We start from the raw sequence: 113,723 nt of genomic DNA on the forward strand, positions 1-113,723 counted from the left end.
GAAGGCCCCGGTGAGCAATCACCGGGGCCTTCCTGCGTTCGGCACCATGGAAGCGCGATGGGGGCGGGGATAGGGCGGGGGGACGGATGGGCCGGGGGGCTTGAGCAGGGCAGGCACGGGCAGGATATCTCGCGGGTGGTGAATACGCTTCGCGTGGTGTGCGATGCGTACCCGTGTGTTTCTCTGTGGTTGCAATCTGGTGGCAGTGCAACGTCCTCAGAACCCCATGTTTTCCGGAAGCGGCAGCTGGTGCGCTACGGAAGGGATGCAGCCCGTGCGTCTGCAAGTGTGCACTGATGAAAGGTAGGGATAACACTCATTGTCAGCGCGGGTTCTTGGACTTAACTTGATCGGGATTCTGTTGACTGCGCGCTCGAACATCTGGCCGCCGCATGGCTGCCCCTTTTTTCACCTTTCGTCGGTTGCCTTGGGGGGGAACATGTTCCGCAAGTTTACCATCGCCAAACGCATCTATGCCCTGTTCTTCATCATGACCCTGTTTCTGGCCGGGATGGCCATGGGGTTGTACTGGGTGGCCGATCACATTGCCGGGGCGGGCATTGCAACCGCCAAAGAGGCCATGCTCTCGGCCGAGAAGAACCGCATTCAGGCCCTCACGCATGCCCTGGCCGTATCCCTGGGGGATTTGTCCGCAGGGCTCGGCGAAGAGGAGCAGCGCCAGGTTATCGGCAAGGGCGTCGAGCGGGTACGCTTTGAAGCGGACCAGTCCGGCTATTTCTATGTCTACAAGGGAACCGTGAACGCCGCACACCCCGTGCAGAAGCAACTGGTGGGCAAGGACCTGGGCGACACCAGGGACCGCGAGGGCAAGTACTACGTGCGTGAACTTTCGCGCGTGGCCGCTGCGGGCGGAGGCTTCGTTACTTTCGTATTCCCGAAGCCGGGCATGGGCGACCAGCCCAAGCTGGGGTATGCCGAAAGCATTCCGGGTACACCCTTCTGGGTGGGCACCGGCATCTACCTCGACAATATCCAGGCCGCCGAAGCACAGGTGGCCGATTCCATGGAGCAGGTACGCACCCGCGAGGTGCTGTACACCTACGCCGTTGTGCTGGGGCTGCTCTTGTTCGTGGGGCTGCCGGTGGCCTACCTGCTGGCGCGGTCCATTGTGCTGCCGCTGCGCGAGGCCACCCGCACCGCGCAGGACATAGCGGCGGGCGATCTTGACCGCCACATTGCCGTGGAGGGCGAGGACGAGGTGTCCGCCTTGCAGTCGGCCCTGGATGTGATGGTAACCACCCTGCGTAGCAACATCGAGCGCATGAGCGCCCAGCAGGACGAGGCGCGCCGCCTGGCCGCAAACGCCAGCGAGGCCGCCCGCAACGCCGACGAGCAGGCCCGCACTGCCATGGCCTCCAAGGAGGGCATGCTGGAGGCGGCAGTACGGTTGCAGCGCATGACCGAAGACCTTGGCGTGTCCGCGCGCGAACTGGCCAGCCGTTCGGCCACCCTGTCAGAGGGGTCGCGCGCGCAGACCACCCGCGTGGCCGAAACTGCCACCGCCATGGAGCAGATGAATGCCTCGGTCATGGATGTGGCCCGCAGCGCCGCCGATGCCGCCCGCGAGACGGAAGCCTCGCGCGAGCGTGCCCGCCAGGGGGCAGAGGCCGTCACTGCCACCATGGACGCCATGGGCGAACTGCGCCAGCTTGCCGAAACCCTGCACGAGAACATGCGCAGGCTGGGCGGCCAGTCCGAGGCCATCGGCACCGTCATGAGCGTCATCAACGACATTGCGGACCAGACCAACCTGCTGGCCCTCAACGCCGCCATCGAGGCCGCCCGCGCCGGTGACGCCGGACGTGGCTTTGCCGTAGTGGCCGACGAGGTGCGCAAGCTGGCCGAAAAGACCATGAACGCCACCCGCGAGGTGGGCGAGACCATCAAGGGCATCCAGTCGCTGACCGCGGCCAATGCCCGCAGCATGGATGATTCGCTGCGGGCCATGGAGCTGGCGGAGCGTCGTTCCGCCGATTCTGGCGAGGTGCTGCGCGGCATTCTGGACATGGCCGTGCGCGTCACCGGGCAGGTCCAGGCCATTGCCGCCGCCGCCGAGCAGCAGTCCGCCGCGTCGGAACAGATTACCCGCAGCCTGGCCCAGGTGGATGGCATCGCTCGCGACAACGGTCGTCTGGTCACCGAGGAGGACAAGGAAATCCACGATCTCGGGCGCATGGCTGAAGACCTGCGCGGGCTGGTGACGGAGTTGCAGCGCAAGGCCGGATAACCCGGCTGGCGTGCGCGCCGGTTTTCTCCTTCCCCCACCGCACGCAAGACGGCCCCGGCAGCATGCAGCTGCCGGGGCCGTCGTCGTTTCCGTCCTGCTGGCGCAGCCTACATTGCGTCGCTGGCGTCCAGCTGGTTGATCTGGTCTTCCACGGCCTGTTCCAGTTCGCGGGGCAGACCCATGATGTCCACGTTCAGGAAGCCGCGCACGATGGTCGAGGTGGCTTCGTCCTCGTCCAGGCCGCGCGCCATGAGGTATTCGATCTCTTCCTGCGCGATCTTGCCGACGGCCGCCTCGTGGGACAGTTCCACGCCGTCCACGGTGCCTTCCAGCTCCGGAATGGCGTGGATGATGCCGTTGCCGAGGATCAGCCCCTTGCACTCCAGGTGGCCGCGCGCGGGTACCTGATAGGCACCGATGTGCCCCCGGTTGATGATGGTGCCGCCGGTGGTCAGGGTGCGGGCGATGATTTCGCCGCGCGTGTCGGGCGCGTTGAGCAGGATGCGGTTGCCCGTGTCCACGTACGAGCCTTCCGGCGCCACGATGACCGAGTTGAACCGCGCCACCGACCCGCGCCCGGCAAGGGTGAGGGTGGGGTACATCTGCAAGTCCTTCACGGGCTTGAGCAGCACGTAGTTGTTCACCAGTACCGCGTCTTCCTCAAGCATCCCGGCGGAGCGCGGGCGCACCGCCGTGTCTTCGCCCCAGTTGTGGATCATGGTGAAGGTGAGCTTGCCGCCCTTGTGCACGAAGAATTCGGAGACGCCCAGGTGCGCCGCCTCGCGCGTGCCGTGGGCCGTGGCGCAGCCGGTGATGATGTGCATCTCGGCGCCTTCTTCCACGATGACCACGTTGTGCACGTTCTGGCCCACGCCGTTGCCCTTGATGAACAGGCACGACTGCACGGGCGCCTCGATCTTGGCCCCCTTGCGGGCGCGGATGAAGTAGCCGCCGTGCAGGTGTTCCGCCGCCGCGCGGGTGTATTCGTCGCGGTTGGGATCCACCATCTTCCAGAAGTATTGCGGCAGGCCGTCATAGGTCTTGAGGGCCTGCTTGATGTCCATCAGCTCCAGGCCTTCCTGGGTGGACTTGCAGTGCACGCCGCTGTGGTTCATGTGCATGAACGAGCCGCTGCGCTCCTTGGCATTCACGTCGATGCCCGCGTACAGCAGCCGCTTGCGGTCGAATTCGTCCAGCGTGGAAAGGTCGGGGATGGTATCGGCCTGCGCCCCTTCGAAGCTGTAGCGGGTAAGGTCCACGTTCTTGAAAGCCATGGCTACAGCGCCTCCTTGATCTGGCCGAGCGATGCGTCGCTGTCGAGGCAGCGCAGGCATTCCTGATAGCCGTACTTGCTGACGTGGTCGAGGATGTCGCGGGGGCGCGCCTCGCAGCACAGGTGCCCGTCGTACATCACCTGGCCCCGGTCGGCATTGACGTATTCGAGAATGTAGCCGGTGTGGGTGATGATCAGGCCGGAGGTCTTGCAGCGGGCCTTGTGCTGCTTCATGGAGCAGGACGCGGGGGGCATGCCGTCCAGCAACTGTCGGGCGGTCTGGCCGATGAGGGCCATGTTCTCGAGGTCCACGCCCGATTCCGGTTCGTCGAACAGCACAAGGTCGGGCCGCTGGGCCATGAGCTGGAGCATTTCGGACCGCTTGATCTCGCCGCCGGAGAACCCGGCGTTGACGTCACGCTCCAGGAACCGGTCGAAGTTCACCTTGCGGGCCAGGTCTTCCACGTCCACTTCACGCTCGCGGGCGCACATCTTCACCAGCAGGCCGGTCTTCAGGCCGTGGATGGTGGGCGGGCGCTGGAACGACATGCCGATGCCGAGGCGGGCGCGCTCGTACATGGGGGCATGGGTGATATCCTGCCCCTTGAAGAGTATCTGGCCCTGGGTGACGGTATAGTTGGCGAAGCCCATGAGGGTCATGAGCAGGGTGGTCTTGCCGGAGCCGTTGGGACCAAACAGGATGAAGGTCTCTCCGGCTTCTATCTTGAGATCGATGCCTTTCAGAACCTCTACGTCGCCGATGCAGACGTGCAGGTCGCGTATTTCGAGCATGATGGACCCCTTGCGATGTTTTGCGCGGTGTGCGGCCCGGCGCGTGTTCCCGTTGCGGCCCCCTTCGCGGTGGCGAAGGAGCGGCATGACGGGCGAAACGGCGCAAACCGCCGCGCGGCAGCCCGAAACTTATGCGGCATACCCCCCGGTAAGTCAATGCGAGGAACCCTGCGGAAAACGTGAGGAAGCACTCGCATCCTGGCGGAAAGAAAGGGAGGGCGGTTGGGCCACGTCGCCGCACGGGGGCGAGCGAAGGATGCAACGGCAAGGTTGTGTGTGGGGGGAGCGGACCGTCAGCGGGGATGCGCGGCGAGGTGGCGGAGTGAGAGGCAGCTTGCAGGGCGAATGATGGTGCGCGGCAGGGCGTGCGCCCGGCCTGCGCCCCGCCGGTCATGCCTCCGGGTCGTGCGGGGCGCGGATGACACCTCGGCCCCGGCCCTCGGGAAACCGGCAGTAGTAGCAGCGGCCCTTCTGGCGGAACAGCGGCAGCAGCACGAACCCGGCCACGAAGCCGCCCAGGTGCGCCCACCATGCGATGCCTGCGCCGTCACTGCCCAGCGAGGTCAGTCCGGACAGCAATTGGGTGACGAACCATATGCCCAGGTAGACCACGGCGGGCAGGTCGAAAATCAGCGGGATGAACAGCAGCGGCACCAGCGTGGTGACCCGCGCGTGCGGATACAGCAGGAAGTACGCCCCCAGTACCCCGGCGATGGCCCCGGACGCCCCCACCACCGGCACGGTGGACGAGGCGGAGAAGACCATGTGCGTCAGCAGCGCCGCCAGCCCGCACGTGAGGTAGAAGATCATGAAGCGCACCGGCCCCATGACGTCCTCTATGTTGTCGCCGAAGATCCACAGCGTCCACATGTTGACCAGAAAGTGGCCCCAGCCGCCATGCAGGAACATGTGCGCGGCGAAGGCGATGAAGCCCCCCGGCGGGTAGCCGGAGGTCAGCGCCCAGTCCGGGTGGGCGAAGCGGGCGGGCACCACCCCCAGGACGTGGAACAGGCGCAGGGTTTCGCCCGGCGTCAGCGTCTGCTGCCACAGGAACACCGCGAGATTGACGGCAAGAATGCACCACACCGACCACGGGGTGTGCACGCGGGGGATGGTGTCGCGCAGGGGAAACATGCGCTAGCGTCTCATGCCTGCCACAGCGAGGCAAGGTGCGCGGCCAGGCGGGCATCGCGCGCGGCGCGCAGGCGGGCCAGTTCGGCCACCAGGCCGCGCGTGCGGCGGGCCAGGTCTTCCGGCGTGCCGGAATTGTCCACCACCAGGTGGCAGGCGCGCATCTTGTCGGCCTCTGGCCATTGCCAGGCCTCCATGGCGGCGATCATGTCCGGCGGCCAGCCGCGATGCGTTTCCAGCCTGCGGGCGCGTTCGGCAAAGGGGCAGTGCACCCCGACGAGAAGAACATTCGGCAGGATGTTCGGCTGTGTGCCCGTCTTCCAGCCCGCCTCCAGAAACAGCGGCACCTCGGCCACGGCCACGGGCGCGCCCGCCGCCTCTGCCTGCGTGAAGAACTGGTCCATGTCGTGCCGGGCCAGGGGGTGGATCATGTCCTCCACCTCGCGGCGCAGGGCGGTGTCCACGCGCATGGCTTCGAACAGGGCGCGTTTGTCCACCGGTCCGGCGGGGTCGGGCACGAAACGGTCTCCGTAGCGGCCCCGCAGCATGTGGTGCCCGCCGCCGCCCGGCTCGTACAGCCGTGCCACGGCGGCGTCGGCGCTCCACACCGGCAGGCCTGCCTCGTCCGACTGGCCAAGCATGCGCAGGAGGGCGGACTTGCCGCAGCCCGGCGACCCGGTCACCACCACCCGCTGCATGCGCCGCGACAGGCGCAGCGCCAGCGCGGCGAAGTCCGGCGGGGGCGGGCAGGTGAAGTGCATGTCATCGCCCGTTTCCGGGTGGCGGAAGGACAGGTGCCAGGCGTGCAGCATCTGGCGCGGGGGAAATTCCGGCAGTTCGCGACCACCGGGCGGCACGGTGTCCGCCGGGCCGTACACGGCGTCCTGCCACAGGGGGTGTCCCAGATGGGCCATGTGCACCCGTATCTGGTGGGTGCGCCCGGTGAAGATGCGCACCGCCACCAGGGCGAAGCGCCCGTCCGGGTCGGCCAGCAGCACCCGCCACGCCGAGCGGGCGGGCTTGCCGCCCCGGTTTTCCGGCACCACGGCCATCTTGACCTTGTGCAGCGGGTGGCGACCGATGGGCGCGTCGATGTCGCCTGCCGCCGTGGGCACGCCGTGCACCAGGGCCAGGTATTCCTTGTGCACCTGCCGTTCCGCGAAGGCGCGCGACAGTTCCAGCCGCACCGCCTCGGTCAGGGCCACCAGCAAAAGACCGCTGGTATCCTTGTCGATACGGTGTACGATGCCGGGGCGAAAGCCCTCTTGCGCGGCCAACTCGGGAAAGTGGCGCACCAGCCGGTGCACCAGCGTGCCTTCCGGGCAGCTGGGGCAGGGGTGCACGGTGAGTCCGGCGGGCTTGTCCAGCACGGCGATGGCCGCGTCGCGGTACAGAACGGCCAGTTCGCCGTCTTCGGGAGTGACCTTGGCAACGGGCACGGCAAGGACGAGGGTGACCGTTTGCCCCGGCTCCACGCGGGTGTTGGGCACGGTGCACGCGCGGCCCTGCACGGAGGCAGCTCCGTCGCGGATGGCCCGCTTGACCTTCTCGCGCGAGACGGCGTCGCCGTGACCGTCCCTTTCACGCAGTTCGGCCATGACGTCGCCCAGAAAGCGGTCCAGCCGCTGCCCGGCGTGTTCGGGGCCGACGGTGAAGGAATGGGTGCGCGTTTCTGCCGGAGGGGGGGGTAAATTCGACATGTTTGGCAACGGTTGTGCTTTCGCTTGACCGACGGGGGCGTGTTTTTTACAACCTGTTCGTTTGGGGGGCAAGCGTCCCCGCACACCGAGACAGACAAGGAGACCTATCGTGGCCGTAACCGTGGTGAATCATCCGCTGGTCAAGCACAAGCTGGGCATCCTGCGCCAGCACGACGTGCCGGTAAGCGAGTTCCGGGCCATTTCCAACGAAATATGCCGCCTGCTTACCTACGAGGCCACCAAGGACCTCGAAACGGAGAAGGTCACCATACAGGGGTGGGCCGGGCCTGTCGAGGTGGACCAGATCCGCGGCAAGAAGATCACCGTGGTGCCCATCCTGCGTGCCGGCCTTGGCATGCTGGACGGCCTGCTGGACATGATTCCCGGTGCCAAGGTGAGCGTTGTCGGCATGTTCCGCAACGAGGAAACTCTTGAGCCCGTGAAATATTACGTGAAGCTGGCCAAGAACATCGAAGAGCGCATGGCCATCATCATTGATCCCATGCTGGCCACCGGCGGCACCCTGAACGCCACCATCGACCTGCTGAAGGAAGCGGGCTGCCCGCAGATCAGGGGCCTGTTTCTGGTGGCCGCGCCGGAAGGCATCAAGAAGGTCACCGATCGTCACCCCGACGTGGACATCTATGTGGCGGGCGTGGACGAGCGGCTCAACGAGCACGGATACATCCTGCCCGGCCTTGGTGATGCGGGCGACAAGATATTCGGCACCAAATAGGGCGCACCACGGGGCGGGACAGCATATGTCCCGCCCCTTTTTACGGGGGGGCCTCGCCGCTCCCCGCCGTGTGCCCGCATCCGGGGGGACACGGCACGGACCCAGGTTTTCCGCAGCAAGGCGGCAGGGCGTTTGCCCGGACCGATCCTTGGCGATCGGCCAGGCCAGGCGCCCCGCAACGGCCCAACGTCCGCGCGCCGCGCGCATGCACACACCACATCAGCACTTTTCGGAGAGGGCAATGGCCAGAAAGACCATCCAGGTGGAGGAGAAGGTACCGTTTCTTCAGGGTATTCCCCTGAGCTTCCAACACCTTTTCGCAATGTTCGGGGCATCCGTTCTGGTGCCCACCCTGTTCAAGATAGACCCGGCCATAGTGCTGCTGATGAACGGCATCGGCACCCTGATCTACCTCGTGCTCTGCAAGGGCAAGGCCCCGGCCTTCCTGGGGTCCAGCTTCGCCTTCCTGTCGCCGGTGTTCGTGGTGCTGGGCGCGGACCCGACCATGTGGGGGGCCAACTACTCCTACGCGCTGGGCGGGTTCATCGCCTCGGGCTGCATCTTCATCGCCGTGGCCCTGATCATCTGGAAGTTCGGGCCGGACTGGATCGGCGTGGTGCTGCCGCCCGCCACCATGGGGCCCATCGTGGCCCTGATCGGCCTTGAACTGGCCGGGGTGGCCACCGGCATGGCGGGCGTCATGCCCGACGCCAATGGCGTGTACAATTCCACCGCCATCATCATTTCCATGACCACCCTGCTCACCGTGGCCTTCGGCTCGGTGCTGTTCCGGGGCTTCATGGCCATCATCCCCGTGCTGACCGGCATCGCCGTGGGCTACGTGGTGTCCATGGCCCTTGGCGCCGTGAACTTCGGCGGCGTGGCCACCGCCCCTGTGCTGGCCACCCCCACGATGTACGTGCCCAAGTTTGACATCAACACCATCCTGATCATCATTCCCGCCGCGCTGGTGGTCATTTCCGAGCACATCGGCCACCTGGTGGTCACCGGCAACATCGTGCAGCGCGACCTGACCCGCGACCCCGGCCTGCACCGTTCGCTCATGGGCGACGGCGTGTCCACCGTGCTGTCCGGCTTCTTCGGTTCCGTGCCTACCACCACCTACGGCGAAAACATCGGCGTCATGGCCATCACCCGCGTGTACTCGGTGTGGGTCATCGGCGGCGCCGCCGTCATCTCCATCCTGCTGGCCTTCGTGGGCAAGCTGTCCGCGCTCATCCAGTCCATCCCCACCCCGGTCATGGGCGGCATCTGCATCCTGCTGTTCGGCGTCATCGCCGCCTCGGGCATCCGCATGCTGGTGGAATCGCGCGTGGACTACTCCAAGCCCGCCAACCTCACCCTGACTGCCATCGTGTTCATCACCGGCATCAGCGGCGTGCCGGTGCAGGTCGGCTCGGTGCAGCTCAAGGGCATGGCCCTCGCCACCGTGGTGGGCATGATCCTGTCGCTGATCTTCCACGTGCTGGATCGCAGCGGGGTGGCCAGCAGCCAGACCGATTTGTAAGAGTACTTGGAGATAATCGGGGGAAGGAAAGGGGCTTTGGCGCTCTGCGGTCGTCATCCGTAAGACTCGCGTTGCGCGCTCGCCTAACGGTTGCCGCTCCCTCCCGCAAACGTTTCATTTGGTCTTTTGCATCCCCGTCGCAGTAACGCGGCGGGGATGTTTTCTTTGTGAACGATGAGGCGGGATGGTGCTGAATCGGGAGGTTGGACGATATGTTCATAAAAAGATATTGTTCAGAAAATATGAACATGCTAATTAGATGAACAAAGACGTGCGACATCAAAGGAGACAGAAGTGGAATCCAAGGAAAACAGCATCATCCGGCGATGCGTCGAGCAACTGAAGGCCGTGGCTGGTGTGGACGTGACGGGGCAGGTTGCGGAATTCGCGCTGGACAGGGGATTCGATCTGGCTCTTGACGTGTCTGGAAAAGGTGCAACTGCTGCTCGTTACATCGTCGAAGTCAAGACGCGTTTCAACAAGATGTCGTTTGAATTGATTCGCCAGCGCTTTCTGCTCGTTGGTGGCGAAGGTGCCAGGCCTTTGCTGTTTGCGGACTTCATCTCCAGGAAGCTTGCCGAACAATGTCGGGCCGAGGGGGTGGAATTTGTCGACAGTGTCGGGAACATGTTCATAAATCTTGATTGGCTGAAGGTGTATGTTGCCGGTAATGAAAACGATGCGAAGGTAGACGCCAGGGCCTCGCTAGCAAGTGTTGCAGCAATGAAAGTAACGTACGCACTGCTGGTGAAGAAGGATAGCGCCGGGGTGCCGCTGCGTGACATGGCGCGATGGGCGGGGGTGTCGCTTGGTAGCGTGGCTGCCGTGTACAAGGAATTGCGGGCGCAGGGGTTCCTGCGCGTGCGCGGTGGCCCTGATGGGGAAACCCGTGATCTGCTTGGCATGCAGCGTCTTTTTGACCGCTGGATAGCCGGATACGAGGACAGGCTGAGGCGAAAGCTTGTCGTCGGGGTATACAGGACGGCGGGAGGGGCGGTGGCTGAATTGCCGGAACGCCTGGCTGGGGGAAGGGGGGAAGGTATCCTGATCGGCGGGGAGTTGGGGGCGACCTTGCTTGAACGGGGCATACTGCATCCTGGCGCCGCAACATTGCATATTCCGGACACGATAGTCGACGCACGGAAGTTGGCGGTGCAACTCCGGCTGATTCCGGACAAGGGGGGGAATGTCACGTTCCTGAAGACGTTCGGTGATCTCAATGGGGGCGGAGGGGAGAAGGGATACCCGGAACTGGTCAATCCCCTATTGTTGTATGCGGAACTGCTCCGGATCAATGACCCGCGTACAAGAGAATTCACGGAGAAATTCCACAGCGCCAGGATAAAGGGGGTGTATGAAGCATGATCGAGCAAGGGGAGTACGAGGCTCTGCGCGATTTCGTGGGTGTTGCGGAAGGGCGACAGGTACCGTTTGTCCTGATTGGGGCCGGGGCACGGCTGCTGCTCATCGACTGGAAGGACAATGTGTATGACAGGCGCCGTACAGAGGATTGGGACTTTGGCGTCCAGTTGGCTGACTGGAGTGCTTTTGGCGGATTGCATGCGGCATTGCTGGGGTCTGGAAATTTCGCAGCCTGCAATGTTATGCATAGGGTAAAGCACCATTCGGGCGTCACGGTGGATTTTGTGCCTTTTGGCGACATTGAGAAGCCGGAAGGGGTCGTGACATGGCCGGATAGCGCGGTAATGACCGTGTGTGGATTCCCGGAGGCGATGCGGCACGCGAAACGTATTGATGTCGGACATGGCGTGAGCGTGCCCATTGTGACGGTGCCGGGCTTCGTTCTGCTGAAACTGTTTTCGTTCAGTGAACGTTGCGGCAATGATAAGGCAAAGGACCTTCAGGATATTCACTATGCGGTCAGTTGCTACGGAACAGGTCGGGAAGAAAGGATATTTGACGAGTTGAGCGACATGCTGGCGCAAGGCGCGCTGGGTTTTGACCGCGCGGGCGCATACCTGCTCGGAAAGGATGTGGCGGGCATTGCCCAAGCTGGTACTTTGAGCAAGGCGCTGGGGATTCTTGGGGGAATGTGCGGAGATGGTGTTACGCTGGATTCTCTGGTTTCATGCGGCACCATGGGCGAAGGCGAGGAAATTGCGGAAAGGACAAATGTTTACGCGCTGTTTGCCGCCTTCAAGAATGGTATTGAAGAATGCGGCAACCTTGTTGCAATGGCCGGGTAATGGAATGATCACTTTGAATGGAGGGAGGTGTCGGCTCACACGCCGTTGCAACGCGATGCAAAACGGCCCGCGCTTCACGAGAAGCACGGGCCGCGTCATTTGAACAAGGGACCGAGCGGGTGCCCTACAACCCGCCGCGCGCGGCGATGTGCCGGGTCAGTTCCGCGAACACGCCGTCGATGTCGAGGGCGGTGGTGTCCACCGTCACGGCGTCGTTGGCGGGGCGTAGCGGGGCCACGGCGCGGTTGCGGTCCATGTCGTCGCGTTCGCGGATCTGGGCGGCAATGGTGGCAAGGTCGGCGGGCTGGCCCTGCGCTTCCAGTTGCTGGCAGCGGCGGCGGGCGCGTTCCTCCGGCGTGGCGTCCAGGAAGAACTTGTGGCGCGCCGCGGGAAACACCACGGTGCCCATGTCGCGGCCTTCCACCACCAGGGCGCACGAGGCCCCCAGCGCCTGCTGTGCGGCCTTCAGCCGTTCGCGTACCACCGGCAGGGTGGCGATGCGCGAGGCCAGCGCGGCCACTTCCTCGGTGCGGATTTCCTCGCCCACGGGCACGCCGTTGCAGGACAGCACGGAAGCGCCGCCCGCGCCGGACAGCGCGAAGCAGAAGCCTTCCAGCCGGGCGCGCAGGTCGCCTTCCGGCAGTTCATGCGCGCCGGGCCCCAGCTTCCAGGCCAGGGTGCGGAACATGGCCCCGGTGTCCAGATAGGCCACGCCCAGCGCGTCGGCCAGCCGTTTGGCCAGGGTGGTCTTGCCCACGCCCGCCGGGCCGTCCAGGGTGACCACCGGGACGACGGGGGATGCGGCGGGCGAAGCGTTGGCGGCAGCGGCCTTGCCCGCGCAGGAACAGGCGCGACAGGTATCAGGCATGGGCCATGATCTCCCCGGCAGCCTTCAGGAACGCCGCGTTCTCGTCCGGGCTGCCCACGCTGACGCGCAAAAGGTCCGGCAGGCCATAGCTTTTCAGCGGGCGGATGATGATGCCGCGCCGCAGCAGTTCCTCGAACAGGTGCGCCGCGCTCTTGCAGGACGGGGCCGGGCGGAACATCACGAAGTTGGCCTTGCTGGGGTACACGTGGCAGCCCTGCGCGGTCAGCCCCGCCGTCAGTGCGGCGCGCCCCTCGCTGGTCACGCGCAGGGTTTCGGCGCGGAACACGTCATCCGACAGCGCGGCCAGTCCTGCCTCTTCGGCCAGAATGTTCACGCTGAACGGCAGCCGCACCCGGCGCAGGTAGTCGGCCAGTTGGACGGGCAGGATGCCGTAGCCAAGGCGCAGCCCGGCCAGCCCGAAACTCTTGGAAAAGGTGCGCAGCACGGCCAGGTTGGGGAATTCGTCGATGCGCCCCAGCAGCGAGTGGCCCGCCTCGTCCCCGCAGAAATCCATGTACGCCTCGTCCACCACCAGCAGGCAGCCGGGGGGCAGGGCGTGGGCCAGCCGTTCCAGGTCGGCCACGGGCGGGCAGAAGCCGGAGGGGTTGTCCGGCGTGGTCACGAAGACCACGGCGGTGGCTTCGTCCACCAGCGCCAGCAGGCCGTCCCAGTCGAAGGAAAAGTCCGCCGCCAGCGGCGCCTGCCGAAACTCCACACCCGCAAGGCGGGTTTGCAGTTCATAGATGCTGAAGCACGGGTTGAACGCCACCACGTTGTGCACGCCGGGCACGGCTCGTACCCGCACGATGAGGTCGATGATCTCGTCCGATCCGTTGCCCGCCACCACGCGTTCGGCGGGCACGCCGTGATGCGCGGCGATGGCCGCCGTCAGGCGCGGGTTGCCGGACTGGGCATAGCGGAAGGCCAGGTTCGCCTTGTGGCGCAGGGTGTGCTGGACCACCGGCGAGGTGCCCAGCGGATTTTCGTTGCTGGCCAGTTTGATGACGTGCGCAAGGCCGTACCTGTCGCGGATTTCGTCGATGGACAGGCCGGGGGTGTACGGCTTGAATCCGCACACTTCGGGACGCACGGCGCTGGGCGAGGCCAACTGAAGGTCCGTGGGGGCGCCTGTGTCGGTACCGGTCGCGGCGGACGTGTCGGCTGATTTGACGGCACACATGAGGGAACGTGCTCCTTCGTTGGGGCGCGGCGGGGCGGGGTGCGCCCGCCGTCGCGGAAGACCCCTCAGATAGTCCAAGGCGCCCGCACTGCGCAAGAGGCGGCGCGCAGCCGGGGTGTGCCAGCCCTTGCCCTGCGTGCGCGGTCCCTGCCTCCCCTGCACCGGACGCATGCCATGCCCGGCCCCTTGCCCCCTTGCCCCCTTGCCGCTGTCCGTCGGGTGCGTGTATCGTGAAGAATGGCCGCGTGACCGCACGCGGCATGTACTCCTGGATTGGCGGCAAGCGGCCCGCGACCGGGACGATTTTCGTCGGATACTCACGGGACAGCATATACGGAGGCGGACATGATCGGCCGAAACGATACGGACAGGTTTGCGCGCGGTACCGGCAGGCCCCGCGTGGTCATCGTGGGCGGCGGCTTTGGCGGGCTGTGGGCGGCGCGGCGTCTGGCACGGTCGGGCCGGGTGGACGTGGTGCTGGTGGACCGCAACAACTATCACACCTTCCTGCCGTTGCTGTACCAGGTGGCGGCGGCGGAGATCGAGCCGGAGCAGATCGCCTATCCCCTGCGCGGGGTGTTCCGGAGGCAGCAGCGGGTCAGCGTGGCGCTGGCGGACGTGCGCGGCGTGGACGCGGCACGCCGGGTGCTGCACACCGACGGGCCTGATATTCCCTACGACCATCTCATCCTTGCGCCCGGCAGCCTTACCTCGTTCTTCGGGGTGCCGGGTGCGGCAGAGAACGCCTACACCCTGAAATCGCTGGAAGACGCGGTGCGGCTGCGCAACCACATCCTGGCCTGCTTCGAGCGGGCCAGCCTGACGGAGGACCCAGCCCGGCGCGCCGCGCTGCTCACCTTCACCGTGGTGGGCGGAGGCCCCACCGGGGTGGAATTCGCCGGTGCACTGGCGGAACTGGTGCGCACCCCGCTGGCGCGCGACTTTCCGGAACTGGCGGGCAAGACGCCCCCGCGCATCGTGCTGCTGGAGGTGGCGGACGGCCTGCTGACCGGCTTTCCCGAACAGTTGCGCACCTATGCCCGCGACCGGCTGGCCCTGATGGGCGTGGAAGTGCGCACCAGGGCCGGGGTGGCCGAGGTTGGCCCCACCGACGTGCGCCTGGGCGAGGGGCTGCGCATCGCCACCTGCACCGTGGCCTGGACCGCCGGGGTGCGCGGGCACGACGTTGCCGCCGCCATGGGCCTGCCCGTGGGGCGTGGCGGGCGCGTGCCGGTGCTGCCCACGCTTCAGGTGGACGGACACCCGGAAATCCACGTGGTGGGCGACCTTGCGCTGCCGGATGGGCAGAACCCGCCCATGATCGCCCCCAACGCCACCCAGCAGGGCCGCCACGCGGCGGCCAACGTGCTGCGCCTGTTGCAAGGGGGCAAGGCCAAGCCTTTCCGCTACCGGGACAAGGGGGCCATGGCCACTATCGGGCGGCAGGCGGCGGTGGTGCGGCTGGGGCGTTTTGCCTTTTCCGGGCTGGGTGCGTGGGTGCTGTGGCTGTTCGTGCACCTGGCCTATCTGATCGGTTTCCGCAACCGGCTGTTCGTGCTGGTGAACTGGGCGTGGGACTACCTGTTTTTCGAACGGTCGGTGCGGCTCATCCTGCCGCGCGTGGCCATGGATGATGCGGTGTGCGAGGCCCCGCCGGAAGTGGCGGAAGCAACTGATGCCGGGGACGCGGGTCCGGGAGGCTCGGGGGATTCCGCCGGGACGTAAACGCCACGCAGGCGGGCCTTCCGTCCGGATCGTGCCTCCGGCAGGGGGCTGAAGAAACGGGAAAAGGGCCGCCGCGAACTGTTCGCGACGGCCCTTGCTCTTGCCTTCTTGCTGCTGTTCCTTGCCGCACCCGGCGGTGCCGTGGCGTCCGGCACACGGGCAGGTGCGGTCAGGCCACCGGAGTCGCGCGGGCCGAAGCCGCACGGACCAACCAAGAGGCCCGAAGCCGTTCAGCCCGGAACTACGCCGAAGGGCGGATGGTCAGCACTGGCTGGCGGGCGCTCTTGACCACCTTTTCCGCCACCGAGCCGAACAGGATGCGGTCCAGGCCCTTGCGGCCATGGGTGCCCATGATGATCACGTCCGCGCCTTCCTTGTCCGCGATGCCCAGGATTTCTTCCGCCGCATAGCCGGTGACGATGCGGCCTTCGGCCTTGATGCCCGGAAAGTTTTCGGCCACGAACGATTCCATGGCCTTTTCCGCGCCGGAAACGATTTCGCCCACGAAGTTCTCGATGGAGTTCGGCGGCACGTGAAAGCCCACGTACTGGCTGAGCGAGGGCGCTGCGTACAGCACCACCACCGATCCGCCGGTCATCTTGGCGAGAGAGGCGGCATATTCGGCGACATCCTTGCTGTGCTCGGAAAAGTCCACCGCGCAAAGAATCTTCTTGAAGTCCTTCATGGTGTTTCTCCCAGGTTACGGGTTCCGTGCCCCTCGCGGGGCCGGGTGGCAGTCTGAACCTCTTCGTATACTTACAGTATGCCTTGAGGGCGAAATAGACAAGGGTCGATTTGATGCGTAGTGTTGCCTTGTGGGCAAGCCGTGCCGCCCGGCAGCTTTTTCCCGCCTTTCGCGCCGTTGCAAGCCCGTTGTGCTGGGGGTGGGCCAGAAATTTCAGCATGTTGCGCGCGTGGCCCCCGTGGCAGGGTTCTTGCTTGACCACGGGCGTACCCTGCATGCACGACATGCGCTACATCCCTGACATGGGGGACGTCATGAAGATCGGCACGGAACAACTGGAGGCCCTGCAACGGCAGGAGTCGACGCAACGAAAGAGCACCGGCGGCGCCAATGCCGTCGGCGACTTCGGCGCGCTGCTCTCGCAAGAGCTTGGCGGAACCGAATCGGCGCAGTCCGCTGCGTCGGTGGTGCCGCCGGGGGCCGCGGGCATCGACCCGCTGCTCATGGTTTCGTCCGTGGATGGTGTTGACGCCACTGCGGATTCGACCGGCCTCGACCAGGCCATGGAGCAACTGGACGGTCTGCTGAACAACTGGGACGCCTATGCCCGCGAACTGGGGCAGGGGACGTCAACCGGAGGACTGCGTGATGCGTACTCGATGCTGCAAGGCATCGACAGTTCGCTGCGTGACCTGAAGCAGACCATGCCCAACCTTTCCGACCACGAAGGGCTCGCGGCCGTGGTCAACGAACTCGAAGTGATGGCCGCCACGGAGAAGTTCAAGTTCAACAGGGGCGATTACGCCTCGTAGGGCTGTCGCCGCCATGGTCCTTTTGCCCTCTGCCTGCGTCAGAATGTTTTTTGTTCCGGTCGAATACGATAAGAGTATGCTCCCGTAACAAAAAAGCTTTCTTCCTTGGCAGAGAACAAAAATCCTCATGGCGGTAAAAGTCTGGGCGTATCGTTTTTTTTTGCGGGGATCCCCTGCGGAAGAATCCTGAGTTGCCTTGATGCCATGCCCGCGTTCGCTTCGGCGGGGGCAGGACATGGCCAGCGGCATGAACGTCGCGCCTTCGGGCGCGGCGTTTTTCATTTTTTTGCAGGGAGATACGAAGAACAGGACGCAGACGGGAAAGGGTAAATTCAAACAGGCGGCATCGAAAGCGGCATCGGCAATGGCGGCATGGGCCGCTTGCGGGGTGGGTGACCGGCCTGGGGCCTGCCGGGCGGAAGCCGGTTCGTCGGGCAGGGGTCGGGACGGGGGACATGGCCCACGCCATTGTCGCATCTGGCGGTCACGTGCGCGTGACGTCCGCTTCACGCCCGCGTCAGGCTTGGGCGGGCAGTACCGCCAGGGGGGTGTACACCGGGTGGGTGCCGCCAAGGTCGCTGCGCCACAGCACCATTTCGCGTACGGTGCAGTCTGGCCATGGCGATGCGGCGCGGCTGGTTGGAGCGCGGTTGATCCGGGTGTCGATGGCGGCCAGCAGGGCGTCGCGCGCGTCTGTCATCGCCCGGGGGGAATACAGGCGGGGCGGGGATGCCGATTCGCCGTCGCGACATGCGGCACCGTGGCGCTCGCCGTCGCGTCGGGCCTCGCGCACTCGGGCCAGGGTAAGGTGCGGGGCAAAGGGCCGGTCCTCCGGCGCGAACCCCAGGCGAACAAGGGCCGCGTTGACCGCCCCGGCCAGGGCCGCGCATTCCGGTGCGCCACGCGCCAGCCCCAGCCACAACACACGCGGAACCCCCCGGGCCGGGAACACCCCCGCCTTGCCCACGGCCAGTTGCAGGGGCGCAAAGCTGATGGTTCGCAGTGCGTCCGCCACCTCGGCGCAGCGGGGGACGGGCATGTCGCCCAGAAAACGCAGGGTCAGGTGCCAGTTGCCGGGGGGCGTCCAGCGCAGGCGGCGCAGCAGATCGGCCAGTGCCGGGGCGTGCGCGTCGGGGCCGGTCGTGTCGGCGTCGGCGCAGGGCGCGTGCAGGTCGGTGCGCAGTGCGGCCAGGCGGTCCTGCCATTGCGGGGGCAGGGGCAGCCCCACGAAGCAGCGGATCGGGCGGTTCGAATCCGCGCCGGACCCGTCAGGATTCGCGGGTGCGCCGCGCCAGGTCTTTCCCTGCGCCGTTCGCGTGTCCCCGGTCATGGTGTTCCCCTGTTCGTGACGTGTCCCTGCGGATGACGTGTCCTTGCGGATGACGTGTCCCTGCGCATGGCGTGTTGTCGGTGCCCGCGCAGGTTGCCTGTCCGGTCACCCGTTCGGCAACACGTCTGGCAGCACGTCCAGCAGCATTTCCACTGCGGCATCCACCGTGGCGTTGCGCACGGCGGCCCTGTCGCCGGAAAACAGAAAGCGCCGGGCCTGCACGTTCTCTCCATCGGCCACGGCCACCCACACCGTGCCCACGGGTTTTTCCGGGGTGCCGCCATCTGGACCGGCCACCCCGGAAACGGCCACGGCAAGGCGGGCACCGGTCAGGCGGCGTACCCCGGCGACCATGGCGCGCACCACCGGCTCGCTCACCGCGCCGTGGGCGGCCAGCAGGTCCGGGGCCACTCCCAGCACGTCGCGCTTCACCTCGTTGGCATAGGCCACCACCCCCCCGGTGAACCACGTGGAACTGCCCGGCACATCGGTGCAGCGGGCCGCGATAAGCCCGCCGGTGCACGATTCCGCCGTGGCCAGTGTGGCCCCCCGGGCAGCCAGGCTCTGGCCCAGCAACCGGACGCGGGCGTGCGTGTCGCTGGGCGATGGCATGACTGAGCCAGCCGGGCCAGCCGGGCCAGACATGCCAGACGGGCCAGACATGCCAGCCGGGCCAGCCTGTTCAGGCGGGGTGGTATCGGATGAATGCTGCGGGCAAGGCATGGCGAACGGCGTGGTGGGCATCTTGTCTCCGGTGCATGGGGGCAGGCGGTGCGGCATGCACCGCCCCTTCCGCCCGGCTACCACCGAGGAAACGGTTCCGGCAAGGGGCAGGCTTGCTACGGGCTGCGCGCGCTGCTACTCTGATGGCCGACCAGCAGTCATGGAGATGCGATGACCGACCAGCGTGAGGAAATGGTTTCGGCCCTGCAGGACGAAGTGCTCAGCGAAATGGCCGAGACCTTCTTTTCCGCCCGCAAGGCCGTGGATGAAGAGATGGAACTGTTCCGCTCGCGCGAGGAGGAACTGCGCCGGGCCTCCCGGCGTGCCCTGTGCCATGCCGGATGGCTGGCGGAGCTGCTTACCGGGGCGGACATGGCCGGGCAGTTGTGGCACGCCCTGGGGGTGCCCGTGGACTTCATGCAACTGGCGGGCGGCACGGAGGCCTGCCCGCATCGCGACGTGCCCTTTGCCTGGACCCGTTCCGGCCGGTACGAAAAGCTGCTGCTGGACGTGTACGAGGACACCTGGCGCGCCTTCGACGAGTATGTCAACGGCGTTGCCGCCACCGTGCCGGGAAGGACGGGCAAGGTGCGCAGGCTGGGCTATCGGCGGTATCGCCAGTGGGCGGCAGAGATCAACCGCATGGTGGACAAGGCCAACCGCGACCATTCACCCTCGTGCGTGCTGGGCATGGCCCGCGCACTGGACGTGGAAGGGCAGGAAAAGCTGAAGGTGGCGGGCAGCGGCATGGAAGGGTACTCGTGCGCGCTGGACGCCACGCTGGCCCTGCCCCGTCTGGACGAGAGCGTGCCCCAACTGCCGGACCTGCCGGATCTGCCGGCGCCCGCCACGGCGGCGCGCAGCCTGCGTGCCCTGGCGCGCCGCATCTGGCGTGAACGGCGGGACCGGGCGACCGCGGCATTGGCCCGCGTGGAGCAGTCACAGGCATGACATTTTTCGCGGGCACACTTTGGGCTGCCCCCCGGTCAGCCTGACACCCGATCTTGCGCCTATCCCGGCGACTGGTTGTTCCAGCGCCCGGACAGGCACGGTGGAATCACGGAGAGGGGACGCATGGTCGGTATGGGGCAGGCCGTGCGTCCGATGCACATCAGACGACACGCCGCGCGCAGGGGCCGCGCGTGGCGATGTCATGCAGGAGGGGAACACGGATGGAAGCGAAACAGCAGGACGCCGCACCCGCAGCCAAGACCGGCGGCGAGCGCAGGCGCGCCGCCCGCGTGGCCGGACGGTACAAGGGGCGCATCGAGATTTCCGGGTACGGCTTCACGGTGATGACCTGGGACGTCAGCCTTACCGGCGCGCGGTGCGCCGTGCGCGGCAAGTTTCCCGAAGGCACCGTGTGCACGCTGTTCGTGCAGAACGCCAAGGGTGAGGAGATGGGGCTGCCCGCCCGCGTGGTGCGCGGCACCGGCAACGACGTGCGGCTGAGTTTTTCGGCGGTGTCGCCCGAGGCCAACGCCTTTTTGCGGGCGCTCACCGGTTTGACGTAGCACGTCGGAATGCTCCGGGCCGCCCTCCGTGGGCCGTAACGAGCAGGGCGCGCGGCATGTCCGCGCGAAAGGAGAGCGGCGCATGCGCGTGCTGGCGGCAGACATTGGCGGCACCAACAGCCGCTTTGCCCTGTACGAGACGGACGGGCTGGCGCGCGGCGACGTGCCGCGCCCGCAAGACCACCTGTGCGGGGTGCGTCTGCCCACCGCGCGTGCGGCGTCCTTTGCCGATCTGCTGCGCCGGGCCGCCGCCGAGGAGCCAAGGTTGTTCGCGCCCCCACAAGCTTCTGGGGCGGATGCTTCGGGCGCGGGCGCCATGCCCCCGGCACTGCTGGTGCTGGCCGTGGCGGGACCGGTGCGCGACGGGCGCAGGTGCGCGCCGCCCAACATCCCCTGGGCGGTGGACCTGGACGACCCGGCGCTGCGTGCGCCGGATATGCCGCCCCTGCCCCCGGTGCTGCTGATCAACGATTTCGTGGCCCAGGCTTACGCCTGCCTGCGTCCGGCAGCGCTGGACGTGGTGGACGTGCTGGACGGGCATCCCGTGCCGGACGCCCCCACCGCCGTGGTGGGCGCGGGCACGGGCCTTGGCAAGTGCCTGCTGCTGCCCCCGTCCGGTGCAGGCATGCCGCCCCGCGCCTTGCCCTCGGAAGGGGGGCACGCCCTGTTCCCCTTCACGGACGAGCGGGAAATGGCCTTTGCGGCGTTCGTCCGTGCCCATACCGGACGTCAGGTCATCGGCGATCTGGTGGTGTCCGGCCCCGGCCTGCGCCTGCTGCACGCCTTCCACACCGGCCAGTGGCTGGAGCCCGCCGAGGTGGCGGCCCGCCTGATGTCTTGCGGGGACGATGACGGCCTTCGCTCGGTGCTCACCTGGTTCGCCCGGTTCTATGGCCGCGCCTGCCGCGACTACGTGCTGGAAACCCTGACCCTGGGCGGGCTGTTCATTGCCGGTGGGGTAGCCGCCGCCATGCCCGCGCTGGTGACGCATCCGGCTTTTGCCGAAGCCTTTCGCCAAAGCGATACCCACGCCGACCTGTTGCGCGGGGTGCCGGTGCGCCTGGTGCGCAGCCCCGACGCCGGGCTGCTGGGCGCGGCCCTGTACGGCGCCCTGAACGTTCCCCATGGCGTTACCCGGCAGGTCACCCCGGCCAACCCCGCTAACCGTGGCCCGACGGCGGCCCGGCAAACCGCAAAGGAACCTCATGCGTCCGGTATGGACTGACACGGCGCGGCGCGGCCTGCTGGTACTGGCGGTGGCGGCCTGCCTTGGGGCGGCGTGGTGGTCGGGCCTTGGCGAATGGCTGTCGCTGGCCCGGCTGAAGGCGTCGCAGGCGCAACTGGTGGCCTGGCACGGCGCCAGCCCGGTATTGTCCGTGGGGGCCTACATGGCGGTGTACGTGGCTTCCGCCGCGTTGTCGCTGCCGTGGGCCACGGCCCTGACCTTGGCGGGCGCGGCGGTGTTCGGTTTCTGGACCACGCTGTGGGCCACCTCGTTGTCCAGCACCGTGGGGGCCACACTGGCCTTCCTGGGCGCACGCTACGTGTTCCGCGATGCGGTGCGCCGCCGCTTCGGCCATCGCATGGCCCGCCTGGATGAGGGGCTGGCCCGCGACGGGGCGTTCTACCTGTTCGGGCTGCGCCTGGTGCCCGTGTTTCCCTTCTTTCTGGTCAACCTGCTGATGGGCCTGACGGCCATGCCCGCGCGCACCTATTTCTGGGTGTCGCTGGTGGGCATGTTGCCCGGTACGGCGGTGTACGTGAATGCCGGGCGCGAACTGGGTTCCCTGACGTCTGCGGGCGACGTGCTGTCGCCGGGATTGCTGGTGGCCATGACTCTGCTGGGAGTGTTTCCGCTGGTGGCGCGCAAGGTTCTGGAACGGGTGCGTTCACGCCGCGCGGCACCGGTCAACGATCCGGTCGCGGAAAAACGGCACGCCGAGGAGGACGACAATGGCCCGAACCCCACGGCATGATGTCGATCTGTTGGTCATCGGCGGCGGCGCTGCCGGACTGACGGCGGCGGCGGGAGCGGGGCGCTTCGGCGCGCGGGTGGTGCTGGCCGAGCGGGAAGCCGCCTTGGGCGGCGATTGCCTGCACCATGGCTGCGTGCCCAGCAAGACGCTGCTGGCCACGGCCAGGGCGCGTCATGTCATGCGCCGCGCCGCGTTCTTCGGCCTGCCCGTGCCGGAACTGGACCCGGTGGACTTTGTCGCCGTGGCCCGGCGCATCCGCGAGGTGCAGGCCGTCATCCAGCGCCACGATTCGCCGCAGCGCTTCGCCGGGCTGGGGGTGGACGTGCACTTCGGCCCGGCGCGTTTTTGCGACGAACACACCGTGGACATCGGCGGACGGCGGGTACGTGCGGCGCGCATCCTCATCGCCACCGGGTCGTCGGCCCAGCTGCCACCCCTGCCCGGGCTGGATTCCGTGTCCTTCCTGACCAACCGCGAACTCTTTTCGCTGGATGCGCTGCCTGCCTCGCTGCTGGTGCTGGGCGGCGGTCCCATGGCCTGCGAGATGGCCCAGGCCTTCGCCCGGCTGGGGTCGCGCGTGACCATGGTGCTGCGCGGCCCGCGCATTCTCCCGCGCGACGACGCGGACATGGCGGGGGTGGTGCACGCCGCCCTGGCCGCCGATGGGGTGCGCGTGCTGGCCGGTGCCACGGTGAAGCTGCTGCGCGCGGTGGCTGGCGAGGCTGACGGAAATGGCGGAGCCGGGAAGGGCGTGGAGGCGGAACTGGACGTCCCCCTGGGCGAGGGGCGCGGACCGCTTGTGGTGCGGGCGGACCGGTTGCTGGCGGCCCTGGGCCGCACTCCGGAAACTGCCGGGCTGGACCTTGCGGCGGCGGGCGTGGCCACCGGGAAGAACGGCGGCATCACCGTGGACGGGCGCATGCGCACCAGCCAGTCGCACATTTTCGCGGCCGGGGATGTGACCGGCGAGTGGCTGTTTACCCACGCGGCAGGGCACGAGGCCGGGGTGGTGGTGGCCAATGCGGTGCTGCGCCTGCCGCGCCGGGCGGACCATGCGCGCATGCCGTGGTGTACCTTCACCGATCCGGAACTGGCTTCGGTGGGCTGCAACGAGCGCATGGCCGCCGAGCGCGGCCTGCCCGTGGACGTGCATGTGGAGTCCTTTGCCGCCAACGACCGAGCCCTGGCCGAAGGCACGCCCGAAGGCCGCCTGAAGCTGGTGCTGCGCAAGGGAAGCAACAGGGTGCTGGGCGTGCAGGCCGTGGGGCCGCACGCGGGCGAGGTGCTGAACGAATGGGTGGCGGTGCTGGGTGGCGGGGTGCGTCTTTCCGCGCTGGCCGGGGCTGTGCATCCCTATCCCACGCTGGGTGAGATTTCGGCCCGCGCGGCGGGCAACGTGGTGTCGCGGGTGCTGTTTTCCGCCGGGGCGCGCAGGCTGCTGCGCCTGCTGTTCGGCTATCGGGGGTGAGCCCAGGCGCTTTGCGCCGTCATGCGGCAGGCCGCTTTGCGCCGTCATGCGGCGGGCCGCCGGGGCGTGGTGCACTGCGCCGTCATGCGGCGGGCCGCCGGGGCGTGGTGCACTGCGCCGCGCATGTCGCCGTCATGTCGCTGTCCGGCGGGCAATGAAGTGCCCCCGAAGACGGTGGCAGAAGCGGGGGTACCGTCTCCGGGGGCTGTTCCGGGGGCATGTTGAGGAAGGATGCGCGGTTCGCGGCTTCCTTCGATGATGCCTGTCTAGCACGCTCATGCACTGTGCGATATTGGGCAGAACGCTAAATTCTTCGGTAGGGAATGCGGTAGGGGCCCCCTATGCGTGGCGCATGGGATGCGCTGCCATGCAGGGGGACGTCCATGCGCCACGGGGGCTTGCCGTTCCGCGATGGTGCGGCGTGCCCGCATGCAACGGTACGGATGTGCGAAGCCGCACGGGATAGGACGAACCGGCACGGAACGGAGCCATGGCCACATGGCTAACGTCACGCGCGGCGCAGATGCATGCAACACTCAATGATACAGGGATGATGCCGATGCCGTTGTTCGGAGCGCACATGTCCGTGGCCGGAGGTATCTGGCGCGCGGTGGACCACGCCGTGGCGGTGGGGGCGCAGGCCTTGCAGGTGTTCACGGCCAACCAGCGGCGGTGGGAGGTGCCCGATCTTTCGGACAGTGACGCCGCACGCTTTCGCGCTGCCGTGGCCGGGTGGGGCGGGGGCTTCGTGGCCTCGCACGCCTCGTACCTGTTCAATCTCGCCTCGCCTGACGAGGACGCCGGTTCACGCTCGGTGCGCGGGCTGGCCCAAGAGATGGGGCGGTGCGGGCTGCTGGGCATTCCGTGGGTGGTGCTGCATCCCGGAGCGCATCTGGCAGGCAATGGCGGGCAGGCCGTGGAACAGGGGGGGCTTCGGGTGGCCGCGCGGCTGGCCGAAGCCTTCAACGCGGCGGGGCGCCTGTATCCCCATGCCGATGGCGTGGGCGTGTTGCTGGAAAACACCGCCGGGCAGGGCACCTGTCTGGGGGGCGACGTGGCGGACCTTGGGCGCATTGTCGATGCCTGCCCGGCCCGCGAACGGCTGGGGGTGTGCATCGATACGGCCCACGCCTGCGCCGCCGGGTACGACCTGGCCACGCAGGAAGGCTATGCGCGGCTGGTGGCGGCGGTGGATGGCGCGGTGGGCCTTGGGCGGGTGCGTTTGTTCCACGTCAATGACAGCGCCACGCCCTGCGGCGCCCGCAGCGACCGGCACGCGCACATCGGGCTGGGCCACGTGGGGGGCGCCGGATTTGCCCGGCTGGTGCGCGACCCGCGCTTTGCCGCCCACCCCATGGTGCTGGAAACGCACAAGGGCAAGGATCTGACCGAGGACCGCCGCAACCTGCGGGTGCTGCGCGCCCTGGCGGCGGGAAGGGACCCCGACGAGGTGCTGCGTGACGAGGGCGCGCCCGACAGGGAAGGACCGAAGACGTAGACGCGTCCCGGTCTGGCTGGACGGATGCGCCGGAAGGGCCAGATGCGTGGGGCGCGCCAGATGCGCCAGATGCGTAAGACGCGCCAGATGCGCCAGATGCGTAAGACGCGCCTGATGCGTAAGACGCGCCTGATGCGTAAGACGCGCCGGTTTTCCGTGGCGGGAACCGCCCTGTTACGCGGGCTGGTCCTTGCCGTCGGCGATATCGACCGCCGGAGCGGCTTCCGTGTCGGCCTGGGGCACGGTCTGCCCCGGCAGCAGGGAACCCGGCTGCATCGAGGAAGGACAGGTCCCGCCCGACGGGCATCCGCCCGTATCGCCAGTCCCTGAAGACGGGCACCCCGCGCAGTCGGTCCCGCAGGCATCCGTGCCGGGCGCGGTGACCGTGTATTCCGGCAGCAGGTGGGGCATCAGTTCCTTGGTGGCGGTGCGGTGCGCCGCTTCCACAAACACCTTGCCGTCCCGCGCCGTGGCGTCGAAGCGCGTCACCACCCGGCGGTCATCCGGGAACATCAGCCGCTTCTGGCGGATCATTTCCTCCACGATGCCTTCCAGCGCCTCCTGCGCGTCATCGGTCAGGCCGAAGCGCACCAGCGACAGGCGCAGGTTGGCGCGCCAGCGCTCATCGGGCAGGAAGGCCGCGTTCCAGGCGAACACGCCCAGGCTCACGGCGTTCTCCGGGCCGCTCAATTCTTCGGCCACGGCCAGCAGCGGGCGGCAGAAATCGTGGAGGGTCTGCGAAAAGGGGTCCATCGTCCGCTCGGCCTTGCGACGGCGGATTTCGGCGATGCGTTTCTTCAGTTTCTTGGCGTCGGGAGCGGCCATGGTGCCTCGCTGCGGTGGGTTGCGTGGCGCGCGGCTGGGCGCGAACGGCAGGTGCATAGGCGGTTTTGCGGGCAAGCGCAACCGGGCGCTGGGGCCACGGGGCGCTTTCGGACGGGCCTTGCGGATGCCGAACCGGCCGGCCTTGTGGATGCCGAATCGGGCGAATCGGGCGGAACGGGTACGTTGGCGCAACGGTGGACAGGGGCGGCGCGGCATGCCGTACCATGCCGCAACACGCAGGCCCGACAAATGCTGCGGACCTGCGTGTTGCGAAAATGTGCGCGAAACGCGCGCGGCGGCGGGCCGGGCAGGACGTATGCCTGGCCGCTTCGTTTTCGTGCCGTCAGCGGCGGCGCGAGCGCGCCCACAGGGCGATGCCCGCCAGCCCCACGATGTACCCAATGCCCCCCGCCACGTCGGCCATGCGCGGACCGCCGGACTGCATGGCCGCGAGCGAATGGCGCAACGGGGCCACCTGTTCGGCCACGGCCTCGGCCACGATGCGCCGCAGGGCGGCCTCGTCCGGTGCCGCGCCCTTGTAAGCCCCACCGGCTGCGGATGCCGGGGCGGCGGCCTGCGGGGCATCCTGCGCCGCAGGGGTGTCTGTGGCGGCCTGCGTGGGCGCGGGCGCTGCGGCAGGGGCGGTGGGAGATGCCGACGCAACCGTCCCCACCGGCGCGGCCAGGTATTCCTCGGCGGGCATGGTCCAGGTGTTGCGGTGACCTTCGCCAGCCTGCACCTCGATGATCAGGTCGCCCTTGGCCGCGCGCAGTTCCGGGGTGATGGGCAGGGTGCAGCGGCCTTTGGCGTCGGTGACGGCGGTGCCCATCACCGTGGCGCTGCCCGCCAGCGTGGCGGTAACCTTGGCGTCGCGGGCGGGGTTGCCGCTGCTGAAGGAACTTTCGCAGCGGATGGCGCCGCCTTCCACCCAGGCAAAGATGTTCACCCGGTGGGCCAGGGCCGGGCTTGCCTGCCCCAGCAGCACCGCACCCACGAGCAGGAGCGCGAGCAGTGCAGCCGTGCGTGCCGTTGCCCGGTGGGGCACGCCAAGGATGCGGGATACGGTGGGCGCGTCCGCCGTGACGGCGGGCGGCGTGGGGGCGGCGGTGAAAAAGATGCCGCGTAGCGGCGTGCGGGCGGGAATCCGGGTCTGTTCGCAATGCATGGTGCCTCCTGCGTGTTGCCCCTTGGCATGCATCTTTTTTTGGCAAAATTCAAACGCCAAGTGTGCGATCTGTAGAATCGTGCCACGCGTTCCGTCCGCGCCGATCAGCATTGGGCGCCTTTTGCTTGCCTGCGCACGCCGTTGAGGCTATCTGCTTGGTGATATCACCTTCAGGAAGAAGGGCAGGCGGATGAAGGACGAAAATCCGAACAGCAGTGACAGCGGGAACAGCGGGAACAGCGGGAAGGGCAACCCCTCCGGCTCGACAGGTGTTGCCCGCACGGCTGGTGACACCCCAGTGACGGCCCCGACCATGCCGGAACCCACCGTGCCGACCTCGACCATGCCGGTGCCGGACGCGCCGGATACGGGCGCACCGGATCATCCGGTTCTGGACCGGTCCGGCGCCATGCGGCGTCTGGAGCTGGATGCCGATAGCTACGGCCAGCTTCTGGCGTTGATGACCGTGGAGGTGGCCGGAATGCTGGATGCCTTGACCGAAGCCTGGCGCAACGGCGATGCGGTGACCATGCGTTTGCACGCCCACCGGCTGAAGAGCGAGGCCGCCAACGTGGGGGCCGAAGAGGTGCGTTTTGCCGCCAGCAGGCTGGAACGGCTGCTGCGGCAGCGGGATGCTGCGGATGGCGATGCCCCGTGTTCTTCCGCGCGGGACGATGCCTCGGCGGCGGTAAGCCATCTGCGTACGGCCCTGGCGCGCCTTGCCGCCGTGCTGGGCCAGTAGCGCCTTGCCGCCGTGCTGGGCCGGTAGCGCCTTGCCGCCGTGCACCATGGCGCCAGCCGCCGCAGGGCGCAACCATTCCCCTCTTCGGCGGCTTCCGTAACGGTTGGTCCGTCGCAGTACTGGTCTGCACATGCGGTCCGGGCACCCGGTCGGCCCTTCCATCCGCCTCGTCAACTCGCCTCGCCAACGTGCTTCGCCCCTCCGCCTCGTCCATCCACATCGTCGATCATTCTGCGGCCAGCCCGCGCCACGGCCTGTTTTCTCTTTCATTCACGGGCTTCCCCCGCAGCCGTGCGTTGTCCGTGTCGGGCAATCGACGTGCGGGCGGTCTAAAGCAAAACCACATCCGGCCGATGAGGTTTCCGACGGGGTGCGCCACTCCGCCGCGACCCTTTCGGAAGGTAGTCCCATGCTTCGCCGTTCTCGTGTACTCCGTGGCCTTGCCCGCGCCCTGCTGTTGGCCGTGGCTCTTGCCGTGTCCGTTCCCGCCGCCCCAGGCCTGTGCGGTCCGGCGGTCACGCCGCCGCCGCGCAACGTGCCCGACAAACCCTTTGCCGATACCCGTTCCGGACGTTCCATCAGCGAACCCGACGACTGGAGCCGCATGGCCACGGCCACGGCCCTGCGGGTGTACAAGGCCCTGGATGACCGCAGGGACCTCGTGGCCCTGCCCGTGCGCATCACCCCGCCCAACGCCCGGCCCTTCGCGCTGGCCTATCAGAACCTGCTGGCCACCGAACTGGTGTCGCGGGGGATGCAGGTTACGCTGGCGCCGGAGGATGATTCGGTGGAGCTGGACTTCGCGGTGCACGCGGTGCCCGTCGGGCCGCAGCGCTCCGTGACCGATGCCACCGCCAACCCCGACGCCAGGTGGGAAGTGGTGCTGACCACCACCATGTGGCACGGCAACCGCTACGTCATTCATACGGCGGACGGATTCGTGGTGCGCGGGGACGAGCTTGGCAAGTACGTGGACCCCGACGCGCCCGGCCACACCGTGCGGCCCTTCCGGTCGCGCAGCGTGCCCATGGTCAACAGGTAGGGCACACCGAACAGCCGAAAGCACGGGCTGCGGATTTCCGCCGTGTTTTCGCAACCGCACAGACCGGGAGGCGACGCATGTCCGCATCCAGCAAATATTCCAAGTTGTTTCAGGTTGCTCTGGCCACGGTGCTCGTGGCCGGATTGCTGGCCCTTACGCTGCACGCCGCCCCTGCGCGGGCCGACGCCGGTCCCGTGGGTGCCGCCGCGCGCCAGCCCGCCGCGCCCGACGGAGTGCTGGTCAACCCGCCGGAAGGCTCGGAACTGCTCAACGCCAACACCTACGCCGCCGATGCGCTGCACGCGGTGATGGCCTCGCGCGTGAGCACGGGCAGCCCCATCCTTGTGGCCACCCTGGCCGACGTGGACAATCTGGAGCGCAGCACGCCCTTTGGCCGGGTGACCATGCAGCAGGTGGCCTCGCGCCTGGGGCAGCATGGCTACCGCGTGCTCGAGGCGCGCATGGGCCGGGCGCTGACTTTCACCCCGCAAGGCGAATTTCTGCTCTCGCGCGACGCCACCAGGCTGATGCAATCGGAATACGATGCCCAGGCGGCGCTGGTGGGTACCTATTCGCTGGCGGGCGGCACGGCCTATGTTTCGTTGCGGGTGGTGCGGCTGGACGATGCGGCGGTGATGGCCGCCTACGAGTACCACCTGCCCGTGCGCGGCGACACGCGCAGGATGATGGCCGGGCAGGGCGACCCGTGGAGCCAGTATGCCGGGCGGCGCCAGGCGTTTTCCGGCGCGGCGGTGGCCATGGCCCCGCAGGCGGCGGTTGCGGTGCCCGGCGCGACTGGCGCGTCGGCACAATCGGGTGGTCGTCCGGTTTACCCCGCGCCGGTTGCCGTACCTTCATCGGCTTCGGGGGCGTCCACGGACCCGGCGGCCATGCCGCTGCTCAAGGATTTCCCGCCCATCGGGTCCAAGTCTTCGGCCACTGCGGGCAAGCCCGTTGCCAAAAAGGCGGCCCCGGCCCAAAAGCAGGCGGTCAAGAAACCTGCCGCGCAGAAGCAAGCCGCCAAGGCCCCGGCCAGGAAGGCCGATGGCAAGTCCGCCGCGAAACCGGCCGCCAAGGCCGCGCCCAAGCCCTCGGCCAAGGCAGGCACCAAGCCGGACGCATAGGCGGTCCCGCCATTGTCCGCCGTCCTGCGGGCGCGCTCCGTTGGGGGCAGTATCCTTGCAGGCAGGTGCGATGGGTGAGGCGGGGATGTTCGACGGTACGCCCGGAATGCTCGCAAAGGCCCGGCGCGCACCCTGCATGGGGTGCAGCCGGGCCTTTCGCATGGTGCGTTGCCTGTCCCCATGGGGCCGGACGGCGTGAAGGCGTGCGGCAGAAGGGCGTGGCAACACTGGCGGGGATGGGCCGCCGCGTCGATTTCACTTGAATTCCAAGCCCGAAGGGCCTATGTCTGCGGTGCCGGAGACGGACCTTGCCTGTCCGCCCGGTCTGGTCCTGCCTGGTCCTGCCTGGTCCTGCCTGGTCTTGCCTGGTCTTGCCTGGTCCTGCTTGGCTTGGTCTGGCTTGGTCTGGCTTGGCCCTGCCCGATTGGGCTCACCCCTGTCTGTCCGGCTCGCCGTGCACGATAGGCCACCCTTTGGCCGCATGCGGCACCGTGCCCGCCAGTGTCAGCCCGCGCTTGACGCGGGCCTGCATACCGGGTAAACAGGTCCGTTCATATTTTTTGAAGGAGAAATTCCATGTCGAAGAGAACCTACCAGCCCAGCAAGATCCGCCGCAAGCGTACCTGCGGCTTCCGCGTCCGCATGAGCACCGTCAACGGCCGCGCCGTCATTCGTCGTCGTCGTGCCAAGGGGCGCAAGAGATTAGCTCTCTAGTCTTTCCCCGGCACAATCGGCTTGTCCGCAGGCCCGACTACACGACCTGCTACGACAAGGGACGCCGTCTTTTTACCAAGCATTTCGTCCTGTTCGTCCTATTCGACCTGGAACGCACGGCCAGCCCGGAAGGGTGGCGCCTGGGGCTGGCCGTTACCAGGAAGACGGGGTCGGCTGTGCGGCGTAACCGCGTCAAGCGGGTGCTGCGCGAGTTTTTCCGGCTCCACCGCGCCTTGATGCCCGATGGCGTGGACGTCATCGTGGTGCCCAAGCGCCACCTCAAGCCCGAGCGGGTCACACTCGCCCTCGTCACCCAGGAACTCCTGCCCCTGCTGCCGGAACTTCGCGCCCACCACGGCGCGGACGACCGCACCGGCGCCCACAGGCCGGAGGCAGCCGTGGCGGTTGGTTCCGGACCGGTGCCTTCCGGACCCGAAGCGGCAGCGCCGCGCTCGGCCCCATCAGGCACCGCCCCCACCGACGAGGTCCGGCCAGACACGGCCCGCGAGGCGGAAACCGGAGCGCAATGAGCACCTTACCGCGCGAACTGGTCGTGTGGCCCATCCGCTGCTACCAGCGCTTCATCTCGCCTTGCCTTCCGCCCGCCTGCCGGTACGTGCCGACCTGTTCCGCCTACGCCGCAGAGGCCGTGCTGACGCACGGCGTCGTGCGCGGCCTGCTGCTGGCCTGCCGGCGGTTGCTGCGCTGCCACCCGTGGTGCGCAGGCGGGTATGATCCCGTGCCCCCGCCCCGGCATTCCGGATGCGCCGCCCCCGGCGCTTCCGCCACCGCAACAGCCAGACACGCAACAGCACAGGAGCTGTCGATCTCCCATGGAAAGTAAGCGCGCCATCATCGCCATCGCCTTGAGCTTCGTGGTCCTCGTGGGCTGGAGCTACCTTGCCGATCACATGGGTTGGAACGGTCAGCCCGCTCCCCAGACCCAACAGGAACAGGCCGCCCCCCAGGCTGCCTCCCAGTCGGCCGAGCAGGCCACCGCGCCCGCTCCCCGCCCCGAAACCCCCGTCTTCCTGCCCTCCGCCGGGCGCGAGGTGACGGTAACCACGCCGCTGTACAAGGCCGTGCTGCATTCCGGCGGCGGCGTGTTGAAGCATTTCAGCCTGACGCGCTACCGGACGGCCATCACTGCCGGCGCCCCGGCCGTGGACCTGGTGGACACCGCCGCCACGGTCATGTCGCCCCTGGGCCTGCTGATCAACGGCCAGCCTTCGTGGAGCACCGGTCAGTGGTCCTTCGACGGCGGCGACCTGGCGCTGGCCGCCGGGCAGTCCGGCGTGCTGACCTTCACCGGAGAGGTGGACGGCGTGCGCGTGGTGCGCGAGCTGACCTTCAGCGCCGACACCTACCTTATTTCCGAAAAGGTGCGCCTGGCCCCCCTGGCCGATGCGCGCACCGTGCGCCTGGGCTTTACCGTGGGCACGGGCAACCTGTCGCCCAACGGCGGCCAGTACGATCATACCCGCGTGGCCTGGCTGCACGAGGGTTCGTTCAGCGAAAAGACCAGCGCCTCCGACCTCGAGAAGGGCGTGCTGGAAACCGGCACCCTGAGCTGGGGCGCGGTGATGAGCAACTACTTCCTGGTGGCGGCGGCCCCGGCCGACACCACCGGCGTGACCCTGAAGGGCAAGCTGCAGGAAGGCGTGTACCGCGTGGCCATGGAACGCGGCGACGTGTCCATTCCCGCGGGCGGCGAAACCACCGCCGCGTGCAGCTACTGGATCGGCCCCAAGGAACGCGGCCTGCTGAAGGAAGCGCCCAATCAGCTGTCCGAGGCCATCAACCTCGGCTGGTTCAGCATCATCGCCCGTCCGCTGGTGGACATGCTGGAGTTCTTCCACAAGTACGTGGGCAACTACGGCGTGGCCATCATTCTGCTGACCGTGCTCATCAAGCTGGTGTTCTGGCCGCTTTCGCACAAGAGCTACAAGTCCATGGAGCAGATGAAGAAGCTTCAGCCCATGCTCCAGAAGCTGCGTGAAAAGCACGGCGACGACCGCGAGAAGATGAACGAAGAGATGATGCGCCTGTACAAGACCTACAAGGTCAACCCGGCGGGCGGCTGCCTGCCCATGCTGGTGCAGATTCCCGTCTTCTTCGGCCTGTACCAGGCACTGCTGAACGCCATAGAACTGCGCCACGCCTCGTTCATCACGCATCTGCCGTTCACCGACATGGTCTGGCTGGCCGACCTTTCGGCCAAGGACCCCTACTACATCACCCCCATCGTCATGGGCGCCACCATGCTGTTGCAGCAGAAGCTGACGCCCGCCCCCGGCGATCCGACCCAGGCCAAGATCATGATGTTCATGCCCGTGGTGTTCACCTTCATGTTCCTGAGCTTCCCGTCGGGCCTCGTGGTGTACTGGCTGTGCAACAACGTGCTGTCCATCGCGCAGCAGTGGTGGATGCTCCGCAAGGCATAGGAAGTCCCTTTCGCCCCCCTCCGTCCGCCCTGCGCGGGCGGAGGGGCGGCCATGCGCCGGTCGCGCGTCCGCATGACGGGCACATGACCGCGCGGCGGGCCAGCCGCCCGCAAGGCACCTTCCGCTCCGCCCCCCTCCCTCCCACTTCGAGGTGACAGCATGGATGGATACAAGGAGTTTCAGGGGAAAAGCCTCGACGATGCCATTCGCGAGGCCTGCTCCTACTTCGACGCCCCTCGCGAGAAGCTCGAGATAGACATTGTCCAGGATGCCAAGTCCGGTATCTTCGGCATCGTGGGTGCCCGCAAGGCCATGATCCGCGCGCGCCGTGCCCAGATCGGGCAGATAGGCCGCCTGGCCCCGTCTGGTCAGCCTGGCCAGTCTGGACAGTCTGGCCAGTCGGCTGCTTCCGCCCCAGATTCCAACGGCACCAACGACGCATCCTCTCCCGCGCAGCCCCGTGACGCGCGAGCCATCGTGGCAACGCCGGAGACGGAAGCCGCCGAGGCCCGTGCCGGTCGCGCTTCCCGCCCCCGCGAAGATCGCCCCCCCCACCCGCGTGACGACAGGCCCCGCCGTGAACGCGGCGAAGCCGCTCCGGCCATGGCCGATCCCGCCGCCGGGGCCGATGCCCGAACCGACGCCGAACCCGGTGACGAGGACGACGAGCGCAGGCCGGATGGCGAGCGCAATGGTCGTCGTCGCCGCCGTGGTGGACGTGGCCGCCGCGAACGTGACGGTGAGACCCGTGGCGACAACGGCGATCAGCCAAGCCAGCCTCGCGATGCCAACGGCGAGGCCGCTGATGGTGCTGCGTCCGAAGATTCCCGTCCCGACGGCAGACCCGCCCGCGCACCCCGTGCGCCGCAGGCACCGCGTGGAGAGCGTCCCGCGCGCCAGCCGCAGGATGGCGACGCCAACGGACAACCGGGTCAGCAGGACCGACGCGGCGGCCCTCGCCGCAACGGCGAACGAGCGGAACGTCCAGAGCGGGCCGAGCGGATCGACAGACCGGGCAGACCCGACAGACTCGACAGACCGGGCAGGCCGGAGAGGCCGGGCCGGCCCGCAAGGCCCGAACAACTCGCCGGTGATGCCGCCCTGGGCCTCGACATGCTGGACGACGCCGACGAGCACGGCGGCGACGGCCTGCCGGAAATTCCGCTGGAACAGCTGGACCGGGAGCAGGTGACCCAGGTGGCCGTGGAGGTCATGGAACGCCTGGTTACCCCGGTCATCGGCGAGGCGGGCTTCACCGTGGAACTGGCCGAAGGCCGCGTCAACGTTTCCGTGGATTGCGGCGAGAATTCCGGGCTGCTCATCGGCCGCGAAGGGCAGACCCTGTCGGCGTTGCAGTACTTGGCCTCGCGCATCGTCTCGCGCCGCCTTGGCGCCTCGGTGCGGGTGCAGCTGGATTCCGGCGACTACCGCGAACGCCAGGACGACAAGCTGCGCGACATCGCCCTGCACCTGGCCGAAAAGGTGCGCGCCACCGGCAAGCCGCAGTCCACCCGTCCGCTCAGCTCGTACCACCGCCGGGTGGTGCACGTGACGTTGCAGGACGACGAAGAGGTGGTCACCCGCAGCAAGGGCGACGGCCCGCTGAAGCGGGTGATCATCATGCGCAAGAAAAAAGGGTAGGGGCTGTCCCCAAATTGTCCTTTCGCCCGTTGGCTTCCGACCCGAAGGGCGCGAAGCGTGGCCGTTAGGCGAGCGCGTAGCGTGAGTCTTACGGGCATCGTGCGCAACGAGGTCAAACTTCACCTGCCATATAGGTCGAATACGATAAGAGTATACTCCCTCATGGCGGGCTTGTTTTCCTTGCCAACGGACGAAAAACCTAATTTGGAAACAGCCCCTTGGCCGACCGACCCCGGCGGCAGTGCTGCCCTGGGGAGCCGGGGCGGAACATTCCGTTCGCGGCAGGCGGCGGGAACATACATCGTCGAATCGCGTCGCGGGGGAGGCCCACAGGGTTTCCCCCGTTCGCGTCCGCAAGGGCGCACGCCCGCCGGGCCAAGGGGCCGGGCAGGGCGCCGCGCCGGGGAGCACGCCATGCGGCAGGAAGGCACCATCGCCGCCATCGCCACCCCGCCCGGTACCGGGGGGGTGGGCATCATCCGCATCAGCGGGCCGGACAGCCATGCCATTCTGAGGCGGCTGTTCCTGCCCGCCTCGCCGCGTTTTGCCGGGTTCCGGCCCTGGACGCTGCACCGTGGCCGAGTGTGCGACGCCACGGGCGCGCCGCTGGATGACGTGCTGGCCGTGGCCATGCCCGGCCCGCGCACCTTTACCGGCGAGGACGTGGCCGAAATCCACTGCCATGGCGGTCCTGCCGTGCTGGCGGCGGTGCTGGAGGCGGCCTGCGCCTGCGGCGCGCAGCTTGCCGGGCGGGGTGAATTCACCCGGCGGGCTTTCCTGAACGGGCGCATGGACCTGACCCAGGCCGAAGCCGTGGCCGAGATGATCGCCGCTCCCGCACAGGGCGGGTTGCGTCTGGCCCAGGCCCGTTTGCAGGGGCTGCTGGGCGCGCGGGTGGCCGAACTGCGGGCGCGCCTGCTGGATCTGCGCGCGCAGGTGTGCGTGGCCGTGGATTTTCCGGAGGACGAGGTGGATTGCCTTGCCCCGAATGCCTTCGTGGCCGAATGTGAAGGGGTGGCCGCCGGGGTGCGCGGGCTGCTGACCGCCCACCAACGGGGCCGCTGCTGGCAGGAGGGCGCGCTGGTGGTGCTGGCCGGGCACGTCAACGCGGGCAAGTCCAGCCTGATGAACGCCCTGCTGGGGCGCCGCCGGGCCATCGTTACCGACATGCCCGGCACCACGCGGGATTTCATCGAAGAACCGGTGCAACTTGCCGGGTTGCCGGTGCGCCTGGTGGACACGGCGGGCCTGCGCGATACCGGCGACATCGTGGAACAGGAAGGCGTGCGCATCAGCCGCGACCTGGTGGCCCAGGCCGACCTTGTCCTGCTGGTGGTGGACGCCGCCACGGGGCTGGGCCATGCCGAGCGCGAACTGCTGCGCCAGGTGCGCGACCAGCAGGTGCACGGGGACAAGCCGGGCGGGCGGGTGCTGGTGGTGCTGAACAAGACCGATCTTGCCGCTGCGTCCGTGTCCGGTGCCGCCTTCCAGTGCCCACCGGAGGTGGATGGCTGCCCCTGCGTGGCGGTATCCGCCCTGCGCGGGCAAGGGGTGGACGAACTGGCCGCCGCCGCGCGGGCCATGGTATTGACCGGGCTTGGCGCGTCCGGTGCGGGCGGGGAACCGGAGTCCGGCGATCTTGCACCCAACCTGCGTCAGGCTCAGGTACTGCGTCGTGCGCTGGACGAACTGGACGCCCTGATGGAGGATGTCCGCGCCGGGGTGCCGTACGACCTGTGCTCGGTGCGGCTGGATGGTGCCTGCGCCGTGCTGTCGGAAATCACCGGCGAAACCACCCCCGCAGAGGTGCTGGAGCATATATTTTCTTCGTTCTGCATCGGGAAGTAGATGGAATTCGTCCTGTAACGGGATCACCACGAAGCAAACGAGCCATCCCGTCTGTTGTGACCTGCGTCACTGACCGGAACCCGCCGCCGTGCCACGGTGCACGCATGGCGGACACGCCACAGGAGTAACATGTCCGATCGCGCGCCCTCTCCCTTCATCGTCAACGGTTGTCGCGGTACGACCGTTGCCTCCTCTCGCGGGGGCACCTGCCGTTTTTCCCTGCCCGTGCCGGAGGGCTTTCTGGCCCGACTGGAGCGGGTGGTGGCCGAAAGCGGCTGGCCGGACTTCCTGCGCGACGTGGTGCGCGGTCCCATCCTGCACCATCACGCCTTCCGGGTGGCGGTGTCCGCGTGCCCCAACGGCTGCTCGCGCCCGCACATCGCGGATGTGGGCATCATCCGGGCCTGGACGCCGGGCCGCGCCTCCGATGCCTGCACCCGTTGCGGACTGTGCGAGCGGCTGTGCCCCGACCATGCCATGACAGTTGAAGATGACGGGCCGCGCCTGCACCCCGAAAACTGTCTTTCCTGCGGGCTGTGCATCAAGCGCTGCCCGGAAAAGGCCCTGCCCGTGGCCCGCGAGGGCTGGCGGGTGGTGGTGGGCGGTCGCCTTGGCCGCAGGCCCCGGCTGGCCACCGAACTGGAAGGGCTGGACGAAGTGCCGGGTACCTCCGGCTTCCCCGGCCAGTCGCACCTGCTGGACGACGATGGCGTGGTGCGCGCCCTGCGCAACGCGCTGGCGTGGTACATGCGCGAATACCGGCTGCACCTGCGCTTCGGCGACCTGGTGGCCTCCGACCCCGCCACGGCGGCGCGTCTGGCGGGCACCCTGCCGGGGCCGGTGCGCAATCCCGAAAAGATGGCCCCCATGCGCTTCGATACCCCCGCACCGGATACCGGCGAAGGGGAGGGCGCGGCGGGCGAAACCCCGTAGCGTTCCTGTTCACGCGCATGGCCCGGCATCGTCCCGATTCCCGCCGCCCGCATGGGGCACCGGCCCCGTTGCAAGACGGAGCCGCCGCACCGGCGGGCCTTGCGGAAATCGGCCCGGTGTCGGAAGCGCCCACGAGGCCCTGCCCGACCATGCCCCACCTTTCGGATGATTCTTCCCGGCCCGCGCCGCCGCTTTCGCCCTCCACGCCTGATGGTGGGGCGAACGGCGGCGCGGGCCGTACCGCGTTCTGGTCCGTTACCGTCCCCTGTCTGCTGGCCTTTGCCCTGCTGGCCGCCCACGCAGTGCGCTCCGGCGACGGGGGCACGGCGGCGGCGTGGGGCGTGCTGGCGGGGCTGGCCTGTATCCGCCTTGCCTGGGTGCGCCTGGTGGCTGCCGCCGCGTTGTTCGCCGGGGGCTTGTTCTGGGTGTCCGTGGGCGTGGACCTGGTGCGCTTTCGCATGGCCTTCGGCCTGGACTGGCTGCGTCTTGCGATGATCATGGCGGCGGTCACCGGCCTGACCATGGCCGCATGGTGGCGTCTGGCGGGAGAGGCCGGGCGGCAACACCATCATCGCGGTACGGATACCGCGTGGCCCAGGGCAATAGCCTTTCTGCTGGCCGTCGGGCTGCTGTGGCTGGCCCGCTGGCGTGCATCAGGTATCGTGCTGCTGCTGTCCGACCGCTTCCTGCCCGGCTCCGGGCCGCTCCAGATCGCCCTGGCCGGGGTGTACGCCGCGTGGGTGGCCGGGCTGCTGCTGGACCCCGCACGGGCGCGCAAGGCCCGTCCGCGCCTGTGGGCGCTGTTTTCCGCCGTGTTCTTCGGCCAGTTGGCCCTGGGCCTGCTGGGCGCGCACCGCCTGCTGATGACCGGGGCGCTGCACCTGCCCGTGCCCGCGCTGATCCTGGCCGGGCCGCTGTACCGGGGCGAGGGCGTGTTCATGCTGGTGCTGTTCGGCGTCTCGGTGCTGCTGCTGGGCCCGGCGTGGTGCAGCCATCTCTGCTACATCGGCGCGTGGGACGATGCCTGCTCGCGCTTGCGCGGGGCCGCCGCGAAGCCGGGAGACAAGGGGGAAAGGCCCCGGAAAGGCGGGCGGCCCATGCCGCCGCCCTTGCCCCGTTGGGCGGTGGCGATGCGCTGGTGTCTGGCTGCCGTGGTGTTCGCCGTGGCATGGATCATGGGGCGGGCCGGGGTGCCGGTGGGCGTGGCCGCCACGGTCGCCGGGCTGTTCGGGCTGGCCGGTGTGGCGGTGATGGTGGGGCTGAGCACGCGCCGGGGCATGATGGTGCACTGCACCGCCTTCTGCCCCATGGGCGCCGTGGGCAACCTGCTGGGGCGCATCGCGCCGTGGCGGCTGCGCGTGGGGCCGGGCTGCACCCGCTGCGGGGCCTGCCTTGCCATCTGCCGGTACAACGCGCTGGACGCGCGGCGGCTGGAAGCAGGGCGGCCCGCCCTGTCCTGCACCCTGTGTCGTGACTGCATCGGCGTGTGCCGCCACGGGGCCATGCGACTGACCCTGCCGGGGCTGTCCCCGGCGGCGGCGTGGCGCACCTTCACCGTGCTGGCCGCCGTGCTGCACGCGGTGTTCCTGAACGTGGCCCGCATGTAGCGGCGTGCCAGTCAACGGAATGCGTCGCGCGCGGAGACGGCGCGCAGGCAAGGTTCATTTCCGTGTCACCGGTGCCGCACTTCGCAAACCGGTGCGGATCGGCATGAATTGGCGCGAAACGGCGTGAATCGGTGTAAACGGGCGTGAACCGCTGGCCGGAGGGGCGGGCATGTCCGCGCCGTCGCCCCCGTTCGGGCCGCGTCCCTGGCTGCGCGGCGGGGTATTCTCCCTCGGGCCGTGGTACCGCGTCAGCACCGGGGGTTTACGTAATCCGGCCCATCATGTATGAATGCCGCCGCCGGAGCCACCGCGCGCTTCGTGCCTTTTCAGCATCCCGCGCCGCCGGTTCGTCGCATTTCCGGCTCCGTGGACCGCGCCTTCACGAGTGCCACTGATGAAGAAGATTCCCGAACGGTATCGGCGTAAGATCAGCAAGGACGAAATCAACGAGCTGCCCCTTGAGCGGTATGCGGGTGAAATCCGCATTGTCCGCAGCGAGGAGGAGCTCGCGGATGCCGTTGACCACCTGCGTGACGAAGACGTGCTGGGCTTCGATACCGAAACCCGGCCCACCTTCCGCAAGGGCAAGGTCAACCTGCCGTCGCTGGTGCAGCTTGCATGCAGCGAAGTGGTCTACCTGTTCCAGCTCAACTGGCTGCCCTTTGGCGAGGCGCTGGCCTCGGTGCTGTCCGACGCGGACATCGTCAAGACCGGCGTGGCCGTGCGCGATGACATCCGCGACCTGCAAAAGCTGTTCGCCTTCAACGACGCGGGCGTGGTGGACCTGGGCGAGGTGGCGCGCGACCTGGGCCTTGAAACGCACGGCCTTCGCAACCTTGCCGCCAATTTTCTGGAAGTGCGCATCTCCAAGGGTGCCCAGTGTTCCAACTGGAGCAACCGCGAACTGGCCCCCCAGCAGGTGCTGTACGCCGCCACCGATGCCTGGGTCAGCCGCGAGATTCATTTGCGCATGCGCAGGCTGGGACTCATCGACCGCTAGTCGGTCTGGCCCCTTTCTGCGTCGGTCCGTTTTCCCTTGCCGCATTTTCTGCGCGCCCCCATGCACGTCATGGGGGCGCGCGGTGCGTTTCTTCGCCTTTTCGCCGTTCCGCCGCCTTTGTCACGTCGTCGTCACCAAGCGTGGCATGTGCGGGCGTCCGGCAGCGGCATGCCACGGAAATACCAGCCACCTTGGCAGTGGTGGGGAAAAATGTCACATCCTTGTAACGGAGCAACCACGCATCCGTCACCGGCACCGCACATCTTCTCGGGCAGGAAAGCGCCAAGGAGAACCACATGACGAAAGAGCGCATTCTGGTGGTGGAAGACGACGAGGACATCCTGCAGTTGCTGACCTTCACCTTCGAATCCGCAGGGTTCGAGGTGCGAACGGCCACCACGGGACGCGAAGGTCTGGACATCGCGCTGCGGCAGAAGCCCGCGCTTGTTCTGCTGGACCTGATGCTGCCCGGCATGAGCGGACTTGACGTGTGCCGCGAGCTGAAGCGCCTGCCGGAAACGGAAGATGTACCGGTAATCATGCTTACCGCGCGCGGAGAGGAAGTGGACCGCATCGTGGGGCTGGAACTGGGGGCCGACGACTATGTGGTCAAGCCCTTCAGCCCGCGTGAACTGGTGCTGCGTATTCGCGCCGTGCTCAAGCGCGCGCAGGGCGTGGCCGAAAACCCCCAGCGCTCGCAGTGGCAGATCGACGGGCTTGCCCTGGACCTTGACGCGCACCGGGTGGAGGTGGACGGCGAAGAAGCCGCCCTGACCGCCACGGAATTCCGCCTGCTGGCGGAACTGGTGCGCAACCGGGGCCGCGTGCGCACCCGCGACCAGTTGCTGAACACGGTGTGGGGATACGAGTTCGAAGGTTACGCCCGTACGGTGGATACCCACGTACGCAGGCTGCGCCAGAAGATCGGCGGCTACGCGGCCATGATCGAAACCATCCGGGGCGTGGGATACCGCTTCAAGGAACAGTAGCCCCGGATTCCGCGTGGCGGCCATGCACGGCGCAGCAGCCTTGCACCGCTGAATCTCGGCACCGGCACACCGCCCCGTGCGGCGGCATCGCCCCTTTTCGCCTAACGCCCCAATGCCCCCAACGCGCGGCGCGCCACGCGTCGCCGGGAACGAGACATGCCAGACAGCAAGAACGTGAAGATGCACTCTGCATCGCTGAATTTCTACTACGGCGACTTTCAGGCGCTGCACGACATCAATCTGGAGTTCGAACGCAACCAGGTCACCGCGCTCATTGGGCCGTCTGGCTGCGGCAAGAGCACCTTCCTGCGGTGTCTGAACCGCATGAACGACCTCATTCCCATTTCGCGCGTGGACGGTGAGATATGCCTCGACGGCATGAACATCCACGACGCCCGGCTGGACGTGGTGGAACTGCGCCGTCGCGTGGGCATGGTGTTCCAGAAGCCCAACCCCTTCCCCAAGTCCATTTTCGAGAACGTGGCCTACGGGCTGCGCGTCAACGGCGTGCGCGACAAGGAATACATCGCCGAAAAGGTGGAGCAGAGCCTGCGCCACGCCGCCCTGTGGGACGAGGTGAAGGACCGCCTGCAAGAGTCGGGTCTGGGCCTTTCCGGCGGGCAGCAGCAGCGGCTGTGCATCGCCCGGGCCCTGGCCGTGGAGCCCGAGGTGCTGCTGATGGACGAACCCGCATCCGCGCTGGACCCCATCGCCACCCAGAAGATCGAGGAACTCATCCATATCCTGAAGAAGGACTACACCATCATCATCGTGACCCACAGCATGCAGCAGGCGGCCCGCGTCTCTGACCTGACGGCCTTCTTCTACATGGGGAAACTGGTGGAGTGGGGCGCGACGGAAATGATGTTCACCAGGCCGCGCAACAAGCAGACCGAAGACTATATTACCGGCCGGTTCGGGTAGGAGGAGTTCTCAAATTGTCCTTTCGTCCGGGGGCTGCGTCGAACTTCGTCTGCCAGATCGGTCGAATACAACAAGAGCGCGTTGCGGTCCTCATCCGTAAGGCTCGAAGACTCGCCAACGGCTGAGGCATACTCCCTCCTGTCAGGCTTGTTCTCCTTGCCGCCGAACGAAAATCCTGCTTTGACAACTCCCCCAGGAGAGTTCTGTGGAAACGCATTTTCACCAGCAATTGCAGAAGCTTCGCCTGAAGGTGCTGGAAATGGCCGCGCATTCGCAGGCGGCCATCGAAACCGCCGTGCGCGCCTTGCAGCACCGCGATGCCGACGCCGCGCGCTCGGTCATCGCAGGCGACAAGCTGATCAACACCATAGAGTGCGAGATCGACGAGCTCAGCTTCCGGCTGCTGGCGCTGGACCAGCCCATGGCCGTGGATCTGCGCATCATCGTGGCCATCATGCGGGCCAGCATGTACCTGGAACGAGTGGGCGACGAGGCCGTGAACATCGCCGAAGCAGCCATGTTCCTGGCATCCCGGCCGCCGTTGCCGGAAATGCCCAGCCTGAACGAACTGGGCACCCACGCCGTGGACATGTTCCGCAAGGCGGTCATGTCCTTTCGCGAAAGCGACGCCGGGCTGGCCCGCGAGCTGCGCATGCTGGACAAGCGCTGCAACCAACTGGACGTGCAGGTGCTGCGCGAACTCATGGACTACATGAGCCGCGAAAGCCCCGCCGTTGAGCGCGCGGTGCACACCATCCTTGTCTCGCGCAGCCTCGAACGGGTGGGCGACCTGTCCACCAACGTGGGCGAGACGGTGATGTTCATTGTCGAAGGGCTGAACATCAAGCACAGCTTCCAGATCAATTCCGGCGGCTCGTGCAGCTAGCACGGTACGCCTTACCGCACCGACATGGCGGGGCTGCCCACACGGCGGCCCCGCTTTGCATTCGCGGGCGGCTGCGGTATGCTGTCGCCCCGCCGCCCGCCGGATTGCCGGACGGGGTCGGCACATCCCATACCCCCACGCGGCCCGCACCTGCGGCGTCCGCCCCGGAGACCCGATGACCCAATTCGGCAAGCGCACCGTGCAGTTTCCCGTAACCCCGGAAGAAGTCCCCGCCCTGGTGAGCCGCATCGGCGAACAGATGGCCGCTGGCGTCATCACGCTGGATGGCCGTTCGATAGAGATCGAAGGCTACGAAAGCATTGGCATTTCGCTGAAGCGCACCGGCGACAAGCTGCGCGCCCGCGTGAAGGTGAAGTTCCCCAAACGTCCCGGCGAGGTGGGTGACGCGGGCAGCGATGCTGATGACAGTGACGGGGATGACGATTAGCCGTCCCGCGGCGGCAGGGGGTGGCGGCTCTGCCGATCACCCCGACCGCACCGGCCACTCTGGCCGCTCCGCCTGCTCTGCCCGCTGTGGCAGTCACGTGCCCGGCGACCGCCCGGATTGCGGCGTACCGAATGGTGATATGCCAGACAGGGGCGCCATGACCGGCGATGCCGCGCATGGTCCGCGCATCGTCTTCTTTACCGGCGGCACGGCGCTGAAGTCGCTCAGCCATGCCCTGACGGATCGGACGCACAACTCCGTGCATCTGGTCACCCCGTTCGATTCCGGCGGCAGCACGGCCGTGCTGCGGCGCTACATCCGCATGCCCGCCGTGGGCGACCTGCGCAACCGCCTGCTGGCCCTGGCCGACCCGACCGTGGCCACGCCGCCGCTGCTGGCGCTGTGCGACCTGCGCCTGGCCGACGCGGGCGCATACGACACCCTGATGCAGCGGCTGTATGCGCTGGGCTCTGAACGAGACCCCGCCTGGCGCGGCATCGACCCGCTGGTGGCCGACGTGCTGCGCCTGCACCTGCGCTGGTTTCTGGAGTTCGCGCCGTCCGGCTTCGACCCGCATGGCGCGTGCCTGGGCAATCTGCTGCTGGCGGGTGGATACCTGCGCCACGGCGGCGGGCTGGGACCGGTGCTGCACCTGTTCACGCGCCTGCTGCGGGTGCGGGGCACGGTGGTTCCCATCGTGGACGACGACCTGCATCTGGCGGCGGAACTGGCCGAAGGTACCGTGCTGCTGGGGCAGCACCGCATTACCGGCAAGGGCGTGCCCGGCATCACCGCGCCGGTGCGCCGCCTGTTCCTGACCCGCACCCGCCCTGATGATACCGGACAAGCCGAAGCAGGCGGTCAGGCCGAAGCAGGCGGTCAGGCCGGAGCCGGTGGGCCAGGCGGGACCGGGGACGAGGAGCGCCATGGCGTCGGGGGCGGAAAATGCGCCCCTCCCGCCGAGGCGCGCGTGCCCGTGTCCGACGCGGCGGCCCGGCACATCGCGCAGGCGGACCTGATCTGCTTTCCCATGGGCAGCTTCTATACCAGCGTGCTGTCCAATCTTTTGCCCCAGGGAGTGGGGCGCGCCGTGGCTGCTGTTCCGTGCCCCAAGGTGTACGTACCCAACACCGGCACCGACTCGGAGCAGCTCGGCTTGTCAGTGGCCGACTGTGTCGCCGTCCTGCTGGCGGCGCTGCGGCGCGACGCGGGCGCGGACGTGCCTGCTGACCGCCTGCTGCAAACGGTGGTGGTGGATACCCGCAACGGTGTGTACTCCGGCGGCATCGACCGCGAAGGGTTGCGCGCGCAGGGCGTGGATGTGCTGGATGCGCCCGTGGTGCGGGCACTGCCCGATGGCGGGGCGCACGCCGCCGCCGTGGCGGGGCGTCACGACGCCGAAGCCGTTGCCGACCTGCTGTTGCGCCTGGCGCGCCCGCGCGGATAGCCTTTTCAGGCGTCGGGCCTGCGTGGTTTTTGGCGGATGAACGAAAACGCCCCCGCGTGCATGCACGCGGGGGCGTTGTTTCGTGTCGTCGAGACGGGCCGGGTTAGCCGGCGATGGTCTTGCGCAGGATGTCGAAGGCCTCGTCGATGCCGGCCGGGTTGGTACCACCGGCCTGGGCCATGTCGGGCCGCCCGCCGCCGGAACCGCCCACGGCGGTCGCCACGGCCTTGATCAGGGCCGGGGCGGTGAAGCGGTCGTGCAGGTCCTTGGATACGGCCACGATCAGGCTCACCTTGTCGCCGTCGGGGGCGGCCAGGCAGGCTATGCCCGAGGGGAGCTTGGAGCGCACGTCGTCCATCAGGTCGCGCAGGGCCTTCACGTTGGGCACGTCCACCCTGGCGGCCAGCACCTTCACGCCGTTGATCTCGGCCAGTTCGTCCATGATGTTGCGGCCCTGGCCGGAAGTGGCCTGGGAGCTGGCCTTTTCCAGGTCCTTGCGCAGGCTCTTCACGTCCTTCTGCAGGGCCTCCACGCGGGGCACGATCTCGCCGGAGCGGGCCTTCAGCAGCCCGGCAACCTGGCCCAGTTCCGCGCGCTGGTCCATGACCATGCGCAGGGCGTTCCAGCCGGTGATGGCCTCTATGCGGCGCACCCCGGCGGCCACGCCGCCCTCGGACAGGATCAGGAACAGCCCGGCCTGGCCGGTGGCGCGCAGGTGCGTGCCGCCGCACAGTTCCACAGATTCGTCGGCAATGGCCACCACGCGCACCTCGTCGCCGTACTTTTCGCCGAACAGGGCCATGGCCCCGCGGGTCAGCGCGGCGTCGTAGGCCATGTGGTCGGTTTCCAGCGGCAGATCGGCCAGGATCACCCGGTTCACCTCGCGCTCCACGGCGGCGATTTCTTCCGGCGTCATGGCGGCGATGTGGGTGAAGTCGAAGCGCAGGCGGTCGGGGGCCACCAGCGACCCGGCCTGCTTCACGTGGTCGCCCAGCACGCGGCGCAGGGCGGCGTGCAGCAGGTGGGTACAGGTGTGGTTGCGGGCAGAGGCCACGCGCTCGTCCTCTTCCACCAGCAGGTGCACTTCCTGGTCGGGCAGGATTTCGCCGTCCACCGTTTCGATCTGGTGCACGGTGAGTTCGGGCGAGGGCTTCAGGGTATCCAGCACGCGGGCCTTGCCCGAGGGAGACGTGATGGAACCCAGGTCGCCCGTCTGGCCGCCCGAGGCGCCGTAGAACGGGGTGCGGGTGGCCACAAGGTAGCCCTTGGCGCCCTTGGGCAGGCCTTCGCAGGGCAGGCCGGAGGCATCCAGCAGGGCCACCACGCGGCTGTCGCCCGCAAGGTGGTCGTAGCCGATGAATTCCGAGCGCAGGCCTTCTTCGAGCAGGGCGTGGAAGCGCGAGGCGATGTCCGATTCGCCGGAGCCTTTCCAGGCGGCCTTGGCGCGTTCCTTCTGCTCGGCCATCAGGGTGCGGAAGCCGTCCTCGTCCACCGTGAAGCCGCGCTTTTCCGCGATGTCGTTCACGATGTCCAGCGGAAAGCCGAAGGTGTCGTACAGCTTGAAGGCCACGTCGCCCGCCACGTGGGTGCTGCCCGCGCCGCGCAGGCTTTCCAGTTCCTCTTCCAGCAGGGCCAGGCCCTTGTCCAGGGTGCGGTTGAAGCGCTCTTCCTCCTCGCGCACCACGCGGGCCATGAAGTCGGCATTGCCGCACAGTTCGGGATAGTCGTCGCCCATCACCTCGACCACCTTCATGGCGGTCTTGTGCAGGAAGGTGCCGGTCTGGCCGATGAGCCGCCCGAAGCGGTAGGCGCGGCGGATCAGGCGGCGCAGCACGTAGCCGCGCCCCTCGTTGGAGGGCAGGATGCCGTCGGTGATCATGAAGGCCATGGAGCGGCTGTGGTCGGCGATGACGCGCAGGGCGGTGTCCGTTTCGTCGTTGGCGCGATAGGACACCCCGGCGATGCCGCAGGTGTACTGGATGATGGCCTGGAACAGGTCGGTGTCGAAGTTCGAGAACACGCCCTGGCACACGGCGGCGATGCGCTCCAGCCCCATGCCCGTGTCGATGGAGGGCTTGGGCAGCGCGGTGCGGGTGCCGTCGGCGGCCTGGTCGTACTGCATGAACACGAGGTTCCAGATTTCCAGGTACCGGTCGCAGTCGCACTTGCCGATGCCGCAGTCCGGCCCGCAGGTCATGTGCTCGCCCTGGTCGATGAGGATTTCCGAGCACGGACCGCAGGGGCCGGTATCGCCCATGGACCAGAAGTTGTCCTTCTCTCCCATGCGATAGATGCGCTCCGCCGGGATGTCGGTGTGCGCCAGCCACAGGTCGCGCGCCTCGTCATCGTCGCGGAACACGGTGGCGTACAGCCGTTCCTTGGGCAGCTTCAGGTCTTCTGTCAGGAATTTCCAGGCGAACTTGATGGCGTCTTCCTTGAAATAGTCGCCGAACGAGAAGTTGCCCAGCATCTCGAAGAAGGTGTGGTGGCGCGCGGTGCGGCCCACGTTTTCAAGGTCGTTGTGCTTGCCGCCCACGCGCAGGCACTTCTGCGAGGTGGTGGCCCGCACGTAGCCGCGCTTTTCCTGGCCCAGGAAGGTCTTCTTGAACTGCACCATCCCCGCGTTGGTGAACAGCAGCGAGGGGTCGTCCTTGGGCACGAGGGAAGAGGAGCGCACGATCTCGTGGCCCTGCGACTGGAAGAATTCAAGGAACCGGCGCCGGATTTCGTTGGCGGTTATCACTGGGTGTCTCCTGTGCGGATCGTATGGCGTCGCAGGCACGCGGCGCCGCGCACGTCACCGTACCCGCATGGCGGGGCTGGCGGCGGCGCGGCGCACGGTGCGGCTAGAATTCGTCGTCGTCCATGGCCCCGGCGTTGTCGTCCGGGTCCACGACCTTGGTGGGCATCATGCCAAGGTGCTCGATGAGCTTGGCTTCCACGTTCAGGCGCAGGGCTTCGTTTTCTTCCAGCAGGGCGCGGACGTTTTCCTTGCCCTGGCCGAGGCGCTCGGACCCGAAGGCGAACCACGAGCCGCTCTTTTCGATGATGCCAACGTCCGAGCCGAGGTCGATGAGTTCGCCGGTGCGCGAGATGCCCGTGCCGTACAGGATGTCGAACAGCGCCTCGCGGAAGGGCGGGGCAACCTTGTTCTTCACCACCTTGACCCTGGTGCGCGATCCGTAGACTTCTTCCTTGTCCTTCAGGGTCTGGATCTTGCGGATGTCCAGGCGGATGGAGCTGTAGAACTTCAGCGCGTTGCCGCCGGTGGTGGTTTCCGGGTTGCCGTAGCCCATGGTGCCGATCTTCATGCGGATCTGGTTGATGAAGATGACGGCGGTGCGCGACTTGTGGATGGTGCCGGTAAGCTTGCGCAGGGCGTGCGACATCAGGCGGGCCTGGCCGCCCACCTGCATTTCGCCCATGACGCCTTCCAGTTCCGCCTGCGGAATCAGGGCGGCCACCGAGTCGATGACCACGATGTCCACGGCGCTGGAACGCACCAGCATGTCGGCGATGTCCAGGGCCTGTTCACCGAAGTCGGGCTGCGAGATCAGCAGTTCATCGGTCTTTACCCCAAGGCGCCGGGCGTAGTTGGTGTCCAGCGCGTGTTCGGCGTCGATGAAGGCGGCGGTGCCGCCCAGCTTCTGGCATTCGGCGATGATGTGCAGGGCCAGCGTGGTCTTGCCCGAGGATTCCGGGCCGTAGATTTCCGATACGCGGCCACGCGGGATGCCGCCCACCCCAAGGGCCAGGTCCAGCCCGATGGAGCCGGTGGGAATCACCGGAATGTTCACGTGGGCAGTGTCGGACAACTTCATGACCGAGCCCTGGCCGTACTTGCGCTCGATGGTGCTGAGGGCCGTCGAGAGAGCCTCGCGGCGCATCTCTTCCGGTGTCAGCGCGGGTTTCTTCGCCATGTATGTCTCCGGGGTGGGATGATTGCGGGCTTGGGGTGGCCCCAGACTGACCTGATGCGCCAGACGGGCCTGATGCGCCAGACGGATCGGACAGGTCAGACGGATCGAACAGGCTCAATGCGTCTGGCGAACAGGCCCGATGCGTCTGACGGGCAGGCCCGGGCGTCCGAGGGCTTCACGGGGAATATCAGAAGGCGCGGCGGCGGGCAACGCCGGGTGCGCGGCTCCGGACGGCGGGGCAGGGGCCGGATCGGGTCAGGCCGGATCGGGGTCAGGCCGGATCGGGTCAGGCCGTATCGGGTCAGGCCGGGGCGGACAAGGGCCGGGCGGGCAAGGCAGGGGGCACTGCCACGCCGCGCCCCTGGCCGGTGTGCGCTCCGCGCCCCTTGCCAACGGCCCCACCGCGCCGTATGTCACCCCCCATGGAACGCAAACGTTACGACGCCGTGGCCCTGCTGTCCGGCGGTCTCGACTCTATTCTGGCGGTAAAGGTCATCGAGGAGCAGGGGCTTGCGGTCAAGTGCCTGCACTTCGTTTCTCCGTTCTTCGGCAAGCCCGGCAAGGTGAGGCACTGGGAGGCCGTGCACGGCCTCGACATCGCCACCGTGGACATGGGCGAGGACTTTGCCGCGCTGCTGCGCGAACGTCCGCAGCACGGCTTCGGCAAGGTGCTGAACCCCTGCGTGGATTGCAAGATCATCATGATTTCCCGCGCGCGGGAGATGATGGAGCGCTACGGCGCCTCGTTCATCATCACCGGCGAAGTGCTGGGCCAGCGCCCCATGTCGCAACGGCGCGACACCCTGAACGTCATCCGGCGCGATGCCGGGGTGAAGGAACTTCTGCTGCGCCCCCTGTGCGCCCAGAAGCTGGACCCCACCCCCGCCGAAGAATCGGGCCTGGTGGACCGCAGCCGACTGCACGCCATCTTCGGGCGCGGGCGCAAGGAACAGATGGCCCTGGCCGAAAAGTACGGCTTGACCGAAATTCCCACCCCCGCCGGGGGCTGCAAGCTGGCAGAGCGGGAGAACGCGCGCCGCTACTGGCCGGTGCTGGCCCATTCGCCGCACGCCACCGCCGCGGAATTCAAGCTGGCCAACATCGGGCGGCAGTACTGGGCCGGGCCGCACTGGTTGTCCATTGGCCGTCACCAGGCCGACAACGACGCGCTGGTGCGCTTTGCCTTTCCGGCGGACCTGCACTTCAAGGTGGCGGGCTTTCCCGGTCCGCTGGCCATCGGGCGGCAGTTCGACGGCAAGGTCTGGGACGCGGAAGTGGTGCGCGATGCCGCCGCCTTCGTGGCCTCGTTTTCTCCGAAGGCGGTGCGCGAGGGCACGCCCGTCACCGTACGCGTGGCCGGGCCGGACGGCATGACCGAGGTGACGGTAACCCCCGCGCGGGTCTCCTCGCTGGGCTGGGGCGAACTGAACTGGCTGGGCGTGCGCGAGGAAATCCGCGCCGATGCCCGCGCCCGCGCGCTGCCCGTGCCCGAGGGCAACGACGACGGCCCCGACGGGCAATCGGAGTAGGGCGTCCGGCACGGGCGGTGTACCTGCCGACCGACCCCGGCGTCGGTCAGACGGCCCGCCCGGCCTGCCCCATGACCACACCCATGACGTGGTACTGGCGGGTACGACCAGACTTGCGTCCTTCACAGGCGGCACGTGCGCATGCAAGTGCCGCTTCTTTTTGGTATGGTCTGCCATTTCGCGCTGTTGCGCGCCGCTGCCGGATTTCGGGGTGCTTCCGGCATTGCGGAGTGAGACAAATCCCTTGATAAAGAAGGGGGATGAGCCTAATGAGGGGTGCCCGGATCGCCCGGAGCTCATCTTTCAAGGAAACAGTGCACATGGCGAAACAGATCACCACCGCCCGCGACGGCTTTGCGACGCGTCTCGGCGTGCTTGCGGCCACCCTCGGCTCGGCCGTGGGTCTCGGCAATATCTGGAAGTTCCCGGCTCTCACCGGGCAGAACGGCGGCGCGTCGTTCCTGCTGGTGTACGTGCTGGCCACCCTGCTGGTCGGCCTGCCGGTGATGATATCCGAAATCATGCTTGGCCGCCGCGCCAGGGCCAATGCGGTGGGCACCTTCCGCCAGCTTGCCCCCAAGGGCCAGCCCTGGCATCTGGTGGGCCTTTCGGGCGTGGTGGCCGCGTTCCTGATCATGGGCTTCTACACCGATGTGGCCGGGTGGGTGTTCGCCTACATCTTCAAGGCCCTGTCCGGCGAAATAGCCACCACCGATCCCGCCGTGGCCGCCAAGGCCTTCGAGGCGCTGGTGGGCAACCCGGTGCAGTCGCTGCTGTGGCAGTGGGGCGTGCTGGTGCTGATCAGCGTCATCATCATCGCCGGGGTGGCGCAGGGCATCGAACGCACCACCAAGGTGCTCATGCCCGTGCTGCTCCTGCTGCTGGTGGCGGTGTGCGCGCGCAGCCTTACCCTGCCCAAGGCTGCCGAAGGGCTGGCCTTCCTGTTCACCCCCGATTTCAGCAAGATCACTCCCAACGTCATCCTGATGGCCCTGGGCCTTGCCTTCTTCAAGCTGTCCATCGGCATGGGCACCATGACCACCTACGGCAGCTATTTCCGCAACGACCAGGACATTCCGCTGACGGCCACCCGCGTCATGCTGTGCGACCTGACCATCTCCATCCTTGCGGGCATGGCGGTGTTCCCCGCCGTGTTCAACTTCGGCTTCGAGCCCAGCGCCGGGCCCAGCCTGCTGTTCATGACCATCCCCGCCGTGTTCACCTCGCTGCCGGGCGGCCAGGTATTCATGGTCATCTTCTTCTGCCTCACCGCCATCGCCGCCACCGGCGCCATGCTTTCGCTGCTGGAAGTGCCCGTGGCCTGGCTGGCGGAATCGTTCGGCATGCCGCGCAAGCGCGCCACCATCCTCACCTCGGTGACGCTGGCCATCATCGGCATTCCGGCCACGCTGTCCATGTCCACCATGGCCAACGTGAAGATCTTCGGCATGACCGTGTTCGACCTGTACGACTTCCTGTCGTCCAACGTGCTGTTGCCCGTGGGCGGCATCTTCATCTGCCTGTTTGCGGGCTGGGTGTGGGGTGCGGCCAACGTGAAGACGGAACTGTCCAACCGGGGCCAACTGCTCAACGGACCCATCATCGCCGCGTTCCTGACCGTGGTGCGCTGGGTGAGCCCGGTGCTGGTGCTGCTGGTTCTCCTCAAAGGCCTCAAGGTCTTCTAGCGCGCGTCGAAAACGCGCAGTACGCGGGCAATGGCGGCGTCAAACCGTTTTTTTGCTCCGGTCGAGTACGGGAAGAGTACACTCCCGTCGCAAAAAAACGGTTTTCCTTGTCCTTGCCGCACGTCCTGCGCGTTTTCGGAAAGCCGCTGAACCCGCGCGAAAGCCGGAAAACGGAAATACTGCCGCGCGCAGTCGGAAATGCCGGCAGGGTTTCGTGCGAACCCGCAAGCCATGAATGCAAAGGCCCCGCTTCGGCGGGGCCTTTTGCGTTGAATGAGCAGGGGGCTGGGACGCGCGGGAAGGGGAAGTGAGGAAAAGGCGAATGCGGGAAGGTGCAGGCCAGCCCCGCACCCTCACCATTCCTTGCGGCCCCCCGCGTAGGGCTTGGCCAGCCCGTGTTCGATGAGCGCGGTGGCGATGTCGCCGTCGTCGGCCTCCACATCGGCCAGCAGGCGAAAGTACTTGTCGCGGCGCAGGTTGCGCAGGGTCACCGTGCTGCCCGGCGCGGCCATGCGCAGGGTCAGCTCGCGGGCGCGGCGCGAAAGTTCGCGCAGGTTGGCGCGCGGGTCGCGCTTTTCGGGCGTGTCGCACCCGGCGATGCGCACGCTGATGGCCCGGCCCGCCACGGGCGGATAGCCGGGAATGTCCACCACCAAGGTGTCGCCATCGGGCACGCGCAGCACCACGGCCCGCGCACCGCCGAATGTTTCCCCGGCCTGGCAGGCAAGACCGCCCGTGTCCGCCAGAAGCGGCGGGAACAGCAGGGGCAGGGCCAGAAGCCCGGCGCGGAGCATGCGGGCAAGAAATGTGCGGCGCATGCATATATAAAAATCTATATATAGAAAAAGTGCAAGAGTGCCGCGCGGCGTGGGACGGAGTTGCCGGGGCGGCCCCGTGCTTCCGTGGCTGCGGTTCGCGGGGGCGAACGCCCGGCAAGACCCGGCATCCGTTGCCGCCGCAACCCTGTCGTAGCCCGAATGGCGCGAAAAGGAATGGAACTTGCTGTACTTTTGGCGGAAGGTGAAAAAAATGCCCCGGCGGCACTGCCACCGGGGCGGAACGGAATGTGGCGCGGGACCCGGGCCCCGTGGCGTCAGCCGAAGATTTCTTCCTTGGTCACCGCTTCGGCCTTGATGCGGTCGAGCAGTTCGGCGAACACGGCCTTGACGTTTTCGCGGATGTCGCCCGCCACCACCAGGAACAGCACGTCGTCGCCGGGGGCCAGTTCGCCTTCCACGGCGTCGGCAAGGATGCGGAAGATGCCCGGACGCGCCGACAGCTCTCGGCATATTTCATTGATGCGTTCGCGGTCGGGGGTTACCCTGATGGCGACCACGTTGCTCTTGTCCTTGCGCGACCAGCCGCGCACCACGCCGTTGTGCACCAGCACCATGCCGACGTTGTCGGCGAAGCCCGGTTCCTTCTTCAGGTCCGCGAGGGCCTTGGTAACGTCCATTCGTCACTCCGTATCAGGGTTGTTCCCTGGTTAGCCGTATCCAGAGGTCCGGATGCCCCAGTTGCAATCGTTGCTGCGCCGCCTGCCGGAGTTCCGCGAATCGCGCATGAGCGCCGCGGGGCTTGCCCTGTGGCTGAACTGGCAGGGCGACATCAATCCCGCCGTGCCGCAGACCTTGCAGGACTACGGCGGCATGACCATTTCCGTCGAGCGCGACCAGTCGCTGTGGTTCTTCTTCTCGGCGGACGTGTTCCTGGCGCTGGCGCGGCTGGAAATATGGGGCAAGTTCAACCCGTTGCCCGTGGCCGGGCAGGTGCTGCCCGCACGCCTGCTGCTGGGCATCAAGCGCGAGATTTCCCTGTCGCTGGAAAACGTGCTGACCACGCAGGAACTCATCGCCCCGCAGGAATTCCAGGTGTGGGTGCACCCCCGCGCCCGCGAGATGGGCACCGGCGTGCCGGGCCTGTCCTTCGAGAAGGCGGCGGCCCTGCGCGGCATGGTGCCCGCCGAATGGACCATGCTGCGGGCCGATTCGCGCCTGCCGTACCAGTCCACCACCGGATGGTACTCGGTGCTGCGCCCCCTGGGCAACCCCCTGGACAAGGGATTTCAGGCGGGCTGGCGCGCCATGTTCGGCGAGATCGAGGAAATCCTCAAGCGCCACAAGTTCAAGTACATCCTGCACGAATCCTTTCTCATCTTTCCGCTGGAGAACCTGCGCCTGTACCGGCAGTGGTGCCGCGACCTCTTGCAGCGCGTGCGCGAGGTGAAGGAACAGCGCCCCGACAGCTACTGGCCGTGCGTCAGCGCCATCGTGGACCGCAGGGGGCTGAACTTCAACAACGAGCTGCCTCGCAAGGTCGCCCTGGACTGGGACCAACTGGTGCCCGACTACCCGCACACCAGCTTTCGCAACGCCTACCTGCTGGGCGAGGGCTTCACCATCCACGAGGTGCGTTTTTCGGTCGAGCACAGCAGCATGGACGACTGGTGCAACGTGGGCCTTGCCGACGACGGGCAGGAGGCGGGCGCGCTGCCGGTGGTGGTTTCCACCCGCGCGGTGGCGGGCAACAACCCGTGCTGCTTCTACTGCGGCATGCGCAACCACGAGGTCACGGCCTGCCCCACCCGCAAGCTGGAGACGCTGACCCCCAGCGTGTGGCGCGACGTGGCCCTGCTGGACTTCGACACCCTGAATCAGGGCTTCCAGATTATAGACGCGCAACTGGCCGGTGACATTGGCGAAGGGGTTGCCGTGCTGCTGGCCTCGGAAGGGGCGGAAGGCATCATGACCCGCGCCATGTTCGACATCGGCGGCGCCGCGCAGCACCGCATGGTGCGCCGCATGTGGCTGGCACGGGGCAAGGACTACCCCAAGGGCCTCGACGAGATGGCCCCCAAGGACGACAACCCGGTGTGGGGCGTGCTGGAGTCGATCCGCCATGGCGAGCCCATGGCGCTGGAGCGCGAACTGGCCCAGATCCAGATCAAGAACCCGCGCGACTACCGCAACCGCACCATGCTGGGCTACGTGGCCTTGGAACGTGGCGACCTGTTGCGCGCCGCCTCATTGTGGAAGGAAGCGGAAACCCTGGCTCCCACGGCGTTGCAGCAGGGGTGGCACATCTTTCTCCAGGCGCGCCTGCACGAGGTGCAGGGCAAGTACCAGCCTGCCACCCAGCTCTACCGGCAGGTGGTGCGGATGTGCCCCCAGTGGACCGATGCCGAGTACCGCCAGGCGGTGTGCCATGTGAAGATGGGCTTCGTGGAGCAGGCCACGGCGCAGTTGCTGGCCCTGATCGCCCAGGATCCCAACGTGTTCAACCGGGTGCTGCTGGACCCGGAACTGGAGCGCGGTCACCTGCACCTGCTTACGGCGCTGCATGTGCCGTGGAGCGAGGCCGAGAACCGCGTGGAAGAAGAGAAGCAGGGGCTGGCGCGTCTGCGGGCGGAACTGGGCACGTGGTTCAGCGAGGAACATCCCTTTACCGTGCAGACCGACATGCGCGTGGCCAATCTGGTGCGCATGGCCGAAATACGCAACTTCGTGCCGTACCAGACGGTAATCAATGGCCGCTCGCAACTGGAAAAGGACATGCAGCTGCGTATCGGGCGCGAGGCCAAGGACCTGAAGACCCTGTTCAACGGGTTCATGACCCGGCTGATGCACATCCGCGACGAGGCGGCCTGGTTCCCGTTCCCGCGCATTCTGGTGGAGTTCAACAAGAACTACAACCTGTGCGCCGCCAGCCTGAACTGGGCGCTGAAGACGAATTTGCAGGTGGCGGAAACCTTCAAGCGCGCCCATGCCGTGGCCGAGGCCGAGGAGGAACGGCTGAAGGACCTGGAATCGCGCCTGAAGTTCCTGCGGATGGTGCGCGATTCCACACTGTTCATGCTGCTGTTTTGGCGCAGCTTCCTGTGGATGGAGATCGTCGGGCTGCTGCTGATCCTGGTGGCGGCGCCGCTTGCCCTGTTCTACGGCGAACGCGCCGGGTCCACATGGGCCACGGGCCTTATCAGCACCCAGAAATGGCAGTTGCAGAAGGGGCTGATCCTCATCCTGTCCGTGGTGGCCCTGGGCCTTGCCGCGCTGCGCACCACCCTGGTCTTCGAAAAGAAGAAGGATAAGTTGTTCAGCGAGGCTCGCGAAAAGCGCACGAAGAAAAAGAAGTAGGGCGTCGTGGCGACTTGCCTGCCGCGTCCGGCGCGACGGCCAGACACGATGTGTTCGGGATACGAGGAAACCCCCGCGCGACGGTTGTTGCGCGGGGGTTTTGCTTTCAGTCCGTGCTTCCCGTCTGTGCTTCCGCCGGTCTGGCCTCCTTGTCGGCCTGGTCGATGGCGGCGCGCCGCAGCGGGCTACTGCTGGTCCACGCCCTTCATGGCCAGGCTCACCCGGCCGCGCGCCCGGTCCACCTCCAGCACCCGCACCTGCACGGTGCGGCCAGGGGCCACCACCTCCGACGGGTCGCGCACGAAGCGGTCGGACAGCTGGCTGACGTGCACCAGGCCGTCGCGGTGCACCCCGATGTCCACGAACGCCCCGAAGGCCGTGACGTTGGTGACGATGCCCGGCAGCACCATGCCCGGTTCCAGGTCGTCGGGCGAATGCACCCCCTCCGCGAAGCGGAACGGGGTGAAGGACGGGCGGGGGTCGCGCCCCGGCCTGGCCAGTTCTGCCAAAATGTCACCAAGCGTGGGCAGCCCCACCCCCTCGGAAACATACTGCTCGGGTCGGATGCGCCCGCGCAGGTCGTCGCGGCGCAGCAGGTCGGCCAGGGCGCAGCCAAGGTCCGCCGCCATGCGGGCCACCAGGGTGTAGCGTTCCGGGTGCACCGCGCTGGCATCCAGCGGGTTGTCGCCGCGCACCCGCAGAAAGCCTGCTGCCTGCTCGAAGGCCTTGGGGCCAAGGCGCGGCACCTTCAGCAGGTCCTTGCGGCTGCGAAAGGGGCCGTTCTCCGCCCGGTGGAGCACGATGTTGCGGGCCAGCACCGGGCCGATGCCGGAAACATGGGCCAGCAGTTCCGGGCTTGCGGTGTTGGCGTCCACGCCCACGGCGTTGACGCACGAGGCCACCACCTCGTCCAGGGCGCGGCGCAGGGCGGCCTGGTCCACGTCGTGCTGGTACTGGCCCACGCCCAGCGAGCGCGGGTCGATCTTGACCAGCTCGGCCAGCGGGTCCATGAGGCGCCGCCCGATGGAAACGGCCCCGCGCACGGTCAGGTCATGGTCGGGAAATTCGCGGCGGGCCACGTCGGACGCGGAGTACACCGAGGCCCCGGTTTCGTTCACCAGCACCACGTCCACCCCTGCGGGCAGGCCCGCCCCCCGCACGAAGGCCTCCGTCTCGCGTCCGGCGGTGCCGTTGCCCACGGACACCACCTCGATGCCGTATTTCGCGCAGCAGTCGCGCAGGGTGCGCGCGGCGCGTTCCGCCCCGGCGTCGCCGGTCAGCGGATGAATGACCTCGTGGTGCAGCAGGGTACCCTGCGCATCCAGGCAGACCAGCTTGGACCCGGTGCGCCAGCCGGGGTCCAGCGCCAGCATCCGGCGACCGCCCAGGGGCGGGGCCATGATCAGTTCCCGCAGGTTGGCGGCGAATACCCCGATGGCCTGGGCCTCCGCCCGCTCGCGCAGGGCCGTGCGCAGTTCGTTTTCCAGCGAGGGGGCCAGCAGCCGCTTCCAGGCGTCGGCAAGGGCCGCATCCACCTGCCCGGCGGCTGTTTCGGGCCGTGGGGCGGGGCCGTTGGCGGCGATGCCCGCCCGGCGGTGCAGGATGTCCAGCGCGTCGGCGTCGTCGGGGCGCACGGCCACGGACAGGAAGCCTTCGCGCTCGCCGCGCAGCATGGCCAGCAGCCGGTGCGAGGGCATGGCGGCGGCGCGTTCCTCGTGGCCGAACCAGTCGGCGTAGGTGGCGCCTTCCGCCTCCTTGCCGGGCACGGCCTTGGCGCGCAGCACGGCGCGGCGTACGAACAGGTCGCGCAACGTACCGCGCAGGGGGGCCGATTCCGCGTAATTTTCGGCCAGGATGTCGCGGGCACCGGCCAGGGCGGCCTGCACGTCGGGCACGGCCAGTTCCGGGTCGGTGTCTTTCGGCGTGACATGGGGCGCGGCCAGCGCAAGGGCGTCCGCCGTGGGCCGCGCGGTGCGCAAGGCCTCCGCCAGCGGGGCCAGTCCGCGCCGCCGGGCCTTTTCCGCGCGGGTAATGCGCTTTGGCCGGTAGGGCAGGTACACGTCCTCCAGCGCGGCAAGGGTGGCGGCCCCGGCCACGGCCCCGGCAAGTTGCGGGGTGAGCAGCCCGCGCTCCTCCAATGATGCCAGCACGGTCGCCCGTCGTTTATCCAGTTCGCGCGCCTTTTCAAGGGCATCGCGCACGGCGGACACTTGTACTTCGTCCAGGCTGCCGGTGGCTTCCTTGCGGTAGCGGGCGATGAACGGAATGGTGGCCCCTTCGTCCAGCAGGGCCATGACGGCGGATACGCCGGACACCGGCAGGGACAGCGCGACGGCCAGGACTGCCGGGGCGGCGGAGATCGGCGCGGCTGCGGGAATGGCGGCGGGGGTGGGGCTGTTGGCCTGAAGTTCTGGCGTCACGGGATATTCCTGTTGTTGTCCGGTGGCGGACGATGTAAGTATGTGATTACGTCAGTGGATTGGTATTCTGCCACAGTCCTGCCATCCGCAACCGAGAAGGAGGCCTGCCATGAGCCATACCGAAGCCGATCTGCCCGCCGTCATCCACGAGGCGGAGTTCGTCATCCTGGCCGACGGAACCCAGGTGCGCTACGAGGAAAGCGGCGGCGCGCGCGACGTGTTCGTCAACGACGAATGGTCTGCCCGCTCCACGCTGTTTCCCGGTTCGGACTACTGTCTCGAAACCGGGGGCTGCACCTATCTGCTCACCGCCACCGATGACGGGCTCAAGGTCGAGAAGCAGTAGCCAGTCCGGAGCCCGGCGTGCGGCCGGAAAATTGCGGGGCCGCGCATGTGCGCGGCCCTTGGCGTTCGCGGTGCCGGATCATGCGGCGTTTGGCGCTGCCGTTCTGCAGGCACGGGCTTTGGCGGCTGCGTGCTGCCGGGACTGCCCTGTCAGTTGATCGGCCCCTGCCCGCGCGCGGTAAGCCGGGCACGCAGATACGCGCCCAGCAGCGCGCCCGAGTCGTCCGGGCCATTCTCGCCGCCCTGCGTGATGCCAAGGGCGTGCAGGTCTTCCGCCACCTGGCGCTCCATCTTTTCCGACTCCATGAACATCACGTAGACCAGGGCGATGGTGGCGTCGTTCTCTTCGCTGCCGTCGCACAGGGCCGCCACGTGTTCGTGGGGCACGGTTTCCTGCAGGCGGTCCACGAACAGGGAGGCCCACTTGCCGTACAGCGATTCGGGCAGTTGGGGCACCATGGCCGACAACGCCCGCGCACCCCGTTCGTCCATGTCGGGCAGGGTCACGGCCAGAAAGTCTTCCAGGGCCTCGGTGCGGCGCCCGGCGTCGCGCGACAGGTGGCGCAGCACCGTGGCGACAAGGTGGGCGCGGGTTTCGTCGGGGGTGAGAGGGGATGCGGACATGCGGGCTGCTCCTGCGGCGGGGTGGTATCCGTCCGATGCTCCGCGCGGCAGCGTGCGGGGCATGACAAGGTGCGCAGCCTAGCTCAGGCAGAGCCGCCGCGCAAGGTTGGCGGGCCGTTTCGGACTGCCACTGCCCGTTCCTGATGGGCGCCGGGAGCGGCTGGCTGGCACGTGCGGGCAACAGGGAGGGCCTTGGAACGACAATGCGGTTTCGCGTGGGCGAAACCGCATTGTCATTTTCGTAAAACAGCCGGTGTCGGCGGTGTCGGCGTCGTTCCGGCGCCCATTTCAGGGGGGCCGTGCGGCAGGTGCCGACCGGGCCGGACCATCTGCGGGTTTTCCGCTGCCGTCGTTACAGGACTGCCCGCACGGCGGCCAGGGCGGCCTCGTAGTTGGGTTCGTGGCTCACTTCGGGCACGATTTCGGTGTAGGTGACCGTGCCGGACCGGTCCACCACGAAGATGGCGCGGGTCAGCAGGCGCAATTCCTTGATCACCACGCCGTAGGCGTTGCCGAAGGCAAGGTCGCGGTGGTCGGACAGGGTTTCCAGCGCGTCCACCCCGGCGGCGCCGCACCAGCGGGCCTGGGCGAAGGGCAGGTCGCAGCTGATGGTCAGGATGCGCACGTCCGCGCCAAGGCGGGTGGCTTCCTGGTTGAAGCGCCGGGTTTCCATGTCGCACACGCCGGTATCCAGCGAGGGCACGGCGGAGATGAGCAGAACCTTGCCCGCGTAATCGGCCAGGGTGCGCGGGGACAGGTCGTTGGCCAGGGCGGAGAAGCCGGGGGCCTTGTCGCCCTTGGCCACCGGGGTGCCGCCGAGGGTGAGGGGCGTGCCCCTGAAGGTGATGATGCCGGTACGGTCCATGGGTATCCGCCTCCTGCGGAAGGGGGTTCAAAGGGTCCGCCTCGTGTGGGAACGAGGAGCCCTGGCGGGGCCCGCGCCCCGGTGGGGGGCGCGTCGGTTCCGTGTCCTGGTCGCCTGCGGCAGGCGGTGGGCACGGTGGTTCGACAAGCCATACCACAATGGCGCAGGCATGCAAACCGGAGCGGCGTACTTTTTCCGGAGCTTGCTGCAAAAGTGTCGGTTTTTACAAAATAGGTATTGAGTCGCCTTGCTGTGTTACCAAAATGGAAAAAATGAATGTTGCCTGGTTTGCGCAATGGGGCGAATTCATTGGAACCGACCATTTTGTAGCAAATGGCACGCTCCTTGCCTTTACCATGGCATCGTTCGGGTTTGCCCCTGTCCGTTCGGTCCGGCAGGGGATGTACGTCAACATTTCGAGGAGGTTCACATGAACGCGGCGGATACCGCCTTCATCCTGGTCTGCTCCGCTCTGGTCATGTTCATGACCCCGGGGCTTGCCCTGTTCTACGGGGGGCTCGTGCGTGCGCGCAACGTGCTGTCCACCACCATGCACAGCTTCATTCTTGTGGGCGTGGCCAGCATCGTTTGGGCGGTCATCGGCTATACGCTGGCGTTCGGCCCCGACATCGGCGGGGTCATCGGCGGGCTTGATTTCGCGTTCCTGAACGGCGTGGGCATGGAGCCCAGCGAAACGGTCACCAACATCCCGCACCTGCTGTTCATGGTGTTCCAGTGCATGTTCGCGGTGATCACCCCGGCCCTCATTTCCGGCGCCTACGCCGAACGCATCCGCTTCCGCGCCATGCTGCTGTTCTCGGTGCTGTGGCTGGTGGTGGTGTACGCCCCCATGGCCCACTGGGTGTGGGGTGGCGGCTGGATGTTCGGCATTGGCGCGCTTGACTTCGCCGGTGGCGCCGTGGTGCACATGAGCTCCGCCGCCGCCGCCCTGGCCGCCGCCCACGTGCTGGGCCGCCGCCACGGTCATGGCCGCGAGCCCTTCGTGCCGCACAACCTTCCCATGACCGTGCTTGGCGCGGGCATCCTGTGGTTCGGCTGGTTCGGCTTCAACGCGGGCAGCGCCCTGGCCGCCAACGGCCTGGCCGCCAACGCCTTCGTCACCACCCACCTGTGCGCCGCCGCCGCCTCCATCAGCTGGATGGCCGCCGAATGGCTGCACAGCGGCAAGCCCACCACCCTGGGCGCCGCCTCCGGCGCCGTGGCCGGCCTTGTGGTCATCACGCCTGCCGCCGGGTTCGTTGCCCCCATGCCCGCCATCATCATGGGCCTCATCGGCGGCGCCCTGTGCTACGGCGGCGTGCTGATGAAGCATGTCTTCAAGTACGACGACGCCCTGGACGTGGTGGGCGTGCACGGCGTGGGCGGCACCTTCGGCGCCCTGGCTACCGGCGTCTTTGCCACCACTGCCGTGAACACCGCCACCGGCCTGCTCTACGGCAACCCCTCGCAGCTCTGGATCCAGTTCATCTCCGTGGTCGCCACCTGGTTGTTCTGCTACGTGGCCAGCCGCATCCTGTTCCATGTGGTTGACGCCCTCGTCGGCCTGCGCGCGGATACGGAGTCGGAGGTCGCGGGCCTCGACGTCAGCGAGCACAACGAAGCGGGTTATCAGCTCTAAGCTTGCCGCTGCCGCCGTTGTCGCCTACAAGGCGGAAGGGGTTATCCCTTCCCTGAACACGAACCGAGCTTCAGGATGGACATCATGAAGAAACTTGAGATCATCATCCGCCCCTTCAAGCTGGACGAGGTCAAGGAAACGCTGGCCGGCCTTGACGTGAAGGGCATGACCGTCACGGAAGTGAAGGGCTTTGGCCGCCAGCGCGGCCACAAGGAAGTGTACCGCGGTGCCGAGTACCAGGTGGACTTCATGCCCAAGGTCAAGATCGAAGTCGTCGTTGACGACGCGCAGGTGAAGCCGCTGGTCGATGCGGTGGTCAAGGCCGCCCGCACCGGCAAGGTGGGCGACGGCAAGATCTTCATCTCGCCGGTGGAAGACGTGCTGCGCATCCGTACCGGTGAAACCGGCGTGGAAGCCATCTAGCCGCAACATACCGCAATCCATGGGCGGCGCCTCGGCAGCGATCGGGGCGCCGCCCGTCCATACCCACCTTCCACCCCCCACACCCTACATGACGCAGGCACACGGGCCATCTTCCTCCGCTCCCGCCGGTACTCCCGGCATGCCGCGCGATGCCGCCACGGTGCTGCGCGAAGGGCGCGCCGCGCTGCTCGAACGCCTGGACGCAACCCTTTCCCCCGCCAATGCGGCACCGCAGGAGAACGCCTGCGCCACCCGGCCCGACGCTCATTGCCGCGACACCGCGCCCGCGTCCACGACCATGGGCGCACCGCGTTTCGAGCGGGCCTACAGCCGCCTGCTGGACGACTATTTTCGCCTTCGCTTCGCCGAGCTGCGCGGCGGTCACGACAAGGTGGCCCTGGTGGCCGTGGGCGGCTACGGCCGCGAGGAACTGTGCCTGGGATCGGACATCGACATCCTGATCCTGTGCGGCCGCTCCATCCCGCCGCAGGCCATCGACCTGGCCCAGCCGCTGTTTCTGCCGCTGTGGGACGCGGGCTACACCCTGGGGCACGGGTTCCGCACCATCGGCGACTGCGTGAAGCTGGCCGCCAAGGACCACAAGGTGCTGGCCAGCCTGCTGGACGCGCGGTTGATCACCGGCAACGAGGCCCTGTTCCGCGAGATGGTGGATCGCCTGAACGACAAGGTGCTGCCGCGCCGGGGCGCCTCGTTCCTGTCATGGAACGACGAGGAACACGAGCGCAGGCGCGCCGCGCACGGCGACGGTGCCGTGCTGCTGGAACCCAACCTGAAGGAAGGCCTGGGCGGCCTGCGCGACTACCACCGCATCCTGTGGCTGGGGCGCATCCGCAACGAGGCGGGCACCGTGGAGGAAATCCTGGCCCAGGCCGGGTTCTCCGCGTCCGATGCCGCCCTGTTGCGCGAAAGCGTGGGCTTTCTGCACGACGTGCGCAACCTGCTGCACCATCTTTCGCGCCGCAAGAACGACCAACTGTTTCTGGACCTGCAACCGGAAATCGCCGCCCGCCTCGGCTTTCACGAATGCGGCAACCTGCTGGCCGTGGAATGCTTTCTGGGCCGCCTGCACCGCTGCATGTCGCACATCAAGGCGCTGTCCGCCGCCTTCCGGGGTACCCCCGGCGGCCCGGTGCACCCCGACCAGCCCTGCCCCGAGGTGGAAGGCCCCGTGGTCATGGCGGGCGGCACGCTGCACATCTGCCTGCCCGATCCGGTCGCCGTCACCCCCGGCCTGGCCCTTTCCGCCTTCGTGCGGGCCGCCGAATGGCCCGGCCCCAACGCCCCCGCCCCCGACTGGAATACCCGCAAGGCCATGGAGCAGGCCCTGCAACTGGCCCTGTCCGGTGCGGACGGTGCCCTTTCCAGCGCAGAGGTGGGCGCGGCGCTGATGCGCATCCTGGGGTCCGGCAAGGCGTTTCCGGTGCTTGGACACATGGACGAGACGGGCCTTTTGCCCGCCATCCTGCCCGCCTATGCCGAAGCGCGCGACCGGGTGCAGTTCGACGGGTTCCATACCTACCCGGTGGGCATGCACACCCTGTTCGTGATCCGCCAGTTGGAATCGCTGGCCAGCGAAGATGTCGAGCCGTTTTCCGGCTTCTGGCGCGGCGGCTGCCTGAGCGTGCCGGGCGGGCTGGCTGATACGGGCGAAAGCGCCGCCGCCCGCTTGCCCGCGTACCCGTCCGGGCAGGACGCGGATGCCGCGCGTGACAGGCTGTGCCTGCTGCTGGCCGCGCTGCTGCACGACCTTGGCAAGGGCGGGGCCGACGCCTCGCACCATTCCGAGGTGGGGGCCGAAATGGCCATGCGCCTGCTGGCAGAGTGGGGTGCGCCGCCTGAAGTCATCGACGACGTGGTCTTTCTGGTGCTGCACCACCTGCTGCTCATCCGCACCGCCCAGCGCCGCGACCTCAACGACGAGTCGGTGGTGGCCCAGTGCGCGGGCACCGTGGGCAGCCTGCGCCGCCTGAACATGCTCTACCTGCTCACCCATGCCGATTCCATGGCCACCGGCCACAAGGCGTGGAACCGCTGGACCGCCAGCCTGTTGTACGAACTGCACGGCAAGGTGGCCAACATGCTGCGCGACGGGCAGCTTGCGGGCACCCAGACCGCGCAGGCCATAGTGCGCACGCGCGACATGGTGCGGGCGCTGGTGCGCGAGCGCCAGTCGGCGCTGCACTACACGCAGGAAACGGCGGGGCTGTATCTGGACGCCATGCCCTCGCGCTACCTGCTGGCCATGCCGCCGGAAGACATCGTGCGGCACATGTCGCTGGTCTACCAACTGAACCGCGACGTGGCCGAATCGCGCCGCCGCCTGCCCGAGGACAGGGCCGAGCGGGGCGTGGTGGTGCTGGAGGGCAGGCCGCTGCACGGCGGGCGCGACAGCGAGCTGTGGGAAGTGCTGGTGGCCGCGCGCGACCAGTCCGGGCTGTTCGCCACCATTGCGGGCGTGCTTTCGCTGCACGGGCTGAACGTGTTCGGGGCCGATGCCTACGTGTGGAGCGACGGCACCGTGCTGGACATCTTTCACGTTACCGCGCCGCCCGACCCGCTGTACGCCAAGGATTTCTGGGGCAAGGTGCGCGGGGCCATCCACTTCGCGCTGACGGGCAAGCTGTCGCTGGACTACCGGCTGGAGCAGGCCCGGACCTCCAACGCGCTGAAGCACAAGGTGCCCACGGTGCTGCTGGATGCGGTGCGCCGCCCGCCGGAGGTGCGCATCGACAACGAGTTGTCGGACTTCCACACCGTGGTCGAGGTGTTCGCGCCGGATCGGCCCGCGCTGCTGTATGACGTCGCGCGGGTGTTGCAGACGTTGCAACTGGACATCCTGTTCGCCAAGATCGCCACGCTGGGCAACCGCACCTCGGACAGCTTTTCGGTGCGTACGGTGTACGGCCAGAAGATCACCGACGAGCAGCAGATGGACGAGGTGCGCGCGGCCCTGCTGCACGTGGTGTCGCAGTAGGGCTGCGGTTCTTCCTGCGGCGTGGCCGCTTGGGTGAACGCTGGTCCCCTTCGTTTTTTGCAAGCCTCCGGCGGGCAGGGGCCTTGCACCCTGCCCCCCCTTTTTTCGTGCGTTCCGGATGCCGGTGCATCCCTTGGGGACGCACGTTTTTTTTGCTATCCACCTTGGGCGGCGCGATGAGGTGGGGCAGGGCGAAGGTGCAATGTCCCACGGACCGGCCTGCGCGGTGGTCGCGCTGAGGGCGCCGCGCTTGTGGGCGAGTTTTTCGGTATACGGAGGCAGCATGTTCGAGCGGTATGCCGCGCGGGTGGACGAGTGGCGCGACATTCATTCCGGGGTGGATTTCATCAACAGCCGCAAGCAGGGCGAGGCCGAGGCGCGCGCGCTGCTGGACGCTGCCTTCGGGCAGGACGGCAGCGGGGCCATGTCCGCCGCCGACTTTCGGGCCCTGTGCATGGCCGTGAACCGTGAATGCATTGAGGGCAGCGTGCCCAAGCGCATCACCTGCACCCGTTTCGGGGCGGGCTACCCCTCGCTGCTAAGCCGTGCCGCAAACATGGCGGATGTCTTGCCTTGGCTGGCTGCCCTGTGGGCGCTGCCGCCCGGCCCAGATCTGCACGAAGCTTTTCGTTTGCATGATGCGCACCGCCCGTCAGGGGTAGGAATTTTCGGGCTGTCGCTGCTCCTGTACTTGAAGTCCGGTTCGGTTGCCGACGCGGATGATGCTTCTTTCTGCCTGCCCTGTACCCCGGCCCTGTGGCGTGGGCTGGGCTTCCTGAAAGGGGATTCGGTCAAAAAGTCCGCCACACCGCGTGGCTGTGCTAACTACCGGATGTTTCTGCTCCACGCCCACGCCCTGCGCGAGCGGTTCTGTCTGCTGCCGTTGGAGGTGGACTATATCCTGTCGCAAGGGGAGAGGTTGCGCATCTTCACGAGCTGAACTCACTCAGGCAGAGAGTTCGGAACATGCCGTCTGGCTAAGTGTCTGCTTCTGCCCGGCGGTATGTTTTGGTATGCGGGGGATTTTCCATGTAGCGGCGCAGTATTTCTGATCGGAACGTGGAAGCTGTCTTTTCCTGAATTTGTGATGCAGATGGGGTCCCTAGGAATATTAGGAAAGGGGTCCAGGGGGCGTGCCCCCTGGCCGCCGGAGGCATCCTTTTACCCCACACGCAAAAGCGGGCCGCCCCTTGCGGAGCGGCCCGTTCGTATTCGTCCCGTGGTCTGCGGCGCGGCAGGCGCGCTACAGGATCTGGTTCAGGAACTTCTGGAGGCGCGGATGCTTGGGCGCGCCAAAGAATTCCTGCGGCGCGTTTTCTTCCAGCACCTGGCCGTGGTCCATGAAGATGATGCGGTCGGCCACTTCACGGGCAAAGCCCATTTCGTGGGTCACGCAGACCATGGTCATGCCTTCGCGGGCCAGGGTGACCATGACGTCCAGCACTTCGCCGATCATTTCCGGGTCCAGCGCGCTGGTGGGTTCGTCGAACAGCATGATCTTGGGGTTCATGGCCAGGGCGCGGGCAATGGCCACGCGCTGCTGCTGCCCGCCCGAAAGCATGGCAGGGAAGACGTTGGCCTTGTCGCTGATGCCCACCTTCTTCAGCAGTTCCAGCGCCCGGCTTTCCGCCTCGGCGCGCGGGGTCTTGCGCAGCCGCATGGGGGCCATGGTCAGGTTCTGCAACACGGTCTTGTGCGGAAAGAGGTTGAAGCTCTGGAAGACCATGCCCAGTTCCTGGCGGATCTTGTTGATGTCGTTGTCGGGCGAGTTCACGTCCTGCCCGTCCACGATGATGCTGCCCTTGTCCACCGTTTCCAGCCGGTTGATGGAGCGCAGCAGGGTGGACTTGCCCGAGCCGGACGGCCCGCAGATGACCACCTTTTCGCCGGGCATCACGTCAAGGCTGACGTCGTTGAGGGCCGTCAGCTCGCCGAAGAACTTCCACGCGTGGCTGATGCGGATGATGGGTTCGACGCTATCGGCGGTCATAGTAGTTCAACCTCGATTCCATGATGCTGACGCCCTTGGACAGGAACAGCGTGATCAACAGGTAGATGAGGGCGACCATGGTGTACGTCTCGAAGTACAGGAAGCTCTCCGAGGCGAATTCGCGCCCGCGCCGCAGGATGTCGGCAACGGCGATGATGGACACCAGCGAGGTGTCCTTCAGCATGGCGATGAATTCGTTGCCCACCGGCGGCAGGATGGTGCGCCACGCCTGCGGCAGGATGACCATGAACATGGTCTCCGCCCGGTTGAAGCCCAGCGAGCGGGCGGCTTCGGTCTGGCCCTTGGAGATGGAGTCGATGCCCGCGCGGAACACCTCGCCCATGTAGGCGCCATAGCACACGCTGAGCGCGATGATGGCGGCCAGGAGGTCCGGCACCTTCAGGAACCGGCCAAGGGCGTAGTAGATGTAGAAAAGCTGCACCAGCAGGGGAATGCCCCGCACCACCTCCACGTAGGTGGAGGCCACGAGGTTGATCAGCCGGTTGCGCGACAGGCGGCCCAGCCCGGTGATGAGACCGATGGGGATGGAGCACAGGATGGACAGCACGGTCACCTTGAAGGTGACGGCAATGCCGTCCGGCAGAAATTGCAGTAACCGCCAGTAGGGCTCGGGCCGGCTCGCGCACAGGTAGACGAGCGCGCCCAGCGCGCCCACGAAGGAGATGGACCACGCGGTTACGATCCGCCGTTCCTTCGGGTCCGGTATGATCGCGCCGTCGGTGATGACGATGCGGACGTTCTGGGGTTCGTTGGTCATGGCGTCTCTGAGGCTTTGACGTTGAAAAACGGGGGACCGGCGTAATACCGCCAGTCCCCCATGGTGCGCAAGTATCTAGCCGGGCACGGCTAGCGGCCGATCCACTTTTCGCGGAGCTGCTTGTCGATGCCCTTGGCCTTCACGGCGGCGATGCCCTTGTTCAGAAGGTCCAGGACTTCCTTGTTCCCCTTCTTCACGGCGATGCCGTAGAATTCCTTTTCCTGGGTTTCGATGACGAAGGCGATCTTCATCTTGGCGGCGTACTGTTCCTGCTGCAGGGCGTAGCTGGCGGCAACGGGGTCGTCGCACACCACGCCGTCGATGCGGCCGTTGAACAGGTCTTCCATGGCCAGGCCGATTTCATCGTACGACTTGGCGGTGACGCCGGCGGTCTTCTTGATGGTGAAGTAGCCGGTGGTGCTGATCTGGCCGCCAAGGGTCTTGCCCTTCATTTCGTCCAGCTTGGTGACGTTGGTGGTCTTGGGCACCACGAGGGCCTGGCGCACTTCGTAGTAGGGCGTGGTGAAGTCCATGGCGTTCTTGCGTTCATCGGTGATGGACACCGAGGACACGATGGCGTCATAGCTGCCGGATTCGAGCCCGGCGAAGATGCCGTCCCAGGCCACGTTCTTGTGCACGATCTTGAAGCCGGCTTCCTTGGCCATGGCGTCGGTGTAATCGACGGAGAAGCCGACAAGGTTCTTGCTCGCGTCAACGAACTCCATGGGCGGCCAGGTGGCGTCCTGGGCAACGACGATGGTCTTCTCGGCAAAGGCCACGTTGGCGGTGACCAGCAGGGCCGCAAGGGTGAGGACGATCTTCTTCAGCATCCCGGATTCTCCTCTGGACATGTGGTTGGTGTGACGGACGGACTCCCTTTTCTGGAGCATAAGTGAGCAGATTGTCAATGAATGAGTGAGAGAACGCCAGACTCCGGCGGCATGATTGACACATTTGTCACCACTTCGCCGGTCATGGCCGGGGAGGCTGGGCTGCCGGAAGGAAACCGGGCGCAGGAGCACCGGGCCAGGGGAATGCCCCGGCCAGGCATGCCGGGCAACCTTGCGGGCCAATCATGCCGGGCAGCCGCGAGGCATGCCGACAGGGGAGGGGGCGTGTGCTGCGGGCGCGCGCCCTACATCCAGGTGAAGATGGCCGTCACCAGGATGGGCACGGCCACGGTCAGCACCATGCCGCTGAATACGGCGATGATGCCGTAGCGCTCCCCGGCGTAGCGGGCGATGACGGGCAGGCTGGTGTCCATGCTGGTGGCCCCGCCCGCCATGACCGGGGCCAGCCCGCCGAACAGGCGCACCAGCAGCGGCGCGGACAGCAGGGTGACCAGTTCGCGCGAGATGTTGGCGATGAGCGCCATGGAACCCAGGGCCGCATCGCCCATTTTCGTGATCATGATGCTGGACAGGCTGTAGTAGCCAAAGCCCGCGCCCACGCCCAGCACGTCGCGCAGGGGCATGTCGCCCAGCAGCGCCCACGCCGCCAGCGAACCGCCAAGGGTGCCGATGCCCACGAACAGCGGCACCAGCGCCACCTTCACGTGCAGTTCGCGCAGGATGCGGAACGAGCGGGTATCGAACCCGATGCCCATGCCCACCACGAACAGCAGCATGTACAGCGCCCACGAGGCCAGGTCGCCCGCCTGGTCGGCCTGGGGGATGATGTCCAGCCTGCCCAGCAGCACGCCGGACAGGAAGAAGCCGAGAATGATCAGGCTGCCTTTCATGCCCGGTCTCCCGCGTGGTTTGCCGCACGGTCCCCCGCCCGGTCGCCCTGGTGGCCCCCCGCATGGCCTGGGGGCGAAGGCATGGCGGCGTTCGTGCCCTGCATGGCCGGGCGCACGGTGCCGGGGCCGTCCAGCGCGCCGCGCAGCAGCACGTGTTGCAGCAGCCACCCGGCGGCAACGCTGCCCGCCAGCGACGCCATGCTGATGACCACGGCCCGCAGGCCGATGTCGCCTGCCTTGGCCACCAGCGCGTCATCCGACCCCAGCGACAGGCCCAGCAGGAAGAGCAGCGCGTATATGGACCAGGTGGTCAGCCGGTCCACGGCGCCGACCACGGCGGGGCGCGTGCGCAGCAGGTAGCCCGCAGGCACGCCCACGGCGATGCAGCCAATTTCGACGATCATGAAAACTGTCCTTGCGCGGCGCTGCTTGGGCACGCCGCCATGATGCGCGGCAACGGGCCGCCGATTCAGGGAAAGGCCAGCGGTAGCCTGCCCGTACCGGGCTGTCAACCCGGCAGCCGGTGGCTAGGGACGAATAAGGGGCGGGTAGGGCGAGATGGGGCGAACTGGGCGGGAGAGGTGGAAGATACGGGCTTGCCGAACTGGCCGGGCTTGCCGAACTGGCCGGGCTTGCCGAACTGGCCGGGCTTGCCGAACTGGAGGGACTGGCCGGATTGGGCAGGCCTTGGCCGGGGGGGCTGTCCGCCGGGGCGCATCGCAAAATAAATCGAAAAAGCCCCCCCGCCCGTGATGCGCGTCACGCATGCCCCGCCCGGAGAGCCTATCTTGTGGGCGAGGACGGAGGAAACGCCTCCGCCCCGTGACAGGACCACACCGGGCAGGCTCTGCCGCCCGCAACACCCACGACGACAATGAACCAAGACGCCAAGGAGACCACCATGCGCCACATTCGCCTCGACGACATGCGCACCTTCAAGGACGCCGGGTTTGCCATGAACCTGGTGCACGACTCGGAAAACTTCAAGATCATCAACTTCAACTTCAAGGCCGGACAGGAACTGCCCGTGCACAGCCACGACATCGACGGTGAACTGGCCATCACCGTCATCGAGGGCGAGGGCGAATTCCTGGGCGCGGACGGCGCGGCCATTCCCGCGAAGCAGGGTGACATGCTGGTCTCGGAAATCCGCGTACCCCACGGAGTGCGGGCAAAGACCGAGATGCGGGTAGTTGTCGTTATCGCCCCTCCCATCTAGGGGCCGTTTCTAAATTGTCTTTTCGCCCGTTGGCTTCGTCAAACTTCGCCTGCCATGTCGGTCAAATACGATAAGAGTATATTCCCTCATGGCAGGCTCGTTTTCCTCGCCAACGAACGAAAATCCTAATTTAGAAACAGCCCCTATGGGCAAACAGCACACTGCTGGTCGGACAGCACCCCCCGACGATAAAAGGGAGGCCCCGTGGGGCCTCCCTTTGTCGTTCGCGGATTGAATTGGCGTCTGCCTGGCTACTTGGCCACCTTGGCGCGGCGCATCTGGATGTAGGCGTTGCGCACCGAGGTGTACGGCTCCACCGCGCTCTTGGTCACGGCTTCGTACCCGGCGATGGTCTCGTCCGCCTTGTTGAATTCTCCGTAGGCCCGACCGCCCATGTAGAGCCATTCGTCGTCCATCATGTAGGGGATCGGGTCGGCGAAATAGTCACCCGCAAGGCCCACGCTGTCGCGCAGGGTGCTGGGGCCTATCAGCGGCCAGACGATGTAGAAGCCTTCACCCGCGCCCCATGCGCCAAGGGTCTGGCCAAAGTCTTCCTTGTCCGGTTCCACGATGGGCTTGTCTTTCTTGGCCACGTCGATGAACCCGGCCATGCCCACGGTGGAATTGATGATGAACCGGCCCATCTCCACCCCGGCCTCCCTGGGTTTGCCCTGCAACAGGCAGTTCAGGAAGCGGAGGGGAAAGGCAAGGTTGTGGAAGAAATTGTTCACGCCGCTGCGCAGTTCGTCCGGGGTGACGGCCACATACCCTTGGTGCACCGGCTTGATGACCTTCAGCAGCAGCACGTCGTTGACGGCGAACCACATGCGGTTCCAGCCTTCCAGCGGGTCGGCCACCATGTCCTCGTTGCTGGTGTCGTAGTCGTCAAGGTCTGCGGACAGCGTGGGCGGTGCATGCGGTGCCCCTTCGGCGGGCATGTCGGCACGCGCGGCCGCCGGGGTCAGCAGCAGGGCACAGGCAAGGCACGCCGTACACAGCGCGATGTTGATGCGGAACGAACCTGCGGCCATGGGCATTCCTCCGAAGGCGGGTTCATGTTCGTGCGGCTAGTTGCCGGACAGGCCAGCCTGGCCCGCCGGGGCGGGCTGCTTGCGCACTTCGTCGGCCTTGGCCCGCACCCGTTCGATGAGCTGGTCGGGGGTGCCCTTTTCCAGCAGGTCCTGGAACTGGGTACGGTAGTTCTTCACCATGCTCACGCCTTCGATGAGGACATCGTACACCACCCAGCGCTGCTGGCGGTTCTGGAGCATGCGGTAGGCCACGGGCACCTGCTTGTCCTTGATCACCACGGTGGTCTGCACCTCTACCTTGTCGCCCTTGCCGCTGACCAGTTCTCCGGTGAACAGCACCTGCTGGCCGGTGTAGCCGTCGAACTTTTCAAGGTAGGTGGCCCGCAGCAGCGAGGCGAACGATTCGGCGAAGCGGTCCTGCTGGTCGGGGGTGAACGAGGGCCAGTTCATGCCCACGGTGCGGGCCGAGAACTCGCGAAAATCGAAGATGATGCGAATTTCGTTCTCCACCTGATCCATGAGCGCGGGGCGCTGCGCGGGGTCGGTGTAGCCCGGCTGCTTCACGATGTCGAGGATGCGGTCCACGGAGGCCTTCAGGGCGGCGCGGGCGGCACCCGCATTGTCCGAGGCGGCAAGGGCCGGGCCGGACCAGCCAAGCAGGACGCAGAGCAGGGCGCAGGACAGGGTCTTGAAGAGCGGCGCGGCAAGGGGGGCGCCGCGTCGGAATGCGGGGATGAACATGCCTAGACTCCTCCGAACACGTACTTGCTGATCAGCGATTCGATGTCGATGGCCGATTCGGTTTCCGTGATTTCGTCGCCTTCGCCAAGCTGTTCCGGAGAACCGCCGGGCGAAAGCTTGATGTACTTGTCGCCAATGAGGCCGCTGGTCTTCACCGAGGCGATGACATCATCGGTCAGGTGCACGCCTTCCTTCATGCGCAGGCTGACCACCGCCACCGGCTTGTCCGGCGCAAGGGTGATGCCCGCCACGCGGCCCACGGGCACGCCCGCGATTTCCACCTCGGCCCCTATGCGCAGGCCGGTGATGGAGCCGAACCGGGCGTGCACGGTATAGCCCTTGTCGGACAGCAGTTCCATGCGCCCCAGCTTTATGGTGAGGTAGCCGACGCACAGCAGCCCGATAAGGACGAAGATGCCGACCGATGTTTCTCGCGAATATTTTTTCATGCTGCCCTTCCCGTATCCGTTGGGGGCTTTGGTTGACAGTATTTGTCCCGCCTGCCGTCAGGCATCTGGCGTCAGCCTGTCCGGCCAGACGTCTGAAGTCCGGCCAGACGTCGGAAGTCCGGTCAAACGTTGGAAGTCCGGCCAGCCGTCAGCGGTCAGCCAGGCGTCAGTGATCCAGCCAGGCGTCAGCGGTCCAGCCAAGCGTCAGTGGTCCAGCCAGGCGTCAGCGATCCAGCCAGGCGTCAAGGGCCTGCTGCACCTCCGGCGCCAGCGACACCTCCGCCCGCTCGCCTTCTTCAACCCGCCGGTCCAGAAAGCTGCGCACGTACGGGTCGCTCGATGCGCGCAGCGCATCCACCGGACCCGCGAAGGCCGCCGTGCCGTCGTGCAGCATGAGCACATAGTCGGCGATGGCATCCAGGCTGCGCAGGTCGTGGCTGACCACCACCATGGTCATGCCGGGAAAATTGGCCCGCATGTCCAGCAGCAGGTGGTCCATGCGCGCGGCGTTGACCGGGTCGAGGCCCGATGTGGGCTCGTCGCACAGCAGGATGGGCGGGTCCATGACGATGGCCCGCGCGAGGCCCGCGCGCTTGCGCATGCCGCCGGAAAGCTGGTTGGGGTAGTAGTCGGCGTAGTCGGCCAGGCCCACCAAGGCCAGCTTGTGCAGCACGATCTGGCGGATGGTGGCCTTGGGCAGCCCGGTGTGCTCGCGCAGGGGCAGGGCCACGTTGTCGCCGAGGCTCAGCGAGCCCAGCAGCGCCCCGTCCTGGAACAGCACGCCCATGCGCCGCCGTACCTTGCGGAAATCACGGCCGCCAAGGGCGAACAGGTCGCGCCCGCCCACAGAAAGGGTGCCCGCCATGGGCCGTTGCAGGCCCAGCACGTGGCGCAGCAGGGTGGACTTGCCGCAGCCGGAGCCGCCGATGATCAGGGAAATTTTGCCGGCGGGCAGCAGCGCGTTCACGTCGTGCAGTACCACGTGGTCGCCGTAGCCCACCGTAAGGCCGTCAAATCGTATGTCCCATCCGGAAGTCGCGCGCATGGCCGTGGTCTCTTACAGCAGGAACGAGGTCAGCGCGTAGTCGGCCACAAGCACGAACACGCACGAAAGGACCACGGCGGAGGTGGTGGAATTGCTGACGCCCTCGGGCCCCACGCCGTCGCGGCGCATGTGGGTGAAATAGCCCTGGTAGCAGCTTACCGTGGCCACGATGACCGCGAACAGCAACGATTTCATGAAGCCGCCGGTGATGTCGGCCATCTCGACGCTGGACTGGATGCGATAGAAGTACACGCCCTCGTTGATGCCCAGCAGGGTGACGCCGGTGACGTAGCCGCCAAGGATGCCCACCACGTCGAACACCGCCGTCAGCAACGGGAACGAGATCAGCGATGCGGCAATGCGCGGGGCCACCAGGTAGGCCATGGGGTTGATGTCCATGACGTCCAGCGCGTCGATCTGGTCGGTGATGCGCATGACCCCGATCTCGGCGGCCATGGACGACCCGGCCCGGCCGGTGACCATGATGGCCGTCAGCACCGGACCCAGCTCACGGATCAGCGAAAGGGCCACGGCGGCGCCCAGCAGTCCTTCGGAGCCGAACTTGACCAGCGTGTAGTAGCCCTGCAAGCCCAGCACCATGCCGGTGAATACCCCGATGAGCAGGATGACGAACAGCGACTTGGAGCCGATGACGAACACCTGGTTCAGGATCTTGGGAATCTGCTTGGGCGAGGCGAAGATGAGGCGCAGGCCGTCCGCCAGGAACAGGAACATGGCCCCCATCTCGCCCAGCAGGCGCAGGGTTGCCGCGCCAAGGGCGGTGACGGGGGCGAGTATGCCGGGGCCTGTGCTCATGCTGTCCTCTTCCGGTGCGCGGCGGTTTCCGCGCTGGTGTCCGCGTGGTGTGCGGGCGGTTTGGACGTTCCGGACAAGGGGAGGACGGTGGGTGCCGCCCGTTCCCGACGCCTTTACATCATTGCAAGGTAGTCCCGTCGCAACATGCCGTCAAGGCAGCCCTATCGGGAAACAGGTGTCTTGCTGCGCAGGATCACCTTGTCGATGCCGTGCCTGGCAAGTGCCGCGCGCAACTGGCGCGTGTCCTCCGGCGTGCCCCGGAACAGCGCGTTCAGCCGGTACCACGACACGCCGCTTTCCACCGAGGAATCCAGGCGCACCTTGATGCCGGAGGCCTCCAGCTTGGCCTTCAGGGCATTGGCGGGGTCCGCCGCCTTGTAGGCCGCCACCTGATACACGTAATCGAAACGTTCGCCGTCGGCGGGTTTGGCCTCCGCCGCCTTGGTGTCTTTGGCATCCTTTGATGCGGCGGCGGGGGCCGATGCCTTCTTGTCGTCCTTCTTGGCGTCGGGCCTGGCCTCGGCCTTCTGGGCGGTTTTGGCGTCCGTCTTGGCGTCCGTCTTGGCATCGGGCTTGGAATCCGCCTTGGTATCGGCCTTGGCGGTTTTGGTGTCCTTTTTGGCGTCCGCTTTCGTGTCCGTCTTGGGGTCGGGCTTCTGATCCTTCTTGCCGTTTTTGGTCACGATTTCCGAAGCGTTCACCGCCACCCCGGCGTTGCCGGAAACCGGAGCGGGCTTGGCGCGCAGGGAATCCATGAACTGGAGGTCTTCCGGCTTGATGACCCCGCCGGGCATGGGGGTGGGTTGCGATGCGTTGACGGCGGGCTTGGGCATGATGCGTTCGATGCCCAGGCGTTCTTCCGGGTTGTAGCCGCGCCCCACGATGACGCCGAGCACGAACACCCAGCCGAAGCCGATGACGGCCACGATGCCCGCCGAAATGAGCGAGGGCAGGGTGACGTTGATGGTGTAGACGCCTTTCTTGCGCCCGCCATCCTTCGTCCCCTGGCCGCCACGCCCGTTCTGCGCGTTCGGTCCGGACTGCCCTTGTCTGGGTGCTGCCATGCCTGGTTCCCGCGCCGTGGCGCGCTACATGGCCTCGGGCGCGTCAACGCCAAGCAGGTTCAGGCCGTTGGCCACGGCCCTGCCCACGGTGCGCAGCAGGGCAAGGCGGGCCACGATGGTTTCCGCGTCGGCGGCGTTCAGCACCGGCACCTTGGCGTAGTAGCTGTGCAGGGCGCCCGCCACTTCCATCAGGTAGAAGCTGACGTGGTGCGGGGCCAGCCCTTCGGCGGCGGCGGAAAGGGTATCGGGCATGCGGTCCACAAGGCGCAGCAGGTCCAGTTCCTCGGGCAGGGTCAGCGGGGCCAGCGCCGCCGCATCCAGCCGGTCGGGCAGGACGATGGAACGTTCGGCGGCCTTGCGCAGCACGGCGCACACGCGGGCGTGGGCGTACTGCACGTAGTACACCGGGTTGTCCATGGAGCGCTGCTTCACCAGTTCCAGGTCGAAGTCGAGGTGGCTGTCGCTCTTGCGCGAAAGGAACATGAACCGCGCGGCGTCGGCGCCCACTTCCTTGACCACGTCGTGCAGGGTCTCGAACTGCCCGGCGCGGGTGGACATGGCGATCTGCTCGCCGCCCTGCAAGAGGTTGACGAGCTGCACCAGGATCACGTCGAACTGTTCGGGCCGCTTGCCCAGCGCGGCCACGGCGGCGCGCATGCGCGGCACGTAGCCGTGGTGGTCGGCGCCCCAGATGTCCACGACAAGGTCGAAGCCCCGGTCGTACTTGTTGTCATGGTAGGCGATGTCCGAGGCGAAGTAGGTCAGCGTGCCGTCGGACTTGCGCAGCACGCGGTCCTTGTCGTCGCCAAGGGTGGTGGTGCGGAACCACAGCGCGCCGTCCTGCTCGAAGGCGAGGCCCGCTTCCTTCAGCCGTTCGAAGGTCTTTTCCACCGCGCCCTCGCGCACCAGCGAAAGCTCGGAGAACCACACCTGGTGCTCCACGCGGAAGTCGGCAAGATCCTGCTTGATGCCGTCCATGATGGAACTCATGGCGTATTCGAAGCAGCGGGCCTGGCCTTCGGCTTCGGGCAGGTCCACCAGGCCGGGGTCTTTCGCCAGCATTTCCGCGGCAATGCCCTTGATGTAGTCGCCGCGATAAAAGTCTTCGGGCAGGGTGAACGGGCGGCCGGTAAGCTCCAGCGCGCGCAGCCAGACGGAAAGGCCCAGCAGGCGCATCTGCCGTCCGGCGTCGTTGATGTAATATTCGGTGGTCACGTCGTACCCGGCAAAGCGCAGCACCCGCGCCAGGCAGTCGCCAAGGGCAGCGCCGCGCCCGTGGCCGATGTGCAGGGGGCCGGTGGGGTTGGCGGACACGTACTCCACCTGGGCCTTGCGGCCTGCGCCCACGTTGGTGGCGCCGTAGCGCTCGCCCGCTGCTTCCACGTGCAGCACGGTTTCGCGCCAGAAATCGGGCGAGTAGGTGACGTTCAGGAAGCCCGGCCCGGCAATGTCCACCGAGGCGATGTCCGGGTCGGAGTCGCGCAGGGCACCGGCAAGGCGCGAGGCCAGTTCGCGCGGGGCCACGCCCGCATCCTTCGAGAGCACCAGGGCGATGTTGGCGGCAAGGTCGCCGAACGATTTGTCGCGGGGGGGCTCAAGGGTGGCCTTTTCGGGCCAGGAAAGCCCCATGTCCTTCACGATGGCCTGAAGGGAGGCCAGCAACTGCTGACGTGCGCGCATGGATGTATGATGTCCTGTTTGCTTGTGGGATGTGATGTCTGCGTGGGCGGCGGCTGGTCACGGTCGACCCCGGTCGGTCACGGTCGGTCACGGTCGGCCACGGTCGACCGGGCACCGTGCGGAATACCTCCGGCCCCCGCGCGGCGCGGGAACGCCCGGCCCGCGATGGTCCGTACCGGCCCGCCAATGGCTGGCAACGCCGGGGGAGCGGGTACGGTGCCGCAGGGGCGGGGGCTTGTCCGAAGAGGGTCGTGTACCAGAAAACGGCGCGACTGCAAAGTCGTCGGGGCGCACGGTACCGGCGGGCCAGCGCGGTGGAGCGGCACCGGGACGAAAGGCGCGAGGCGCGGTGCGTCTGCCCGACGGGACCAGGACATCGCGCCACCAAAGGGCGTCGTGCACGGGAAGGGCCGGGTGCGCATGCGCACACCCGGCCCGTGAACTGTCCGCCGTGGCGGGATGACGCGGAACCGGACCGTCTAGCACACCAGCGCGTCGGCCTGTTCCATGCTGCCAGCGCCCTCGGCGGTCCAGCCGCCTTCCTCTGCGGCGGGCACGCCCGACGCGGCAAGTATGGGCCCCACCATCTTGGTCAGCACGCCCTTGGGGCCAACTTCCACCCAGCGGCGCACCCCGGCGTTCCACTGGTTGGTCACGGTGGCTATCCACTGCACGGAAGACGTCATCTGCCGGGTCATGACCTCGTGCAGCGATTCGCCGTCGGTTACGGCCTGGCCGGTCACGTTGCAGTACACGGCAAAGCGCGGGCGCAACCATGTTGCCGTGCGCATGGCCTTGGCCAGTTCCCTGGCCGCCTCGTCCATGAGCGGGCTGTGGAAGGCCCCGCTGACGGGCAGGACAAGCGCGCGGCCCTTGCGGTCCTTGACCCTGGCGGCGGCGTCGGCAATGGCGTCGCGCGTGCCGGACAGCACCAGTTGCCCTGGCGTGTTGTAGTTGGCGATGCGGATCATCTGGCCGGTGGCCTCGGCGGATTCGCGCACCACGGCGTCCACGTCGGCCTGCGAAAGCTTGAGCACGGCGGCCATGGACCCCTTGCCTTCGGGGTCGGCCTCGGCCATCAGGCGGCCACGCAGGGCCACCAGTTCCAGCGTGCTGTCCACGGAAAGCGCCCCGCAGGCGGCGGCAGCCGCGTATTCGCCCAGGCTGTGCCCGGCGGCGCAGGTCGGGGTGACGCGTCCGGCAAGGCGCAGCCACAGGGACAGGTTGACGACGGTCAGCGCGGGTTGCAGGTTGCGGGTATCGGCCATGGCCTTGTCGTCGCCGCCGTCCCAGTAGATTTCGCGCAGGGGCAGGCCGCTTGCGCGTTCGGCCTTCTTCCACAGGTCCATGGCCTCGGGCATGGCGTCGGCCACGTCGCGGCCCATGCCGGGTTCCTGCGAGCCCTGGCCGGGGAACAGGATGGCGAGGTCGGTACGGTTCATTCGGTGTCGCTCCAGACGTAGGAATGGTGCCGGGCATGTTCCGGCGGTGGATGTGCGGTATCGTGCGCGGTTGCCGTCCCCCTCAGGACGGTGCCCGGCGATGCCGGGCGTGGGCGCGTCGCCCGTTCGCTGCATAGTCAAACACGCGCGCGGACGCAAGTGGTGCTGCCGTTTTCGCCCGCGCGGCCCGATGCGGCCCGATGCGGCCCGATGCGGCCCGATGCGGCCCGATGCGGCCTGATGCGGCCCGATGCGGTCCGATGCGGCCCGATGCGGGCGGACATGGACGGCCGGGGGAACGGCCTGCCGCCTGTCGCCATCCCTTGCCGCCGTCCCCTGTCACCATCCGTTGTCGCTTGCCACCGCCCGCCGGTACGGCTACAAGGCCGCCAACTCCCGTATCCGGCGCATGTCGGCGGGTTCATCACCAGGAGACGCCATGCCCCCCGCAGATGTCCACGTATCGTTGAAAGAATTGTCCCGGCTGTGCGCCGAGGCCGGGTTCGGCCCCGACAGCGTGCCCGCAGCCGCGCAGATGGCCCTGGCGGGCTATCTGGAACTGCTGATGAAGTGGAACCGGGTCATGAACCTGGTGGGCACGCGCACCTGGCAGGCCACGTTCCGCACCCTGATCGTGGACAGCCTGCACCTGGCGCGCTTCCTTCGTGCGTTGCCCTTGCCCGAGGCGCCGGAAACGTGGGACCTTGGCGCGGGGGCGGGGCTGCCGGGCATTCCCCTGCGCGCAATGTGGCAGGCGGGCACCTACCATCTTGTTGATGCGCGCGAGAAGCGCACCCTGTTCCTGTCCAATGTGCTGGCCCGCCACCCCCTGCCGGGCACCGTGGTCTTCCGGGGCAGGGTGGAGGAGTTCATGCCCACGCGGCCCAAGGCCGATTGCGTGGTGAGCCGCGCCTTTCTGCCCTGGCCGGAGGTGCTGGAACTGGTGCACGGTCACGTGGCCCCCGGCGGCATGGTGGTGTTTCTGGCCAACGAAGGCACGCCCGCAAGCCTGCCCTCCGGATGGAGGGTGGCGGCGCGGGCGGAATACGAGGTGCAGGCGCCTCCGCCACACGGCGCGGGCGGAGCACCCCTGCGGGGGGGACAGGGCGGACGGGGGGGACAGGGCGGACAGGGCGGACAGGGCGGGCGAAACCGTGGCGCGGAGCCCTCGACCACCGTGCGCCACCTGTGGGCACTGGCCCTGGCCTGACGTTGGTCCGGCCAGCAGTTGGTCCGGACAGCCGTTGGGGCTGGCCAGCCGTTGGGGCCGGGACGCAGGGTAGCGACCCGGCGCATGCTCCCTGGCCGGTGGAGCGACGGCGTGGCGCTATTTCTCGGGGGGGGTGCCTATCAGCGCGCCCAACTGCGACTTGCGGAAGATCAGTCGGGTGGCGGCGGCGTCGGCCTTGTCCGCCACATCCATGAGGCGTTCGAGGAATTCGAGGATTTCGTGGCGTCGTTCCTCGGGCGAATATTCAAATTCGTCATCCAGGCGTTCCGACGACAGGTATTCCTCGAGTTCGTCGAGATACTTCATGTTCAGCATGGCGGCGTCTCCATGGCTGGCGGGGTGACCCGCCGGTGCGGTGTGGTGGCGGCGCGCGGCCCGGCGCATGGGCGTCACCGTGAGCGGGGTGACGCGCCCGTGCAGCGGGTCTGGCGGTTTGGTCCGGGGCGCGGCCCGCGCGCGGCGCGGTGGCCGTTGCGTGGGGGCGCGCGGATGTTCGGTTCGCGCAGTCTCTAACGCATTTCGCGGCGCAGGTGAAGCGGTTGACCGCACCGTTGCCGCACCGGCCCAAAGCCCCCGGCCCCGCTGGCGATGCGCCACCGTTTCGCGTATATCCCCCCTGCGCGGTCCACGGGCCGCAGCCCTTTTTCACGGCAGGAAGCCATGAGCGTGCACACGCCCGATACATCTCCCCTCGCCGCCTCCTACACCGGGCATCCGGAATCCGGGGGCAACGGCGAATCCTCCACCCTGCCGGATGGCGGGCAGCGCCCCCCGGCGGGGCGGTCCCCGCGAACCCCGCAAGCTGGGCTGCGCGCCGCCGCCGTGGCGCTGTGTTCGCCGGGCGGGCGCGCCGTGGTGCTGGCCCTGCTGGCCTTTGGCGTGGCCTTTGCCATGCGCATGCTGGAGTACCCGGCCTGGCAGACCCCGGAATACCAGTTGGACGGCGAATACCTGCTGGCCACGCATGACGCCTATCACTGGACGGCGGGTGCCGACGGCTTCGAGTTCGGCGCGGGGCACCCCATGTCCGAACTGGTGCGCTACGTGGCCCTGCTGACCCACTCCACGTCCGGGGCGGTGGGCTTCTGGCTGCCGCTGGTCATGGGCAGCCTGCTGGCGGTGGCGGTGTTCGCCTGGGCAGCAGCGCTGGGCGGCATGGAGGCCGGGCTGTGCGCCGGGGTGCTGGCCTCGCTGGCGCCCGGTTTTCTGGCCCGCACCCTGCTGGGCTACTGCGATACCGATCTGGTGACCCTGCTGTTCGCCCTGGTGGCCGCGCTGGGACCGGGGCTGTGGCTGGCCCCGCGCCTGCGCACCCTGCCGGAAATGGCCGTGGCCCTGTACCGGCGGCTGCGGCACGGGCGCGTGCCTGCCGCCGCCACGGTTTCCGACGCCGCTGCGGAGACGGATCTGGCGGACTGTACGTCGGGCGGCACATCGGGCAGTGCATCGGGCGATGACATCCTTGCCCCACGCTGGATGGCGGTGCTGCTGTGCAGCGGCCTGCTGGGCTGGTGGTCGCAGGAATGGCATTCCATGTTTCCGTATCTGGTGCGCTACTACGCGCTGCTGGTGCCCGGCCTGGTCGTGGTGTTCGGCAGGCGGGGCAGCCGGGCCGACCTGCTGGTGGGCGGGCTGCTGTACGCCCTGCCCGTGCTGGGCGGCTGGCCGGGCTTTGCCGGGGCGGCACTGCTGGCGGTGGGGCTGCGCGGGCCGTGGCCCTTTCTGCGGGCGCTGGCCGAGCGGCGGGTGTTGCATGTGGCGCTATGGCTGGTGGTGCTGTGGCTGGTGGCCGATGCCGAAGTGTTCCGGACCATGCTGAACTCTGCCCAAAGCTATATCAAGCGGGCGGGCGATGCCGTGGCCCAGCCCGACGGCGACGTGCTGGTCTACCCGTCGGTGGCCCAGAGCATCATCGAGGTGCAGGACCTTTCGGTGGCGGAAGTGTTGGCCTACTTCCATCCGTGGATGCCCGCGGCCCTGGCGGGGCTGGCCGGGTTCGGCATCGCGCTGGTGGCGCGCCCGGCGGCGCTGTTTCACCTGCCGCTGGCGGTGCTGGCCTTCCTGTCCATCAAGCTGGGCGGGCGCATGGTCATGTTCGGGGCGCCGGTGATGGCCCTTGGCATCTGCATGCCGGTGCACTGGCTGGCGGGCCTTGTGCTGCGCGACAACTTCTACCGCACCGCCGGGCGCCTGCTGGTTTCCGTCGTGCTGCTGGTGGTTCTGGGCGCGCCGTACCTTGAAGTCATTCCGGCCATGACCCAGGGGCCCATCATCAACAGGCGGCATGCGGCAGCGCTGAAGTTTCTGCGCACCAACACGCCGGAAGAGTCCATGATCTGGAACTGGTGGGACTGGGGCTATTCCACCCACCACTTCGCGCACCGCTCGACCATCGCCGACGGCGCGAGCCACGGCGGGCCTTCGCTGTTCGTGCCCGCCGCCGTCTACGCCTCGGACAATCCGCGCTTTGCCCGGCAGCTCATCAAGTATGCGGCCAGCAAGGGCAATATTCCCGGCAATGTCTTCGAGGGCATGAACAATCACGACGCCGACGACCTGATGCGCAGGCTGGCCGCCCGAAAGGAGCCGCTGGTCGCCACGCAGGGCAGGCAGTATCTGGTGGTCAGCTTCGACATGCTGCGTCTGGGCTTCTGGATAACCACCTATGGCCGCTGGGACTTCCAGGCCAGGGAAGGGCGCGGCTACCAGATAGCCTCCATCAGCAAGCCGCTGCAATTCAGCATGGAAAACGGCGTGGTGCTGGTGCAGAACATGGACCCGGTGTACGCGGAATCCATCGACGTGCTTGACGATACCGGCTTGCAACGCCAGATGTACTTCCGGTTCAACGGGCGGCATTTCATTTTCAACCGCACCACCGGCGACAAGCTGGTCATCGACGACGACATGTACAATACGCTGATGGTGCAGCTGCTGCTGTCGTCACCGGAAGACCCGCGTTTCACGCCGTACTTCAAGCTGGTGTTCGACAATGTGCATACGCGTGTCTATGAGGTGCTGTAAGTCGCCCGGATGCTGTTTGCGGTAATGCTTTTGGATTCCGCGAAGAGTGATTTCGTTCGCTGGCTAGGAAAACGAGTCCGGCATGAGGGAGTATGCCTCAGCCGTTAGGTGAGTGAAGCGAACCTTACGGATGAGGACCGCAACGCGCTCTTGTTGTATTCGACCGAGCCTTAGCCGTTAGGTGAGCTTGCGAACCTTACGGATGAGGACAGCAGAGCTATGGCGGGCGAAGTTTGACCACGTTGCGCTCGATGCCCGTAAAGCTCGCAAGCTCGCGTAACGGGCACGCTTCGCGCCCTTCGGGTCGGTCAGCCAGCGGGCGAAAGCACCCTTCGCCGCTAGTGATGATACGGGGAACCACGCAGGATGCAGTCCGCGCGGTACAACTGCTCCAGCAGCACCACGCGGGCCATCTCGTGGGGGAAGGTCATGGGGCCAAGGCAGACGCGCAGGGCGGCCCGTTGCAGCACGGCATCGTCCAGGCCGTAGGCGCCGCCAATGACGAAGCACGGCACCGCCGTGGCGTTTTCCGTCAGCCGGTCCAGCAGTGCGGCGAACTCGCGCGAGGTGTGGGACTTGCCGCGCTCGTCCATACAGACCACGATGTCGGCGGGGCCAAGAGCCGCCAGCAGGCGCGCGCCTTCGTCGGCGTTGCGTTTGGCGGGCGGCAGGGCAGCGTCGCCATCGCGGACCAGGGTTTCGGTCACGCGCCAGGTATGGCGCAGCCGTTCCAGGTAATGCGCGGCGGCCTGCTGCCAGAACGGCGTCTTCAGCTTGCCCACCGCCAGCAGGCGCAGTGATTTCACGAAACCTCCGGATGCGTGCGTTCCCGGGCCATGGTCTATCCCGGCGCGGGGCGGGCGGCAAGCCGTATGGCGCGGCACGGCATTCGGCCAGATTCCCGCTTTTCCTGTCACGCCTGACCCAACAACGGATTGCCAGATGCTGGATTACCAGATGCTGAACATGGACGATGCCGCCGCGCTGCTGCGCGCGGGACGGGTGGTGGTGTTTCCCACCGAGACCTTTTTCGGGGTGGGGTGCCTGGCCATCCATGCCGGAGCCGTTGACGAGGTGTACCGGGTGAAGCGTCGCGCCCACCGTCTGGCCCTGCCGATCCTCGTCGGCCATGTGGACCAGTTGCCGCAGGTGGCCGCCCCCATGGGCCCGGTGGCGGAAGACCTGGCCCGGCGGTTCTGGCCGGGGCCGCTGTCCATCCTGCTGCCTGCCGCACCCGGCGTGCCCGTGCCGCTTACCGGCGGCACCGGTCGCGTGGCCGTGCGCCTGACCCCGCACCCCGTGGCCCGCGAGTTGTGCCTGCGGGCCGGTGGGCCGTTGGTGGCCAGCAGTGCCAACATCAGCGGGCGCCCTGCCGTGACCCGTGCCGTGGACCTTGATGCGGAACTGTTGGCCGAGGTCGCCGGGGTGCTGGACCTGCCCCCCGCACCGCCCGGCGGGTTGCCCTCCACCCTGGTGGAAGTGCTGGATGGGGGCGGCGGCGGGGCCGGTAACGTTGTTGGCGGTGGTGTGCCGCGCCTGCGGGTGTTGCGGGCCGGGGCCGTTTCGGCGCAGGTCTTGTGCGATGCCGGGTATGCGCTTGCGTGAGCAGGTGGGGACAACCCTACCGGGAGTACAAAAAATTTTTGCGGGACCGTGGCATGAAAATGGCCGCAAAACCGTACGGAACGGGCGCTGCACGACGGTGGCAAAGCGTCTGGCAAAAAAGTTGAACTGATTGCGCAAACGGCTCGTGCTGGCGTTTGATCGGGTGTTTGGGAAAAGTGTTGGAAAATCGGTAAAATACGTACACGGCGGAAGGCGGGATTGCATGGGGGCAGCCGTTGCCGGGCGTTGGCACACCGCTTGCTACACCCTGATCACCTTCCTTTCTTTGCAGAGAACCGGTCCTACAGGGGTGTGGGACCGGTTTTTCTTTTGTGCCATGTCTGCCGTCGTCGTGTACGGGCAGCGGTTTCCGTGACCCGGTGACCGTGTCCGGCCTTTCGCACGCAGGCACCCGGCCCGTTGTGTCTATTCAGCAATTTTCCCTGATATTCCGAGTAATTTCCACGTCATGTCCAGCACCGCCTGCACGGTGATGGCGGTCATGCACGGGGCCGTTGCGGCGTGCCCGGCGGTGCTGGCAGCCCCTTGTTCGCCGTGGATTTTTCCGTTGCCTTGCCCCCAACCGCAGGCAAGTTCGCGCAGGGTGGCGGAACAGGGGGCGCAGGCAAGCGGGCTGGCGAGCGGGGTGGCGCCGTGCGGGCACCATGACCCGGCGGGGGCCGGGCCGAACAGGGCGAGAACCGGCACGCCGTGCAGCGCGGCAAGGTGCAGCGGCCCGGAATCGTTGCCGATCACCAGCCGTGCGTGGCGCAGCAACTGCGCCAGTTCGTCGTGGTCGGCGGGGGCGACCACGGGCACTTCGCATCCCTTCGGCATCAGGTCGGCCCGGTCAAGGCCGCGCTCCAGTTCCGCCGGGCCGAGCACGTACAACGGATTGTACCCGGCCCGCGCCAGCGCCCCGGCCACTTCTGCGAACCGTCGGGGCGGCCACTGCTTGGCCCGGTGCCCCGCGCCCGGCACCAGCACCACGGTGCGCGAATCCGCGCCCTTCCAGCCGCCGAACAGCGTTTGCCACGTGTCCTGCCAGCCCGCGTCCCAGCGGGGCGGCCAGGGCAGGGCGGCGGGACATGCCCGCGCAAGATGCTTCCGCAGTACCTCGGTGACGTGGCAGATGCGCATGGCGGGTTCGGCTGCCCGATCACCCGTGCCTGCATCCCTGTCCGACATGCCCGCTCCGGCCATCAGGCAGGGCAGGGGCACCACGCGCGGGTGGGCGGCCACCGGCGCGCGGTCGAGGCAGAACCACGCCACCGTGGCTCCGGCCAGGGCGTCCGGCCAGACGGGTGCATCGGATTTGCCGTACAGTCCGTCCAGCGCCCGGCGCATGGCCGGGGGGCAGGGGGCGTAGCCCAGTGGGGCCAGCCAGCGCATGCGTTCCATGTTGCCCGCGAACAGCAGGCGCGGGGAGGCGCTTTCCTCTCCGCCTTGCGCCGCCGCGTGCTCTGGCGCTGTACTGTCCGGCCCCGTGCCGACCGGCCCGATACCCGGCGAACCCGCACCCCGCGCCAGCGCCAGCAGGGCGGGCCAGGCACACAGGAAGTCGCCCAGCGCGCCGTTGTGCACGGCTATCAACTTGTCACTTTTCATCTCTGCGCGTACTCTGTGAAAGTGGTGTCGTATCCTCGCCGCCTACCGGGACAGCCTGTTCCGGCCTGCGGCGGCGGGAGGAGGTTCGGGGCAGCCCGCCCGCAGCTTCCTCGCATCAACCTCGTCCACAACCGGCAAGAACGGATTCGCCCGTCATGGAACATCGCGTCCCCTGCCCGCACTGCGGCGGCCCCGTGGTCATGTACCGCAACCCCGCGCCCACCGTCGATATCCTCATTCACGATCCGGGGCGGGGCATCGTGCTCATCCGGCGGCGGAACGAGCCGCCCGGCTGGGCGCTGCCCGGCGGATTCATCGACTACGGCGAATCGGCGGAGGCGGCGGCGGTGCGCGAGGCCCGCGAGGAAACCGGGCTGGACGTGGAACTGACCGGCCTTGTCGGGGTGTATTCCGACCCAGGCCGCGACCCGCGCCACCACACCCTCAGCGTGGTCTATGCCGCGCGGGTGCGCGGCGGTGGCGTTGCCGGATCTGCGACAGGGGATGCTGCTTCAACGGTGGCCGATCCCGTTGCCGCCCCCATCGCAGGTGACGACGCGGCGGACGCCCGGTTCTTTGCGCCGGACGACCTGCCGCAACCCATGGCCTTTGACCACGCGAAAATCATAGCCGACTGGCTGCGCGACCGTGGCCGCTGCCCGGAGCGCACGGGGGAAGGGGCCTGAAGCGGCCGCGCGACGGTGGGCGCAACGAGCCCCGCCGTTTTGCGGGGCGATGGTTCCGCCGGGGTCACCGCCCCGGCACGATCGGGACGCATGCGCCAGGTGGCGCGCAACGCGTCGCGCGGAAACGCCGCGCGCGCAAGGGGAGGAACGCGCGATCATGCGACGTGAGGTCGTTTTCGTCACCTCGGAAATGTATCCCTTTTCCAAAAGCGGGGGCCTTGGCGACGTGCTGGGCGCGCAGCCCCTGGCCCTGCACCGCATGGGCGTGCCCACCTCGGTGATCACGCCGTTCTACGGTCGTCTGCGCACGGCGGACTACGGCATCCACCTGACCATTTCCGACTGCCACGTGGGCTACCCGTGGGACCCCATCACCTGCGACGTCTACGAGGCCGACTACCATGGCATGAAGGTGTACTTCGTGCACCGTGGCGAATATTTCGACCGCCGCTACTACTACAACGACCACAAGGGCGATTATTTCGACAACTGCGAGCGGTTCATCTTCTTCTGCCGCGCCGTCATGGCGCTGCTGCGCCGCCTGGGCACGCCGCCCGCCGTGCTGCACGCCAACGACTGGCAGAGCGGGCTGGTGCCCGCCTATCTGCACTTCTGGCGGCAGACGGACCCGTTCTGGGCAGACACGCGCAGCGTCATGACCATCCACAACCTGGCCTTCCAGGGGCGGTTCGCCTCGCGGCTGTTCACCGGCTGCGGTCTGCCGCCGCAGGCATGGACCATGGGCGGCGTGGAATTCTGGGGCGACTTCAACCTGCTGAAGGCGGGCATCGCCTATGCCGACATGGTCACCACGGTCAGCCCCAGCTACGCCCGGGAAATCCTGGGACCCGCCTACGGCTGCGGGCTGGAGGGCATTCTGCTGGCCCGCCAGCACGCGCTGCACGGCATCCTGAACGGGGCGGATTACGGTATCTGGAATCCGGCGCAGGACAAGTTTCTGCCGTGCCGCTACGGGCCTGACGATCCGCAGGGCTTTGCGGGCAAGCAGCGCTGCAAGACGGCCCTGCTGGACGAACTGGGCCTTGCGCCGGAACTGGCCCACCGGCCGGTGCTGGGTTTCATCGGGCGGCTGCGCGGGCAGAAGGGCATAGACCTGCTGCTGGACATCGTGCCCCGGCTCATGGAGCGTAACGTGGGCGTGATCATTCTGGGCGAGGGTAACCTTGCGCACGAGGCGCGGGCGCTGGACCTGATGGAAACCTACCGGGGCAGGGTGTGCGCCATCGTGGGCTACACCGAAGACCTTGCCCACCGCATCCAGGCGGGCAGCGACATCTTTCTCATGCCCTCGCGCTACGAGCCGTGCGGCCTGACCCAGATGTACGCCCTGCGCTACGGCACCCCGCCCGTGGCCACCGCCGTGGGCGGCCTGCGCGACACCATCATCCCGTGGCCGTCGCCCGAGGCCACCGGCTTCACCTTCGGGCGTTCCGACCCGCAACTGTTCCTCGAAGCCATCCTGGACGCCGTGCACTACTGGGAACACGACACCGAAGGCTGGCGCGCCATGATGATCCGCGCCATGCGCCAGGATTTTTCGTGGGAACGGGCCGGGCGCAGCTATGTGAACCTGTACCGGCAACTGGGGTTCGACTTTTCCTGATTCCGGCCTGCCGCCGCCGCAACCCGCCCGTCTCCTTCCGAACCGGTTGACCCCAAGCCACTGGACGAACACGCCATGCAGCTTACCCACCCCGCCTTCATCGAGCCCTTCGACCTGTACATGTTCGGCAAGGGCGAACACTGGGACCTTTACCGGGTGCTCGGCGCGCATTCCATGGCGCAGGACGGCGCGGAAGGCTACCGGGTGGCCGTGTGGGCGCCGTCGGCCCGCGAGGTGCATCTGGTGGGCGATTTCAACGACTGGCGCTGGGGCGAATATCCGCTGTACCCGGTGGGCGTTTCCGGCGTGTGGGCGGCCTTTGTGCCGGGCATGCGCAAGGGGGCGCTGTACAAGTTCGGCATCCGCACGGGCGATGCGGGCGACGGGCGCATCGTCTACAAGACCGACCCCTTCGCCCTGTATGCCGAAATGCGGCCCGGCGTGGCCGCCGTGGCCTGGGACATCGACAATCACCAGTGGGCCGACGACGACTGGATGCAGCGCCGCGCAGAGGCGGGGCCGCCGCTGCGGCAGGCCGTGTCCGTCTACGAGGTGCACGCGGGCTCGTGGCAGCGCAAGACCGACGGCACGGGCGTGGGGGGGCATCCCTTCCTGTCGTGGGACGAACTGGGCGACGGGCTGATTCCGCACGTGCGCGATCTTGGCTTCACCCACATCGAACTGCTGCCCGTGGCGGAACATCCGCTGGACCAGTCGTGGGGCTACCAGACCGGGCACTATTACGCGCCCACGTCGCGCCACGGCAGGCCCGAGGACTTCAAGCGCTTCGTTGATCGCTGCCATCAGGCGGGCATAGGGGTCATCCTGGACTGGGTGCCCGCGCACTTTCCCAAGGACGACTGGAGCCTTGGCCGTTTCGACGGCACGGCCCTGTTCGAGCATCTGGACCCCCGCCGGGGCGAGCACCCGGACTGGGGCACCTTCATCTTCAACTACGGTCGGCACGAGGTGCGCAACTTCCTGCTGGCCAACGCCCTGTACTGGCTGCGCGAATTCCACATCGACGGCCTGCGCATGGACGCCGTGGCCTCCATGCTCTACCTCGACTACTCGCGCGAGGGCGGCGACTGGCTGCCCAACGAGCACGGCGGGCGAGAGAACCTGGACGCCGTGGAGTTCCTGCGCCAGTTGAACGTGGTGGTGCACGGGCAGTTCCCCGGTGCCATGACCATAGCGGAAGAATCCACGGCCTGGCCGGGGGTGTCGCGCCCGGTGTACACGGGCGGCCTTGGCTTCACCTTCAAGTGGAACATGGGCTGGATGCACGACACGCTGGACTACTTCCGGCACGAGCCGGTGCACCGCGCCTACCACCACAACGCGCTCACCTTTTCGCTGCTGTACGCCTTCACCGAGAATTTCGTGCTGCCGATCTCGCACGACGAGGTGGTGCACGGCAAGGGCGCGCTGCTTTCCAAGATGCCCGGCGATGCATGGCAGCAGCAGGCCAGCCTGCGCGCGCTGTATGCCTACATGTGGGCGCATCCGGGAAAGAAGCTGCTGTTCATGGGGTGCGAGTTCGGCCAGTGGAACGAATGGGACGAAAGCCGCGCGCTGGACTGGTGCCTGTACCAGTTCCCCGCGCATGGGGGCATTCATGCCCTGCTGCGCGACCTGAACGGGGTCCTGCGGCGCGAACCGGCCATGCATGCGCACGACCACGACTGGACGGGCTTTCGCTGGATGGACTTTTCCGACTGGGGTGGCTCGGTGATCAGCTTCGTGCGGCAGTGCCCCGATGGGGAAGGCTCCCCTCCCGTGCTGTGGGTGTTCAACTTCACCCCGGTGGTGCGCGAATACTACCGGGTGCCCGCGCCCAGGGGCGGTACCTGGCGCGAGGTGCTGAACACCGACAGCGAGTACTACGGCGGATCCAACGTGGGCAACGGCGGCGAATTGCAGGCCCGCACCGACGAGTGGAGCGGTGGGCATCACCTTGTGCTGACCCTGCCGCCGCTGGCGGGGGTGGCCCTGATGCCGGGTTAGTCCGAACGCAGCGCCGGAGGCACGACGATCCGCGCGGTATGCAGAGAAGGCCGTATCTCCCCGACATGCCCGCGCGGCATGCGCTCCCTTCCGTTCTTTCCCCCGCCTTTCCCCTTCACCTTCGGGCCGCAATTGCGTAGATTCCGCCCCGTCCTCGCTGCGTGCATGAGGCACGCCGCGCGGGCGCATTCCGGAACCGCAGAGACACACATGACCGAACCGAGAATCATCGTGCACGGCGGCGCGTGGACCATCCCCGCCGACCGGCAGAAGGCCCACATCGACGGGTGCCGCGCGGCGGTGGACGCCGTGTGGGGCGAGATGCAACGCGGCATGCCCGCGCTGGAGGCCGTGCGTCTGGCCGTCAACGTGCTGGAGGCCGACCCCACCTACGACGCAGGGCGCGGGGCCGTGCTGAACGCCGACGGCCAGATAGAACTGGACGCCGCCATCATGGACGGGGCCACCCTGAATTTCGGGGCCGTGGCGGCGGTGCGCGGCTTTCTGCACCCCGTGGACATCGCCCGCAAGGTCATGGACACCGAATTCTGCTTCCTGGTGGGTGAAGGGGCGGAGCGCTTCGCGCGCGAGGCGGGTATTGCCGCCATCGACCCCGCCGAACTGGTGGTGGAGCGGGAAGTGCGCCTGTTCAACGAACTGCGCGCCCGCGCGGGCTTTTCCACCCACGACGCCTTCCGGCCCCATTCCGGGGTGACCGGGGCTGCCGGGGAAACCACCGCAACGGATGGCGCACCGTGCCACTGCCCGGTGGGGCCGGAACCGGCCATGCCCAAGGGCACCGTGGGCGCCGTGGCGCTGGACGCGGCGGGCAACATCGCCGCCGCCACCTCCACCGGCGGCACCCCCATGAAGCGGCCCGGCCGGGTGGGCGATTCGCCCTTGTGCGGCGCGGGCACCTACGCGGACAACGAAACCGGCGGGGCTTCCGCCACTGGCTTCGGCGAAGGCATCATCCGGGTGCTGATGACCCGTTCCGCCTGCGATTTCCTGCGCGATGGCGGCGCATCCCCTGCTGACGCCGCCCGCAAGGCCATAGACCTGCTGCATCGCCGGGTGTCGGGCCACGCCGGGCTGATCATGCTGGACCGGCAGGGGCGCTACGGCGTGCACTGCAACACCGAGCACATCGCCCATGCCTATGCCCTGCCGGGCGGCGGCATCCATGCGGATGTGGAATTGCGGCGCTGACGCAGGTGCGGCTTCGGGAAACATGCATGGCGGCGGCAGGCTTCGGTTTGTTGCCGCCTTTCGCATGTGACTCCAACCTGCTCACCGCGCACGGCCCATGCACCATGCGCACGGGCATCCATAGGCATATGGACAGCCCGCGCGAATGCGCATAGCCTGTGCGGCATGCGTGCGGAACCGTTGCTGATAACCCTTGGCGATGCCAACGGCCTCGGGCCGGAACTGGCGTGCCGCCTGTTGTCCGGCCATCTGCCTTTTCATCTGGCAAACCGGGTGTTGCTGCTGCTGGGGGCGGAAGCTTCCCTGCGGGGGCATCTTTCCTTCGCGGGGGGCACCCCCTTCTGGACGCGGGTGGACGACCCGGCGCGGGCGCTGGCGGCAGACGCCGCCCCCGGCGTGTTCCTGTACGAGCCGCCGGGGCTTGCCGACATCCGCGTGCAGGTGGGGCAGGCCACCCCGGACGGCGGCAGGGCGGCGGGCGTGGCCCTTGCCACGGCCTGCGACCTGCTGTTGGCCCCTGCGTCCGCAGGCGCTCCTTTCCCGCGCCGTCCTCGTGGTCCGCGCGGACTCGTCACCCTGCCGCTGCACAAGGCCATGCTGCACGCCGCAGGCTACGACGTGCCCGGCCATACCGAATATCTTGCCCGGCGCGCGGGACTTGGCGACGACGAGGTGTGCATGCACCTTGGCGGCGACGTGCTGCGCGTCAGCCTGGTGACCACCCACCCGCCACTGCGCGACGTGCCCGGACTGGTCACCCGCCAGCGGGTGCTGCACTGCCTGCGCCTGACGGCGGCCCACGCACGGGCCATTGGTGCCGTGGGGCCTGTTGCCGTGTGCGGGCTGAACCCCCACGCCGGGGAATCGGGCCGCATCGGCGGCGAGGAAATCGAGGTCATCGCCCCGGCGGTGGCCGACGCTGTGGCCGAGGGGCTGGACGTGATCGGGCCGCTGCCCGCCGACACGCTGTTCGTCAAGGCGGCACGTGGGGCCTACGCCGCCGTGCTGGCCATGTACCACGACCAGGGGCTGGCCCCCCTGAAGATGCTGCATTTCTCCGACGCAGTGAACGTGACCCTGGGGTTGCCCTTCGTGCGCACCTCGGTGGATCACGGCACGGGCTTCGACATCGCCGGAACCGGCACGGCGGACACCGGCAGTTTCGCCGCCGCGCTGCGCCTTGCCTGCACCCTTTGCGACGGGAAGGACTGAGCCATGTACCTGGGAATCGACGTCGGCGGCACGCATACCGATGCCGTGGTCATGGATGGCCGCACCATCGCGGCCAGCGCCAAGGTGCCCACGGACCATCACGACCTGCTGGCCTCGGTGCGCGCGGCCATGCAGGGGCTGTTGCAGCCCCATGGGGGAGTGGAACCGGGGCGCATCACCCGCATGAACCTCAGCACCACGCTGTCCACCAACGCCATCGTGGAAGGCAAGACCGAGGACGTGGCGGTGGTGGTGTCCGCCGGGCCGGGCATCGACCCGGAACACTTCCGCGTGGGGCGGTTCTACTTTCCGGTAAGCGGGTCCATCGACCACCGGGGCGAGGAGATTGCCCCGCTCGACCCGGCGGAGATGGCGCGGGTGTCCACCGCCTGCTGCGAGGCGGGGGTGCGCCTGTTCGCGGCGGTGGGCAAGTTTTCCACCCGCAATCCCGCGCACGAGACGGCCATGGGCGAGGCGCTCGGCGCGCGCGGCGGCGGCAGCCCCGCAAGCTGCGGCTGCGGCGACTTCGTCTCGCTGGGGCACCGCCTGTCGGGCCAGCTGAACTTTCCGCGCCGGGTGGCCACGGCCTACTACAACTCGGCGGTGTGGCGGGTGTACAACCGCTTTGCCGACGCCATAGAGCAGTCGGCCCGCGAATTCGGCATCACCGCGCCCATCCACATATTGAAGGCCGACGGCGGCACCATGCCGCTGGCCGTGTCGCGCGAACTGCCGGTGGAATCCATCCTGTCCGGCCCGGCGGCCAGCGTCATGGGCATCATCGCCCTGTGCGACATCCGCGAAGACTGCGTGATCCTGGACATCGGCGGCACCACCACGGACATCGCCGTGTTCGCTTGCGGTTCGCCGGTCATCGAGAAGGACGGCATAGAGGTGGGCAGTTACCCCACGCTGGTGCGCGCCCTGAAAACGCGGTCCATCGGCGTGGGGGGCGATTCGCGCCTGCACGTGGCCGCAGGCGCGGTGCGCGTGGGGCCAGAACGGGCCGGGGCCAGCATGGCCATGGGCGGCACGCGGCCCACGCTCATCGACGCGCTGAACTACCGGGAGCACGCCGCCGTGGGCGATGTGGCGGCTTCGGCGCGGGGCATCCGCGAACTGGCCGGGCTGTGGGACCTGTATCCGGAACGGCTGGCCGACGACGCCATTGCCGAGGCCGTGGCGCGCATCCGCGCCGCCGTCACCGACCTGGTGGACGAGGTCAACGCCCGCCCGGTGTACACCATCATGGAACTGTTGCAGGGCAGGGCGGTGGAGCCCGCCGCCGTGTACCTGATGGGCGGCCCGGCGAAAGTCATGCAGCCGTTGCTGGCACCGGCGCTGGGCAAGCGGGTGGAGGTGCCGGACGAGTTTGCCGTGGCCAACGCCATCGGTGCGGCGCTGACCCGCACCACGGCGGAACTGGAGCTGTTCGCGGACACTGAAAAGGGCGTGCTGTTCATCCCGACCCTGGGCGTGGAACGCAAGACTGTACGGGGCTTCGACCTGGAACGGGCCAAGGCGGATGCCCGGCAGGCCCTGCTGGAACACCTCGCGAGCCTTGGCGTTACCGGCGGCGAGGCGGCGGTGGAAGTGGTGGAAGCCTCGTCGTTCAACATGGTGGGCGACTACGGCACCGTGGGCCGCAACATCCGCGTGAAGTGCCAGGTGCGCCCCGGCATCATGGGTGAGCAGGCCCGGTCAGGCCAGCAGGGGAACGGGGGCAGGAACGCCTGCGGCTGCAAGCCCTGCGCGGACGAGGCCGGAGCGTGAAGGAAAAATTCTTGAGGCGCGCGGTGGGGACGACATGCCTGCGGCGCGCCCGTGTGCTGCTGTGTGCCGGGGCGATCCTGCTGGCGTGTGCCGTGCTGCCGGACGGCGTGGGTGGTGGCGCTGGTTTTTCCGGAGGTCTCGTGGCGTCCGGGGCCATGGCGGCCACGGGTAACGCCACGGTGACCGGGCTCAAGGCTCCCGTGGTCCCAGGACCCAAAGTGACCGCCCCCAAAAGTCCGTCCGCTCCGGGCGTGCCTGCTCCTGCCAACACGGCAGCTCCCAGGGGGGCGGCGGCACGGTCCGCGTCCGCTCCGGGAAAGGGGCAGGGCACGGCAGCGGTCCACGGCGAACCCTCCCTTTCCGACATGATCGGCCAGATGCTCATGGTGGGCTTTCGCGGGGCAGAGGCGCAGGCCGTTGCCGCGCGCGCGGGCGATGTGCTGGGCCTGGGCGGCCTGATGCAGTCGGTCTTTCCCGCAGCGGCCAACGCGACGAAGGCGGGCGCTGCCAAGCCCGCTGCACCAGGCTCCTCCGCGTCCGTCACATCGGGCACATCGGGCACATCCGGCACATCGGGCACATCGGGCACCGCGGGCACATCCCCCACGTCCGGAACCTACGGCGTGAACGAGGTGCTGGACGACATCCGGGTCGGGCACGTGGGCGGGGTCATCCTGTTCGACCGCGACGTGACCACCGGCAGCCCGGAACGCAACATCATTTCCCCCAAACAGGTGCGCGGGTTGTCCGCCGCGTTGCAGGCCGCCGCCGGGGCATCCCCCGCCGGGCTGCCGCTGTTCGTGGCCGTGGACCAGGAAGGCGGGCGGGTGCAGCGCCTGAAGCCGGAACGCGGCTTCACCCAGTTCCCTCCGGCGCGGCAACTGGGGCAGGGCAGCACGGATGAAACCCGGCTGCGTGCCGTTGCCATGGGCCGCGAACTGGCCGACGTGGGGGTGAACCTGAACTTCGCGCCGGTGGTGGACGTGGACGTGAACCCGGACAGCCCGGCCATCGGCAGACTGGGGCGGTCCTACGGGCGCGACCCGCGCAAGGTGGCGGCCCACGCGGCGGCGTTCATCAACGGCATGGCCCAGACGGGCGTTGTGTCGTGCCTCAAGCATTTTCCCGGCCACGGCAGCGCCCGCACCGATTCGCACCTGGGCGTCACCGACGTGTCCGCCACCCGCAGGCCCGAGGAACTGTGGCCCTACCGCACCCTGTTGCGCCCGGCGGGCAACGCCTGGGCCGATGGCTGGGGCGGCATGGTCATGGTGGGGCACCTGTACGACAACCGGCTGGACGCGGCACATCCGGCCACGCTGTCGCGCCCGACCATCGACGGGCTGCTGCGCCGCGACATGGGCTGGCGGGGCGTGGTCATCACCGACGACCTGCAAATGGGCGCCATCACCGAGCGCTACCCGCTGGAAGACGTGGTGTTCCGTGCCGTGGACGCCGGGGCGGACATCCTGCTGTTCGGCAACAACCTGCGCTGGCAGCCGGACCTGACCGCACGGGTGCATGCGACGCTGACCGCCCTCGTGCAGTCGGGGCGCATCTCCGAAGACCGCATCCGCCAGTCGTACCAGCGCATTGCCCGGCTGAAGGGACTGCTGCGCGCGGGCGATGCCACGCTGGGCGGCAGCGGACTTGGCCTGCCCGATTTGCCGGATGTTGAGGGAGTTACCGGGGCAAAGATGCTGGACTCTGATGGCAATGTAGGCGTTATTCAGCAAAATTGATAACTAGCTGAGCGTGGCCAATTTTACTCCCCCCACCCTTTGAAAAGTTTGGGAGGATGGGGGTCCGGGGGAAGGAACCTTTTCGCGTTGCGGTCGCCATCCGTAAGGTTCGCATGCAATTGTTGCCAGTCGTTGGCACAGAGGACTCATTGCATGCTCACCTAACGGCTGCCGCAAAAGGTTCCTTCCCCCGGTATGGTCTTTTCAACATACAAGGCGTTACATGCACATCGTTCTGTATCATCCGGAAATTCCGCCCAACACGGGCAATGTGGCGCGGCTGTGCGCGGCCACGCGCACCGCGCTGCACCTCATCGAGCCGCTGGGCTTCAGCCTGGACGACCGCTACCTGAAGCGGGCCGGGCTGGACTACTGGCCGCACGTGAACCTTTCCGTGTGGCCGGACTGGCAGGCCTACCTTGACGGGCCGGGGCGCGAGCGCCGCCTGGTCATGACCAGCGCCCGCGCGGGCGCTGCCGTGCACCGCTTCGACTTCACGGCGCGCGACGCCCTTGTGTTCGGGCCGGAGACCACCGGCCTGCCCGCCGAGGTGCTGGACGCCACGCCGCACCATGTGCGCATCCCCATCTGGGGCGAGGTGCGCAGCCTGAACCTGTCCACGGCCACGGGCATCGTGCTGTACCAGGCACTGGCGCATACCGGGGCGCTGGAAGGCCGCTGATGGATGCCCTGTGGGGCGCGTGGGGGCCGTGGGGCCTGCTGACCGTGCCGCCGCTGGCCCTGTTGCTGGACCTGTGGCTGGGCGACCCGCGCGGCCTGCCGCACCCGGTGTGCGGTGTGGGCCGCATGCTGCGCCGGGCAGAGGCCATGGCCCGCCGCCATGCGGACGGCCTGCCGGAAGGGGAACGCCCCGCCGCGCTGCGCCGGGCGGGGGTGCTTGCCGTTGTGGCCGTGGCGGGTGGTGTTGCGCTTGCGGTGTGGGGGCTGGTCAGCCTTCCCGTGCTGTCCCAGTGGCTTCCCGTGCTGTCCCCGTGGCTGGGCGCGCTGATGGCCGTGTATTTCGCCTGGGCCGGGCTGGCCCTGGGCAGCCTGCTGCGCGAGGGACAGCGCACCCTGCACGCCATCGAGCACGGCACGCTGGACGAGGCCCGCGCGGCGGTATCCATGCTGGTCAGCCGCGACACGGCGCAACTGGACCGCCCGGACCTGTGCCGCGCGCTGGCGGAAACGCTGGCCGAGAATTTCAACGATGGCTTCGTGGCTCCGTTCTTCTGGCTGCTGCTGGGCGGTCCCGCCGGTTTGTGGGGCTACAAGGCGGTGAGCACCATGGATTCCATGTGGGGCTACCGCACGGACCGGTGGTGCGACCTGGGCCGGGCCTGCGCCCGGCTGGACGATGTGCTGGCGTGGCTGCCCGCGCGGTTGGCCGCCTTTTTCCTGTGGCTGTCAGCGCCGCTGGTGCTGACGGACAAAGGGAGGGGAGGGGGGAGGGGCGGGGGCACGGGCATGGGGCCGGGCGTGGGACGCGGCTGGCAGGGCTTCGGCCCCATGGCCCGCGATGCGCGCAGCATGGAATCGCCCAACGCGGGCTGGCCCATGAGCGCTGCCGCGTGGCTGCATGGCGCGCCCATGGGCGGACCTACCCCCTATTTCGGAGTGGTGAAGCACAAGCCGGTGCTGGGGCCGCGACCAGAAGTGAACGAGGGTGGTGCGAAAGGGACGGACGGTGATGGCGGCGCGGCATCCGCCCCCGCATCCCCCTCCGTCTGGGACACCGAGCGGTTGTACCGGCTGTTGCGCCACCTGCGCGTGGCCGGGCTGGTGGCGGCGGGTTGCCTGTGGGGCGGGGCGCTGCTGCTGTTGCTGCTGGCGTAACGGGCAGGGTGACGCAGGGTTGCCGGACGAACGCACATCGCCCGGAAAGAGGAAAGACAAAGGGAGGCGCTTCGCAAAGCTCCTCCCTTCCTTTTGGCGTCGCGTGCCGGGTTGCGGGCGTGTCCTGTCAGCGCAACTGGCTGTCCTTGCTGCCCTTGCGGTTGTACAGCGAAACCGCTTGGCGGTCCCGGTCGGCCTCCTGCTGGCACTGCACGCACAGACGCACACCGGGCAGGGCCTTGCGCCGGGCTTCCGGTATGGGGTCTCCGCATTCCTCGCAGAAGTTCAGCCCAGGCCCTTTGGGCAGGCTGTCGCGCGCCCGCTGCACTTCGTCGGCGATGGAATCTCGTATCTGGTCGTTGACGGCGTTGTCGCCCGCCCATCCAGTGGCCATGGTATCTCCCCGCGCGCGGCGGTTTGCCCGCGCATGGATAATCTGTAAGGCATGCGCCCGCGCTGGCAAGGGCTGGGGGCGCTGGACAGGCGAACGAGCCGCGCGGATGCGCACACGGATCGCACGGACCCGCAAGAGACGGCATGGACTGCGCACGGGTGGGCAGACCGCTTTTTACGGTGCGTCGTCGCCCACGTCATCCGCGCGGTCGGGGTCCGGGGTTACCAGCACCCGGTCGATGCGTCGGCCATCCATGTCCACGATCTCGAAGCGGTGACCGCGCCAGCGCAGGGCATCGCCCATGGCGGGCATGCGCCCCAGCCGGTGCAGCATGAATCCGGCCAGGGTCTCGTACGAGCCGGGCCGGTCATCGGGTTCCTCCGCTGCGCCCAGCCCCGCCAGCGAGCACATTTCGTCGAAGGGCATCAGTCCGTCCAGCAGCCAGCTGCCGTCCTCGCGCCGCACGGCCGCCGGGTCGGGGTCGCCGCTTTCGTCGGGCAACTCGCCCACCACGGCTTCCAGCACGTCGTTGGGGGTGACCACCCCCTGCACCTCGCCGTATTCGTCCACCACCAGGGCGAAGGGCAGCCCTTCGGAGTGGCGGAACATGTCCAGCAGGGTCAGGGCGCGGGCCGTCTCGGGGATGTACAGGGGCTGCCGGATGAAGTCGTCCACGGGAATGTCCGGGGTGGCCAGCCGCGCGGCCAGGAAGTCGCGCGCCTTCAGCACCCCGGTGGCGGCGGCGATGTCGCCCCGCGCCACGGGAAAGCAGGAATGGGACGACTGCGCGATGCGCAGCATGTTTTCCTCGTCGGGCATGTCCAGGTCCAGCCATTCCACCTGCGAACGGTGGGTCATCAGCGAGCCCGCCCGCCGGTCACCCAGCCGGAAGATGCGTTCCAGCATGTCGCGCTCGGCGTGTTCCACCACGCCCGATGCCGCCCCCTCGCCTATGAGTCCCCGGATTTCCTCTTCCGTCACGGCCCTGTCGCCGCCCTCCGGCAGGCGCAGCAGGCGCGATGCCGCGCGCGACGAGGCGCTGAGCAGACGCACCAGCGGCAGGGCCAGACGCAACAGCAGCGCCATGAACGGCGCGGTGCGGCGGGCGCAGGCCTCCGGGTTGCCGAAGGCCATGCGCTTGGGCACCAGTTCGCCAAGGATCAGGGTGAAATAGGTGATGCCAAGGATCACCAGACCGAAGCCCAGCGGGCCGCTGTAGGGGCGCAGCACGTCCACGCGGGCCAGCGCGGCGGAAAGATGCTCGGCCAGCGCGGCCCCGCCGTAGGCACCGGTCAGAATGCCCACCAGGGTGATGCCGATCTGTACGGTGGAAAACAGCCGGTCCGGCTCGCGCAGCAGGCGCAGGGCCGTGGCCGCGCCCTTCACGCCGCGTTCGGCGTCCTTGCGCAGGCGCACCTTGCGCGAGGCCACCAGCGACATTTCCGCCAGCGAAAAGAACCCGTTGATCAGGATGAGCAGGAGGATGACGCCTGCCTCGAAGTAGATGGAGCCGGATGTGCCTGTGTCGTCCATGGGGGGTACTGCGGGCGCGGGGTACGGGGTGTTGCCCCGGACTGTGGGCGCGCGGATCTTGGCCGCCGTATGGGCCGGTGAACGGAATGCGCGGCATTAGTCCGGTCTTCATGGCCGGGCCGCGTTCGTGTCATTCCGTGATGTTAGGGCGCGCATGGCCCACAGGCAAGGGCACAGGGGAAAATTCGTGGAAACGCCACGCAAGGTGGCCGTGCGGAGGGGCGGCGGTGAATCTTATGCGACCTCGCCCGCGGCCTTGCCGCTGGCCCATGCCCAGTGCAGGTTGTACCCGCCAAGCTGCCCGGTGACGTCCAGCACCTCTCCGGTAAGGAACAGGCCGGGGCGCAGCGCGCTTTCCATGCTGCGCGAGGAAATCTGGTCAACGCGCACGCCGCCCGTGGCGGCTTCCGCCTTGCGCATGCCCTCCGTGCCCGTGGGCACGGCGGCGTGAGCGTGCACGGCCCCGTGCAGGGCGGCACGGGCGGACCTGGACAGTTCGGCGATCTTGCGCCCCGCCAGATCGGGCGGAACCAGCCGTTCCGCCAGCCGGTCGGGAAACAGGCGGCCCAGCAGGGTGCGCACCAGCAGCTTGCCGTGTTCCGGGGCGCGCAGCAGGTCGTCCAGGTTTGCGCCGGGCAGGAAGTCTATCTCCACCGGCTCGCCGGGCTGCCAGTAGCAGGATGCCTGCAAGGCCGCCGGGCCGCTGATGCCCCGGTGGGTGAACAGCAGGGGCAGCGTGAACGATGTCCCCCCCGTGGTCACGCGGGCGGGCAGGGCTATGCCCGCAAGGCCGTGCAGGGGCCATTGCGGGTCCATGACCAGCGGCACCAGCACCGGGCGCGACGGTGCCACGGCGTGCCCGAATTGCCGGGCGATGCGGTGGCCGATGTCGGTGGCCCCGATCTGCGGCCAGGCCGCGCTGCCCGTGGCCACCACCAGCGCTGCGGCGCGCAGCCGGATGGTCTTGGGGGATGCACCCTCCGTGCCCGCGTGCGTCCCGCTGTTCGCGCTGGCGTACGCACCGCCATCGGCATCACCACCGGCAGCCTGCGCGGGGGCCACGGTGACCACGAAGGCCTCGCCGTCGTGCTCCACCCCTTCCACCCGCTGCCCCAGCAGAAAGCGGCAGTCCGCCGCGCGGCAGCGTGCCTCCAGCAGGTCGGCCACGTCGTCGGCGGAGCGCAGGCAGAACAGCTGCCCGTGCTCACGCTCTTCCCAGGCGATGGCGTGCTCGGAGAGCAGGCTGACCATGTCCCACGGGGTGAACCGGGCCAGGGCGGACTTTGGGAAGTGGGGGTTGCCGCCCACGTAGTGGCGGGCGTGCATCTCCAGATTGGTGAAGTTGCACTTGCCGCCTCCGGCAATGCGCACCTTGCGGCCGGTGGCGCGGGCGTGGTCCACCAGCGTCACGCGGCGGCCCCGCGCGGCGGCGGTCATGGCGCAGAACAGGCCGGAGGCTCCGGCCCCCAGAATCAGCACATCGGTATCGGTGCGGGTCACGTGGTGTGGTGTGCCGGGATGCGCCCGGCGCTGCCAAAAGGTTGGAGAATGGCGCGGAATGCGCCCGTGGCGGCACTCCTACCCGAGGCCGCGCCGCTTGTCACCCTGCGCGGTGGCGGGGCGGGGAGTGGGGCATATCCCTCACAGTCCCGCCAGGTCCGTCAGGTCCGCCAGATTTGGCAGACCTGCCAGACCTGCCAGATCTGGCAGGCCCGCCGGGTGCGCAACCGCCCATCGACAGCCGGGGGGCCGGTACCGTATGGTCGCGCTCCGCGTTCTCGCGTGTTCGGCCACTGCGAGAGCCAGCCAGCATTTCCGGGCCATTCCCCCGATAATACTCCCCATCGCAAGCCCTCAAGGACCGCCGCCCATGCCCGTCTCCTTCGCCTCCAGCTATCGCGCGCCGTTCTTTTTGCGCAACGGGCACGCGCAGACCATCTTTCCCGTGCTGTTCCGCCCCCGCCCGGAGGTGGAGCAGCGCCGCGAACGACTGAACCTGCCCGACGATTTCATCGACCTCGACCTGACCCCCGCCGATCCCTTTGCCCCGTTCCGGGGGGTGGTCGTCGTGTCCCACGGGCTGGAAGGCAATTCGCGCCGCCGCTACGTGCAGGGCATGGCCAGCGCCCTTGCCGCCACCGGCTGGGACGTGGTGGCCCGCAACTTCCGGGGCTGCGGCGGCGAAACCAACCGCCAGCCGCACATGTACCACAGCGGTGAGACGGAAGACCTGCACGCCACCGTGCAATTCTGCCTGGCCCGGGGCTACCGGCGCATCGCGCTGGTGGGCTTCAGCATGGGGGGCAACCAGACCCTGAAGTACCTGGGCGAGAACCCGGACCGGGTGCCCCCGGAGGTGGTGGGCGCGGCGGTCTTTTCCGTGCCGTGCGATCTGGTGGGGGCGGCGGCGGTGCTGGACCGGCCTGCCAACCGCATCTATATGGAATATTTCCTGCGGTCGCTGCGGGTGAAGATGCGCGAAAAGGCGGCCCTGTTCCCCGGCCAGTTCGACCTGACCGGGCTGGACGCCATGCGCACCTTTGCCGAGTTCGACGAGCGGTTCACCGCGCCGCTGCATGGCTTTGCCTCGGCCATGGACTACTGGACGCGCAGCGGCTGCCTGCCGGTGCTGCACGCCATCCGGGTGCCCACCCTGCTGGTCAACGCCTGCGACGACCCCTTCCTGTCGCAGGGCTGCTTCCCCGAGGCGGAGGCGGCGCGCAACCCGGCGCTGCACCTGGAAATGCCGCGCGACGGCGGCCACGTGGGCTTCGTGACCCTGAATGGCGGCAACCGTTACTGGTCCGAAGCGCGGGCGGCGGACTTTCTGGCGGGGCTGGGCGCGGAGCAGACCGGGCACTGATCCGGTCAGGCTGGGGTACGGCCAGGCCGCACCTTGTTCCGAACCATGGCGTACCATGGCGAACCGTGGCGACTGGGGCAGGCCGGGGCAGGCCGGGGCAGGCCGGGTGCCGCCGAACATCTTCGCCCTTTGGTCCGCCTTTCCCCGAAAACGACGCGACGACGGGACGATGCCTGCGCATCGCTCCGTCGTCGTTGCGTTCCGGGCGGAAGCGGAAAAGTCGATGGGGGGACGCCGACGCAGGACAGCCCGCCAGTTCGCCCGCGAACCGCCAGTCGATCCGCTAATTGAGCCGCTTGTTGTGCTCGGGCATGACCGCCAGCAGGGTGTCCTTGTCCAGCGCCTCGGAGCGGGCCAGCAGGCTCTGGCCGCGCAGGGCGGAAGCTCCGATGCGCCGCATCACCGACTGGTAGGCGGGGTGGGCCCGGTTGGGCAGGGTGTCCAGAAAGCCGTGCCGGTTCAGCAGGGTCAGCAGGCTGCGCACGGATTCGGCCATTTCGGCCATCTCGGCGCACAGGTCAGCGCGCAGGTCCATGTCCAGCGCGGGCTTGGTGCCGTCGGTACGGGTGGCCTCGCCAAGGCGGCGGAGCATGTCGCGGTCTTCGGTGGTCAGGTTTTCGGCGGCCTGGCGCATGATGTTCTGTTTCACGAGTGTGCCTCCTTGGGCTTGCCGTCGTGAAAGCAGAAAGTGTGCCGTTCTTGTAACATGGCATAATTGCACGGCTTCCCCGCGATGCGCCGGAAATCGGACGCGCCGCGCATGCCTGCGTGGCCGAAAGGCTGACGGTCTGGCCGGTGTCCGCCATCCGATGGTCCGACCCGTCGGCGCACCGCCAGGGACCGGTGCGCCTTCGCCTCGCCGCCCGTCCTGCCCTCCGGCATGGCCGTCCGCGCGCGCTGCCGTGTCACCAACGCAAAGGCGGCCGGAACCCTTTCGGATTCCGGCCGCCGTGCGTTTTCGATGCGGCGTGCCTTTCGGCTGCCAGCGTTCGTCTTGCCGCCGTTCTTCGCTACTTGGACTTCTTCTTGGCGGCTTCCATCTGGTAGCGCTTCTGGGCGGTGAGCACCGACTTGCGCAGGCGGATGGACAGGGGGGTGACTTCCACCATTTCGTCCTCGCGCACGAAGTGCAGGGCGCGCTCCAGGGTCATGGGCCGCACGGGGGTAAGGATGACGTTCTCGTCCTTGCCCGAGGCGCGCATGTTGGTGAGCTTCTTTTCCTTGGTGGGGTTCACGTCGATGTCGTTTTCGCGGTTGTGTTCACCGCAGATCAGCCCTTCGTACACCGGGTCGCCGGGCACGCAGAACATTTCGCCGCGCGGCTCCAGGTTGAACAGGGCGTACGCCACGGCATTGCCCGAACGGTCAGACACCAGCGAACCGGTGAACCGGGTGGGGAAGTCGCCGCGATACGGCTCGTACCCTTCCAGGTACGAGTTCATGATGCCGGTGCCCTTGGTGTCGGTAAGGAATTCGTCGCGGTAGCCGATGAGCCCGCGCGAGGGCACGGAAAACTCCAGCCGCACGCGGCCTGTGCCGTTGTTGGCGCAGTTGGTCATGCGGCCCTTGCGGATGGACAGCTTTTCGGTGACCACGCCCATGAACGTTTCGTCGCAGTCCACGTACAGGTGCTCGATGGGTTCCAGCCGTTCGCCGTTCTGCTCGCGCATGATGACTTCCGGTCGGCCCACGCACAGTTCGAAGCCTTCGCGGCGCATGGTTTCGATGAGAATGGCCATCTGGAATTCGCCACGGCCCTTCACGATGAAGCTGTCGCGCTCTTCCGAGTCCTCGACGCGGATGGCCACGTTGGACAGGACTTCGCGCATCAGGCGTTCGCGGATCTTGCTCGACTGCACCAGCTTGCCTTCGCGCCCGGCCAGCGGAGAGGTATTGATGGTGAAGCGCATGGCCACGGTGGGTTCGTCCACGCGGATGCGGGGCAGGGCGCGGGGGGCTTCTCGGGTGCAGATGGTGTCGCCGATCTTCACGTCCTCGATGCCCGCCACCACCACGATGTCGCCGGGGTCGGCCTCGTCGGCATCGCGCAGTTGCAGCCCTTCGTAGACTTGCAGGCGGGTGACGCGCAGGGGGTTTTCCTTGCCGGCCTCGTCAATGCAGACAAGGCTGTCCTTGGCCTTGACCGAGCCGTGGAACACGCGGCCCACGGCCATGCGGCCCAGGTAATCGGAGTAGGCAAGGTCGGCCACCAGCATCTGGAAGGGTTCCGCCGGATCGTACATCGGTCCGGGCATTTCCTTGACGATGGTTTCGAACAGCGGGCCAAGGTCCACCTGTTCGTCCTCAAGGCCGTGCATGGCCACGCCCTCGCGGCCGATGGCGTACAGCACGGGAAATTCCAGTTGCTGTTCGTTGGCGTCAAGGTCGATGAACAGGTCGTAGATTTCGTTCAGCACTTCCTGCGGGCGGGCGTCCTTGCGGTCGATCTTGTTGACCACGACGATCACCTTCAGGCCTGCTTCCAGCGTCTTGCGCAGCACGAAGCGGGTCTGGGGCAGCGGCCCTTCCGAGGCGTCCACCAGCAGGATGGCGCCGCTGGCCATGGACAGGGCGCGCTCCACCTCGCCGCCGAAGTCGGCGTGGCCGGGAGTGTCGATGATGTTGATTTTTACGCCCTGCCACGACACGGCGCAGTTCTTGGCGGCGATGGTGATGCCGCGCTCGCGTTCCAGGTCCATGCGGTCCATGACGCGGTCGTCCATCTGCTGGTCGGCGCGGAAAACGCCGCTCTGACGGAACATGGCGTCCACGAGGGTGGTCTTGCCGTGGTCAACGTGGGCGATGATGGCGACGTTGCGCAACCTGTCGTTGTGCACTGCGGTGCTCAAGGGAAATTCTCCTGGCGGGATGGGCTTCGGCCACGGGCGGGGCAGGGCCTCTGGCCCGGCGCGGCTGGTGGCTTGTGGGGGAAGACGCGTTCCCGCATGCGGCGGGGAGGCGGGGCGGGGCAACAACGCGACAACCGTGAGGCGGCCCGGCGAGGGGCCGTGCGATGCCGGTTGCGGCGTGTCGCGGACGGCATCCATACACCTACGCGGGCCGAGTGGCAAGCGTGTGTCGGCGGGTCGGAATGATAAAGGAAATGTCGCTGATGGGTCAGATAGTTGTGCTGGGCCGGGTATGGGGGATGTGTAGGCTTGCTTGTGGCGGCAACGAACCGTGCGGCAGGGGTTGTTTCGTTGTTGCAGAACAACCCGTGCGGACTGCGCCCGCCGCCGGAGATCGCCGCCGGAGGGCTTGTGACGGCGGAAGCTCCGGCGCAGCGGGTGCACCGCAAACTGACCGGCGGTAAAAGCACGCCCCGGACATTTGCCGGGGCGACGAGAGCCATGCGCGCATGCGCATTCCGCCGGGCAGATCGCCCGAGGCGCGCCAGCGCCGCAGGGAAGCTGCGCGGCGTAGGAATGCGGCGCATGAAAACGTGGGGGGACCAGGGGGGCGGAGCCCACCGGAGCGCGGGGGTGCAGGGGGCTCTCGCTCAAGAGCCCCCTGCCCACGCCGGAGGCGGCCCAAACTACTGGTTGGCAACCCTCATGATACTATGTGAGGCCTCTGGGTTAGCAGAAGCGGAACGCATTTTCCTCCCCCCCTACACCCTCTCCACCACCGCCGCCACCAGCCGGGTCAGCCTGTCGCCAGCCTCGCCCGCCACGCGGATCACTTCCTCCAGCGGGGCTTCCTTCATGCAGTCGGGCAGGTTCTTGTTGGTCAGGCACGAAATGCCCAGCACCCGCAGGTCCATGTGCCGCGCCGCGATTACTTCCAGCACCGTGGACATGCCCACGGCGTCGGCGCCCAGTTGGCGGTACATGCGGGTTTCCGCCGGGGTTTCCATCTGCGGGCCGGGCACGCCCACGTACACGCCGCGCTCCAGCCGCACGCCAAGGTGCGCCGCCTCTTGCAGGGCGATGCGGCCCAGCGCCACGTCGTAGGGGGCGCTCATGTCGGGAAAGCGCGGTCCCCAGGCGTCGTGGTTGGGGCCGGTCAGGGGAGTGCGCCCGGTGAAGTTGATGTGGTCGGTGATCAGCATCAGGTCGCCCGCGTCCCAGCGCGGGTTCAGCGCGCCAGCCGCGTTGGTGATGACCAGCACCTCCACGCCCAGCGTGGCCATGACCCGCACGCCCATGCACACGTCTTCGGGCGCGTAGCCTTCGTACAGGTGGCAGCGCCCCTGTTGCAGCACCACGTCCACCGTGCCGATGCGCCCGAACAGAAACCGCCCCTCGTGCGAGGCTACGGTGGACTGCGGAAAGCCCGGCACCTGCGAGTAGGGCAGGGGGCGGGGATTGATCAGTGCGTCGGCCAGGCCGCCAAGACCGGTGCCGCAGACCACGCCCACGCGGGGCCGGGGGGCGTGTCCGGCCTGTTCGGACATCCCGGACAGGCCGGAAGTGATAACGGATGCCGCATTCTGGACATTTTCCGGGTTTTGCATAAGATCACCGACATTATTGATTGTGCGTGAACGGTGGGGGGCCACCAGACCGGTTGGTCCGGTCCGCACTGCCCGCGCCCATAAGGGGGAACTTGGGGGCGCAGCACCGCGAACAGGCAGGATATTAGGCCGAACCTATGGATATAGCAACTTTTTTCGGCGTGCTCACGGGCTTCGGCCTAGTCATCAGCGCCATTCTCATGGGGCCAGAGCCGGGGAAATTCTTTGACATCCCCAGCGTGATGATCGTGTTCGGGGGTACTGCGGCGTCCATTCTGGTTACCTTTCCCCTTGAAGAGGTGATGCAGGCGGTGCGGGGCGGCTGCAAGGCCTTCGGTTCCAAGCGGGTGCAGGCCCAGGACGTGGTGAACACCATGGTCCGCATCGCCGAGATCAGCCGCCGCGAAGGGCTCATCGCCCTCGAGAACGTGCAGACCGAAAACGCCCTGATCAAGAAGGCCTGCCAGCTCATCGCCGACAATGCCGACCCCGGCCTGATCCGGGGTACCGTGGCCATCGAAATCGCCTCCATGAAGCGGCGGCACAACGTGTCCATCGGCGTGTTCAACCGGTTGGCGGGGTATTCCCCGGCCTACGGCATGATCGGCACGCTCATCGGCCTCGTGCAGATGCTGGCCACCCTCAACGATCCCTCTTCCATTGGTCCGGCCATGGCCGTGGCCATCATCACCACCTTCTACGGGGCGCTTCTGTCCAACCTGCTGTTCCTGCCCATCGCAGGCAAGCTGAAGGCGCGCAGCATGCAGGAGGAATTGCACCTGCTGGTCATCTTCGAGGGGGCGAAATGCATCCTCGAAAACAACAACCCCAGGCTGGTGTACGAGAAGCTTTCCTCGTTCCTGCCTCCCAAGGAGCGCAAGGATGGCAGATGACGACGATCTGGACATGGAATCCGAAGCCGACGAGCCGCCTCAGGAATGGCTGGCCACCCTTGCCGACGTTTCCATGCTGTTGCTGTGCTTCTTCATTTTGCTCTTTGCCCTGTCCACCATCGACAAGACCAAGGTGACCGAAACGTTCGACGCCGTGCGCACGGTGTTTGGCGGCAAGGACAAGGAACTGTCCACATCCGCCGTGCGCAGCGACGAATCGAGCGCCCTGCTGGAATCGGTGCGGCTGCAACGCCAGATCATCGAAGCCCAGCGCAACACCTATTCGGAAATGCGCACCTACTTCAACAAGACGGGGGTAGAGGGCGTCATCGGGTCCGTATTCGACGAAGGCGTCATAACCCTGCGTATTCCCGCGGAAGTCATGTTTGCCCCCGGCGAGACGGATTTGAGCCCCCAGGCCGAGCGGTACCTGAAGCCCCTGGCCGACCTGTTCGTGCGCAAGAAGGATCAGTCCATTAATATCCGGGGGTTTACGGACGACTCGCAACCAGGCTCAACGTCAAGATTCCGGGATAATTGGGAACTTTCTTCGTTGCGCGCGGTGAGCGTATTACGCTATTTCCTGAAAGCGGGCATCGACTCCAAGCGGTTGACAGCCACCGGGCTTGGTGAGTTAGACCCCCTCTTCCCGAACACCACGGAAGAAAACCGGGCGCGCAACCGGCGTGTGGAATTCATGCTGGAACGCCGGGTGACCAAGTGACGCCGAGTCACCAAGTGACACCGAGTCACCAAGTGACACCGAGTCTCCAAATGACGCGGGGGGGCCTGCACACAACCGGGGGGTGTCGGGGATGGCGATGACGACGACACACGACGAATTCGACGATTTCGATTTCACGCTGCCCTCGGATGTCGAGGGCGAACGCCGGGCCTACCGCACGTCGGTGCCCGGTCTTGCAGCCAGCGTGGCGGGGAAGGACGGCACATTCCCCGTGGAAAACGTGAGCGCGGTGGGCATTGCCATGCAGGCCCCCGGCCACGCCTTTGCGGAAGGGGAGGACCTTCGGGTCGACCTGCTGATCCAGGGCAGGCCCTACATCACCGCGCTGCCCGCCAAGGTGGTGCGGCTGGGTGAGGGGGGCCTCGTCGGGTGCGAATTCGCCTCGCCGGACTTCTGGCAGGAAGCGCGCCTGGACAAGCTGGTGCTTGAGGTTCAGAAGCGGATGATCGCCCAGCGCAAGGCGGAATCCGAAAAACGTGATGCGCAGGCCGCAGGGCAGCACCGCGACGGCGGGGCTGCTTCCGATGCGTCTTCCGACGCGCCCGCAGGCGCGGGCGGTTCCACCACGTTCACGGTGGACAGCGTCGCCGGGACGGAACTGGACGTCTGACGGCCACGCGCGGGCATGAGGGTGCCCGTGTGGTGGCCGACGATGGTCCGGCGTCGCGGTGGCGTCGTGCGGCCTATGAAAATGTAACAACCATATCGAGGGACATTGGTGCAGACGAAAGACCATAAGGTGCTGGTGGCGAACAGAGGGGAAATCGCCATTCGCATCGTTCAGGCCTGCCGCAAGCTGGGCCTGGCTTTCACGTGCGTGTACACGGCGGAGGACGCCGCGTCGGGCCATGTGCGCATTGCCCGAGAACTGGGTGGCGACAAGAGCCTCTGCCGCGTCTCCTCCTATCATGATGCCAACGAGCTCATGGCCGTTGCCGACGATGCGGGCGCCACCGCCGTGCATCCGGGCTACGGCTTTTTCGCCGAAGACTACCGCTTTGCCCGTCGCGTTTCCCAGCGCGATCGCAAGCTCATCTTCATCGGCCCTTCGTGGCGGGTAATCCGCGAACTGGGCGACAAGATCAATACCAAGCGCCTCGCGCGCAGCCTGGGCGTGCCCACCGTGCCCGGTTCCGACCGGCCCATCTACGACGAGATGGAAGCGGAAAAGGTGGCCCAGAGCCTGTTCGAATTCCAGGAACAGCAGGGCATCCGCAAGCCGCTGGTGCTGGTCAAGGCATCGGCGGGCGGCGGCGGCATGGGCATCGAAGAGGTGTACGACATCGACCTCTTCCGCTCCGTGTACCGGCGCATCCGCAACTACGCCCTGCGCCAGTTCAAGGACGAGGGCGTGCTCATCGAGCAGCGCATCCGCGACTTCAACCACCTGGAAGTGCAGGTGGTGTCCGACCGCAGCGGGCGCAACCCCGTGCATTTCGGCACCCGCAACTGCTCCATCCAGTCCACCGGCCTTCAGAAGCGCATCGAGATCGCCCCCGGTTTCGATCCTTCGTCCATCGAATACGGTTTCGACGCCGCCCAGGTGCTGCGCGACATCACCCAGCACTCGCTGGCCATGGCCCGCAAGGTGGGCTACGACAACGTGGGTACCTGGGAATGGATCGTCACCCGCGACGGTCGCCCCTTCCTGATGGAAGTGAACACCCGCATCCAGGTGGAAAACGGCGTGTCGGCCACCATCGCCCGCGTGCGCGGGCAGAAGGGCGTGGACCTGATCGCCGAGCAGATCCGCATCGGCCTTGGCGAGCCGCTGGGCTACGGGCAGGAGGACATCACCTTCGACGGCGTGGGCATCGAATACCGCCTCATCGCCGAAGACCCGGACAACCGCTTCACCCCGTGGGTGGGCCGCGTGGACGGCTTCGGCTGGCCCGAACGCCCCTGGCTGGCCATGCACACCCACGTGCCCAGCGACGACCCCTACGACATTCCCACCGAGTTCGACCCCAACCTGGCGCTGGCCATCATCTGGGGCAAGGACCTTGCGGAAGCAAGGGAACGCGGCGTCGAATTCCTCGACACGCTGGTGCTGGAAGGCGCCAACAACGCGGGCGAGCCGCTGCGTTCCAACGTCCGGTTCCTGCGGGACAACACCGGGCGCATCCTCAAGTTCTAGGGGCAGTTTCCGGATGGTCCTTTCGTCCGTTGGCATCGTGGCCGACGAGCGAAAGTCCTGCCTCGGAAGCAGCCCCCGGCCATCGCCGTCCGCCATCCCCTACCGGCGGACACGCGGCAGCCTTCGTCCGCCACGGCACCGGCGCGCGAATACCCGCCGCCAAGCATGCTACCCGAACCCGCCGGAACTGCGGGGAAGCGACATATGGATACCGAAAAGAGAACGCAGCACCTCGCCGAACGTCTGGGCTACATCCGCGACGTGTTCGGCGGAAAGCACAACGAGAACATCGCGCTCCTCGAGTCCAAGTTGCAGGAATTCAACCTGCGCCTGTCCGAGGGCTCCATCAGCGACGAAAACGCCGCGCTGACAACCCTTGAAGACCTGTTCGACTTCGTGGAGCGCAAGCTGGAAGCCGAACTGACGCCCATGGACAAGGTGCGCATCGTGCGGCACCCGCAGCGCATCTGCCTGCGCGACATCCTGGAAAACGTCTACGACAACTACACCGAAATCGGCGGCAAGGACGAACACTCCATTGACCCGTCCATGCTCATCGCCCGCGCCTACATTACCCGGCGCAACGGCAAGAAGACCATCAACCAGCCGGTTCTGGTCATCGGGCAGGAAAAGGGCCACGGAGAGGAATTCCGCAACGGCGGTTCGGTGAAGCCGTGGGGCAACGCCAAGGCCCTTCAGTACATGAAGGTTGCCGAAACCGAAGGCATCCCCATCCACACCTACGTCTTCACGCCCGGCTCGTACCCTGTCGAGGACTACCCCGGCGCGGCCCAGCAGATTGCCCGCAACCTGTACGAAATGGCGGGGCTGCGCGTGCCGGTCATTGCCGTGTTCTCGGAAGGCGGCTCTGGCGGGGCCGAGGCCATCGGGCTTTCCGACCGCCGCCTGATGCTCTCGCACGGGTATTATTCGGTCATTTCGCCCGAAGGGGCGGCGGCCATCGAAGGCCGCCTGCGCCATGGGCAGCGCGCCACGCCCGAACTGATCGAAAAATGCGCCCAGCAACTGCGCATCACGGCGGAAGACAACCTGCGCATGGGCTATATCGACCACGTGGTGACGGAACCGCCGCTGGGCGCGCGCCCGTACCACTACGACTTCTTCCGGGGCCTGCGGCAGGAAATCATCCGCGCCACGGACGAGGTGATCCTGAACGTGAAGGGCTTTGCCCCGTTCCGGGCCATGGTGCTGCGCCGCCGTCGCGGCAAGGCCGAAACCATGGACCTCGACAACATGTACGTGCGCTGGAGCCTGTCGTCGTCCGCCAAGGACCGGCTGGTGGCCCGCCGCCATCGCAAGTTCAACCGCCTTGCCCGCAATGCCGCGCGCGACCGGCGCCCCGTGCTGCGCAAGCTGTCCAACATGGGCTGGGACGCC

The 113,723-nt window shown here is 67.5% G+C and carries 98 protein-coding genes (1 of these 98 running past the window's edge); 57 read left to right on the forward strand and 41 right to left on the reverse strand.

The features are described from left to right. Positions 1-439: 439 nt before the first annotated feature. Positions 440-2,248: a methyl-accepting chemotaxis protein gene (locus tag ABWO17_RS08385; protein WP_353117511.1), complete on the forward strand. Its 1,809-nt coding sequence runs from the start codon at positions 440-442 to the stop codon at positions 2,246-2,248. A gap of 107 nt (positions 2,249-2,355) precedes the next feature. On the opposite strand, the gene ABWO17_RS08390 is transcribed toward ABWO17_RS08385, so the two are convergent. The 4 genes from ABWO17_RS08390 to ABWO17_RS08405 form a co-directional block, all read right to left on the reverse strand. Continuing rightward, positions 2,356-3,522, reverse strand: coding sequence for a SufB/SufD family protein (locus tag ABWO17_RS08390; protein ID WP_353117513.1), 1,167 nt, complete (start codon positions 3,520-3,522; stop codon positions 2,356-2,358). Between the two features lie 2 nt (positions 3,523-3,524). After that, positions 3,525-4,313, reverse strand: a complete 789-nt coding sequence (locus ABWO17_RS08395; RefSeq protein ID WP_353117515.1) for an ABC transporter ATP-binding protein — start codon at positions 4,311-4,313, stop codon at positions 3,525-3,527. Positions 4,314-4,703: 390 nt separating this feature from the next. Continuing rightward, entirely contained in the window at positions 4,704-5,447 is a 744-nt protein-coding gene (locus ABWO17_RS08400; RefSeq protein WP_353117517.1) for a rhomboid family intramembrane serine protease, read from the reverse strand. A gap of 11 nt (positions 5,448-5,458) precedes the next feature. Then, the gene (locus ABWO17_RS08405; protein WP_353117518.1) at positions 5,459-7,144 is read right to left on the reverse strand and encodes a dephospho-CoA kinase; all 1,686 of its coding nucleotides are present in this window, start codon (positions 7,142-7,144) and stop codon (positions 5,459-5,461) included. Between the two features lie 109 nt (positions 7,145-7,253). Between ABWO17_RS08405 and upp the strand changes: the two genes are divergently transcribed. The 4 genes from upp to ABWO17_RS08425 all read left to right on the forward strand — a co-directional run bounded on the left by upp (position 7,254) and on the right by ABWO17_RS08425 (position 11,615). After that, positions 7,254-7,880: a uracil phosphoribosyltransferase gene (upp, locus tag ABWO17_RS08410; protein ID WP_353117520.1), complete on the forward strand. Its 627-nt coding sequence runs from the start codon at positions 7,254-7,256 to the stop codon at positions 7,878-7,880. 241 nt (positions 7,881-8,121) lie between these two features. Further along, positions 8,122-9,408: a uracil permease gene (uraA, locus tag ABWO17_RS08415; RefSeq protein ID WP_353117522.1), complete on the forward strand. Its 1,287-nt coding sequence runs from the start codon at positions 8,122-8,124 to the stop codon at positions 9,406-9,408. 294 nt (positions 9,409-9,702) lie between these two features. Continuing rightward, a complete protein-coding gene (locus tag ABWO17_RS08420) occupies positions 9,703-10,773 on the forward strand; it encodes a type IV toxin-antitoxin system AbiEi family antitoxin (protein ID WP_353117524.1) in 1,071 nt (356 codons plus the stop codon). Continuing rightward, a complete protein-coding gene (locus ABWO17_RS08425; protein WP_353117526.1) occupies positions 10,770-11,615 on the forward strand; it encodes a hypothetical protein in 846 nt (281 codons plus the stop codon). Before ABWO17_RS08420 ends, ABWO17_RS08425 begins: the two co-directional genes overlap by 4 nt. A 124-nt stretch (positions 11,616-11,739) precedes the next feature. Here ABWO17_RS08425 and cmk read toward each other — a convergent pair whose 3' ends face one another. Next, positions 11,740-12,483, reverse strand: coding sequence for a (d)CMP kinase (gene cmk, locus ABWO17_RS08430; RefSeq protein WP_353117528.1), 744 nt, complete (start codon positions 12,481-12,483; stop codon positions 11,740-11,742). Then, the gene (gene hisC, locus ABWO17_RS08435) at positions 12,476-13,663 is read right to left on the reverse strand and encodes a histidinol-phosphate transaminase (protein WP_353117530.1); all 1,188 of its coding nucleotides are present in this window, start codon (positions 13,661-13,663) and stop codon (positions 12,476-12,478) included. Before hisC ends, cmk begins: the two co-directional genes overlap by 8 nt. 345 nt (positions 13,664-14,008) lie before the next feature. Between hisC and ABWO17_RS08440 the strand changes: the two genes are divergently transcribed. Beyond that, positions 14,009-15,388 (forward strand): NAD(P)/FAD-dependent oxidoreductase, encoded by a 1,380-nt coding sequence (locus tag ABWO17_RS08440; protein ID WP_353117532.1) that lies wholly within the window; start codon positions 14,009-14,011, stop codon positions 15,386-15,388. A 241-nt stretch (positions 15,389-15,629) separates the two neighbouring features. Here the strand turns inward: ABWO17_RS08440 and ABWO17_RS08445 are convergent, their stop codons facing one another. Further along, positions 15,630-16,073: a universal stress protein gene (locus ABWO17_RS08445; protein ID WP_353117534.1), complete on the reverse strand. Its 444-nt coding sequence runs from the start codon at positions 16,071-16,073 to the stop codon at positions 15,630-15,632. Between the two features lie 284 nt (positions 16,074-16,357). On the opposite strand from ABWO17_RS08445, the gene ABWO17_RS08450 reads away from it, so the two are divergent. Then, positions 16,358-16,885: a hypothetical protein gene (locus ABWO17_RS08450; RefSeq protein WP_353117536.1), complete on the forward strand. Its 528-nt coding sequence runs from the start codon at positions 16,358-16,360 to the stop codon at positions 16,883-16,885. Between the two features lie 517 nt (positions 16,886-17,402). Here ABWO17_RS08450 and thpR read toward each other — a convergent pair. Both thpR and ABWO17_RS08460 read right to left on the reverse strand, forming a co-directional pair. Then, complete coding sequence (gene thpR / locus ABWO17_RS08455; protein ID WP_353117538.1) at positions 17,403-18,215, reverse strand: RNA 2',3'-cyclic phosphodiesterase; 813 nt, start codon at positions 18,213-18,215, stop codon at positions 17,403-17,405. Between the two features lie 105 nt (positions 18,216-18,320). Then, complete coding sequence (locus ABWO17_RS08460) at positions 18,321-18,959, reverse strand: CinA family protein (protein WP_353117540.1); 639 nt, start codon at positions 18,957-18,959, stop codon at positions 18,321-18,323. Positions 18,960-19,109: 150 nt separating this feature from the next. On the opposite strand from ABWO17_RS08460, the gene ABWO17_RS08465 reads away from it, so the two are divergent. The 6 genes from ABWO17_RS08465 to ABWO17_RS08490 all read left to right on the forward strand — a co-directional run bounded on the left by ABWO17_RS08465 (position 19,110) and on the right by ABWO17_RS08490 (position 25,394). After that, complete coding sequence (locus ABWO17_RS08465) at positions 19,110-19,889, forward strand: hypothetical protein (protein WP_353117542.1); 780 nt, start codon at positions 19,110-19,112, stop codon at positions 19,887-19,889. A gap of 221 nt (positions 19,890-20,110) precedes the next feature. Beyond that, entirely contained in the window at positions 20,111-20,452 is a 342-nt protein-coding gene (locus ABWO17_RS08470; protein WP_353117544.1) for a PilZ domain-containing protein, read from the forward strand. An 82-nt stretch (positions 20,453-20,534) separates the two neighbouring features. Next, complete coding sequence (locus ABWO17_RS08475) at positions 20,535-21,677, forward strand: glucokinase (protein WP_353117546.1); 1,143 nt, start codon at positions 20,535-20,537, stop codon at positions 21,675-21,677. Further along, positions 21,658-22,428, forward strand: a complete 771-nt coding sequence (locus ABWO17_RS08480) for a TVP38/TMEM64 family protein (protein WP_353117547.1) — start codon at positions 21,658-21,660, stop codon at positions 22,426-22,428. Before ABWO17_RS08475 ends, ABWO17_RS08480 begins: the two co-directional genes overlap by 20 nt. After that, entirely contained in the window at positions 22,406-23,896 is a 1,491-nt protein-coding gene (locus ABWO17_RS08485) for a dihydrolipoyl dehydrogenase family protein (RefSeq protein WP_353117549.1), read from the forward strand. Before ABWO17_RS08480 ends, ABWO17_RS08485 begins: the two co-directional genes overlap by 23 nt. Before the next feature lie 559 nt (positions 23,897-24,455). Then, positions 24,456-25,394 carry a deoxyribonuclease IV gene (locus ABWO17_RS08490; protein ID WP_353117551.1) on the forward strand — a complete coding sequence of 313 codons (939 nt, stop codon included), beginning with the start codon at positions 24,456-24,458 and terminating at the stop codon, positions 25,392-25,394. A gap of 174 nt (positions 25,395-25,568) precedes the next feature. Here ABWO17_RS08490 and ABWO17_RS08495 read toward each other — a convergent pair whose 3' ends face one another. The 3 genes from ABWO17_RS08495 to ABWO17_RS08505 all read right to left on the reverse strand — a co-directional run bounded on the left by ABWO17_RS08495 (position 25,569) and on the right by ABWO17_RS08505 (position 27,729). Continuing rightward, entirely contained in the window at positions 25,569-26,219 is a 651-nt protein-coding gene (locus ABWO17_RS08495) for a hypothetical protein (protein WP_353117553.1), read from the reverse strand. 343 nt (positions 26,220-26,562) lie between these two features. Next, positions 26,563-27,384, reverse strand: a complete 822-nt coding sequence (locus ABWO17_RS08500; protein ID WP_353117555.1) for a NikL family nickel/cobalt ECF transporter subunit — start codon at positions 27,382-27,384, stop codon at positions 26,563-26,565. A 147-nt stretch (positions 27,385-27,531) separates the two neighbouring features. Next, positions 27,532-27,729: a hypothetical protein gene (locus tag ABWO17_RS08505; protein WP_353117557.1), complete on the reverse strand. Its 198-nt coding sequence runs from the start codon at positions 27,727-27,729 to the stop codon at positions 27,532-27,534. On the opposite strand from ABWO17_RS08505, the gene ABWO17_RS08510 reads away from it, so the two are divergent. From ABWO17_RS08510 to ABWO17_RS08590, 17 genes are all read left to right on the forward strand, one after another. Beyond that, a complete protein-coding gene (locus ABWO17_RS08510) occupies positions 27,713-28,126 on the forward strand; it encodes an Hpt domain-containing protein (RefSeq protein ID WP_353117559.1) in 414 nt (137 codons plus the stop codon). The genes ABWO17_RS08505 and ABWO17_RS08510 overlap by 17 nt on opposite strands. Positions 28,127-28,535: 409 nt before the next feature. Next, positions 28,536-29,168, forward strand: a complete 633-nt coding sequence (locus tag ABWO17_RS08515) for a hypothetical protein (RefSeq protein ID WP_353117561.1) — start codon at positions 28,536-28,538, stop codon at positions 29,166-29,168. Positions 29,169-29,245: 77 nt separating this feature from the next. Beyond that, positions 29,246-30,292 (forward strand): FlgO family outer membrane protein, encoded by a 1,047-nt coding sequence (locus ABWO17_RS08520; protein ID WP_353117563.1) that lies wholly within the window; start codon positions 29,246-29,248, stop codon positions 30,290-30,292. Positions 30,293-30,868: 576 nt separating this feature from the next. Then, positions 30,869-31,006, forward strand: a complete 138-nt coding sequence (gene rpmH / locus ABWO17_RS08525) for a 50S ribosomal protein L34 (protein ID WP_084559536.1) — start codon at positions 30,869-30,871, stop codon at positions 31,004-31,006. Continuing rightward, on the forward strand, positions 30,994-31,536 hold the full coding sequence (gene rnpA / locus ABWO17_RS08530) for a ribonuclease P protein component (protein ID WP_353118214.1): 543 nt from the start codon (positions 30,994-30,996) through the stop codon (positions 31,534-31,536). Before rpmH ends, rnpA begins: the two co-directional genes overlap by 13 nt. Beyond that, positions 31,533-31,850, forward strand: a complete 318-nt coding sequence (yidD, locus tag ABWO17_RS08535; RefSeq protein ID WP_353117566.1) for a membrane protein insertion efficiency factor YidD — start codon at positions 31,533-31,535, stop codon at positions 31,848-31,850. The genes rnpA and yidD overlap by 4 nt, the downstream gene beginning before the upstream one ends. Beyond that, positions 31,840-33,450, forward strand: coding sequence for a membrane protein insertase YidC (gene yidC / locus ABWO17_RS08540; RefSeq protein ID WP_353117568.1), 1,611 nt, complete (start codon positions 31,840-31,842; stop codon positions 33,448-33,450). Before yidD ends, yidC begins: the two co-directional genes overlap by 11 nt. 159 nt (positions 33,451-33,609) lie before the next feature. Beyond that, positions 33,610-35,091, forward strand: coding sequence for a Jag N-terminal domain-containing protein (locus ABWO17_RS08545; protein WP_353117570.1), 1,482 nt, complete (start codon positions 33,610-33,612; stop codon positions 35,089-35,091). 414 nt (positions 35,092-35,505) lie between these two features. Next, positions 35,506-36,939, forward strand: coding sequence for a tRNA uridine-5-carboxymethylaminomethyl(34) synthesis GTPase MnmE (mnmE, locus tag ABWO17_RS08550; RefSeq protein ID WP_353117572.1), 1,434 nt, complete (start codon positions 35,506-35,508; stop codon positions 36,937-36,939). A 129-nt stretch (positions 36,940-37,068) separates the two neighbouring features. Next, entirely contained in the window at positions 37,069-37,872 is an 804-nt protein-coding gene (locus tag ABWO17_RS08555) for a 4Fe-4S binding protein (protein WP_353117574.1), read from the forward strand. A 149-nt stretch (positions 37,873-38,021) separates the two neighbouring features. Then, entirely contained in the window at positions 38,022-39,479 is a 1,458-nt protein-coding gene (locus tag ABWO17_RS08560; RefSeq protein WP_353117575.1) for a 4Fe-4S binding protein, read from the forward strand. 394 nt (positions 39,480-39,873) lie between these two features. Then, on the forward strand, positions 39,874-40,479 hold the full coding sequence (locus tag ABWO17_RS08565; RefSeq protein ID WP_353117577.1) for a 3'-5' exonuclease: 606 nt from the start codon (positions 39,874-39,876) through the stop codon (positions 40,477-40,479). Between the two features lie 296 nt (positions 40,480-40,775). Next, positions 40,776-41,468: a response regulator gene (locus tag ABWO17_RS08570; protein ID WP_035065555.1), complete on the forward strand. Its 693-nt coding sequence runs from the start codon at positions 40,776-40,778 to the stop codon at positions 41,466-41,468. A gap of 156 nt (positions 41,469-41,624) precedes the next feature. Continuing rightward, positions 41,625-42,392: a phosphate ABC transporter ATP-binding protein PstB gene (gene pstB, locus ABWO17_RS08575; RefSeq protein ID WP_353117580.1), complete on the forward strand. Its 768-nt coding sequence runs from the start codon at positions 41,625-41,627 to the stop codon at positions 42,390-42,392. Positions 42,393-42,597: 205 nt separating this feature from the next. Continuing rightward, positions 42,598-43,278: a phosphate signaling complex protein PhoU gene (gene phoU / locus ABWO17_RS08580; RefSeq protein ID WP_353117582.1), complete on the forward strand. Its 681-nt coding sequence runs from the start codon at positions 42,598-42,600 to the stop codon at positions 43,276-43,278. Between the two features lie 175 nt (positions 43,279-43,453). After that, positions 43,454-43,726: a hypothetical protein gene (locus ABWO17_RS08585; protein WP_353117584.1), complete on the forward strand. Its 273-nt coding sequence runs from the start codon at positions 43,454-43,456 to the stop codon at positions 43,724-43,726. A gap of 139 nt (positions 43,727-43,865) precedes the next feature. Then, a complete protein-coding gene (locus ABWO17_RS08590) occupies positions 43,866-45,173 on the forward strand; it encodes a 2-phospho-L-lactate transferase CofD family protein (protein ID WP_353117586.1) in 1,308 nt (435 codons plus the stop codon). 103 nt (positions 45,174-45,276) lie between these two features. Here the strand turns inward: ABWO17_RS08590 and alaS are convergent, their stop codons facing one another. Further along, positions 45,277-47,916 (reverse strand): alanine--tRNA ligase, encoded by a 2,640-nt coding sequence (gene alaS, locus ABWO17_RS08595; protein ID WP_353117588.1) that lies wholly within the window; start codon positions 47,914-47,916, stop codon positions 45,277-45,279. Between the two features lie 103 nt (positions 47,917-48,019). After that, positions 48,020-49,093, reverse strand: coding sequence for a recombinase RecA (recA, locus tag ABWO17_RS08600; RefSeq protein WP_196607810.1), 1,074 nt, complete (start codon positions 49,091-49,093; stop codon positions 48,020-48,022). 422 nt (positions 49,094-49,515) lie between these two features. On the opposite strand from recA, the gene ABWO17_RS08605 reads away from it, so the two are divergent. Beyond that, complete coding sequence (locus ABWO17_RS08605; protein ID WP_353117590.1) at positions 49,516-50,622, forward strand: tRNA(5-methylaminomethyl-2-thiouridylate) methyltransferase; 1,107 nt, start codon at positions 49,516-49,518, stop codon at positions 50,620-50,622. 320 nt (positions 50,623-50,942) lie between these two features. Next, on the forward strand, positions 50,943-52,307 hold the full coding sequence (locus tag ABWO17_RS08610) for a sodium-dependent transporter (RefSeq protein ID WP_353117592.1): 1,365 nt from the start codon (positions 50,943-50,945) through the stop codon (positions 52,305-52,307). 353 nt (positions 52,308-52,660) lie between these two features. Here ABWO17_RS08610 and ABWO17_RS08615 read toward each other — a convergent pair whose 3' ends face one another. Both ABWO17_RS08615 and ABWO17_RS08620 read right to left on the reverse strand, forming a co-directional pair. Continuing rightward, complete coding sequence (locus ABWO17_RS08615; protein WP_353117594.1) at positions 52,661-53,125, reverse strand: thermonuclease family protein; 465 nt, start codon at positions 53,123-53,125, stop codon at positions 52,661-52,663. 275 nt (positions 53,126-53,400) lie between these two features. Further along, positions 53,401-53,763, reverse strand: a complete 363-nt coding sequence (locus ABWO17_RS08620; RefSeq protein WP_012612020.1) for a molybdenum cofactor biosynthesis protein MoaE — start codon at positions 53,761-53,763, stop codon at positions 53,401-53,403. Positions 53,764-53,815: 52 nt separating this feature from the next. On the opposite strand from ABWO17_RS08620, the gene ABWO17_RS08625 reads away from it, so the two are divergent. Next, positions 53,816-56,440, forward strand: a complete 2,625-nt coding sequence (locus ABWO17_RS08625) for a tetratricopeptide repeat protein (protein WP_353117596.1) — start codon at positions 53,816-53,818, stop codon at positions 56,438-56,440. Between the two features lie 185 nt (positions 56,441-56,625). On the opposite strand, the gene ABWO17_RS08630 is transcribed toward ABWO17_RS08625, so the two are convergent. Continuing rightward, complete coding sequence (locus tag ABWO17_RS08630) at positions 56,626-58,818, reverse strand: Tex family protein (protein WP_502914905.1); 2,193 nt, start codon at positions 58,816-58,818, stop codon at positions 56,626-56,628. Positions 58,819-58,969: 151 nt separating this feature from the next. Between ABWO17_RS08630 and ABWO17_RS08635 the strand changes: the two genes are divergently transcribed. Next, the gene (locus ABWO17_RS08635) at positions 58,970-59,206 is read left to right on the forward strand and encodes a hypothetical protein (protein ID WP_353117598.1); all 237 of its coding nucleotides are present in this window, start codon (positions 58,970-58,972) and stop codon (positions 59,204-59,206) included. A 149-nt stretch (positions 59,207-59,355) separates the two neighbouring features. Here the strand turns inward: ABWO17_RS08635 and ABWO17_RS08640 are convergent, their stop codons facing one another. Next, a complete protein-coding gene (locus ABWO17_RS08640; protein ID WP_353117600.1) occupies positions 59,356-59,829 on the reverse strand; it encodes a hypothetical protein in 474 nt (157 codons plus the stop codon). A 352-nt stretch (positions 59,830-60,181) separates the two neighbouring features. Next, positions 60,182-60,694 carry a thiol peroxidase gene (gene tpx / locus ABWO17_RS08645; RefSeq protein WP_353117601.1) on the reverse strand — a complete coding sequence of 171 codons (513 nt, stop codon included), beginning with the start codon at positions 60,692-60,694 and terminating at the stop codon, positions 60,182-60,184. A gap of 430 nt (positions 60,695-61,124) precedes the next feature. On the opposite strand from tpx, the gene ABWO17_RS08650 reads away from it, so the two are divergent. From ABWO17_RS08650 to ABWO17_RS08665, 4 genes are all read left to right on the forward strand, one after another. Further along, positions 61,125-62,333, forward strand: a complete 1,209-nt coding sequence (locus ABWO17_RS08650; protein ID WP_353117602.1) for an ammonium transporter — start codon at positions 61,125-61,127, stop codon at positions 62,331-62,333. An 84-nt stretch (positions 62,334-62,417) separates the two neighbouring features. Then, the gene (locus ABWO17_RS08655) at positions 62,418-62,756 is read left to right on the forward strand and encodes a P-II family nitrogen regulator (protein ID WP_012612013.1); all 339 of its coding nucleotides are present in this window, start codon (positions 62,418-62,420) and stop codon (positions 62,754-62,756) included. Between the two features lie 139 nt (positions 62,757-62,895). Further along, positions 62,896-65,751, forward strand: a complete 2,856-nt coding sequence (locus ABWO17_RS08660) for a bifunctional uridylyltransferase/uridylyl-removing protein GlnD (protein ID WP_353117605.1) — start codon at positions 62,896-62,898, stop codon at positions 65,749-65,751. Positions 65,752-66,034: 283 nt separating this feature from the next. After that, positions 66,035-66,691 carry a hypothetical protein gene (locus ABWO17_RS08665; RefSeq protein WP_353117607.1) on the forward strand — a complete coding sequence of 219 codons (657 nt, stop codon included), beginning with the start codon at positions 66,035-66,037 and terminating at the stop codon, positions 66,689-66,691. Between the two features lie 303 nt (positions 66,692-66,994). Here ABWO17_RS08665 and ABWO17_RS08670 read toward each other — a convergent pair whose 3' ends face one another. The 5 genes from ABWO17_RS08670 to ABWO17_RS08690 form a co-directional block, all read right to left on the reverse strand. Further along, positions 66,995-67,741 (reverse strand): amino acid ABC transporter ATP-binding protein, encoded by a 747-nt coding sequence (locus ABWO17_RS08670; protein WP_353117609.1) that lies wholly within the window; start codon positions 67,739-67,741, stop codon positions 66,995-66,997. Then, a complete protein-coding gene (locus ABWO17_RS08675; protein ID WP_353117611.1) occupies positions 67,728-68,519 on the reverse strand; it encodes an amino acid ABC transporter permease in 792 nt (263 codons plus the stop codon). The genes ABWO17_RS08670 and ABWO17_RS08675 overlap by 14 nt, the downstream gene beginning before the upstream one ends. 89 nt (positions 68,520-68,608) lie before the next feature. Next, positions 68,609-69,349: a basic amino acid ABC transporter substrate-binding protein gene (locus ABWO17_RS08680; RefSeq protein ID WP_353117613.1), complete on the reverse strand. Its 741-nt coding sequence runs from the start codon at positions 69,347-69,349 to the stop codon at positions 68,609-68,611. A gap of 305 nt (positions 69,350-69,654) precedes the next feature. Beyond that, positions 69,655-70,260, reverse strand: coding sequence for a LysO family transporter (locus tag ABWO17_RS08685; RefSeq protein ID WP_353117615.1), 606 nt, complete (start codon positions 70,258-70,260; stop codon positions 69,655-69,657). Further along, the gene (locus ABWO17_RS08690) at positions 70,257-70,664 is read right to left on the reverse strand and encodes a LysO family transporter (protein WP_353117617.1); all 408 of its coding nucleotides are present in this window, start codon (positions 70,662-70,664) and stop codon (positions 70,257-70,259) included. Before ABWO17_RS08690 ends, ABWO17_RS08685 begins: the two co-directional genes overlap by 4 nt. Before the next feature lie 497 nt (positions 70,665-71,161). On the opposite strand from ABWO17_RS08690, the gene ABWO17_RS08695 reads away from it, so the two are divergent. After that, positions 71,162-71,479, forward strand: a complete 318-nt coding sequence (locus tag ABWO17_RS08695; RefSeq protein ID WP_007522704.1) for a cupin domain-containing protein — start codon at positions 71,162-71,164, stop codon at positions 71,477-71,479. A gap of 251 nt (positions 71,480-71,730) precedes the next feature. On the opposite strand, the gene ABWO17_RS08700 is transcribed toward ABWO17_RS08695, so the two are convergent. The 8 genes from ABWO17_RS08700 to ABWO17_RS08735 all read right to left on the reverse strand — a co-directional run bounded on the left by ABWO17_RS08700 (position 71,731) and on the right by ABWO17_RS08735 (position 79,747). Continuing rightward, the gene (locus ABWO17_RS08700; protein WP_353117620.1) at positions 71,731-72,510 is read right to left on the reverse strand and encodes an MlaA family lipoprotein; all 780 of its coding nucleotides are present in this window, start codon (positions 72,508-72,510) and stop codon (positions 71,731-71,733) included. A 36-nt stretch (positions 72,511-72,546) separates the two neighbouring features. Further along, a complete protein-coding gene (locus ABWO17_RS08705) occupies positions 72,547-73,251 on the reverse strand; it encodes a Tgt2/MlaC family protein (RefSeq protein WP_353117622.1) in 705 nt (234 codons plus the stop codon). 2 nt (positions 73,252-73,253) lie between these two features. Beyond that, entirely contained in the window at positions 73,254-73,700 is a 447-nt protein-coding gene (gene mlaD / locus ABWO17_RS08710; protein ID WP_353117624.1) for an outer membrane lipid asymmetry maintenance protein MlaD, read from the reverse strand. A 223-nt stretch (positions 73,701-73,923) separates the two neighbouring features. After that, positions 73,924-74,745, reverse strand: coding sequence for an ABC transporter ATP-binding protein (locus ABWO17_RS08715; protein WP_353117626.1), 822 nt, complete (start codon positions 74,743-74,745; stop codon positions 73,924-73,926). A 12-nt stretch (positions 74,746-74,757) separates the two neighbouring features. Beyond that, positions 74,758-75,561, reverse strand: a complete 804-nt coding sequence (locus ABWO17_RS08720; RefSeq protein WP_196609060.1) for an MlaE family ABC transporter permease — start codon at positions 75,559-75,561, stop codon at positions 74,758-74,760. 161 nt (positions 75,562-75,722) lie between these two features. Beyond that, positions 75,723-76,625 carry an SPOR domain-containing protein gene (locus tag ABWO17_RS08725; RefSeq protein ID WP_353117628.1) on the reverse strand — a complete coding sequence of 301 codons (903 nt, stop codon included), beginning with the start codon at positions 76,623-76,625 and terminating at the stop codon, positions 75,723-75,725. Positions 76,626-76,649: 24 nt separating this feature from the next. Next, entirely contained in the window at positions 76,650-78,305 is a 1,656-nt protein-coding gene (gene argS, locus ABWO17_RS08730; RefSeq protein WP_353117630.1) for an arginine--tRNA ligase, read from the reverse strand. Positions 78,306-78,784: 479 nt separating this feature from the next. Further along, entirely contained in the window at positions 78,785-79,747 is a 963-nt protein-coding gene (locus ABWO17_RS08735; protein WP_353117632.1) for an ACP S-malonyltransferase, read from the reverse strand. Between the two features lie 439 nt (positions 79,748-80,186). On the opposite strand from ABWO17_RS08735, the gene ABWO17_RS08740 reads away from it, so the two are divergent. Next, positions 80,187-80,957: a 16S rRNA (guanine(527)-N(7))-methyltransferase RsmG gene (locus ABWO17_RS08740; protein ID WP_353117634.1), complete on the forward strand. Its 771-nt coding sequence runs from the start codon at positions 80,187-80,189 to the stop codon at positions 80,955-80,957. A 117-nt stretch (positions 80,958-81,074) separates the two neighbouring features. On the opposite strand, the gene ABWO17_RS08745 is transcribed toward ABWO17_RS08740, so the two are convergent. Beyond that, positions 81,075-81,362, reverse strand: coding sequence for a hypothetical protein (locus ABWO17_RS08745; protein ID WP_502914898.1), 288 nt, complete (start codon positions 81,360-81,362; stop codon positions 81,075-81,077). A gap of 276 nt (positions 81,363-81,638) precedes the next feature. On the opposite strand from ABWO17_RS08745, the gene ABWO17_RS08750 reads away from it, so the two are divergent. Then, a complete protein-coding gene (locus tag ABWO17_RS08750) occupies positions 81,639-84,002 on the forward strand; it encodes an STT3 domain-containing protein (protein ID WP_353117636.1) in 2,364 nt (787 codons plus the stop codon). Positions 84,003-84,340: 338 nt separating this feature from the next. Here ABWO17_RS08750 and ABWO17_RS08755 read toward each other — a convergent pair whose 3' ends face one another. Further along, positions 84,341-84,808 carry a 23S rRNA (pseudouridine(1915)-N(3))-methyltransferase RlmH gene (locus tag ABWO17_RS08755; protein ID WP_353117638.1) on the reverse strand — a complete coding sequence of 156 codons (468 nt, stop codon included), beginning with the start codon at positions 84,806-84,808 and terminating at the stop codon, positions 84,341-84,343. A 136-nt stretch (positions 84,809-84,944) separates the two neighbouring features. Here ABWO17_RS08755 and ABWO17_RS08760 point away from each other — a divergent pair, with 136 nt between their 5' ends. Continuing rightward, on the forward strand, positions 84,945-85,607 hold the full coding sequence (locus ABWO17_RS08760; protein WP_353117640.1) for an L-threonylcarbamoyladenylate synthase: 663 nt from the start codon (positions 84,945-84,947) through the stop codon (positions 85,605-85,607). A 426-nt stretch (positions 85,608-86,033) separates the two neighbouring features. On the opposite strand, the gene ABWO17_RS08765 is transcribed toward ABWO17_RS08760, so the two are convergent. Continuing rightward, on the reverse strand, positions 86,034-87,215 hold the full coding sequence (locus ABWO17_RS08765) for a glycosyltransferase family 9 protein (protein ID WP_353117642.1): 1,182 nt from the start codon (positions 87,213-87,215) through the stop codon (positions 86,034-86,036). Between the two features lie 155 nt (positions 87,216-87,370). Here ABWO17_RS08765 and ABWO17_RS08770 point away from each other — a divergent pair, with 155 nt between their 5' ends. From ABWO17_RS08770 to ABWO17_RS08810, 9 genes are all read left to right on the forward strand, one after another. Next, entirely contained in the window at positions 87,371-87,901 is a 531-nt protein-coding gene (locus tag ABWO17_RS08770) for an NUDIX domain-containing protein (RefSeq protein ID WP_353117644.1), read from the forward strand. A 157-nt stretch (positions 87,902-88,058) separates the two neighbouring features. Then, entirely contained in the window at positions 88,059-89,525 is a 1,467-nt protein-coding gene (glgA, locus tag ABWO17_RS08775; RefSeq protein WP_353117646.1) for a glycogen synthase GlgA, read from the forward strand. Positions 89,526-89,600: 75 nt separating this feature from the next. Beyond that, positions 89,601-91,532, forward strand: a complete 1,932-nt coding sequence (gene glgB, locus ABWO17_RS08780) for a 1,4-alpha-glucan branching protein GlgB (RefSeq protein WP_353117648.1) — start codon at positions 89,601-89,603, stop codon at positions 91,530-91,532. Positions 91,533-91,742: 210 nt separating this feature from the next. Continuing rightward, on the forward strand, positions 91,743-92,741 hold the full coding sequence (locus ABWO17_RS08785) for an isoaspartyl peptidase/L-asparaginase family protein (protein ID WP_353117650.1): 999 nt from the start codon (positions 91,743-91,745) through the stop codon (positions 92,739-92,741). A gap of 165 nt (positions 92,742-92,906) precedes the next feature. After that, the gene (pdxA, locus tag ABWO17_RS08790; RefSeq protein ID WP_353117652.1) at positions 92,907-93,953 is read left to right on the forward strand and encodes a 4-hydroxythreonine-4-phosphate dehydrogenase PdxA; all 1,047 of its coding nucleotides are present in this window, start codon (positions 92,907-92,909) and stop codon (positions 93,951-93,953) included. A 3-nt stretch (positions 93,954-93,956) separates the two neighbouring features. Next, positions 93,957-95,726, forward strand: coding sequence for a hydantoinase/oxoprolinase family protein (locus ABWO17_RS08795; RefSeq protein WP_353117654.1), 1,770 nt, complete (start codon positions 93,957-93,959; stop codon positions 95,724-95,726). 11 nt (positions 95,727-95,737) lie between these two features. Beyond that, positions 95,738-97,468 (forward strand): glycoside hydrolase family 3 protein, encoded by a 1,731-nt coding sequence (locus tag ABWO17_RS08800; RefSeq protein ID WP_353117656.1) that lies wholly within the window; start codon positions 95,738-95,740, stop codon positions 97,466-97,468. A gap of 223 nt (positions 97,469-97,691) precedes the next feature. Then, on the forward strand, positions 97,692-98,150 hold the full coding sequence (locus ABWO17_RS08805; RefSeq protein WP_353117658.1) for a tRNA (cytidine(34)-2'-O)-methyltransferase: 459 nt from the start codon (positions 97,692-97,694) through the stop codon (positions 98,148-98,150). After that, positions 98,150-99,304: a CobD/CbiB family cobalamin biosynthesis protein gene (locus ABWO17_RS08810; RefSeq protein ID WP_353117660.1), complete on the forward strand. Its 1,155-nt coding sequence runs from the start codon at positions 98,150-98,152 to the stop codon at positions 99,302-99,304. The genes ABWO17_RS08805 and ABWO17_RS08810 overlap by 1 nt, the downstream gene beginning before the upstream one ends. 127 nt (positions 99,305-99,431) lie before the next feature. Here the strand turns inward: ABWO17_RS08810 and ABWO17_RS08815 are convergent, their stop codons facing one another. The 3 genes from ABWO17_RS08815 to ABWO17_RS08825 form a co-directional block, all read right to left on the reverse strand. Continuing rightward, entirely contained in the window at positions 99,432-99,698 is a 267-nt protein-coding gene (locus ABWO17_RS08815) for a DksA/TraR family C4-type zinc finger protein (RefSeq protein ID WP_353117662.1), read from the reverse strand. A gap of 174 nt (positions 99,699-99,872) precedes the next feature. Then, positions 99,873-101,231 carry a hemolysin family protein gene (locus tag ABWO17_RS08820; protein ID WP_353117664.1) on the reverse strand — a complete coding sequence of 453 codons (1,359 nt, stop codon included), beginning with the start codon at positions 101,229-101,231 and terminating at the stop codon, positions 99,873-99,875. Positions 101,232-101,465: 234 nt separating this feature from the next. Next, positions 101,466-102,731, reverse strand: a complete 1,266-nt coding sequence (locus ABWO17_RS08825; RefSeq protein ID WP_353117666.1) for a BaiN/RdsA family NAD(P)/FAD-dependent oxidoreductase — start codon at positions 102,729-102,731, stop codon at positions 101,466-101,468. A 370-nt stretch (positions 102,732-103,101) separates the two neighbouring features. Here ABWO17_RS08825 and ABWO17_RS08830 point away from each other — a divergent pair, with 370 nt between their 5' ends. Beyond that, positions 103,102-104,094 carry a YheT family hydrolase gene (locus ABWO17_RS08830; protein ID WP_353117668.1) on the forward strand — a complete coding sequence of 331 codons (993 nt, stop codon included), beginning with the start codon at positions 103,102-103,104 and terminating at the stop codon, positions 104,092-104,094. A 283-nt stretch (positions 104,095-104,377) separates the two neighbouring features. Here ABWO17_RS08830 and ABWO17_RS08835 read toward each other — a convergent pair whose 3' ends face one another. The 3 genes from ABWO17_RS08835 to ABWO17_RS08845 all read right to left on the reverse strand — a co-directional run bounded on the left by ABWO17_RS08835 (position 104,378) and on the right by ABWO17_RS08845 (position 108,550). Next, positions 104,378-104,743, reverse strand: coding sequence for a hypothetical protein (locus tag ABWO17_RS08835; protein ID WP_353117670.1), 366 nt, complete (start codon positions 104,741-104,743; stop codon positions 104,378-104,380). A 361-nt stretch (positions 104,744-105,104) separates the two neighbouring features. After that, entirely contained in the window at positions 105,105-106,943 is a 1,839-nt protein-coding gene (gene typA, locus ABWO17_RS08840; RefSeq protein ID WP_353117672.1) for a translational GTPase TypA, read from the reverse strand. 761 nt (positions 106,944-107,704) lie between these two features. Next, positions 107,705-108,550: a purine-nucleoside phosphorylase gene (locus ABWO17_RS08845; protein ID WP_353117674.1), complete on the reverse strand. Its 846-nt coding sequence runs from the start codon at positions 108,548-108,550 to the stop codon at positions 107,705-107,707. Positions 108,551-108,687: 137 nt separating this feature from the next. On the opposite strand from ABWO17_RS08845, the gene ABWO17_RS08850 reads away from it, so the two are divergent. From ABWO17_RS08850 to ABWO17_RS08870, 5 genes are all read left to right on the forward strand, one after another. Continuing rightward, the gene (locus ABWO17_RS08850) at positions 108,688-109,443 is read left to right on the forward strand and encodes a motility protein A (RefSeq protein ID WP_353117676.1); all 756 of its coding nucleotides are present in this window, start codon (positions 108,688-108,690) and stop codon (positions 109,441-109,443) included. Then, on the forward strand, positions 109,433-110,167 hold the full coding sequence (locus ABWO17_RS08855; RefSeq protein ID WP_353117678.1) for an OmpA/MotB family protein: 735 nt from the start codon (positions 109,433-109,435) through the stop codon (positions 110,165-110,167). The genes ABWO17_RS08850 and ABWO17_RS08855 overlap by 11 nt, the downstream gene beginning before the upstream one ends. 97 nt (positions 110,168-110,264) lie before the next feature. Further along, positions 110,265-110,798 (forward strand): PilZ domain-containing protein, encoded by a 534-nt coding sequence (locus tag ABWO17_RS08860; protein WP_353117680.1) that lies wholly within the window; start codon positions 110,265-110,267, stop codon positions 110,796-110,798. A 108-nt stretch (positions 110,799-110,906) separates the two neighbouring features. After that, a complete protein-coding gene (locus ABWO17_RS08865; RefSeq protein WP_353117682.1) occupies positions 110,907-112,325 on the forward strand; it encodes a biotin carboxylase N-terminal domain-containing protein in 1,419 nt (472 codons plus the stop codon). 204 nt (positions 112,326-112,529) lie between these two features. After that, positions 112,530-113,723, forward strand: the 5' portion of a protein-coding gene (locus tag ABWO17_RS08870) for an acetyl-CoA carboxylase carboxyl transferase subunit alpha/beta (RefSeq protein ID WP_353117684.1). 1,071 nt of this gene lie beyond the right edge of the window; the window shows 1,194 of its 2,265 coding nt (coding positions 1-1,194); it begins with the start codon at positions 112,530-112,532; the stop codon falls past the right edge of the window.

The sequence above is a fragment of the Nitratidesulfovibrio sp. genome (assembly GCF_040373385.1).
In the GTDB taxonomy this organism is placed as follows: Bacteria; Desulfobacterota; Desulfovibrionia; order Desulfovibrionales; family Desulfovibrionaceae; genus Cupidesulfovibrio.

Excerpts from the sequence above, each read along its gene's own strand:
- ABWO17_RS08400 (WP_353117517.1), bottom strand. The coding sequence starts at position 5,447 with ATGTTTCCCCTGCGCGACACCATCCCCCGCGTGCACACCCCGTGGTCG.
- ABWO17_RS08770 (WP_353117644.1), top strand. The coding sequence starts at position 87,371 with ATGGAACATCGCGTCCCCTGCCCGCACTGCGGCGGCCCCGTGGTCATG.
- ABWO17_RS08720 (WP_196609060.1), bottom strand. The coding sequence starts at position 75,561 with ATGAGCACAGGCCCCGGCATACTCGCCCCCGTCACCGCCCTTGGCGCG.
- ABWO17_RS08485 (WP_353117549.1), top strand. The coding sequence starts at position 22,406 with ATGGCCCGAACCCCACGGCATGATGTCGATCTGTTGGTCATCGGCGGC.
- ABWO17_RS08445 (WP_353117534.1), bottom strand. The coding sequence starts at position 16,073 with ATGAAGGACTTCAAGAAGATTCTTTGCGCGGTGGACTTTTCCGAGCAC.
- ABWO17_RS08500 (WP_353117555.1), bottom strand. The coding sequence starts at position 27,384 with ATGCATTGCGAACAGACCCGGATTCCCGCCCGCACGCCGCTACGCGGC.
- ABWO17_RS08765 (WP_353117642.1), bottom strand. The coding sequence starts at position 87,215 with ATGAAAAGTGACAAGTTGATAGCCGTGCACAACGGCGCGCTGGGCGAC.
- ABWO17_RS08470 (WP_353117544.1), top strand. The coding sequence starts at position 20,111 with ATGGAAGCGAAACAGCAGGACGCCGCACCCGCAGCCAAGACCGGCGGC.
- ABWO17_RS08405 (WP_353117518.1), bottom strand. The coding sequence starts at position 7,144 with ATGTCGAATTTACCCCCCCCTCCGGCAGAAACGCGCACCCATTCCTTC.
- ABWO17_RS08860 (WP_353117680.1), top strand. The coding sequence starts at position 110,265 with ATGACGACGACACACGACGAATTCGACGATTTCGATTTCACGCTGCCC.
- ABWO17_RS08440 (WP_353117532.1), top strand. The coding sequence starts at position 14,009 with ATGATCGGCCGAAACGATACGGACAGGTTTGCGCGCGGTACCGGCAGG.
- tpx (WP_353117601.1), bottom strand. The coding sequence starts at position 60,694 with ATGGACCGTACCGGCATCATCACCTTCAGGGGCACGCCCCTCACCCTC.
- ABWO17_RS08635 (WP_353117598.1), top strand. The coding sequence starts at position 58,970 with ATGAGCCATACCGAAGCCGATCTGCCCGCCGTCATCCACGAGGCGGAG.
- ABWO17_RS08465 (WP_353117542.1), top strand. The coding sequence starts at position 19,110 with ATGACCGACCAGCGTGAGGAAATGGTTTCGGCCCTGCAGGACGAAGTG.
- ABWO17_RS08385 (WP_353117511.1), top strand. The coding sequence starts at position 440 with ATGTTCCGCAAGTTTACCATCGCCAAACGCATCTATGCCCTGTTCTTC.
- ABWO17_RS08545 (WP_353117570.1), top strand. The coding sequence starts at position 33,610 with ATGGATGGATACAAGGAGTTTCAGGGGAAAAGCCTCGACGATGCCATT.
- ABWO17_RS08715 (WP_353117626.1), bottom strand. The coding sequence starts at position 74,745 with ATGCGCGCGACTTCCGGATGGGACATACGATTTGACGGCCTTACGGTG.
- ABWO17_RS08615 (WP_353117594.1), bottom strand. The coding sequence starts at position 53,125 with ATGCGCCGCACATTTCTTGCCCGCATGCTCCGCGCCGGGCTTCTGGCC.
- ABWO17_RS08750 (WP_353117636.1), top strand. The coding sequence starts at position 81,639 with ATGAGCGTGCACACGCCCGATACATCTCCCCTCGCCGCCTCCTACACC.
- ABWO17_RS08450 (WP_353117536.1), top strand. The coding sequence starts at position 16,358 with ATGCGCTACATCCCTGACATGGGGGACGTCATGAAGATCGGCACGGAA.
- ABWO17_RS08725 (WP_353117628.1), bottom strand. The coding sequence starts at position 76,625 with ATGGCAGCACCCAGACAAGGGCAGTCCGGACCGAACGCGCAGAACGGG.
- pdxA (WP_353117652.1), top strand. The coding sequence starts at position 92,907 with ATGCGTGCGGAACCGTTGCTGATAACCCTTGGCGATGCCAACGGCCTC.
- ABWO17_RS08460 (WP_353117540.1), bottom strand. The coding sequence starts at position 18,959 with ATGCCCACCACGCCGTTCGCCATGCCTTGCCCGCAGCATTCATCCGAT.
- ABWO17_RS08620 (WP_012612020.1), bottom strand. The coding sequence starts at position 53,763 with ATGGACGTTACCAAGGCCCTCGCGGACCTGAAGAAGGAACCGGGCTTC.
- ABWO17_RS08820 (WP_353117664.1), bottom strand. The coding sequence starts at position 101,231 with ATGGACGACACAGGCACATCCGGCTCCATCTACTTCGAGGCAGGCGTC.
- ABWO17_RS08590 (WP_353117586.1), top strand. The coding sequence starts at position 43,866 with ATGCCAGACAGGGGCGCCATGACCGGCGATGCCGCGCATGGTCCGCGC.
- pstB (WP_353117580.1), top strand. The coding sequence starts at position 41,625 with ATGCCAGACAGCAAGAACGTGAAGATGCACTCTGCATCGCTGAATTTC.
- ABWO17_RS08515 (WP_353117561.1), top strand. The coding sequence starts at position 28,536 with ATGCTTCGCCGTTCTCGTGTACTCCGTGGCCTTGCCCGCGCCCTGCTG.
- ABWO17_RS08845 (WP_353117674.1), bottom strand. The coding sequence starts at position 108,550 with ATGCAAAACCCGGAAAATGTCCAGAATGCGGCATCCGTTATCACTTCC.
- mnmE (WP_353117572.1), top strand. The coding sequence starts at position 35,506 with ATGCGGCAGGAAGGCACCATCGCCGCCATCGCCACCCCGCCCGGTACC.
- ABWO17_RS08855 (WP_353117678.1), top strand. The coding sequence starts at position 109,433 with ATGGCAGATGACGACGATCTGGACATGGAATCCGAAGCCGACGAGCCG.
- ABWO17_RS08760 (WP_353117640.1), top strand. The coding sequence starts at position 84,945 with ATGCTGGATTACCAGATGCTGAACATGGACGATGCCGCCGCGCTGCTG.
- ABWO17_RS08480 (WP_353117547.1), top strand. The coding sequence starts at position 21,658 with ATGCGTCCGGTATGGACTGACACGGCGCGGCGCGGCCTGCTGGTACTG.
- argS (WP_353117630.1), bottom strand. The coding sequence starts at position 78,305 with ATGCGCGCACGTCAGCAGTTGCTGGCCTCCCTTCAGGCCATCGTGAAG.
- recA (WP_196607810.1), bottom strand. The coding sequence starts at position 49,093 with ATGGCGAAGAAACCCGCGCTGACACCGGAAGAGATGCGCCGCGAGGCT.
- ABWO17_RS08425 (WP_353117526.1), top strand. The coding sequence starts at position 10,770 with ATGATCGAGCAAGGGGAGTACGAGGCTCTGCGCGATTTCGTGGGTGTT.
- uraA (WP_353117522.1), top strand. The coding sequence starts at position 8,122 with ATGGCCAGAAAGACCATCCAGGTGGAGGAGAAGGTACCGTTTCTTCAG.
- ABWO17_RS08570 (WP_035065555.1), top strand. The coding sequence starts at position 40,776 with ATGACGAAAGAGCGCATTCTGGTGGTGGAAGACGACGAGGACATCCTG.
- ABWO17_RS08395 (WP_353117515.1), bottom strand. The coding sequence starts at position 4,313 with ATGCTCGAAATACGCGACCTGCACGTCTGCATCGGCGACGTAGAGGTT.
- ABWO17_RS08795 (WP_353117654.1), top strand. The coding sequence starts at position 93,957 with ATGTACCTGGGAATCGACGTCGGCGGCACGCATACCGATGCCGTGGTC.
- ABWO17_RS08585 (WP_353117584.1), top strand. The coding sequence starts at position 43,454 with ATGACCCAATTCGGCAAGCGCACCGTGCAGTTTCCCGTAACCCCGGAA.
- ABWO17_RS08740 (WP_353117634.1), top strand. The coding sequence starts at position 80,187 with ATGCCCCCCGCAGATGTCCACGTATCGTTGAAAGAATTGTCCCGGCTG.
- ABWO17_RS08745 (WP_502914898.1), bottom strand. The coding sequence starts at position 81,362 with ATGCGCCGGGCCGCGCGCCGCCACCACACCGCACCGGCGGGTCACCCC.
- ABWO17_RS08495 (WP_353117553.1), bottom strand. The coding sequence starts at position 26,219 with ATGGCCGCTCCCGACGCCAAGAAACTGAAGAAACGCATCGCCGAAATC.
- ABWO17_RS08625 (WP_353117596.1), top strand. The coding sequence starts at position 53,816 with ATGCCCCAGTTGCAATCGTTGCTGCGCCGCCTGCCGGAGTTCCGCGAA.
- ABWO17_RS08520 (WP_353117563.1), top strand. The coding sequence starts at position 29,246 with ATGTCCGCATCCAGCAAATATTCCAAGTTGTTTCAGGTTGCTCTGGCC.
- ABWO17_RS08805 (WP_353117658.1), top strand. The coding sequence starts at position 97,692 with ATGCACATCGTTCTGTATCATCCGGAAATTCCGCCCAACACGGGCAAT.
- ABWO17_RS08505 (WP_353117557.1), bottom strand. The coding sequence starts at position 27,729 with ATGGTCGAGGTCGGCACGGTGGGTTCCGGCATGGTCGGGGCCGTCACT.
- ABWO17_RS08680 (WP_353117613.1), bottom strand. The coding sequence starts at position 69,349 with ATGCTGAAGAAGATCGTCCTCACCCTTGCGGCCCTGCTGGTCACCGCC.
- ABWO17_RS08560 (WP_353117575.1), top strand. The coding sequence starts at position 38,022 with ATGCCCCACCTTTCGGATGATTCTTCCCGGCCCGCGCCGCCGCTTTCG.
- ABWO17_RS08785 (WP_353117650.1), top strand. The coding sequence starts at position 91,743 with ATGACCGAACCGAGAATCATCGTGCACGGCGGCGCGTGGACCATCCCC.
- ABWO17_RS08735 (WP_353117632.1), bottom strand. The coding sequence starts at position 79,747 with ATGAACCGTACCGACCTCGCCATCCTGTTCCCCGGCCAGGGCTCGCAG.
- ABWO17_RS08660 (WP_353117605.1), top strand. The coding sequence starts at position 62,896 with ATGCCGCGCGATGCCGCCACGGTGCTGCGCGAAGGGCGCGCCGCGCTG.
- ABWO17_RS08655 (WP_012612013.1), top strand. The coding sequence starts at position 62,418 with ATGAAGAAACTTGAGATCATCATCCGCCCCTTCAAGCTGGACGAGGTC.
- ABWO17_RS08490 (WP_353117551.1), top strand. The coding sequence starts at position 24,456 with ATGCCGTTGTTCGGAGCGCACATGTCCGTGGCCGGAGGTATCTGGCGC.
- ABWO17_RS08700 (WP_353117620.1), bottom strand. The coding sequence starts at position 72,510 with ATGGCCGCAGGTTCGTTCCGCATCAACATCGCGCTGTGTACGGCGTGC.
- ABWO17_RS08705 (WP_353117622.1), bottom strand. The coding sequence starts at position 73,251 with ATGTTCATCCCCGCATTCCGACGCGGCGCCCCCCTTGCCGCGCCGCTC.
- yidC (WP_353117568.1), top strand. The coding sequence starts at position 31,840 with ATGGAAAGTAAGCGCGCCATCATCGCCATCGCCTTGAGCTTCGTGGTC.
- yidD (WP_353117566.1), top strand. The coding sequence starts at position 31,533 with ATGAGCACCTTACCGCGCGAACTGGTCGTGTGGCCCATCCGCTGCTAC.
- ABWO17_RS08640 (WP_353117600.1), bottom strand. The coding sequence starts at position 59,829 with ATGTCCGCATCCCCTCTCACCCCCGACGAAACCCGCGCCCACCTTGTC.
- thpR (WP_353117538.1), bottom strand. The coding sequence starts at position 18,215 with ATGACCGGGGACACGCGAACGGCGCAGGGAAAGACCTGGCGCGGCGCA.
- ABWO17_RS08695 (WP_007522704.1), top strand. The coding sequence starts at position 71,162 with ATGCGCCACATTCGCCTCGACGACATGCGCACCTTCAAGGACGCCGGG.
- ABWO17_RS08390 (WP_353117513.1), bottom strand. The coding sequence starts at position 3,522 with ATGGCTTTCAAGAACGTGGACCTTACCCGCTACAGCTTCGAAGGGGCG.
- ABWO17_RS08810 (WP_353117660.1), top strand. The coding sequence starts at position 98,150 with ATGGATGCCCTGTGGGGCGCGTGGGGGCCGTGGGGCCTGCTGACCGTG.
- ABWO17_RS08685 (WP_353117615.1), bottom strand. The coding sequence starts at position 70,260 with ATGAAAGGCAGCCTGATCATTCTCGGCTTCTTCCTGTCCGGCGTGCTG.
- cmk (WP_353117528.1), bottom strand. The coding sequence starts at position 12,483 with ATGCCTGATACCTGTCGCGCCTGTTCCTGCGCGGGCAAGGCCGCTGCC.
- ABWO17_RS08665 (WP_353117607.1), top strand. The coding sequence starts at position 66,035 with ATGTTCGAGCGGTATGCCGCGCGGGTGGACGAGTGGCGCGACATTCAT.
- ABWO17_RS08565 (WP_353117577.1), top strand. The coding sequence starts at position 39,874 with ATGAAGAAGATTCCCGAACGGTATCGGCGTAAGATCAGCAAGGACGAA.
- ABWO17_RS08610 (WP_353117592.1), top strand. The coding sequence starts at position 50,943 with ATGGCGAAACAGATCACCACCGCCCGCGACGGCTTTGCGACGCGTCTC.
- glgB (WP_353117648.1), top strand. The coding sequence starts at position 89,601 with ATGCAGCTTACCCACCCCGCCTTCATCGAGCCCTTCGACCTGTACATG.
- ABWO17_RS08670 (WP_353117609.1), bottom strand. The coding sequence starts at position 67,741 with ATGACCGCCGATAGCGTCGAACCCATCATCCGCATCAGCCACGCGTGG.
- rpmH (WP_084559536.1), top strand. The coding sequence starts at position 30,869 with ATGTCGAAGAGAACCTACCAGCCCAGCAAGATCCGCCGCAAGCGTACC.
- ABWO17_RS08830 (WP_353117668.1), top strand. The coding sequence starts at position 103,102 with ATGCCCGTCTCCTTCGCCTCCAGCTATCGCGCGCCGTTCTTTTTGCGC.
- ABWO17_RS08815 (WP_353117662.1), bottom strand. The coding sequence starts at position 99,698 with ATGGCCACTGGATGGGCGGGCGACAACGCCGTCAACGACCAGATACGA.
- hisC (WP_353117530.1), bottom strand. The coding sequence starts at position 13,663 with ATGTGTGCCGTCAAATCAGCCGACACGTCCGCCGCGACCGGTACCGAC.
- mlaD (WP_353117624.1), bottom strand. The coding sequence starts at position 73,700 with ATGAAAAAATATTCGCGAGAAACATCGGTCGGCATCTTCGTCCTTATC.
- ABWO17_RS08690 (WP_353117617.1), bottom strand. The coding sequence starts at position 70,664 with ATGATCGTCGAAATTGGCTGCATCGCCGTGGGCGTGCCTGCGGGCTAC.
- ABWO17_RS08675 (WP_353117611.1), bottom strand. The coding sequence starts at position 68,519 with ATGACCAACGAACCCCAGAACGTCCGCATCGTCATCACCGACGGCGCG.
- ABWO17_RS08605 (WP_353117590.1), top strand. The coding sequence starts at position 49,516 with ATGGAACGCAAACGTTACGACGCCGTGGCCCTGCTGTCCGGCGGTCTC.
- ABWO17_RS08555 (WP_353117574.1), top strand. The coding sequence starts at position 37,069 with ATGTCCGATCGCGCGCCCTCTCCCTTCATCGTCAACGGTTGTCGCGGT.
- ABWO17_RS08850 (WP_353117676.1), top strand. The coding sequence starts at position 108,688 with ATGGATATAGCAACTTTTTTCGGCGTGCTCACGGGCTTCGGCCTAGTC.
- glgA (WP_353117646.1), top strand. The coding sequence starts at position 88,059 with ATGCGACGTGAGGTCGTTTTCGTCACCTCGGAAATGTATCCCTTTTCC.
- ABWO17_RS08475 (WP_353117546.1), top strand. The coding sequence starts at position 20,535 with ATGCGCGTGCTGGCGGCAGACATTGGCGGCACCAACAGCCGCTTTGCC.
- ABWO17_RS08650 (WP_353117602.1), top strand. The coding sequence starts at position 61,125 with ATGAACGCGGCGGATACCGCCTTCATCCTGGTCTGCTCCGCTCTGGTC.